This is a genomic window from Micromonospora parva, from assembly GCF_040649675.1.
Classification (GTDB): Bacteria; Actinomycetota; Actinomycetes; order Mycobacteriales; family Micromonosporaceae; genus Micromonospora; species Micromonospora parva.
Genome location: NZ_JBEZFX010000016.1, coordinates 40,421 through 138,003 on the forward strand (window position 1 = coordinate 40,421; position 97,583 = coordinate 138,003).

The window sequence follows — 97,583 nt, forward strand, 5'->3', positions numbered from 1 at the left end:
ACGCGCTGCCTCGCGCTGCCTCGCGCTGCCTCGCGCTGCCTCGCGCTGCCTCGCGCTGCCTCGCGCTGCCTCGCGCTGCCTCGCGCTGCCTCGCGCTGTCCGTGATCTCGCGCTTGGGGTCGCCGTGCTTTGGGCCGCCGTGCGGTCCGCGATCTTGTGCTTTGGGCCGCCGGGCTATGTTTGGGCCTTATGTCGGGCTGCGAGCGGGGCCGGTGCGACCGCCAGTTCCCCGCTCATCCCAAGATCGTGCTCAATCAAGGAAGTAGTGGCCTGCGGGCCGCGCGGATACCACTACATCAATGTTCAAGCATGATCTTGGCGGGGGTGGGCCGAGGGCTTGGGCGCGGGGCCGTGGGGGGTCGGCCGGGGCCGGGGAGCCGGGCGCGGTGGGCCGGGGCCGGGGACTCGAGCGCGGTGGGGTGGGGTGGGGCCTGGGACTCGGGCGCCGTGGGGTGGGGCCTGGGACCCGGCGTGGTGGGGTGGGACCTGGGACCAGGGCGTGGTGGGGCGCTGTTATCGACGTGGGCTGGGGTGACGGTGGAGGTCAGTGCTGTGGGTCGGGGCGGGTGAAGGGGGCGGCGGGGGTGACGGTCAGGTCGGCGGGGGCGGGCAGGCCGTCCTCGATCGGGTCGGGGTTGCGGCGGCGGCGCCAGGGGCGCGGTGCTGGCCCGTCGGCGGACCGGTCCTCGTCCGGCGGGTCGAACACGCCGGGGGGTGCGGCAGGCGCCAGCCGCAGGGCGGCCGCGAACAGCACACAGGCGGCGAACGCCATCACCAGCCCACGGCCGTACTCGGCCCGGAAGCCGTCGTCGGGCGAGTAGAAGAAGTCCCGCTGGCTGGGGTCGTCGAGGGTGGCAGTGGCGGCCACCAGCAGTGCCAACAGGGCACCGGCCAGAGCGAGACCGGCCAGCCGGGCGTTCGGCCGCACGGCCGCCGTGCCCCGCAACGCCAGCACCACGGTGCAGACGAGGGCGAGCAGGCCGACCAGGTAGCCCACCCCGAAGCCACCGACCTCGGACACCCCGGCGGGCACCTCGATCGTCGAGTTCCCCTCGGGCCCGCCGTTCGGCAGGCTCATCACGAGCCACTCACCGAGAAGTGAGGCGATCGCGGCCACCGCGCCCAGACCGGCGAGCAGCAGCGGCAGCCGAGGATCCCGCGCGAAGCCGGCCAGGGACCAGGCGAACCGGCCCCGGCGGGTCGTGTCGACGGCACCCCACTCGATCACGGCGGGGGCCTCGGACCGATCGCCCTGCCGGGGGATTGGAAGCTCCTCGGACATCGGCCACCCTTCCGCCGGTCTCGGGCCTGGGTCGCATCATGGCACAGCAAGCTGGTGGTGACAGGGATCGCAGGGCTGGCGAGCGCGCCGGTCTGTCGCTCGGCGGTCGCGTTTCCGCTAGCGTTTGCCCCATGCCAATCCGTACCGCTTCAGCACAGTGGCAGGGCAACCTCACCGAGGGCGCGGGCACCGTCCGCACCGGTAAGGGCGGCCTGTCCGGCAACTACTCCTTCAAGTCGCGCTTCGAGGAGGGTGAGGGCACCAACCCCGAGGAGCTGATCGCCGCCGCGCACGCCGGCTGCTTCTCGATGGCGTTCTCCAAGGCGCTTGCCGACGCGGGCTCGACGGCCACCTCGGTCGAGACCACCGCCAAGGTGCACCTGGACAAGACCGACGCCGGCATGACCGTCACCCGGATCGACCTGGAGACGGTCGGCCAGGTCCCGGGCATCGACGAGGCGGAGTTCCAGAAGCTCGCCGAGGCCGCCAAGGCCAACTGCCCGATCTCCCGTCTGCTCTCGCCGGGTGCCGAGATCACCCTGAGCGCCCGCCTGGCCGCCTGAGCAAGCCGACCCACACCGCGTACGTCCACGGAAGAAGCCTCCGCCCGTTCCCGGGTGGTCGCTTCTTCCGTGCGGGTGCGAATGACGGCGTGCGGGGGCGAATGACGGCCATAGTCGTCCAGCAGAGCCGGGCCGCCTGCCCCCGCGTCGGGCACAATGGGCGAGGTGCCGGTGGAGATGAGCCGTGAGCGCTTCGAGGAGTTGGTCGGCGAAGCCCTCGACGAGGTGCCCGAGGAACTGCTCGGCCTGATGAACAACGTGGTGATCCTGGTCGAGGACGACCCGCCACCGGGAGAGGCCGACCTGCTCGGCCTCTACGAGGGGCATGCGCTCACCGCGCGCGGTTGGGACTACTCCGGGGTGCTGCCGGACCGGATCTTCATCTACCGCCATCCCATCCTGCGGATCTGCGACAACGACGAGGACGTCATCGACGAGGTGGCGGTGACAGTCGTGCACGAGATCGCCCACCACTTCGGCATCGACGACGCGCGGCTGCACGCGCTCGGCTGGGGCTGAGCCCGGGCTCGCCGCCCCGCCGCCCCTGCCCCCGCCCCCGCCCCCGCCGCTCGACGGTCGCGACGCGCCGCTGCCCCCGCCCCCGCCGCTCGACGGTCGCGACGCGCCGCCCAACCGATGGCTGGTGCTTGCCGGGGTCGCCTACCGTCGGTGCAGCGAACGCGACCCTATTCAGGAGGCCCTTTCATGCGCAGCGAGCTGTTCTCCACGGAGAATCTGGAGAAGGAGTCCGCGCAGCCCGGCATGCGGTTGCAGAACTCCAAGATGTTGAAGATCGAGCTCAACGGCGAGGCAATGGCCCGGGTCGGGTCGATGGTCGCCTACCAGGGCAATGTGCAGTTCCAGGCGCTGGGCTCGGGCGGGCTGGGCAAGTTCCTCAAGCAGAAGCTCACCGGCGAGGGTGTCCCGCTGATGAAGGTCTCCGGCCAGGGTGACGTCTTCCTCGCCGAGCTGGCCAAGGACGTGCACATCATCGACCTGGAGCCGGGCGACGCCCTCTCCATCAACGGCAGCAGCGTGCTCGCCTTCGACTCCACCCTCCAGTACGACATCAGGATGGTCGGCGGTGCCGGGATGGCGTCGTCCTCCGGCCTCTTCAACTGTGTCTTCAGCGGCTACGGGCGGATCGCCATCACCACCAAGGGCACCCCGGTCGTGCTCAACGTGGACGCCCCGACGTACGTCGACCCGCAGGCCGCCGTCTGCTGGTCGGCCAACCTCCAGACCGGCTACCACCGGGCCGAGCAGCTCGGCCTCGGCACGCTGCTCGGCCGTCGCACCGGTGAGTCGTTCACCATGAGCTTCGCCGGTCAGGGCTTCGTCGTGGTGCAGCCGTCCGAGGAGCCGCCGGTCATGGGCAGCGGCCAGCAGCAGCAGGAGGGCGGCCTGCTCGGCGGCCTGCTGAGCTGACCACGACGGCGGCGCTGAGCTGACCACCACAGCGGCGTGGGCGCTCCCGGTTCTCGGGGGCGCCCGGCCGGTCAGGTCAGCTCACCGGTACGTAGTCGGGTCAGCCAGGCCGCCGCGTCGGCGTAGTCGACGTCGGAGAGGCCCGCCGGCGCGGGGACCGGGCGTTGGCCCGCCGTCCCGGCCCATCGGTGCCGGGGGTAGGAGCCCAGGAAGCGGACGTCGGCACAGACCCGACGGAGCCCCTGCAACGCCTCGCCCAGGCGTACGTCGGCCACGTGGCCCGTGCAGTCCAGGAAGAAGACGTAGCGGCCCAGCGCCTCGCCGGTCGGACGGGACTCGATCCGGGTCAGGTTGACGCCCCGGACGGCCAGCTCCATCAGCACGGACAGCAGCGCGCCGACCCGGTCGTGGGCGATGTAGACCGCGAGCGAGGTGAGATCGTCACCGGTCGGCGGCGGGGGCGGCCCGGGGCGGGACACCAGCGCGAACCGGGTCACCGCGTCAGGGTGGTCGGCGATCTTGTCGGCGAGTGTCGTGAGCCGGTGCCCGGAGGCGCCGATCGGCGCGCAGATCGCCGCGTCGTACTCGCCAGTGCCGGCACCGGCGGCGGCCGCGCCGTTGGAGAGCACATCGACCACCACGGCGTCGGGCAGGTGGTCGCGCAGCCAACCCCGGCACTGGGTGGACGCCTGCGGGTGGGCCGCCACGGTGTGGATCTCGGTCAGCGAGGTGCCGGGTCGCGCGGCGAGCACGAACTCCACCGACAGGACCACCTCCCGGGTGATCACCAACGGCTCGCCCTCGGCCATCTCGTCCAGCGTGACGCCCACCGCGCCGCCGATCGAGTTCTCCAGTGGCACCAGCGCGGCGTCGGCGTCGCCGGCCCGGACGCTGTCCAGCGCCTCGCCGACGCTCCGGGCGGGTGTACGGGTGCCGCGCTCGGCGGCGGGCAGGGAGCGCAGGGCCTGTTCGGCGAAGGTGCCCTCCGGCCCCAGGTAGACGAATCGCGTCGGCGGTGTTCCCGGCATGCCGATCAGCCTACGCACCTGGCCCGTTGGCCGGGCCGGCGTCACAGGCCAGGGTGCGGATCCCGGCCGGACTGACGGCGCGTACCTCGACGGTGCAGACGTCGGTGCCGGCGGTTACCAGCACCGGGGCGCTGGCCCTGCCCCGGGTGACCACCTGGAGTTCCTCGTGCCCGGTCACCTCCAGCACCGTGAACTGCCAGTCGCCGGCACAGAGTGGCCCGGTGCGGACCCGCACCCGGACGTTCGCTGGAAGCACTCCGGCCTGGCCGCGCAAGAGTTGCTGAACCCGCTGCCCGGTCGGCCCGTTGCGGCACGCGGTCGCGACCAACCCGGCGTCCGCGGTGGGCGTCACAGTGGCGAGCGGCGGTGCGGTGGGCGGCGTGGTCGTGGGTGCGGTGCTCGGGGCGGGTGTCGTCGGGCTCGCGGTGTGCGTGGCCACGCCCGTCGGCTCTCCCAGCCCGGGTGGGGCACCGCAGCCGGCCAGCACCGCGACGGCGAGCACCATCGGCAGGACCCGGGTGATGGCCGGCGTGGGTACGCGATGCGCTGCTCGCTCGTCAGTCGCCGGTGGGGGGTGAATCGTCGCCTGCGGTGCGGGGGGAGCGGGGTGGGGTGGGGTGAACGGCACGGGCCGATCCTCGGGACATCGGAGAATTCGTCGCGGCCGGGGTGGCCGAGCCCATCGTAGGGTGAGCGGCCGATCGGGTGAAGGTCAACCGGTGACGCGGTGCCCGGCACGCTGGAGGGCCGCCGTTCCCTCGGTCAGCCGGACGGTCGGCACCAGCAGATAGTCGGTGTCGAACGTGGAGAACGTGACGGCGCTGACCCGGGCCTCGGCGAGCGGGTCGACGAGCGCGGCCAGGCTGCCGGCGCCGGCCAGCGCCACCGGGGCGGTGACCCGCAGACAACGCCAGGTCGTCTCCAGTACGGCCTGTGCCGGCGCCCGGTCGATCGGGCAGATCACGGAGATGCCGTCGGAGGTCCAGCTCACCGTCACCACGTCAGCGCCGTGCAGCCCGCTCGACAGCGCGTACGGCAGGGTGCTGCCGGCGGCCATCCGGCACACAGCGTATTCCCCCGGCAACAGGGCGATATCGAGCATGAAGGCACCCTACGGCCTTCCGGCGGGCCCGCCCGGGCAACGCCGCGTGCGGCACACGACACACTCCGCCGCAGGTCAGACCTCGGAGAAGAAGGTGAGTGAACCGGCCACGGTGCCGTCGGTGAGCAGCGGGGTGGAGATCGCGTCGACTGTCGCGTCGGAGCTGTTCGCCGAGGCGGCCTGCACCCGGAGCAGCCCACGGGCCAGCCGGCCGGAGGAGAGCGCCAGCAGGGGCGGGATCTTGTCGATCTCGGCTTCGGTCAGCTCGCCCCGGTTGGCGGTGAAGTCGAGCAGGCGCAGCCCGCCGTCGAGCAGCGGTCGGCCGATCAGCCCGTCCGGCTCGCCGAGGCAGAGCAGGTCGCAGCCGGCCGTGGAGATCGCCACCACCCGGGTGTCGGCGTCGATCAGCAGACACGGCTCATCGGCCCGGGAGACTGTCGACGACCATTGGCCGACGTTGTCGGACTCCGGCTCTGTCGAGGCCCGCGCCGCCGGCACGAACGCTTCCGAGAGCGAAAGTTCGACGTGGGCCACCGCGCCTCCTATGTGCACCGATCGACTGTCCACGCTAGCGGGTCGCCGACGGAATCACCGAGCGCACCGGGTCACCGGGCCGCGCGGGGTTGACCGAGGCGACCGGCGACGGCGCGGAGACCGGTGAGGTGAAGGGGGACCGGAGCCGCGTGGCGTCGCCGGTGACGTTACCGGCGGTGGGCCGGCTTGTCAGCGGCCGTTCGGCCCTCGTCGTACCACCGGTAGTCGGCCGTTGGACGGTACGTGCCGTTCAGCCAGGTGCTGGGGTGCTGTGCGACCCGGGAGAGCTTTTCGGCGGTGGCCGGGCTGATCCGGCTGCCTCCGGCCACGAGCAACCGGTCCAGTTCCCGGTGGGTGGCCATCAGGCAGTCCTTCGGAAGGCCGTAGACGCTGATGACGCCGGAGCCGACGAAGGTCAGCACCGGCGTCACCGGGACGGGCAGCCCCACCGCGTCGGAGAGGGCCTTGCTGGCCCGCTTGGCGTCCCGGCGGGACTCGGCCACGTACGGGGGCCGTTTGCCGTTGATCTGCACGACGTCGCCGGCGACGAGCACCCTGGCCCGGCCGTGGTCGGCGATGGTCACGGCGAAGAGACCGCTCGGCCCGATGGCGAGGAACCCGGCCCGGTCGTCCTGCCCGCGGTCGAGCACGTCTGTCACGTCTGTGCGCGGCCACTCGATCACGTGCCAGGCGGGCCCGAGATGGTCGAGTTGGCCCAACGCCCGTGCCCCGGCCGCCTCCAGGCGGCGGGCACCCCGCTCGGCCCGACGACGGCGGGCCCATTCGAGCGGTGTCGGACGGACCGGTTCCAGAACCCCCGGCGCCTCGACGCGGGGGTGTGGCACCGCGACGGGCGGCAGTGCCCGAGCGGACGGTACGGCTCGTCGTGCGGGAAAGACAGTCATCGCGACCTCCGGCAAAAGGTCCCTCGAAGTTATGTCCTCACTACCCTACGTTGCCACTACCGGTGTTCGGCAAGCCGGAACGCCGGAGTGACTGTGGATGAATGCCATATTCATCCACAGTTCTTTTCTCGGATGCCGCTAAACCCTGCCCTACGCTGCGGGAGTGACCCACTACGTCGACAGTGAAGTCGGGCGGCTCGGCACCGTACTGCTGCACCGGCCCGGCCCCGAACTGGCCCGGCTCACCCCACGCAACAACGACTCGCTCCTGTTCGACGCGATCCCCTGGGTGGGACGCGCCCAGGAGGAGCACGACGCGTTCGCCGCCGCCCTGCGCGAGCGCGGCGTGGAGGTGCTCTACCTGGCCACCCTGCTGGCCGAGACGCTCGCCGTCGAGGACGCCCGGGCCGAGCTGACCGAGGAGGTGCTGCGCTCCCCACGGCTCGGCGACACCCTGCGCGCCCGCGTCGCCGACCATCTCTCCTACCTGGACCCGGCCGCCCTGGCCGACGTGCTCACCGCCGGGCTGGCCCACGAGGAGTTGCGGATCAGCTCGGAGCGGCCGGGTGGGCTGGTCTACACGCTGATGGACCGACACGACTTCGTCATCGACCCGCTGCCCAACCTGCTGTTCACCCGCGACTCGTCGCTGTGGATCGGCGACCGGGTGGGTGTCACCAGCCTGGCCATGCCGGCCCGCCGCCGCGAAACCACACTGACCGACGCCATCTACCGCCACCACCCCCGGTTCGCCGGCACCGAGTTCGTCTACCGCCCCAGCCTGGAGCACCTGGAGGGCGGCGACGTGTTGCTGCTCGCACCCGGGGTGCTGGCGGTCGGGGTGGGCGAGCGGACGACCCCGGCCGGCGCCGAGCGCCTCGGCCGGCAGGTCTTCGCCGCCGGGCTGGCCCACACCATCCTGGTGGTGCCGATCGCCCAGGAGCGCGCCACCATGCACCTGGACACCGTGTGCACGATGGTCGACGTGGATGCCGTGCTGATGTATCCCAACATCGCGAGCACGCTGTCCGCGTACACGGTGATCGCCGGCGGGGACGGCGAGGACCCGCGGGTGGACGGGCCGGCACCGTTCCTGCGGGCCGCCGCCGACGCGATGGACCTCGACCTGCTCCGGGTCATCGACACCGGGCTGGATCCGGTCACCGCCGAACGCGAGCAGTGGGACGACGGCAACAACACCCTCGCGTTGGCCCCACGGCTCTGCGTCGGCTACGAGCGCAACACCGAGACGAACGCCCAACTCGAGCGGGCCGGCATCGAGGTGATCCCGATCGCCGGGTCCGAGCTGGGCTCCGGCCGGGGCGGGCCGCGCTGCATGTCCTGCCCGATCACCCGCGAGCCGCTACCCGTCAACGGCTGAACGGGACCGCCCGGCTCAGCGCAGGGTGAGCTGGCGGCCGAGCAGCCCCTGACGGGCCCGACGGTCGGCGGCGTCGAGCGGGTCGGTGACGGTGAGCGCCTCGGCGTACCGCTTGGCGAACTGCGCCACCGGCTCCTCCCACTCGGCCGCCGGGGTGTCCTCCGGCAGGTCCCAGACCGGTACGAGTCGACCGTGCGCGCGGAACATGCCGGCGAACTTGGTCTGCTCGCCGAGCGTCAGGGTGCCGGCCGCGCCGAGGCGGGCCAACGCGTCGAGGGCGCCGTCCTCGTCGTCCGGCAGCACCCAGCGCACGTGCGCCTTCTCCGGCACCTGACACCAGTACGCGGCCTTCGCCGCGGTCAGCCGCACCGTCGGGTAGATGGCCGCGTTCGCCCGCTCCAGCGACGCCTGGACGGTCGGGTCGTCGGCGGCCCCGGGGTCGAGCCAGAACTCGAAACCGTCGTGCATGGTGATGTCCAGCGGACCGTCCACGAGGATGTCCTGCAGGCGGGGCCCGGGCCCGGGCAGTGGCGGCACTGCCACCTGACCGCCCGGCTCGGTACGCAACGCGCTGAGCAACGCGTCGGCCAGATCCCGGGAGACGTCGCCGGACTGCTGATGGCGCTGGAGACCGATGAGCACCCGGCCGTCCGGCTTGGTGATCGCCGGGGCGGCCATCGGCAGCACCGTGGCGAGCGTCACCGCCCGGTCACCGAACTCCTCGATGACGGCGGGCGCCAGCCGCAGCGGGGCGGAGGCGGCGGGCACCAACTCGCGCAGCGCGATCCACTCGGACTCGTCGACCAGCCCGTCGAACGGACGCGGCACGAAGACGTCCCGCACCTTGTCGCGGCGGGGGGTGGTGTCGGCGGCGGTGCGCTGGCTCTTTCGACGCTTACTCACGGCGTCACAGCCTAGAGCCCCGAGCGGCTCGCCGTGGCCGGGACCCGCCCGGGCCGTCCTCAGCCCGCCGGCACCAGGTCGGGTCGGGGTGCCGGCGCCAGGTCGAACTCCGCCCAGACGCGCTGGCCCATGCCGTCCTGTTCGACGCCCCAGCGGGTGGCCAGGCCGGCCACGATGTGCAGCCCGCGCCCGTCCGCCGAGTCCGGGCTGGCCGTCCGGAGTCGGGGCCCGCTGTTCGCGCCGCCGCCGTCGGTGACCCGCAACTGGATGAGTGCGCCCTCGGCCGAGGGCCGCAGCCGCCAGGCGACCCGGATCACGCCGCCGGGCAGCGGCCTGGCGTGCCGTACCGCGTTGCCCACCAGTTCCGCGAGCACCGCGATCAGGTCCGCCAGGAGCGCCGGGGGTACGGCGTCGGCCAGTTCCGCGGCGAGCCGGTGTCGGGCCAGCCGTGCCCCACCCGGGTGGTGGGGAACCACCACACACCAGGATTGATCCCTCGCTACCGCTGCCGCTGCCACCGTCGCCTCCACGTCGCGCCACCCTCGGTCAACCGCGTGGTAGCCGCACCTCTGCGACCGTACCGCCGCCGTTCCTCGGACGTAGGGATACCCATCCATTCTGCTGTTCAACGATCCGGCGGACGAGATAGAGGCCGAGCCCGGCACCCGGGTATCCGCGACGGTCACCGGACTCGCCCTGCCAGAACCTGTCGAAGGCCCGTTCCACGTGCTCGGGTCGGATGCCGATGCCCTGGTCGCTGACCCGGAACGCGACCAGTTGCCCGTCGACCGAGGCGGTGATCTCGATGGGTGAGTCCGGTGCCGAGTACTTACCGGCGTTGGTCGTCAACTCGGTGAGCACGGTGGCCAGGCTGGGCCGGTGACCGAGGGCCTTGGGCAGATCGCCGGGGAGGCGGAGCACCAGCCGGCGGCGCAGCTCCGCCGGCAGGTCCACGACGGCGGAACGCAGCGCCTCGGCGAGGTCGAACGGGGTGGGCGGGTCGTCGCCCGGCCCCACCTCCGCCGCGGAGCTGAGCAGTCGGTCGACCAGCCGGGCCAGCTCGTTGGCGCGTTGCCCGATCACCCGGGCGGCCTGCCGGCGGTCGACGTCGGTCAGCGACTCCCAGTGGTCGGTGAGGGTGTCCGCGTAGCCCTTGATCACCGTTACCGGGGTGCGCAGCTCATGGCTGGTCACCGCGACGAACAGCTCCCGGTCGTGATCGCGGCGCTGCTGGTCGGTGATGTCGCGGAAGGTGACCACCCGCAACGTGCCCGGCCCGGGCAGCTCGCCGGAGGTGATCCGCAGCCAGCGGCCGTCCGGCAGTCGGTGGTCGCGAACCTGCCCGGAGGGCGGCAGCGGGAACGGCAACGGGTGGTTCAGCGCCTGCTCGACCGTCCGGCCGGTGACCTGGGCGGCGGCCGGGTTCCAGAGCCGGACGTGCCCGTCCCGGTCGACGACGGCCAGCCCGTCGGCGAGGGCGGCCACCACCGGGCCGTCACCGTGCACCGGCAGGCCACTCTGGTCGCCGTACATGTGCCCGACGCAGGACGCGAGGTAGCCGACCACCCCCTGCTGCTCGGGGCCCGGCTCGTCGTCGCCGGGATAGAGCGCGTGCAGGCTGCCGACGGTGTGGCCGCCGATCTCGGCCCGGGAGACCACCATCCGACGCAGGCCACTGCCGGCCAGTTCGCCGGCGAGCTTGCCGTTGAGGTCACCCACCCGCACCTGGCGCACCCGTGGCCCGGCGAGCAGGCAGACGGTGTCCGGGTCGTCGACAGCCAGTGGTCGGCCGAGGGCCCATTCGGCCACGCCGGTAGCGGCGATCACCCGGCCACCTGTCGGACCGAACTCGACGAACGCCATCCCGGTCGCGCCGAGCGCCGGCTGGGCCACCCGGAGCAGCTGGGTGAGGACCGGCAGGCCCGCGTCCCCAGAGTTGATCATCTCGATCACGACGGTGTGGCCGGCGATGAGAGCGGGGAAATCGATACGCTCCGGCATGTGCCGAGTCTGCCCCGCCGTCCCGGTTTTGGGCACCCCCGCCCGGCCGATCGGCTCAGCGGTCCAGCCGGGCGAGGGCGTACGCCGGCCGGTCGGTGATGACCCCGTCCACCCCGGCGGTCAGCACCAACTCCAGGTCGGCCGGTTCGTTGACAGTCCAGACGTACACCTGGTTGCCGGCCGCGCGCAGTGCGGGCAGCAGCTGCGGGCGGGCCCGGACCAGGCTGATGCCCGGCCCGGCGATCCGGGTGCCGAACGGCAGCCGACCCAACCGCAACCAGCGCGGCAACACCTCCAGCAACAGCACGGTGGGCAGCGTCGGGGCCAGCTCGCGCACCCGACGGACCGCCAACGGGGAGAACGACATGACGGTGACCTGCACCGGATCGTCCGGTGTCGGGTCGGCCAGCCCGTACCGGCGTAACAGGTTGACCAGTCGCCGTTCCACGTTCGAGCCGTAACGGGACGGGTGTTTCGTCTCGACCAGCAGCCGGACCGGCCGGCCGGCGGCGAGCACCGCGTCCAGGAGTCGGGCCAGGGTCAGCAGCCGGGTGTGCGACTCGTCCGGTGGCAGGTCGCCGTCCGGCGCGCTGCCGGGGTGCCACGAGCCGAAGTCCAGGGCGTCCAGTTCGGCGAGCGTGCGCGCGCTGACCAGACCGCGGCCGTTGCTGGTGCGGTCGAGTCGTCGGTCGTGCACGCAGACCAGGTGCCCGTCCCGGGTCAGCCGGACGTCGCACTCCAGGCCGTCGGCACCCTCGTCGAGGGCGCGCAGGTACGCGGCGAGGGTGTGCTCGGGTAGGTCGAACGAGGCGCCGCGGTGCGCGAAGACCAGTGGCCCGCCCATTGCGCCGGCCTCAGATGACCTGGCCGGGCTGCCCGTTCGCGTCGACCACAGGTCGGCCGACCGCGGCCCACTGGCGCATCCCGCCGTCGGCGTTGCGCACCTGCTCCCAGCCGTTGTTGATCAGGTAGGCGACGACCTGGGCGGAGCGCCCGCCGGAGCGGCAGACGACGGCCACCTCCCGGTCGGTGGGCACCTCGGCCAGTCGGGCCGGCAGTTGCATCATCGGCAGGTGGTGGGCGGTGGGGGCGTGGCCGGCCGCCCACTCGTCGTCCTCCCGCACGTCCAGCAGGTAGGTCTCGTCGGCGATCTCGGTCACGGGCACGGTGGGAACCTGGGGTCCGAACACAGGAAGCAACACTAGATCCTCGTGGCCCGGTTCGGCACCGACCGGGCCGTCGACACCGTCACAACCGGGTCACCCAGCGGGGGTTGACCTGCGCCCAGGCCGGCACCCGGGTGTCGCGAAGTGCCTCGAACAGCCCGTTGCCCCCGTTGTCGAGCACCACGTACGAGACCTCGTCGATGGTCTGCGGCGAGGAGGGCACCTGGACGCCGCGCATCCCGTCGGGCGGCAGCGCGCGCAGCGCGAGGAGCAGGTCCTCCAGGGGTACGCCGTTGGTGTCGACTGTCAACGAGCTGCCGACCGCCCGCAGCACCTGGTCGAGTTTGACGGGGTTGCTTCGCAGGTCCGCCCTGCCGGCGCTGTCCAGCATCGCCCGGAGCAACTGCTGCTGGTGGTGCTGCCGGTCGTAGTCACCGCCGGGCAGGTCGTAGCGCTGTCGGACGTAGTCCAGCGCCTGCGCGCCGTCCATCTGGTGGCAGCCGGTGGTGAAGACCCGGTTGGTGTGGATCGAGCGGACCTCGGTGTCCACGCACATCTGTACCCCGCCGAGCAGGTCGATGACCTTCCGGAAGCCGGAGAAGTCGATCAACGCGGCGCCGTCGAACTGGATTCCGGTGAGCCGGTGCAGGGTGGCGGAGAGCAGTTGGGCGCCGGCCTGCCCGCCGCCGCCGTGCTCGTACGCCGCATTGATCTTGTCCTGGCCACCGCCGAAGCCGTTGGCGGGCGGGATGGCGACCAGCAGGTCACGCGGGATGGAGACCAGGTACGCCTCCCGCTGCCCGGCGGGGACGTGGACGATGAGGATGGTGTCCGAGCGTTGGTCCGGGCCGCTGTCGCCGGGTCGTCGGTCGGAGCCGACCAGGAGGTAGTTGAGCGGCCCGTCCAGGTCGGTGCGGGCGGTACGGGCGTCGGGGTCGAGCAGTTGCTCCTTGGTCACCGTGCGGTCGTACCGGTGGCTGAGCGTCTTGAGCCCGGCCACGGCGAGCCCGGCCAGCAGGACGAGGGCCAGGCCGACGCCGAGCATGATGCGCGACCCACGGGCGCGAGGTGACCGGGCGGACGGGGCCGCTCCGGCCCGGCCCGCTGCGTTCCGTCCCCACCTGGACGTGACCGCCTCCCCGCAGCCGATACGTGAAACCTGCTCACGTCAGGCTACGGGCGGTGACGGGGTCGTCGCTGCTTTTCCGCGACTACCGGCGTCACTTGCGGGTGGAGATCACCTCGGGGTGGGTGAAGACGAACTCGGCGAGTTTGTCCTGCTTGACCGCCCGGAACATGGCCATCGTCTCTTCGTTCAAGCCCTCGGTGTTGTTGCCGTTGGCGTTGAACGTGCCGTTGTTGGTCTTGAGCATGGTCAGCTCGTTGCCGGTGACCCCGCGCATGGTGAAGATGAAGTCCTCGATCGGCACGCCGCCGGTGTCCAGCACGAACGCCTTGCCCGCCGCCTTGATCAGGTTATTCATCTTGGCCGGGTTGGTCAGCATCCCGCCCTCGGTGGCCTTCTTGGCCATCGCCTTGATCAGCTGCTGCTGGTTCGCCTGCCGGTCGTAGTCGCCGTTCTTGAGGGTCTTGCGCTGGCGGGAGTAGTCGAGCGCGGCCCAACCCTCCATCTCCTGGCAGCCCTTCTTGTGCACCACCGGGGTCCGCTGCTTGCCGGTCTTCTTGGCGTCCGCGTTCCACATCGGCTTGCCGTCGACGTACGACATGTGCAGCGACTTGACCTCCTGGGTGACGCAGATCCGCACCGTGCCCAGGGCGTCGATGACGTTCTTGAAGCCACCGAAGTTGATGATCGCCGCGCCGTCGAAGCTGATCCCGGTGAGCCGCTTGATCGTCTGGGCCATCAGCTGGGCGCCACCCTCCCAGCCGCCACCGTTCGCGGCGCCGGCCTGGAACGCGGCATTGATCTTCCCGGAGCCGCCGCCGTAGCCGCTCTTTTCGAACGCCGGGATCTGCGCCTCGGTGTCCCGGGGGATCGAGATCAGGTACGCCTGGTCGTGCGTGGCCGGAATGTGCAGGATGATGATGCTGTCCGAGCGGACGTCGTCGGCGGCCCAGCGCTCGCGTGCGTCCACGCCCAGCAGCAGCATGTCGATCGGGCCGTCCAGGCTCGCCCCGCCCTCGGCGTCGGACTTGCCCGCCTCACCCAGCAGGTTGCCCTTCGCGATGCCGCCCGTCGCCTGCCCGATCAGCGCCTTGCTGCCGACGATGGCCACGCCGCTGCTGAGCATCAACACGGCACCGAAGACGACTGTCAGCTTGGCCCAGAGCGGGTCCTTGCGCTTGGTCCGCTTCTTCGACCCACCGCCACCCGGGCGGTCGTCACCACCGTCACCGCCGCCGCCCGGAGGGCGCGAGCCCGGCCCGCCACCACCGGGGCGCGACTGTGCGGGTATGGCCGCAGCGATTCGACCGCTGGGGGCGGCGGACCCGGGGGAAGAAGGGCGACGACTGGCCTGAACCGGCATGCGTGCTCCAGCTCGTGATCAGGAGGGGGCGGCACCACTGTACGTACATCAAATCGACTTGGCGAGTTCATCCCGGGTCAATCCGGACGTCGAATTTCGCAGACTCAGACGATCGTCGCTGTTCGATGACCCGAACGGCTGGTGCCCCTCGGGTTGGCGTCAGCCGCCGTCGTTGCTCTTCGGCGGGTTGGCCTTGACCCAGTCGGCCATCTTGTCCGCGGACATGGCCTGGTACATCGCGAGCGCCTTCTCCCGGTCCGACACCACCACCGACTCGCCGTTGATGGTGTCGCTGCCCGAGTTCGGGCTGGTCACAAAGGTGAGGTTCTGGCCGCGCAGGTTACGGAACTGCAGCGCCATGTCTGTAACCGAGAAAGACTGGTCGACGGTTACGGCCGCGGTCACCGACTTGAGGAAGTCGTTGAGCTTCTTCGGGTTCGCCAGCGTGCCGGTGCTGGCCGCCTTGTCCATCAGCGCCCGAAGGAACTCCTGCTGGTGCCGCATCCGGGCGAAGTCCCCGTCCGGGAACTGCTGGCGCTGCCGGATCCAGTCCAGCGCCTCCGCGCCGTCCATGTGGTTGGTGCCCTTGGTGAACGTCCGGTACGGCTTGTGGATCGACGTGATGGTGCGTTCCACCTTCAGGTCCACCCCGCCGAGGGCATCGGTGACCTCCTTGAAACCGCCGAAGTCGATCGCCATCACGTGGTCGATCCGAACATCGGTGAAGCACTCCACGGTGCGTACCGCCAGCGGCAGCCCACCGAACGCGAACGCAGCGTTGATCTTCGCGCGTGAACCGGAGCCGCAGTCCGCTCCGGCGCTCTCCGGGATCGGCACGTACAGGTCCCGGGGGATGGAGACCAGGTAGGCCTCCTGGTGGTCGGCCGGGATGTGCATGACGATGATCGTGTCGGCGCGCCACTGACTCTTGGTGTCGACCGGTGCGTCCGGATCCCGCGAGTCGCTGCCGACCAGCAGGATGTTGAGCGCGCCATCGACGGTCTTGGCGGGCCGACCGCCGGTGATCTCCGCGAACGGGTCGGTGCGGGCCAGGTCACTGTTGAGGTTGCGGGCGTACAGCCAGGCGCCGACGCTGCCGAGCAGCGCCAGCACCAGCACCGCGACCCCCGCCACCAGGGCGATCCGCCCCCAGCGCGGTCGCGGGCCACGCCGTCCCGGCCCACCGGCGCCACCCGGGCCCCCAGGCCCGGTGGGCCCGTTCGGGCCGCCGGGCCGCAGCTGCTCCTCGTCGTGCGACGGGTAGAAGCGCGCCTCGCTCGGGCGGGCACGCCCGGAGGCGCTCCGGTCGGGGCCGGGCACCGACGCGCGCCCGGCGCTGCGGTGCAGGTACGGATGCGGGACGCCGGCAGACGAGGTCGCGGACATGTAACTCAGGGTACGTAGCCGGAGCCACTACCGCCTTCAGGCGACACTCAGCGACGGCCGGTACGCGCGGATCCGGTCAGCCGAGCCGCGTCCGGAAGTACTCGATGGTGCGTCGCAGGCCATCTTCGGGCGCGATCGACGGCTCGTATCCGAGCAGTTCACGAGCGAGCGTGAGGTCCGGCCGGCGCATCTCCGGGTCGTCCGAGCCCCGGGTGACATAGGTCACCTTCGAGCTGCTGTCAGAGAGCGACACGATCAACTCGGCGAGTTGTCGCATGGTCAGCTCGTGCTCGGTGCCGCAGTTGACCGGGCCCGTCTCGGTCGAGTCGAGCAGCAGCAGGATGCCGCGCACCAGGTCCTCGACGAAGCAGATGGACCGGGTCTGGTTGCCGGTGCCGTGCACGGTGATCGGCTCGCCGCGCAGCGCCTGCGAGATGAAGGTGGGGATGGCGCGGCCGTCGTCCGGGCGCATCCGCGGGCCGTACGTGTTGAAGATCCGGACGATCGCCGCGTCGAGCCCGCGGTAGCGGTGGTACGCCATCGTCGCGGCCTCGGAGAAGCGCTTGGCCTCGTCGTAGACGCTGCGGACCCCGATCGGGTTGACGTTGCCCCAGTAGGTCTCGCGCTGCGGGTGCTCCTTCGGGTCCCCGTACGCCTCGGAGGTGGAGGCCATCAGGAACCGGGCGCCGTCGGCGACCGCGCGCTCCAGCAGGTGCAGGGTGCCGACCGAGCCGACCCGGAGGATCTCCACCGGCAGCTGGGCGAAGTCGGTGGGGCTGGCCGGGGAGGCCATGTGCAGGATCGCGTCGAACCGCTCGGCCAGCGCGGGGTGGTGGGTCGGTAGACCCTCGGAGATGTCGGCCTCGACGAGGGTGAAGGTCGGCCGGTCCAGCAGGTGGGCGACGTTCTCCTTGGAGCCGGTCACGAAATTGTCCAGCGCCACCACTGTGCAACCTCGGGCGATCAGGGCGTCTACCAGGTGCGACGGGACGAAGCCCGCTCCGCCGGTGACGAGGACGCGGTGACCGGAACCAAAGCGCTCAGCAACCTTCATACCGCTCAGCCTACCGACCGTCGAATTGGTGCAGGGGGTCCCCTGTTGACGTCGTGCGTCAACAGGGGACCCCCTGTCGGGTACCGCTGTCAGTGCGCGCCAGCACCGGTGAGGGCGCGCACCTCCAGTTCGGCGTACTTGTCCTCGTCGTGTTCCTTGGAGATGACAGTGCCGATCCACCCGCAGAGGAAACCGAACGGGATGGAGAGGATGCCCGGGTTGGACAGCGGGAACCACTGCCAGTCGTGGTCCGGGAACATCGACGTCGCCGCACCGGAGACCACCGGCGAGAAGAACACCAGCAGCACCGCCGAGAGCAGCCCGCCGTAGATCGCCCACACCGCGCCGGAGGTGTTGAACCGCCGCCAGAAGAGGCTGTAGAGGATCGCCGGCAGGTTGCCCGAGGCGGCGACGGCGAAGGCCAACGCCACCAGGAACGCCACGTTGAGGTTCTGCGCGTAGATCGACAACAGGATGGACACCGCGCCGATCACCAGGGCGGAGATCCGGGCGACCCGCACCTCCTGCCGCTCCGACGCCTCACCCTTCTTCAGAACGTTGGCGTAGAAGTCGTGCGCCAGGCTGGACGACGAGGCCAGCGTCAACCCGGCGACCACCGCGAGGATGGTGGCGAAGGCGACCGCCGCGATGATCGCCAGCAGGGCTGCCCCGCCCAGTTCGCCGCCGAAGAAGTCGATGCCGAGCGCTTCGGCCAACTGCGGCGCCGCGGTGTTGCCGGCCTTGTCCTGCGCCGTGATCGCCTGGCTGCCGACCAGCGCCGCCGCACCGAAGCCGAGGGCCAGGGTGAGCAGGTAGAAGGTGCCGATGATGCCGATCGCCCAGAGCACGCTCTTGCGGGCCGCCTTGGCGGTCGGCACCGTGTAGAAGCGGATCAGGATGTGCGGTAGGCCGGCGGTGCCGAGCACCAGGGCGATGCCCAGGGACAGCAGGTCAACCTTGTTGTAGAAGGTCTGCGTCGAGTTGCCGGCGACTTCCACGCCGTACCGCAGCCCGGGTTCGAGGAACGCGCTGCCCTTGCCGGATGCCTCGGCCGCCTGGCCCAGCAGCGCCGACAGGTTGAAGTTGAACTTGGCCAGCACCAGGATGGTCATCAGCAGCGCACCGCCCATGAGCAGAAACGCCTTGACGATCTGCACGTAGGTGGTGCCCTTCATGCCACCCACCGTGACATAAATGATCATCAGAGCGCCGACCATGATGATGGTGGCCACCTTCGCGGTGTCCGCGTCCATGCCGAGGAAGGTCGTCCCCGGCCGGATGCCGAGCAGCAGCGCGACCAGCGCGCCGGCACCCACCATCTGGGCGAGCAGGTAGAAGATCGACACCGTGATGGTGGAGACCGCCGCCGCCGTACGCACCGGACGCTGACGCATCCGGAACGCCAGCACGTCCGCCATCGTGTACCGGCCCGAGTTCCGCAGCAGCTCCGCCACCAGCAGCAGGGCCACCAGCCAGGCGACCAGGAAGCCGATCGAGTAGAGGAAGCCGTCGTAGCCGTACAGCGCGATGATGCCGGCGATGCCGAGGAACGAGGCGGCCGACATGTAGTCGCCGCCGATCGCCATGCCGTTCTGGAAACCGGAGAAGGACCGGCCACCCGCGTAGAAGTCGGTCGCCGTCTTGGTCTGCCGGCTGGCCCAGATGGTGATGCCCAGGGTCACCGCCACGAAGACCAGGAAGAGCGTGATGGTCAGGTTGCGGGCGGTGTGGTTGCCCGCCTCCGCCGCGAGGAACGTCTCAACCGCGTGGACCGTGCTCATGGGTCACCTCCCCGATCTCGGCGCGGATCCGGTCCGCGATGGGGTCGATCTTCCGGTCCGCGTACCGGGAGTAGAGCCAGGCGATCAGGAACGTGGAGACGAACTGGAGCAGGCCGAAGACCAGCGCGACGTTGATGTTGCTGCCGAACAGCTTCGTGCCCATGAAGTCCCGGGCGTACGCGGAGAGAATGACGTAGAGCGCATACCACAGGAAGAACGCGACGGTCATCGGGAAGACGAAGCCGCGCAGCGCACGCCGCAGCCCGGCGAACTCGTCCGACCGTTGTACGGCCAGGTACTTGTCCGACTCGGAAGCAGCCGGAGCGGGTGTGTCCGTGGACATCTGTGGATCACCACCTTCACAGGCGTCAGAGGAGTTTCGCGCACCGTAAAGAGCGCACTCCCCGGCAGGGAAGGCTGAGATCGACGACGGTCGGCGAGTGCGCCGAGCGGTTGGCTGGCTGCGCCAAGTGACTCAGGTCACTGCGGTGATCGGTCGGGCCCGGACGAGACTCCCCGGTCAGGTCGGCAACTCGTGGTAGCGACCGCGGTAGTGCAGCAGCGGGACGGACTCCTCGGCCAGGTCGACGGCCTCGATCGTGGCCTCGACCAGCAGGCCCCAGCCGTACTCCCGTGCGGTGTCCAGCCGGCACCCGGCCCAGCCGCCGCCGTCCGCCGGGACCGGCCCGTACGATGTCTCGACCCAGTCGCCGGTGGCGAACAGCCCGCCCGGAGCCGGAAAGAGGCCGGCGAACCGGTCGGCGAGCTGCCGGTGCGGCGGGCCGAGCGGCGTGACCGCGAACCGACCCGACTCCTCGACGGCCGCCCAGAGGTCGGACTCCGGGTCGATCAACCCGAGCAGTCGGTCCGGTTCCCCCTCGGCCACCAGGGTCGACGAGACGGTCAGCCCGGCCGGACCGGGCGCCGTCCAGAGGGTCACCGGTGCGGCGAGCCGACCACGCAGCCGGCGTACCGGCGACCGTTGCCCGGTCGGCACCGCGAACGGATCGGTGTGGTGGATCTCGGCACCCGGCTCATGATTCACGTGAAACATTGTGCCGCCCCGGCCCCGCGCCCAACCAAGGAAGCGCTCGTGCAGGTCGGCGGGTCGCCCGTGGAGCCGGGTGAGCTGAGCGCCGGCCTCCGTCATCAGGGCACCCAGGTAGACCAGCAGCCCCACCCGGTCGTGCCGGTACTCGGCGAGCAGCGCCAGCCGCGCCGGCTGGCACGGCCAGGGCGCCCCGCAGCCGCGACACCGCCAGAGCGGCCGCATCGGCAGGTGCGGCCTGCTCACCTCGGCTCTCCGGCCGTCCGGGGCGGTGGAGTCGCCCGGCTCCGGCGCGCCCCGCTCGCCGGAGGGCGATGCCCGAATGACCGTGATGCCGCTGAGTCATATTGATGCCTCAGGGACATCACGCTCGCAATGGCACACCAATCCCTGCGGCGATGCTCCGTCCGGTCGCTTGCGCCGTCTGAGGCCCGTTCCGGCTGCCGGACTGCGGGATTCACCAGCGACCACCGTTCGCCCGCCAGGTCTGCGCCGGGGTCAGCCAGCCGGCCCGGCCTGGTCGCGGCAAGGCGACCGTCGGCCCGTTCGCCCATGCGGGTGCTCGATCCGGCGGGCCTGCCGAGCGCTCCGAGCCGGTCGCGCCCGGCACGGCCGCCGGTGCCGCAACCTTCTTTTTCCGGTACGACCACCGCGCTTCGTTCCTGCCCCGGATGAATCGGAACATGGCTCATCTCCTCCCGGTCGACGAGGGCCGCCCCGATCGGGGGGATGACCGGGGCGGCCCGAACGCAGGACCCAGTCGCCGGGACGTCGCCTCCACCGGCCGGGCCGCGTGCTCTCCACCCTGGACGGAAAGGCGCGGACAGGGGAGGATGCCAGGGATTACTACGCAACGCAGTCACGTACTTACCGGAGAGGTAAGGATGAACGTCGAAATGTGGGTGCGGGCGTTGAAGGCCGCCCGAGCCGGTGCCGAGGTGTCCCAGGAAGCTCTGGCGAGCCTCACCAAGTGGAGTCCATCCACAGTGGCGGCCATCGAGACCGGCCGACGTCGACCGACCATGGAGTTCGCGGTCGCCGCCGACGAGGCCCTAGCCACCGGTGGCCTCCTCGCCGGGCTCCTCAAGGCTGCGGACCAGGAGTATGGCCCGTCCTGGTTTGTCCCCTGGCGTGGATACGAACAGCGGGCGACGCGCCTGCGTGCCTTTGAGGCATGTCTCGTGCCCGGACTCCTGCAGACCGAGGACTACGCCCGTGCCGTCATCTCGGCGGGTGGGCTGCATCCGCCGGCGGTGGTTGACGAGCTTGTCGCGGTCCGTCTGGAACGTCAGCTCCTGTTGTCCCGGGATGCGCCGCCAACGTGTGTCTTCCTGGTGGACGAAATGGGCCTGCACCGTCCGGTGGGCGGTCACGCCGTGCTCAACGCCCAACTCGGACGACTGCTTGAGGTGGCGGACCTTCCGTCCGCTCGATTGCACGTCATCCCACTGAGCGTCGGGGAGCATGTCGGTTTTGGGGGCGGCTTCGTCTTCGCCGACCTTCCGGACGGGGACAGGGTGCTCTACCTGGAGAATGCCGCTCGCGGACACGTCATGGACGACCCGGAGACACTCCGATTGATTGATCGAAAGTGGGATAGCCTGCTCGGCGAAGCGCTCTCCACAGGCGCCTCGATGGATCTGATCCGGAAGCTGAAGGTGACACCGTGACGATCAAAGAACCACGCTGGCGCACCTCCACCCGGTCGACCGACTCCGGCGGCAACTGCGTCGAGGTGGCCGACAATTTGCCCAGCGTCGTGCTGGTCCGGGACAGCAAGGACCGTTCCGGCCCGATCCTCGCCTTCGCCCCGGGTGCCTGGCGCGGCTTCGTCGCCGACGCCGCCCAAACCCCGGGCCGCCGCGCCGGTTAACGGCGCGGGGTGACGGTGGCGAGCAGTTCCGGCATCCGGCGGTCCAGCACGTCGCCGGCCAGGTACGCGCCCAGCAGCGCCGCGCCGAGCCCGTAACCGGCGCCGACCGGCAGGGCCAGCCAGAGCCAGGCGTCACCGAGCAGCGCGGCGGCCACCACCATCGGCACCGCGGCGACCGCCGAGGCGAGCATGGCCAGCAGAGTGAGCAGCCCCTTCGTCAGGCCCGCGCCGCTGTTCATCGCGAACGGGTTGCTCGTCTCCGGCAGCGAGTACGCCCCGAGCACCGAGACCAGGCAGTTCACCGCCAGCCCGACGCCGTAGGTGGCGACCAGGGCACCGGCGGTCAGCCCGATCCAACCCGGTTCACCGAGCAGCAACGACAGCACCACCGCGACGACCGTCAACATCGGCAGGACGTACAGCGAGAAGGCCGTGATCCGGGCTCGCAGCTCGACCCGGCCGGGCACCCCGGCCACCACGTTCGCGGCGTACGCGCTGCCGTCGAAACCGAACTGGTTGGCCAGGGTGACGGCCGCGAGCACCCCCACGAAGACCATCGAGATGGTCACCACGACCGGTGAGCTGTCACTGGCAGCCGCGGTGAACCCCTCGTCGCCGACGGCCGCGAAGTCCCCGCCGGTAACGTTGATCATCACTGGCACGAAGATGCCGACCACCGCGATGGTGATCAGGTTGGCCCGGCGGCGAGCGTCCCGCCACCAGTAACGGGCCTCCCGGGCGACCAGGGCACCGAACCGGTCCCGGCGGGCCCAACCGGCGACCCGGGGAAACAGCTGGGCGACCGCGCCACCGTCGACCCCTCGTCGTGCCGGGGCCTTACCGGCGCTCGCCGCACCCACCATCGCCGACTCCAGCGAACGGGACCACCAGGCCAGCAGGGCGACGAGCGCCACCACCGTGATCAGTAACTTGACCGGTGCCGCCCACACCCGCCCCTGGGCCACGTCGATGCCGGCGGTCCACGGCGCGCCCAACGGCGTCCAACCGATCACCGTCGCCACACCTGCCAGCCGGTCCCAGTCCGCCTCACGCAGCGCGGCGAGGCCGAAGATCTGCAACGGGCCGAGCAACGCGGCGACCACCGCCAACAGCACGGCCGCCAGGTCGCGGACCCGTCGGGACCGCAGCATGGTGGCGAAGGCGCTGGTCACCGCCCGGCTGGCGGCCACACAGAGCAGCAAACCGGCGAGCACCCCCACGACGGCGACCACCCCCGCCGACCAGCCACCCAGCGACCAGGCGGTCAACACCAGCCCGGACGCCGCGACCAGCACCGCCACCACCGGGACGCTGATCAGGGCCGCCACGAACAGGCCGGTCACCAACGTGCGCCGGGGCAGTGGCAGCAGCGCGAACCGGGCCGGGTCGAGTGTCTCGTCCACGCCGAAGAAGACGAGTGGCAGCAGCAGCCAACCGAGCACCAGCAGCCCGCCGCCGGCCGCCGCGACCAGCACCGCGTACCGGCCGTTGTCGGTCAGGCCGGGCGCGGCGAAGAGGAAGAAGCCGCTGGCGGCGAACCAGAGCCCGAGCAACGCGCCGCCGATGAACATGGCGATCCGCCAGCCCTGGCCCCGAAAGTTGTTGGCCATCACCCGCAGCTTCAGCCGCACGAAGTGGCGGGCGGAGACCGGCCGTGCCGGTGCGGCGGGGGTGGCGTCAGCGCTCACCGGGAGAGCCACGACAACTCCTCGCCGGTCGCGGTGCGCCCGCCGACCACCTCGACGAAGACCTGCTCCAACGAACGGTCGCCACGGACCTCGTCGATCGTCCCGACCCGCTTGATGGTGCCGCTGGCCAGGATCGCCACGTGCGAGCAGAGCCGCTCGACGACCTCCATCACGTGACTGGAGAACACGACAGTGCCGCCACCGGCCGCGTAGCGGGTGAGGATGTCCCGGATCAGCGCCGCGGAGACCGGGTCGACCGCCTCGAACGGCTCGTCCAACACCAGCACCCGGGGGCCGTGCAGCAGCGCGCAGGCCAGGCCGATCTTCTTCTTCATGCCCGCCGAGTAGTCCACCACCAGGGTCCGACCGGCGTTGCCGAGCGCCAGCACGTCCAGCAGCTCGGCTGCCCGCTGGTCGACAACCGCCGGGTCCATCCCCCGCAACAAGCCGTTGTACGCCAGCAGCTCCGCCCCGGTCAGCCGGTCGAACAGCCGGACCCCGTCGGGCATCACGCCGAGCAACCGCTTGGCGGTCACCGGGTCCTGCCAGACGTCGTGGCCGAGCACCCAGGCCGAGCCGGCATCCGGACGCAGCAGCCCGACCGCCATCGACAGGGTGGTGGTCTTGCCGGCGCCGTTCGGGCCGAGCAGGCCGTAGAAGGAGCCGGCGGGGACGTCCAGGTCGACGCCGGCCACCGCGATCGTGCCGTCGAACCGCTTGGCCAGGCCACGCAGTGCGAGCGCGGGGTGCTCAACAGTCATGCGCCGACGTTATCCGCCCATCGCCAGTCACGCCCTCCGCCGCCGGCCGGACCCGCGATCCTCCCTGAGGCGGACCACATCGCGATCTTGCGTTTCCTGTCCCGACACAAGGCACATAACCACCTTTATCAACAACCGGAAGTGCAAGATCGGCGCGGTCCTGGCGCTTACTGCATCCGGAGGGCTTCCGGGGTGTGCAGGCGGAGCATGGTGGCGGCGATGTCGGCCGGGGCCCGCCTGCGGGTCGCCATCGACACGGCGACCATCACGGTGAAGGCCAGTGGCACCGTCCAGGCGGCCGGCTGCGCGATCAGCGTGGCCGGCCAACCGGACAGCGGCGGGCCGAGGACGGTGACCAGCACCGCGCCGATCGCCGCGCCGCCGCCGACCACCACACCCGCGGCGGCGCCCACGTCGGTCAGCCCGCGCCACCAGATGCCGAGCACCAGCAGCGGGCAGAAGCTCGACGCGGCGACCGCGAAGGCCAGCCCGACGACCTGCGACACGTCCAGCCCGGAGACGTGCAGTGCCAGCACCGCCGGCACACCACCGGCGATGACGGTGGCGAGCCGGAAACCGCGTACCGAGCCCCGACCGAGCACGTCCGTCGAGATCACCCCGGCGACGCTGGTCAGCAGCCCGGACGAGGTGGAGAGGAACGCCGCGAACGCGCCCGCGGCGACCAGCGCGGCGAGCAGCCGCCCGACCAGCCCGTCACCCAGGGCCGCGCCGGGTAGCAGCACCACCACCGCGTCGGTCTGGCCGCTGAGCAGCAGTTGCGGGGTGTAGATCCGGCCGAGGACCCCGTACAGGGTGGGCAGCAGGTAGAAGACGCCGACCAGGGCCAGCACGACCAGGGTGGTCCGGCGGGCCGCCGCGCCGTCCGGGTTGGTGTAGAAGCGCACCAGCACGTGCGGCAGGCCCATGGTGCCCAGGAAGGTGGCCAGGATCAGCGAGTACGTGGCGAACAGGCCCCGGTCGTCGGCACCGGCGGCGCTGGGCAGCAACCAGTCGTTGGCGTCGGTGGCCGCCCCGGACACCGCCGGCACCGGGTCACCAGCGGCGAAGGTCAGCTCGTCGCCGGGGCGTACCTCCCGGATGTCGCCGTCGGGCAGGGTGAGGGTCGCCCGGTGCTCGACCACGACGGTGGTCGCGGCCCGGAACGTCGGCCCGTCGGGTGGGGTCACCGCCGGCCGGCCGTCGGCCTGCCACTGGAGCGCCAGGAAGATCACCGGTACGGCGAGTGCGGTCAGCTTGAGCCAGTACTGGAACGCCTGCACGAAGGTGATCGCGCGCATCCCGCCCAGCGCCACGTTCGCGGTGACCACGGCGGCCACCAGCAGGGCTCCGAGGGGGTACGGGGAGCCGGCCACCGTGGCCAGGGTCAGCCCGGCGCCCTGGAGCTGCGGCACCAGGTACAGCCAACCGATGAAGATCACGAAGGCGGTGGCCAGGATGCGGAGTCGACGTGAGCCCAGCCGCAGCTCGCAGAAGTCGGGCAGGGTGAACGCGCCGGAGCGGCGCAGCGGCGCGGCCACGAACAGCAGCAGAGCCAGATAGCCGGCGGCGAACCCGACCGGGTACCAGAGCACGTCCACGCCGTACTTGAGGACCAGCCCGGCGATGCCCAGGAAGCTCGCCGCCGACAGGTACTCCCCGCCGATGGCAGCGGCGTTCCACGTCGGACTGATCGCCCGGGACGCCACCAGGAAGTCGGACGTGGTCCGGGCCAATCGCAGCCCGTAGAAGCCGATCCCGACGGTGACCAGGGTGACCGCGACGATGGCCGGGACCACGAAGTCGTTGCCCACTCAGCGCTCCGGCCGTTGCACCAGGTCGGTGAAGTCCTGCTCGTTGCGTTCGGCCAGCCGCACGTACGCCCAGCCCACGGCGATCAGGAACGGGAAGGAGGCCACCCCGAGCAGCAGCCAGGGCAGGTTGACGCCGGCCACGGTGGTCCGGCCGAGCGAGGGCGCGATCGCGAACAGCCAGGGCAGCCCGCCCAACCCGATGGCCACCACCAGGGACAGCCGCAGCGCCAACGCGAGTTGGGCCCGGACCAGGCCGCGGACCAGCGCCTCGCCGACCTGGGTCTGCTGGGCCAGCTCGGTGCGGGTCCGCTCGGCGCGGGTGTCCTGCCGGGTGATCTCGGCCAGCACGATCCGGGACCGCCGGGGCGGCGGCACCGCAGCGCCTGACCCCACGTCCGGGAGTTGCTTGGCCACCCCGGCAGTCTCGCCGGCCGTACGCGATTGTCAAGCAGTGCGGTGTGCACATCGGTAAGTGGCGTTGTGCATAACCTGTGGAGAACCGCTCACGCCTGTGGATAACTCGGGGATCACCCCGGCTGGCGTGTGGGAACTCCCGAGGCTCGTTGTGGACAACCGACTGAGCTGTCAGGGTGGTCCGGTAGAGAGGAGGTGTGACGGTGACCAACCCTGCCCGGCCCGGCTGGGGCGACGCCTGGACGGTGGACGACCTCCAGAGCCTCCCCGAGGACGACCAGGTCTACGAGATCTTCGACGGGAGCCTGCTCGTGTCCCCCCATGCGGACGTCTTCCATGGCGCGGTCGCCAACCGCCTCCGCCGTGCCCTCGACCGGCAGGCCCCCGCCGGTGTGCTCGTCGGTCAGGACATCGGGGTCAGCGCGAAACGCTCGTCGTACTTCGTGCCTGATCTCTTCGTCGCCACGGAGAGCGCACTGGACAGCGGCGGCGCCGCGCTCGACCCGGCCGACGTGCTCCTCGTCGTCGAGGTGATCTCGCCAAGTAACGCCGGCCGCGACCTGGTCCTCAAACGTCACGAGTACGCGGCCGTCGGCATTCCGCTCTACTGGTTGGTGGAGCCCCGCAAGCAGACCCTGACCGTGCTGGTGAACGGCGCGGGCGGCTACCGCGAGCAGGTCGTTCTGCCGGTCGGCGAGGTCTACCGCGCCGACCGGCCGTTCCCTCTCGCCCTGCCGCTGGCCGACATCTTCTGACCCGTCACCGGGAGCCGCCCGCCCGCCCCGTCGACGGTCAGTCCAGGCCGATGCGCTCCGGCCGGGCCGAGGCGGAGCCGAGCCAGGTGTGCGGGTTGCCGTACCAGCACCAGCCCAGCTTGGGCGCGCCCTGGCTGATCCAGAGCGCCGGCACCCGCTTGTCGCCGCAGCGGGAGCCGACCAGCGAGAAGCACCTGTTGCTCGCCAACGCGGCCGGGTGCAGCGTGATGAAGGCGAGCCCCTCGTCGATGCTCAGCGGCAGTCGACCCTGGGCGGTGATCCCCTCCATGGCCGTGGCAGGTGCCAGGTTGCGGAACTCCTCGCCCCGGTCGACGTCGAAGAGCAGGTACGCCGGCCCGGCCGGCACCTCCAACTCCTTGATCGGGTCGAAGCGGGGCAGGTCGTCCTCGGCGTAGTTGCGGTCGACGACGCCAGGCTTGCGCTTGCCGGCCACTGTGGTCAGCGCCACCCGTTCCGGCACCCCGATCAGATCCCGGGTGATGACCAGCACGAACGGCACCCGGGCGTCGGTGGGGGCGGGCAGCCCGGCGGTGCCCTCGACCGCCCTGGCCCGCAGTGGCGCGACCAGGTCGCGGAAGGCGTTCTCGGTCAGCCCGGCGAGGGCGGGATAGCCGATTTGCACCAGTCGGTCGAGTTGGTTGTCGAACTCGGATTCGGCGTTGAACGGGGTCTCGGTCACGCAGGCCTCCCGGAAGTCGTACGACCTATCGTACAACGTACGGCACGCCGCTTCTCATTCCCGGCTCAGCGACTCCAGTCCTGTTTCGCAGCCCTGACCAGCTTGTCCTTCAACTCCCTGGTGTGCCGCCGGCTCACCGGCAGCTCGGTGGAGTCGATCACCACCACGTAGCCGGAGTTGACCAGCCGCAACTCCGCGATCAACTTCAACTGCACCAGGTACGACCGGTGCACCCGAACAAAACCGGCATCCGCCCAGCGCTCCGCGAGCGTGGCCAGTGAGACCCGCACCAGGTGCGACCCCTCCGCGGTGTGCAAGCGGGCGTAGTCGCCCTGCGCCTCCACCCACCGCACCGCCGAGCGGGGCAGCATCCGGGTGGTGCCGGCCAACTCGATGGGGATGGTCGGGTCCTCCTCCGCTCGGGCCAACGCCGCCGGATGCGACGGCACCACCCGCGAGCCGATCACCCGGCGCAACGACTCGGCCAGCCGATCGGCGCGAACCGGTTTCCGCACGTAGTCGGTGGCGCCCAGATCGAAGGCGTCCACAGCGCCGTCGTCGTACGCGGTGACGAACACGATCGCCGGTGGGCGGGCGAAGCGGCGCAGCACCCGGGCCAGTTCCATGCCGTCCAGGCCGGGCATCCGGATGTCCAGGAAGACCACGTCCACGTCGGCGTCGCGCAACAACCGCAACGCCTCGGTGGCGTCGGAGGCCGTGTGCAGCCGGGCCACCCGGGGATCGGCCCGCAGGTGGTACGCCAACTCGTCGAGCGCGGGCGGTTCGTCGTCGACGGCGAGGACGCGCAGGAAACCGGACGCGTTCACCACACCCGTCCCGGCTCGCTCGCTCACGAGCCGGCCCGCACGCCGGGGTGGAACTTCGGCACCCGCATGCTCACCTTCGTACCCGAACCCAGCCCGGTCTCCACGACCAGACCGAACCGGTCACCGAAGACCGAGCGCAACCGCTCGTCGACGTTGGAGAGGCCGACGTGCTGGCTCGTGTCGTCACCCGGGTCGCCGATGCCGCGAGCCAGCTCGGCGATGCCGGCGGTCAGCGTGGTCGGATCCATTCCCACTCCGTCGTCCTCCACCGTGATGTGACATTCGGCCCCCGCGTCCCGGGCCTCGATGCTCACCATGCCCGTGCCCGGCTTACGGGACAACCCGTGGCGAACGGCGTTCTCCACCAACGGTTGGAGGCAGAGGAACGGCAGCGTCACCGGCAGCACCTCCGGGGCGATCTGCAACCGCACCTGCAACCGGTCGCCGAACCGGGCCCGCTCGATGGTCAGGTACCGGTCGATCGACCGCAGCTCCTCGGCCAGCGTGGTGAACTCCCCGTGCGCTCGGAACGAGTACCTGGTGAACTCCGCGAACTCCAGGATCAGCTCCCGGGCCCGCTCCGGGTCGGTGCGCACGAACGAGCCGATCGCGGTCAGCGCGTTGTAGATGAAGTGCGGGCTGATCTGCGCCCGCAACGCCCGGATCTCGGCGCGGGCCAGCCGCTCCCGCGACGAGTCCAACTCGGCCAGGGCGAGCTGGTTGCCGGCCCAGTGCGCCGTCTCCAGGGTGGCCTGCACCAACCCCGGAGGCGGTGGGCTGTCCGCGACCGCCACGAGCGCGCCCACCACCCGGCCGTCCGCCCCCAGCAACGGTGCGACCACCGCCCCCCGGATCGGGCAGTCGACCCGGTCGCAGTGCAGATCCTGCTCACCCAGCACCGTCGAACGGCCGGTGTCCACCGTCCGCCGGGCCGCCGCGAGCAGTTGCTCCCCGTGGTGCGTGCCGCGCCCGTCGAGAGCCAGCAACCGGTCGGCGTCGGTGAGTGCCAGACCGGCCGCGCCCACCAGAGCCCGCAGATGACGTACGGCCTTCGTCGCGCCCGCCTCGCTCAGCCCCGCGCGCAGTGGCTCGGCGGCCAGACCGGCGGTGTGCAGCACCTCGTAGGTGGCCCGCTGGGTGGCGGTGGCGATGCCCCGGCGGGCCCGCAGCCGCAGCACCGCCAACAGGGCCGCGGTCAGCGCGGTGACGAGCGAGACGACGCCGACCACGGCGGAGAGGTTGGCAGCCACGCAGCGATCCTCGCCCCTGCGGGCCGGCGCGCCAAGCCTCTAGTACGCGCCCTTGCGGGCGAGCACCACCCCGACCGTGCGCCACAGGATGCTCAGGTCGTACGCGAGCGACCAGTTGTCGACGTAGTAGAGGTCCAGTCGGACCGACTCGTCCCAGGACAGATCGGAGCGGCCGGAGACCTGCCACAGCCCGGTCATGCCGGGGCGGACCAGCAGGCGGCGGCGCACGTCACCCAGGAAGTCGCCGTCGTCGGCGGGCAGCGGGCGGGGCCCGACCAGCGACATCTCGCCCCAGAGCACGTTGATCAGCTGGGGCAGCTCGTCCAGCGAGGTGGCCCGCAGGAAGCGGCCCACCGGGAAGACCCGTGGGTCCTCCTTCATCTTGAACAGCATGCCGTCGGTGTCGTTCCGGTCGACCAGGCTGGCCAGCCGCTCCTCGGCGTTGACGTACATGGTCCGGAACTTCCACACCCGGAACGTGCGCCCCTCGTGCCCCACCCGAGGCTGCCGGAAGAAGACCGGCCCGGGGTCGGAGATCCGGATCGCCACGCCGATGGCCAGGAAGAGCGGGATCAGCAGCAGCAGACCGAGGCCGGCGGCGACCCGGTCCAGCAGGTTCTTGGCCAGCAGCGCCGGCCCGGAAAGGGTCGGCTCCTCGACGTGCAGCAGCGGCAGACCCTCGATCGGCCGGATGTGCACCCGGGGGCCGGCGATGTCGGTGAGCTGCGGGGCGACCACCAGGTCGACACCGGAACCCTCCAGTTGCCAGGCCAGCCGCCGCAGCTCACCCGGCTCGGCGCTGGCCGACCCGCAGACGGCGATGGTGTCCCCGCCGACCTCACGGACCAGGGCCAGCACGTCTCGGCCGGAGTAGACCGGCACCGGGGTCGGCATCCCCCGGGCCGCCGCGTACCCGTTGGTGATGTGGATGGCGACGGGCATCAGCCCGGCGGACGGGCTGCGGGTGACCGCCGCGTAGACCTCCAGGCACTCCGGCAGGGTGCCGACCAGCACCATCCGGTGCGCGGCCTGGCCGGCCTGCCGGCGGATGTAGTGCAGGGCCCAGCGGGCCACGAACCGGCCCCAGAGGATCAGCAGCGCCGCACCGACCAGCGCGGTGCCCACGGTGAACCGGGAGAGCTGGGTCACTGTGGCGAAGGCGAGGAAGGAGACGCTCGCGGCCACCGTCACCGACGCCCGGATGACCCGCTTGTACTCGTCGGGCCCGAGCCCCAGATAGCGCCGGTCGTACGCCCGGTTGCCCCAGAGGATGACGACCCAGCCGAGCGGGAGTAAAAGGTAGGAGATGGTGTGGAACCAGGTCGGGTCCTGCTTGGTGCCGGAGAACCCGGAGGCGGCCTGGTCGAAGAGCTGGATGGCGATCCAGCTGGCGAACGCGGCCGCGCCGAAGTCGAGCAGCACCAGGATCGCCGTGTAGGGGCGGTGCCAACGGGAGACACGACGTCGCGCTCTGGCCCACGCCGACCGGGGTACACCGTTGTGCGTAGTCGGCGTCGGCGGCTGGATCTCGAAGCTGTCGACGTGCCGCACGAGTCTGCTCCGGCCTTCGTTGGATACCGGGCGCTGGAGGCTTGCCGTCACCTCACCCATGTCCTCCCGCATGACACGGGCCGCTCACTCGGCGTGAAGGCCCGGGTCGCCCACCGTCCCAGTCTCCCACGCGAGCCCGACCGGTTGCCGCCCCGAAGGAGATTGGCGACCGATGGTTACGGTGGGATCTGGCCGGCTCCACACCATTTCAGAAGCCGGGGACCGGGCCACTATACCGATGGATACCCGAACGGCGGGACCGGCGGACCGGAGCTTCGGCACAGTGAGGGCGATTCCACTCGGTGATCACCGAGTGTAATTACTCACCGTACGAGACGGGACAACCGACGGTCAGCGAGCGGCTTCCCGCCGGTCTGGCAGGTCGGGCAGTACTGGAGGCTGGAGTCGGCGAACGACACCTCGCGCACGGTGTCCCCGCACACCGGGCAGGGCAGACCGGTCCGCGCGTGCACCTTCAGACCCGAGCGCTTCTCGCCCTTGAGTTCGGCGGCCCGCTGACCGAGGGACCGCTCGACCGCGTCACCGAGGACCTGCCGGGTGGCGGCGTGCAACGTGGCGAGCTGGGCGTCGGTGAGCCGATCGGTGATCGCGAACGGCGACAGCTTCGCCGCGTGCAGGATCTCGTCGGAGTACGCGTTGCCCACGCCGGACAGCACCGACTGGTCGGTCAGCACCCCCTTGACCTGCCCCCGCCGGCTCCGCAACCGCTCGGTGAAGGTGGGCAGGTCCGCGGCGAGCGCGTCCGGGCCCAGCTTGGCCACCCCGGGGACCGCCGCGAGGTCGGTGACCAGATATGCGGCCAGCTTCTTCTGGGTGCCCGCCTCGGTGAGGTCGAAGCCGGAACCGTCGTCGAGGCGTACCCGCACCGCGATCGGGCCCTTGCCCGGCCGTAGTGGGGTGGTGGCGGGGAACGCCTCCCGGTAGTGCAGCCAGCCGGCCCGCGCCAGATGCACCACCAGGTGCAGGCCACCCTCGAAGAGGACATCGAGGAACTTTCCGTGCCGACTGGCGTCGACCACCGCCCGGCCGGCGACCTCGGTCGGCGCCGGCTCGTACGTCTTCAGGGCACTGATCGCGGCGATCTCCAGCCGATCGACACGCCGCCCCACCGCGCGCTGTCGCAGGTAACCCGCGAGCGCCTCAACCTCCGGTAGCTCGGGCACGACCCAACGGTAGCCTTCTTTCCCGTGAGAATCGTGGTGGCGCACAACCGGTACCGGGAAGCCCAGCCCTCCGGTGAGAACACGATCGTCGACTCGGAGATCGCTCAGCTCACCGCCGCTGGCGTCGAGGTGCTGCCCTTCATCCGCAGTTCGGACGAGATCCCGTCGATGTCGAAGGCGGCCAAGGCGCTGCTGCCGATCTCGCCGATCTGGGCTCCGCGCGCCCAGCACGACCTGAGCCGCCTGCTCACCGAGCACCGGCCCGACGTTCTGCACCTGCACAACCCGTACCCCCTGCTCTCGCCCTGGGTGGTGCGGACCGCGCACCGACACGGCGTGCCGGTGGTGCAGACGGTGCACAACTACCGGCAGGTCTGCTCCTCGGGGATCTACTTCCGCGACGGGGTGATCTGCCAGGACTGCAAGGGTCGGGCGTTGGGGGTGCCGGCGATCAAGCACCGCTGCTACCGCGACTCGGCGGTGCAGAGCGCGCTGATGGCGACCACCCTGGCCGTGCACCGGGGCACCTGGCGCTCGGTGGACCGGTACATCGCGCTCACCTCGGCGATCGCCGACCACCTGCGCGACTACGGCATCCCGGACGAACGCATCGTGGTGAAGCCGAACTCCGTACCCGACCCGGGTCGGCCGGCGCCGCTCGGTGACGGGTTCCTCTACATGGCCCGGCTCTCCCCGGAGAAGGGCGTCGACCTGCTGCTGGACGCCTGGCGTCGGCACCCGGTGGGCTCGCTGGGCACGCTGCGGGTGGCCGGCGACGGCGAGTTGCGCCACCTGGTGGAGGCAGCCGCCGCCGAGCGGCCCGACGTGGTCTACCTCGGTCAGCTCGACCGGGCCGGCGTGCGGGCCGCGGTCGAGGCGAGCGCTGTGGTGATCGCCGCCGCGATGTGGCACGACGTGCTGCCCACCGTGATCATCGAGGCGTTGGCGAGCGGCCGGCCGGTGCTCGGTACGGCGTTGGGCGGCATTCCGTACCTGGTCGGGGCCGACGCCCCGCACGAGCCCGCCGGCACCGGCCCGGCCGCCGTCGCCTCAACGGTCGCCTCACCTGTCGCGTCCGAGGTCGCCTCGCCGATCGCCCCCGGGGTCGGGCGGTCGGCGATGCCGGCCGGTATCGCTCAGGGCGAGGCCGGTTGGGTGGTCGCGCCGGAGCCAGCCGCGCTCGCAGCCGCCCTGCCGGTCGCCCGAGCCGGTGCGCCCGGACTGGCCTCGGCCGCCCGCGCCCGCTACGAGCGCACCTTCCACCCCGACGTCGTCACCAAGCGGCTCATCGACATCTACGCGGGCCTGTCCCGTGCCCCCCACCACGTCTGAACCCGCGCCGCTCGCCGCCCCGCCGCCGGCTTGAGGCAGCAACTTCAGGGTTGTTGCGGTGTGCCGGCGGCTGGAGGCAGCAACATCAGGGACGTTGTGTGGATCTTGGAGCGGGGCGGGGCGGATGCCCGGCCGGGGGGCGGGGCGGTCAGCGTAGCGAGGCGCGGGCGGAGAAGGCGATGCTGGCCAGCAGGAAACCGCCGTTGACGATGGTGAAGGCGATCATCACCCAGAGGGCCAGCGCGGGGGCCACCGCGAGCACCAGGGCGGCCACGAAGATCACCGCGCCGTAGTCGCGGACCAGCTTCACCAGGCGCACCGGCAGCGAGGTCGAGGTGACCATGCTGGCCGCGTTCGGCCCGGCCTGCATCACCGACGTGACCAGGTTGACCATCCAGGTGCCGGCGAAGGCCGCCACCAGCCAGGTCGGCGTGGACGGCTGCTGCGCCACGGCGGTGGCGGCCAGGGCGGCCACCAGGGCGATCTGCGCGGCCACGTCGCAGAGCACGTCGACCCGGGCGCCGGCCGCGCTGCCCTGGCCGGTCACCCGGGCCAGCTGCCCGTCCGCGCAGTCCAGTGAGTACGCCACCTGCCAGCCGATCAGGGCGAGCAGACCAACCAGCCAGGCCGGTACGTCCCCGGCGGCGACCGGGCCGGCGAGCGCCACCACGGTGACCGAGGTGGCCAGCCCGAGCACCAGGTTGGTGATGGTCAACGCTGTCGGTCGCAGGCCGAGCCGCTGGGCTACCAGCGCGAAGACGGCCCCCAGCCACTGGCTGATCGACTCGCTGAACAGGCCGCCACCCCGGTTGACCCGGTGGAAGTCGGCGATGGTGGGACGGGGGTCAGCCAAGCTGGTCGCGGATTGCACCGGCGTAGTCTGCCAGCCGTTCCCGGGTCTCGGTAGGCGACAGTGCCAGGTGTTCGAGGATGGTGTACCGGTCCGGGCGGGTACGCGGCGCGAACTGCACCGCCTCGATGAACTGGTCGTCGGTGAGCGCCACCTCGGCGGGGAGCCGGGGCAGACCGTGTCGGGCCAGGCAGGCAGACATCTCGCCGAAGCGGCGGAGGTCTCCGCGCAGCCAGGTGCAGAACAGCGCGCCCAGCCCGGCCAGCTCGCCGTGCGAGGCGGTGCCGGGAAAGAGCGAGTCGACAGCGTGCATGATCTCGTGGCAGCCGCCGCTGCACGGGCGGCTGGTGCCGTCGACAGCCATCGCCAGGCCGCTGGAGATCAACGCCTCGGCGAGGACGATCACGAAGGCGTCGTCGCTCATGTCGCCCGGGTGGTTGAGCACCGCTTCGGCGCCCGCCCGCGAGAGCGAGGCGGCCAGCCCGTCGACCGGCTCACCGCGTACCTGCCGGGACAGCTCCCAGTCGGCCAGCGCGCTGATGTTGCTGATCACGTCGCCGATGCCGGCCCGGTTGTGCCGGTCCGGGCCGCTGTCCACGAAGTCCAGGTCGACGATCACCCCGATCGGGATGTGCACGCCGTAGGAGCCCTTGATCCCGTCGGTGATCAGGCTGGCCACCGGGGAGGCGATCCCGTCGTTGGCGAGGCTGGTCGCCACCGACACCATCGGCAGCCCGCGACGGGTGGCCGCGTACTTGGCCACGTCGATGGTCTTGCCGCCGCCGATGCCGACGACCGCGTCGTACGACCGGGCGCGGAGTTTGCCGCCCAGGTCGTCGGCGGCGTCCAAGGTCCCGCCGGAGACGGTGAAGACGTCCGCCGAGCGCAGCGACGGTCGGATCAGCTCCGCGATCTGGGCACCCTGACCCGGACCGACCACCACCGCGACGTCGCCCCCGGAGGAGATCCGCCCGTCGGCCAGGATCGCGCCCAGGTCGGCGACCGCCCCGCGCCGCACGTCGATGTGCAGCGGGGTGAGGACGCTACGAGCTAGTAGCGGCACGCGATCTCCCGCGCGCGGGCCAGGTCGGCGTGGTTGTCGACCTCGACCCACGGGACGTCACCGATCGGCGCCGCCCGCACCTCCCCGCCCCGGTCGGAGAACTCCTGGTAACCGTCCTCGTAGTAGAGGTTCGGGTCCCGTCGCCAGGTGGCCTCCAGCGCGTCGGCGAGGGCGTCGGCGACCTGCGGCTCGATCAGCGTCGCGCCGATGTACTCCCCGTACGCCTCGCCCGGATCCATGATCTTGGTGATCCGGGTGAGCTGGCCGGCGGCGTCGAAGGTGGTCTTCATCTCCTCCTCGGCCAGCGGCTTGAGGGTGTCCACGGCGAGCAGGATGCCCGGACCACGCTCGGCGAGCAGGGTCTTCTCCACGCTCACCGGGTGCACGGTGTCCCCGTTGACCAGCAGCACCCCGCGCGCGAAGTACTCCCGGGCCAGCCAGAGCGAGTAGGCGTTGTTCCACTCCTCGGCCTTGTCGTTGTGCACCAGGGTGAGCGTGACCCCGTACCGCTTCTCCAGGTCGGCCTGCCGGTCGCGGACCGCGTCCGCCGCGTAGCCGACGACGATCACGATGTCGGTGAGCCCGACCTCGGCGAGGTTGCCCAGCGCGATGTCCAGGATCGTCGTCTCGCCGTCCACCGGCACCAACGCCTTGGGCAGGGTGTCGGTGTACGGGCGCAGCCGTCGTCCCGCGCCGGCCGCGAGCACCATTCCGATCATCGCGACATCCTCCCTCGTCCTGCTCCGGTCACCGCTGGAGGATAGCCCCGGCCGGGTGCGTCGCTCCGGCCAACCGGTCAGCCGGGCAACGCCGCCAGGTCGGCGAGCATGGTCAGCCGCTCCTCCGCGCCGAGCGTGGCGTACGGGCCGGCGGCCCGCCGGTCGGTCTCCAGTTCGATGGCGAGCCGTTCAGGGCCGGGCGGCAGGGCGGCGATGCTCGACGCGGTGTGCCCGGCGGCGGCCCAGGCGGCGGCGTGCGCGTCGGCCCGGTGGTGTCGCAGCGCGCCGAGCCGGTTGAGCAGCAGTACGCCCGACGGGGTGCCGTCCGGTTCGTACGGGGGCGCCAGCGCGGCGAAGGCCGACCCGCCCCGGTCCTCTTCCTCGTCGGCCAGCACCAGGGCGTACGACAGCAGCCGGCCGAGCACGGCGACCAGTCGGGCCACCCGGTCGTCGTGACCGGCCCACAGCTCCTCGGTGACCTCGGCGTGCACCTGGTAGAGCTCGGTGAGGAAGGCGGCGCCGCGTTCGGTGGCGGAGAGGGTGCCGTCCGGGCTGCGGTAGATCATCCCGTGGGCCACCTGCTTGTCCACGGCTCGCCGGCAGACGACCGGGTCGTGGTAGCGGGTGATCACCGCGAACCCGGGCCCGTCGACGGTGCCACCGGGTGCGGCCAGTCGGGTGCGCAGGTCGACCAGGAAGCCGGTCGCCGTGACCCCGCCGTAGCGCTGGGACAGTTCGGCGCCACCACCGTCCCGGCCGGCCAGCATGCCGGCGCGGAAGGTCCGGTCCACCGCCGGTGCGAGCAGCCCGGCGATCCGGTGGGGCGCCAGCGCGACGGTGTTCACAGACCGATCGACCGGAGGACGGCGAAGCCCTCCTCGGCGATCCGCCGGATCAGCCCGTCGTTGACGTCGCGGTGCTCGTCGAGCACTGTCAGCTCGTGCTCGGCCAGCCAGCGGTACTCGGTGTGCTTACCGGCTTCCAACCTCGGGCGGTCGAGGTCACCGTCGACGCGGACCAGAAAGTCGTGTTCGGTCCGGGCCAGGCCGTCGTCGCCGACGTAGCTGTACTCGCCCACCTGGCCCAGGACGTGCGAGAGGACCCAACCGGTCTCCTCGGTGATCTCCCGGCGGAGCGCCTCGTCGATGTCCTCGCCCGGCTCCAGGTGGCCGCCGACGATGTCCCAGCAGTTGGGGAACAGGCGTCGGTGTGGTGAGCGGCGCTGGAAGAAGATGCGGCCGTCATGGTCGACGATCAGCGCGCCGGCGCAGCGCAGGGGCTCGGTGGACACCATCCGACAGTAGCCAGCGTCCGCAGCTTGTGCGATGCCGCTCTTGTCCCGGAAACATCCACCGACCACCATGTCTGTACCGAATGCCACCGTCCCAAAGGAGTGATGCGTGATGCAGGTACGGGATGCGATGTCCAGCCAGGTCCTCGTCGTCGGTCCGGAGCACACGCTCCGCCAGGCGGCCCGGATGATGTCGGCCCGTGGTGTCGGGTCGGCGGTCGTGATCGACCCGGATTCCGAGGGCGTGGGGATCATGACCGAACGCGACGTGTTGAAGGCCATCGGCGCCGGCCTGGACTGCGACGTGGAACGCACCGGTGCCCATCTGACCTGGGACGTTGTCTACGCGGGGCCGGAGTGGACAGTGGCCGAGGCCGCCGCCGCGATGGCCCGGGGCGGATTCCGGCACCTGGTGGTGCTGGACGGCCGGGAGGTCGCCGGCGTGATCTCGGTGCGGGACATCATGCGGGTCTGGTCGGAGAACCAGGCGGTCGCCACGACCTGACCGGGGGTGGTGTGCCGGGCCGGATCGATGGGTAGACATCCCCGTGCGGGCGCGGAAATGCCGTGGCCCGCGGGGGAGGTCCCGATGCGCGACGCGGAACGGCTGGTCGAGCAGCAGTACGCGATGCTTCTGCGTCGGGACGTGGCCCGGTTGCCGGATCTCTACGCACCGGAGGCGTTCTACGCCATGCCCGGCGTGACGGTCCGTCCGATCGAGCTGCCCGCGCTGCTGCGCACCTGGACCGGCGCTTTCGGAGATCTGCGGGTCGACCCGATGGGTTCGGTCCGCACCGGCGGGGGCGCGGCGGTCGAGCTGCGGCTGACCGGCACCCACACCGGCACCCTGCATTCCCCGTACGGCACCGTCGCTCCCACCGGCCGGGTGGTGAGCTGGGAGGTGGCCGACGTGGTCCGGGCCCGCAAGGGCCGGATCACCGCCTGGCGTTCCTACTTCGACTGGAGTCAGCTTCTCGACGCGCTCGGCGTGCAGCTGGGGGGACTTTCCCGGGCCGCGCAGCACGACGCGCTCGCCCTTCCGGTCTGATCTGCCGCCGACCGGTCCAGCGGGGTCACCCGACCCGGTGGCTCAGGATGCGGACATCGCCGTGCCGACCGCGCGTTCCCCGTCGCCGCCCGTACGCTCAACATCCATGACCGCCGAGCAGTTGATCTCCTTTGCCCGTGGGGCTCCCTCGCTGGACATCGTCGATGTCGAGGGGCTCAAGGCCGCCGCCGTCCGCGCCTTCGACGCCGACCCCGCGGGGGTGACGGCGTACGGCACCTCCGTCGGGTACCTCCCGCTGCGGAAGTGGATCGCCGAGAAGCACGGGGTCGAGGCCGACCAGGTGCTGGTCACCAACGGGTCTCTCCAGGCCGACGCGTTCCTCTTCGACCACCTGGTCCGCCCCGGCGACGCGGTGGTGGTGGAGCGCCCGACGTACGACCGGACGCTGCTCAACCTCCAGCGGATGGGCAGCGAGCTGCACGGCATCTCGGTCCAGCCGGATGGTCTGGACACTGCCGAGCTGCGCAAGCTGCTGGAGTCCGGGGTCCGGCCCCGGCTCGCGCACGTCATCCCGAACTACCAGAACCCGGCCGGCATGACGCTGTCGCTGGAGAAGCGCCGGGAGCTGCTCGACCTGGCCGCCGAGTACGAGTTCACGATCTTCGAGGACGACCCGTACGCGGACATCCGCTTCCGTGGTGAGGCGCTGCCGTCGATGCTCTCGCTGGACACCCGCAACGTGGTGGTGCACGCGTCGAGCTTCACCAAGACGGTCTGCCCGGGTGTGCGGGTGGGTTACCTGGTCGGCCCGGCCGACCTGATCGCCGCCATCGCGAAGAACGCGACGAGCCTCTACATCTCCCCCGGGATGGTGTCCCAGGCGATCGTGCACCAGTTCTGCGTCTCCGGTGACATCGACCGCTCGATCGAGACGGTCCGGGCGGCGCTCGGCGAACGGGCCCAGGTGCTCGCCGAGTCGTTGCGCCGGCACCTGCCGCAGGCGCGGTTCGTGGAGCCCGACGGTGGCTACTTCCTGTGGGTGGAGTTCCCGCAGGACGTGTCTGTCGACCGGCTCGCCCCGGCGGCGGCCGAGCGCGGCGTCGCCGTGGTCAAGGGCAGCGACTTCATGGTGGACGGCGGGCGGCACGCGCTCCGGCTGGCCTTCTCGGCGGTGACCGCCGACCGGATCGACGAGGGCGTCCGGCGGCTCGCGGAGGCCGTCGAGGCCGTCCGGGACTGACATTATCTGTCGGGTTCCCGACAGAACGACGGTGCCGGCCGTCCCGGGGCTCCCCTCCGGGCGGCCGGCTGGCCCACAATGCTGCGAGCGTCACCCCGTCAGCTGCGGACATCACCGCCCGGTCCCCGGGCCGGCCCCGCCCGGGTGGACGCGGCAGCACAACCTCCCGCCCCCACAGGTGCCGGGCGGGCCGTGTCGTCCCCCGCACACCCCCCGATGCGGCCCGGCCCGCCCGGCGCCGCCCCCCACGCGACCGCCGTCACACCGGTCCTCGACGCCGGTCGGCGTAGCCTGCAAGCCGCAGCTGAGCGCGGGAGGTGACGCGATGACGGATCGGACAGAGCGGGACCGGACGGCACCGTCGGCCACCGGTCGGGTGCTGCGACCCCGGGCGTGGCCCTCCCCGGTGCGGGCGATGACCCGCATCCTCAACGCCGACGGCTCGCCGCCCGTCCCGGCACCGACCGGCCCCGGCCGCAGCGCGGTGGTCGACTGCGCGCTCTACGTCGACGGCAAACGGCAGCCCGGCGACTGGACGTACGCGGACGCGCTGGCCGCGGCCCGCCGCGAGGAGCACGGCTTCGTCTGGATCGGTCTGCACCAGCCGGAGCTGGCCGAGATGACCGCCATCGCGGAGACGTACGGCCTGCACGAGCTGGCGGTCGAGGACGCGGTCAAGGCCGAGCAGCGCCCCAAGCTGGAGCGGTTCGGCGACGTCGTCTTCCTGGTGCTGCGTACCGCCCGGTACTGCGAGCACACCGAGCTGACCGAGAACTCCGAGGTGGTGGAGACCGGGCAGGTGATGCTCTTCATCGGCCCGAACTTCGTGATCAGCGTCCGGCACGGGGACGCCTGCCGACTCGCCCCGATCCGCGCCGACCTGGAGACCAAGCAGGAGTTGCTGCTGCACGGCCCGTGGGCGGTGGCGTACGGGGTGACCGACCGGGTGGTCGACCTCTACCTGGAGGTGGCCGACCAGATCGAGGACGACCTGGACGTGCTGGAGGCGGAGGTCTTCGACCGGCACGGCCACGGCCGGATCCAGCGGATCTACCAGATGAAGCGGGAGCTGGTGGAGTTCAAGCGGGCGGTGGTGCCGCTGCAACGGCCGCTGATGACGCTGACCTCGCAGGTCAACCGGGACGTGCCCAAGGAGATCCGCAAGTACTTCCGGGACGTGCAGGACCACCTCAGCCGCACCGTGGAACAGGTGAACTCCTACGACGACCTGCTGAACTCGATCCTCCAGGCGCGGCTGGCCCAGGTCACCGTCGACCAGAACAACGACATGCGCAAGATCGCCGCCTGGGCAGGCATCGCCGCGGTGTGGACCGCCATCGCCGGCATCTACGGGATGAACTTCGACAACATGCCCGAGCTGAGGATGACGTACGGCTATCCCGTCGTCCTGGCCCTCATGCTCGGCGTCTCGCTGGCCCTCTACCGTTGGTTCCGCCGCAACGGCTGGCTCTGACCGTGACGCGGAAGCGCCGACGAGCGGGGGGACCCACTCGTCGGCGCTTCACGCGCTGTCGCTGACCTCAGCGGCGGCCGTTGGTGCGGGCAGTGTCCTTGCCCAGCGCCTTGGTGAGGTCGTCGGTCGGCCGGCCGGAGACGTCAGTGGCGCCCTCGGCGACCGACGGGACCTTGTCGGTCGGGCGGACACCGGTCTGCTTGGCCGGGGCGGTGGTGCTGGCGCTGGAACCGCCGGCCACCGCCGAGCTGCCCGCGCCGGTCATCCCCGCCGCGCCGGAGATGGCGGAACCGTCCGACCCCTTGGCGGCGGACGGCGTACGGACCTCGATCGAGTCGACCTCGTCGCGCATCGGCTCCAGGGTGCTGCGGGTCGGGTCGTACTCGGCCCACTCCTGCTGCTCCCGGCGGCGGCGCAACGCGACCGCGCCGGCCAGGCCGGCGATGGCACCCGCCGCCAACAGGCCGGTCATCATCGAGCCGCGACGACGCGGCTGCTTCTTCTTACCGGTGATCCGCATGGTCTTCGACTTGGCCTTCCTGGTCAGCGGCCCTGCCTGAGCGGCGCCGTCACGAGCTGCCGCCGCCAGCGGTGCCAGCGTGGTGAGAGTCGTGCCCCAGCCGGTCGCCGCGCGGTCGCGTACCTTCACCGCGGTCGGCCCGACGTAGCCCCGGGCCACCTGGACCCGCGGGCCGACGGTCGCGCCGGCGCCCTTCGCGGCGTGGTTGGCTGCCTGCATCAGGTGGCTGATGCTCTGGTTCAGCTCGGCCTTCGCCAACTGCGCCTGGGACTGCCGCCGCCCGAATCCAAACACGGTCCTACCTCCTGGGAGTTGTTCCTTCGTCATCCTCCACCTTCGGATGCCTCCGCGATGCCAGATCGGGCACATGGGAGGATCCGCATGGAACTGACCAACGAGTGAGGAGTACCCGTGGCCGAGGCTGTCTACGCCACCCTGCACACCAACGCTGGCCCGATCCGGCTGGAGCTCTTCCCCAACCACGCGCCGAAGACCGTCCGCAACTTCGTCGACCTGGCCGAGGGCAACCGTGAGTACACCGACCCGCGCACCGGTCAGCCGGGCAACGGTCCGTACTACGACGGCACCATCTCGCACCGGGTGATCAGCGGTTTCATGGTCCAGATGGGCGACCCGACCGGCACCGGTCGGGGCGGGCCGGGCTACAAGTTCGCCGACGAGTTCCACCCGGAGCTGCGGTTCGACCGTCCCTACCTGCTGGCGATGGCGAACGCCGGACCGGGCACCAACGGTTCGCAGTTCTTCATCACCGTGTCCCCGACGCCGCACCTCAACAACCGGCACACCATCTTCGGCCAGGTCGCCGACGAGGAGTCGGTGAAGGTCGTGGACTCGATCGCGAACACCCCGACCGGCCCGAGCGACCGTCCGCTCCAGGACGTCGTCATCGAGCGGGTCGAGATCGAGCGGTCTGCTTCCTGAGCGACCGGCGAGGTACCTTTGCTCGCATGATTGAGCGCTCCGGAGCATGGCCGGTGGACCGCGCGGCGGCGGACGGAGGGTCGGCCCGGTGAGCGAGTCGCCACCGACCACCCCGGTCTGCTACCGGCACCCCGGTCGGGAGACCTACGTCCGCTGCACCCGCTGCGACCGGCCGATCTGCCCGGACTGCATGCGGGAGGCCTCGGTCGGGCACCAGTGCCCGGAGTGCGTCAACGAGGGGCGTCGCAGTGTCCGGCCGGCGCGTACCGCCTTCGGCGGCGGTACGGCCGGCCGGCACGGCTATGTCACCAAGGGCCTCATCGCCCTGAACGTGCTGCTCATGCTGCTCTCCATCGCCTCGGACCGGGGTGGGGACGCGGCGGTGGGCGGTTCCGGCTTCGGCGGCCTCATGGGTGGCAGCACCCCGCTGACCAACTGGGGTTCGGTGCTCGGGCTGGCGTTCTTCCCGGACGGCACGCTCGGTGGCATCGCCGACGGCGAGTGGTACCGGCTGGTCACCGCGATGTTCCTGCACTACGGCGTAATCCACCTGCTGCTGAACATGTGGGCGCTGTGGGTGCTCGGCCGGTCGTTGGAGGCCAACCTCGGGCCGCTGCGCTTCGGCGCGTTGTACCTGATCGCGGGCTTGGGCGGTAACGTCGCCGCCTACCTGTTCAGCGCGCAGAACTCGGCCACGGCCGGCGCGTCGACGGCGGTCTTCGGCCTCTTCGCCGCGCTGATCATCATCGAACGCAAGCTGGGTCGGGACATCTCTCAGGTGATCCCGATCCTGGTGATCAACCTGGTGTTCACGCTGACCGTGCCGGGCATCTCGATCCCCGGGCACCTGGGCGGGCTGGCGGTCGGCGCGTTGATGGCGTTGGTGCTCGCGTACGCGCCGCGTGGTCGGCGGACGCTGGTGCAGGTCGCCGGTGGGGCGATCATCCTGGCGGTGCTGCTCGCGCTGGTCCTCTTCCGCACCGCCCAACTGCTCAGCTGACAGATCAGCTGACCGGGCGGGCGGCCCGCAGGGCGGCGGCCACCTCTTCCGGGGTGGCCCCCAGGTCGTAGCGGCCGAACAGGTGCAGCGAGTTGCCCGCGTCGATCTCCAGGGTCTCGCTGGTCAGCCCCAGCCGGGGTCGTCGGTCGACGGCGATGGCCTCGACCGCCGACCAGGGCAGCAGCCGCCGCCCGGCGAAGCCGTGGATGACGGTGAGCCCCGCCGGGTCGACCGCCAACCGGACCGGCGCGACCAGGTCACGTACCGCCCAGCCGGCCAGCGCCGCGGCGGCCAGGGCGGCCACCGTCAGGCGGACCGGGTCACCGTCGGCGAAGAGCAACCCGAGCGCGACGAGCAGGACGGCGCCGGCCAGCTTCGCCGCCGGGAGGGTCGACGGCACTCGCCACTGTCGTACCGGGGAGGTCTCATCCACCCGCCCAGCATGCCAGCGGTGGTCGGGTACCGCCTGGGCGGACGACCCGCCGATTGACGACGTAGGATCGGGGCAGCCCAAGTTACCGGGGAGTAAACATGAGTGACGCGGTCATCGTCGGCGCGGTTCGTACCCCGGTCGGGCGGCGCAAGGGCAGCCTCGCCAGCGTCCACCCCGTCGACCTCTCGGCACACGTCCTGCGCGCCCTCGCCGAGCGCACCGGGCTCGACCCGGCCCAGGTCGACGACGTCTTCTGGGGCTGTGTGTCCCAGGTCGGCGAGCAGTCGTGGAACATCGCCCGCAACGCCGTGCTCGCCTCCGGCTGGCCCGAGTCGGTGCCCGGCACCACACTGGACCGGCAGTGCGGCTCCAGTCAGCAGGCCCTGCACTTCGCCGCCGCGACGGTGCTCTCCGGCCAGGCCGACCTGGTGGTCGCCGGCGGAGTCGAGTCGATGACCCGGGTGCCGATGGGCTCCAGCGTGGCCGGCGGTATGCCGTTCAGTGACCAGTTGCGCGCCCGCTACCGGGGCGTCGAGGGCTTCGCCGACGACGCGCCGCTGCCGTTCAACCAGGGGGTCGGGGCCGAGCTGATCGCCCAGCGGTGGCGCCTCTCGCGTACCCAGCTCGACGAGTTCGCGCTGGCCAGCCACGAGAAGGCGGCCGCCGCACAGGACGCCGGCGCGTTCGACCCGGAGCTGGCGGCGGTGCCGCTCGCCGACGGCGGCAAGTTCGCCGCCGACGAGGGCATCCGCCGGGAGACCTCCCTGGAGAAGCTGGGCGAGCTGGCGACCCCGTTCCGCGCCGACGGCGTGGTGACCGCCGGTTCCGCGTCCCAGATCTCCGATGGCGCGGCGGCCCTCGCGGTGACCACCTCCGACTGGGCCAGCCGGCACGGCCTTCGCCCACTGGCCCGGATCCACACCGCCGTGGTCGCCGCCGACGACCCGGTCACCATGCTCACCGCGCCCATCCCGGCCACCGCGAAGGCGCTGCGCCGCGCGGGGCTGGGCATCGAGGAGATCGGGGTGTACGAGGTGAACGAGGCGTTCGCGCCGGTGCCGCTGGCCTGGCTGGCGGAGACCGAGGCCGACCCGGAGCGGCTCAACCCGCGCGGCGGGGCGATCGCCCTCGGTCATCCGCTCGGCGGCTCCGGTGCCCGGATCATGACCACCATGCTCCAGCACATGCGCGACAACGGGATCCGCTACGGCCTGCAGACCATGTGCGAGGGCGGTGGCATGGCCAACGCCACCATCGTCGAGCTGGTCTGACTCGCGGTCGGAAAAGACGTGGCCCCGGCCGGGAAGGGCCACCTAGGGTGCCCGGTGTGACGACGATCCCCGGTGAGCGCACCCCCGACTGGTCCGACGAACGGTGGCAGATGCGGGCCCGCTCCTGGGTCGACGCGCAGCTGAGCCGGGCCGGTCGCCGGGTGACCGGGCTGGTGGAGCCTCGGGAGCGGCCCTGGTCGCTGGTCTGGCGGGTGCCCACCGACGACGGCCCGGTCTGGTTCAAGGCCAACAACCCCGGCACCGTGCACGAGGCGGTCCTGATCACGGCGCTCGCCGAGTTGACGCCCGACCGGGTGCTGGCGCCGATCGCTGTGGACCCGGGGCAGGGCTGGTCGCTGCTGCCCGACGGTGGCGAGTCGTTGCGCGACGTGCTGGCGCGCGACAGTGATCTGGCGCACTGGGAGCGGGCGCTGCCCGGGTACGCGGCGCTGCAACTGGCGAGCGCCCCGCACGCCGACGAGCTGGTCGTCCGGGGCGTGCCGGACCAGCGGCCGGAGGTGCTGGCCGACCTCTTCGTCGAGCTGCTCGACGACCGCGAGGCGTTACTGATCGGTGCCGAGGGCGGGCTGAGCCCGGAGATGCACGAGCGGTTGCGGGCCGAGGTGCCGTCGTACGCGCAGCGGTGCCGGCGGCTCGCCGACATCGGCATCCCGGCCACCGTGCAACACGACGACCTGCACGACGGCAACGTCTTCGCGGGTCGGGACGGCTACCGCTACTTCGACTGGGGCGACGCCTCGGTGGCGCACCCGTTCGGCACCTTGCTGGTGACCCTGCGTGCCGTCGCGGACGCCAGGAAGCTCGCCACCGACGACGCCCAACTGGTTCGGTTGCGAGACGCCTACCTGGAGGCGTGGACCGACCGGTACGACCGGCGGACCCTGGTGGAGGCCGCTGACCTCGCGATCGCCCTGGGGCCGGTGAGCCGGTCGCTCTCCTGGCGTCGCGCGCTGGACACGGCGGCGGAGTCCCGCGCCGAGTACGCCGCCGCGGTCCCGGGCTGGCTGGAGGAGCTGTTCGCCGCCAGTCCACTTCAGCCCACCGTCTGACCACTACCCGTCCGAGTCGAAAATCGGACAGGCAGTGCGACTGGCGGCGTGGAACTTCCAAAAAAACTCCGTGACCCACGTCACCCCGCTGGGGGCGTCGTTGGGCAGGTCATGGACGTCTTCTCCCGAACGTTCCTTCCGGCCGCCGCCGAGGCTGGCCTGGCCGTGCAGACGGTGAGCCGGCACATGCCGGTCTTCCGCCGCTGCGTCGGCTCCGGTGACGCCACCATCCTGGTCACCCGTTGCAGCCGCCCCGACCGCCCGGTCACCGGCGACTACCTGTTGCTGCTCACGCACCGCCGACTGGTGGTGACCCAGCAGACCCGCCTCCTGCACCGACTGCGCCTGCACCTCAACACCGAGCTCCGCGAGCTGAGCAACGTCACCTGGAGCCCGGACCCGCGGTTGCAGTCGGTCGAGATGGCGGCCACCGCGATCGACGGGATCCGTGAGCGGTTCCTGATCCGGACCAGCCACCCGAAGCAGGTCTGGCAGCTCGACGCGTTGCTCAACCAGGCGTTCCGGACCCGCCTGCGGCCAACCGGCGCGCGGGTCGTCGCCAGCATCGGTGACACGCCGGCCGCCGCGCGGCCCGGGATGTTCGCTCCGTCCTGGTGAGCTGACGCCCCGTCGGGCTTCGCACCGCCTTTACCGAACTCGAACACGCACCGATCGCACCCGGCCCACCGGGTCGGCAATCATGGGCCGGTGACCGCCGAAACGCCGCATCGCGGGCTCGTCCTCGTCGTGGAGGACGAGCCGGCCATCGCCGACCTGGTCCGGCTCTACCTCACCCGGGACGGGTTCGGCGTCCACCTGGAACGTGATGGCGAGGCCGGTCTGAGCGCGGCCCGCCGGTTGCGTCCGGTGGCCTGCGTGCTGGACATCGCGCTGCCGGGCCTCCCCGGCACCGAGATCTGCCGCCGGCTGCGCGAGGCCGGCGATTGGACTCCGGTCATCTTCCTCACCGCCCGGGACGACGAGGTGGACCGGATCATCGGCCTGGAGTTGGGTGCCGACGACTACGTCACCAAGCCGTTCAGCCCACGGGAGCTGGTCGCCCGGGTGCGCGCCGTGCTGCGCCGGACCGCCGGTGGCCCGGAGGCCGCGGACCGGGCACGTGTCGTCGGCCCGGTGACGCTCGACCCGGCCCGCCGTACGGTCACCGCCGCCGGCGCCCCGGTGCAGCTCACCTCCACCGAGTTCGACCTGCTCGCCCACCTGATGGCCCGGCCCGGCCGGGTCTTCACCCGGGAGGAGTTGCTGGCCGGGGTCTGGGGGTACGCGGCGCACGCCGGCACCCGGACGGTGGACGTGCACGTCGCCCAGGTACGCGCGAAGCTCGGGCCGGCCAGCGTGATCCGCACCCATCGCGGGGTGGGGTACGCGGTCGATGCGTGATCACCCCGGGCACGTCGAGTCGCCGACCATGGCCCTGCCGGTGGTCGGCGCCACCCCACCCGCCGCACCGCGACCAGGCCGGTTCGGCCGTACGCTGACCGCCCGCGCGGTGCTCGTCACCTGTGCGGTGGCGCTGGTGTCGGTGCTGGTCACCGCCATCGTGGCGGTGCCGTTGGCGATCCGTGGCGTGCAGCGGGGCGAGCAGGAGGCGCTCGCCGCCCAGGCCCGGCTCGCCGCCGAGGTGCTGCGGACCCGCCTCGACCGGGGTCGCAGCGCCGACGAGGAACGCCTCATCCAGCAACTGCGCGACCAGGGCATCGACGCGTACCTGATCAGGCGCGGTGCCGCCGACCGGCCGGGTCTGCCTCCCCGGGTGGTGCAGCGGATCGGGCAGGGCCGCAACGTGTCGGCTCGCCGTTCGGTCAACGGTGAGTGGGCACTGGTCGAGGGTCGGGCGCTGGCCGGCGGCAACGGGGTGGTGCTCTCCCGCCCGTTGGCCACCGGGCTGTGGGCGCGCGTGCTGCTCAGTCTCTGGTTGCCGCTGCTGGCCGGGTTGACCGCCGGTGTGGTGGCCGGGCTGCTGCTGGCCCGCCGGCTGGCCCGGCCGATCCGTGTCGCGGCCACCGCCGCCGCCCGGCTGCGTGCGGGTGACCGCGCCGTCCGGGTGCCGGTCGAGCCGCCGGACGAGGTCGCCGACCTGGCCGAGGCGTTGAACGGGCTGGCTGCCGCGCTGGCCACCAGTGAGGGCCGGCAGCGGGAGTTCCTGCTCTCCGTCTCGCACGAGCTGCGCACCCCGCTGACAGCGATCCGGGGGTACGCCGAGGCGCTCGCCGACGGGGTGCTCGGCGCCGACGACACGGTGGACACCGGTCGGACGATGCTGGCCGAGGCCCAACACCTGGACCGGTTGATCGGCGACCTGTTGGCACTGGCCCGGCTGGAGGCCGCCGACTTCCCCCTCGAACCGGTGCCGGTGGACCTGACCCAGTTGGCGGTGGACGCGGAACCGACCTGGGTCGCTCGGTGCGCGGCGGTGGGCGTGCCGTTCCGGGTGGAGACGCCAGGTCGGCCGGTGCCCGGGTACACCGATCCGGGGAGGATCCGGCAGGTGCTGGACGGGTTGCTGGAGAACGCGCTGCGGGTCGTACCCCCGGGGTCGCCGGTGGTGCTCGCGGTCCGGCCGGCCGGCGCGGACCCGGCGCACGGCGGCGTGTTCGAGGTCCGCGACGGCGGGCCCGGCTTCACCGACGACGACCTGGCGGTGGCCTTCGAACGCGGCGCGCTGCACGAGCGGTACCGGGGGGTGCGCAAGGTGGGCAGCGGCCTGGGGTTGGCGCTGGCCGCCGGGCTGGTCCGCCGGTTGGGCGGGGAGATCACCGCCGGACACGCGCCGGAGGGCGGTGCCGCCTTCACCGTCCGGCTGCCCGGTGATCCTTACCTGACCCGAACATCGGCCTGACGCTCCGCTCGTCGTTTCGGGGAAGGCTGAGGGCTCCACTGACGAGAGGGAGAGTCATGCCACGTTGGGGTATCGCCACCGGCACCACGGCACTGCTCGCGGCGGTCGCGCTCGGCGTCAGCGGCTGCGGCGCGGCCGAGGTGGCCAGTCAGCCCGCCCGGGACACCGCCGTCGAGGTCGCCGCCGCCATGGGGGTCGAGGGTCAGGCGCTGACCGCGATGGGCTTCGACGCCGACGACCTGGACGTACTGACCGTCGCCGCACCGGCCACCCCGACGCCGGGCGGATCCCCCGCCGCCCAGGAGAAGGGCCGGGAGAAGCGCGGCGAGGAGTGGCGCAAGCGGCGCCAGGCCCGCGTGCTGCTGCGGAAGAACACCCTGCACGGTGAGGCGGTGGTGAAGACGAAGGACGGCGGTACGCGGACCGTCGCCGTGCAGCGCGGTGAGGTGACGGCGATCGACGGCGACTCGATGACCGTCAAGTCCTCCGACGGCTTCACGATGACCTGGACCTTCGGCGATGACCTGCGGGTCGTCGAGCGGCGGGCCACCGTGCAGCCGAGCGAGGTCAAAATCGGCGCGACGCTCGGCGTCGCCGGCGCCAAGGACGGCGACAAGGGCGTGGCCCGGCTGATCCTCGTTCCCCGCGCCAAGTGAGCGCAGGGGCCCTGGTCGACGCCAGGGCCCCTGCCCCCACTCAGTAGACGCGGGAGCCGATGAAGTCGTCGTGTCCGTAGCCGACCGGGTTCGCGGCGGTCCGGGCTTCGAACGACCACTGCTGTCGGGTGCTGCTGGAGCAGGTCGCCAACCGCAGGCGGGAGCTGCCCAGCAACGGGTTGTCGAACGCCACGCAGAGGTTGCTCGCGGCGGCCGGCCTGATCTGGTTGCCGGAGAAGACGAACTGCTGCGCGCCGGTGCCGTTGCAGTCGTAGATGTTGACGGCGGTGCCGGCGGTCATCGAGCTGTTGGCGACGTCCAGGCACCGGTCGTGGGACAGCTCCGAGTGCAGGGACCGCCGGGTCGAGTCGTACCAGAAGCCCTGGTTGCGCCCGCCGTGGCAGGAGTACGGCTGCTGCACGGTGCCGTTGCGGGAGTCGTAGCCCTTGCCGTCGACGCAGGTGCCGGTGGCGAGGTTGCGCAACTGCTTGAACTCCAGCAGCCCCGGGTAGAGCACACCACTGCCGGTGCTGGCCGGGTCGACGCAGCTGGCCCGCGTCTGCCCGGAGTTCCAGAACTGGGTGATGCACTGGGCGAACATGCCGTGCCCACGGGCATTGGGGTGGAACGACTGGCGGGCGGCGTTCTCGTTCCAGATGCCGACCTCGATGTACAGGCCGCGTACCGACGTGTTGTCGGTGCACACCTCGTGCCCGTGGAAGAGCCGGCTGGCGTCCAGGTAGCGGGTGCCGGTGTTCGCCGCGGCCGACCGCAGCGCCGACTCGAACATCGGCACCGCCTTGTTCCGGGCGAACGCCGCGTCGGCCAGGTAGAGCAGGCAGCCGCCGGCGTACCAGCCGGGGAAGTTGGGGTTGTCCTCGACGTCGGGGCTGCCGGGGCTCGGGTACGACATCAGCACCAGCTCGTAGTCCGAGCGCAGGTAGCCGGCCTTGGTCATGGTCTGCCGGATGTCGGTGAGCGCCGACTCCACCGCCTGTCGGCTGCCGTCGGTGCGGATCGTCCACTGGTCGGTGTAGGTGGGGTAGCAGGCGCCCTGGAAGAACACCCTGCGGACGGCGCAGTCGGTGGCGACCGGACCGAACTGGATGGTGCCGTCACCGTTCGCGCCGACCACCACCCAGATCAGCTTCACGTGCGTGTTGCGCGCCTTGATGCCCAGGTAGTCGCCCTGGTTCAGTTCGTTGTGCTGGGTGGGGCCGCCGGCGATCAGGTTCCAGGGGGTGGCACCGGAGCAGGCGATGTTGTACTGCGCGTCCGAGGTGATGCCGGTGCGGAACACCGCCTGGTCGTACGAGCGGTCGCACCAGTTGCCGTCCTGGTGGGTGCCGGGGACGTAGTTGCCGACCCCCTCACCGGAGATCTCGCTGTCACCCATGGTGATCAACGCGGTGCGGCGTTGTTCGATCGGGCGGATCGCGGGGCTGCCGTAGAGGGCGGTCGCCTCGGCGGCCCGGATGGCTTCGAGGTTGGCGGGGAGTGGTTGGACGGTCGGTCGGTCGGCGGCACTGGCGGGGGTGGCCGGTCCGGCGAGCATCGGTAGCACGAGAGCGGCGACGGCGACGGCGACGGTGATGGCCCGTCGTCGGGTCGCGCGTTCGGGCCTGGCGGGGATTGCAGGCATCGACGCACTCCTTTCGGCTCAATCGCGGGACGTCGATTGAGTTACCAGACGGTAACGTGCGGATCAACAGATGTGAATGCGCTTCGGATCCTTGCGCGCGGGATGCAGAACCGCCCGGATCGGACTATCCGGGCCTCTGGTCCAGCGGTCCGGCAGCCGTGCTGGTCCGTTCCGGGCCGCCGGGGCGGACCGTCCGAGGCCGACGGCACCGGGCTCCGGACCCGGCGGCGTCCGGTCGGCCGTCCCGCTCAGCGGCCTGGCGGCAGCGCGTAGCCGACGTAGCCGCGGAACTCCAGCCGCCAGCCGGCCGGAACGAGCTTGGCGCAGGCCGCCTTGCCGCCGGTGCAGACGATCGCGTCGACCGAGGCGGGATCGGCCGGCGGTCGTTCCGGCAGCACCGACTGCAACGCCACCAGCTCAGGCGAGCCACCGTCGGGCTGCCGCAGCAGCAGCCACCACGGGTACTCCCAGTTGTCGTTCTGCTGCACCAACCCGATCCGGCGCGCACCGCTGTCCCGGACCGCTGTCGCCGCCCAGCGGAACTCGTCGGCCCACTGCGGTCGGCGCAGGAACCGGGTGTCCCAGTCCGAGGTGGTGAATACCGAGCCCGCACCGACCAGCCGGCGCGGGAAGCCGTACGACAGCGCGAGCACTCCGGCCAACGCCGAGGTGGCGAGCACGGTGACCGCAGCCACGGTGGCCACCGAACGACGTCCCCGACCGCCCACCGACGCGCCGCCGGCAGCCGCTGGTGCGGGGTCGTCCGAGCGGCGGCGGAAGAGCGCGTCCATCCAGAGGCCGGCGAGGGGCACGGCGAGCACCACGGCGTAGAGCAGCAGCCGGTTGCCCCACGGCTGCCACTTGATCATCGCGGTGTGCAGCAGCACGGCGGTCAGCACCACCACCGCGTACGCCCGCAGCGACCCGGCCCGCTCGGGGGCGATCTGCCGTGGCCGGCCGAGCGCGATCACCGCGCCGATCACCGCCAACACCCCGGCCAGCGGAAACGCCACCCGGTCCTCGTCCGGGTACCAGGCCGGCTCCGGGAAGAGTTCCCGGCCGAAGGTGATCGCACGGTCCTGCGGATCGACCCCGATCGCCTCGGCACCACTGATGATCACTTCGGCCCCGGCCCGGCGCAGCGGCGCCAGCGGGGTGTCGAACGCGGTGTGCCCGATCCGCAGCGCGTTGACCACCACCGACGCCGGGTCGTGCCGCTCCATCGGGATCGACTCGCGCAGCCGGGGTGGCCCCAGCGGGTGGCCGAACTCGACTGTCACCCGGGCCAGGAACGGGCCGACCACCACGGCCGCGAGCACCAGGATCAGCACCGAACCGCCGACCGTGCGGGCCAGCCCGCCGACCGGCCGGGACCGCCGAGCCGCGCCCTCCGCCGCCGGCTCGGTCGCCGCCGCGCTCCCGGTCCGGGCCAGCCGTAGCTGGGCCAACCCCCAGAGCACCAGCAGCGGACCGACAGCGATCAGGCCGCTGGTCTTCGTCACCGCGGTCAGCCCGGTAGCCGCCCCCAGCCCGAGCAGCGTGCCCCAGCCGGTCCGTCGACGCAGCCCGTCCAGCGCCAGGGTCGCCGCGCAGGCCACCCACGCCGCGCAGACCAGGTCGGTCTGCGTGCTGGTCGCCTGGAGCACCACCATCGGCGTGGTCGCCAGCACGAACGCGGTGAGCAACTGGGCCCGCCGGCCACCGCCGAGCTGAGCGGTGATCCGTGCGGCCACCAGGAGGCAGACCACCCCGGCCACCCACTGCACCAGGTTGTACAGGTGGTCCCCGCCGCTGAGCAGGCGCAGGTGCAGCAGCAGGTACTCGGCCCCCGGCGGGATGGTCACCTGCCGGTGGATAGCGGTGGGCCAGAAGTCCAGGTCACCCTGGGCCACCCAGTGCTCCACCTTCGGCAGGTGGTACGTCTGCGAGTCGAAGTTGTTCGGCTCGGCCAGCAGCGCGACCAGCAACTCCACCAGGACCAGCCCGCCGATCGTGGCGGCGAGGAGCCGCTCGCCCGGTCGGGCCGTACGCCAGGTGTCGACCGCCGCGGCGAGCAGACCGGCAGGCCCCCGACCGGCCCGGGGCGGCGCGGGCGCGGGCTCACCGCGCTCGGCGGTCGGGGCGGACACCTCGGAGCCACCACCGGACACCACCGCGCCGACCGGCACCGCCAGCGGTACGGCGGCCGCCGACTGCCCGCGGCGGGTCTCCCGTCGCCAGCGCAGACCTGCCGCCAGCGCGGCAGCGACCAGGAAGAACAGCCAGGCGACGGCGAATGCGGGCCGGGTCAGCGCGTGGGTCGCGCCGAGCACCTCGACGACGAGCACCGCGTACGCCCCGGCGAGCAGGACGGCGCGCACCACGGCGAGCCGCAGCGGTGCCACGGTGCCCACCGTGCGTGGCCTCGCCGCGACGGTGAGCAGGAGCACCGCGGCGGCGGGAACCACCGCGAGCAGGGAGCCGGCAGCCGACATGGCGGAAGTAAACACCATTGATCTGAACCCGCCACGTCGACTGCCCCGCAGTGGCGGTAGGTGATGAACAAACCAACCAGGCTAGGCTATGGCCGACGTGTTGCCGCCACCGTGGAGATCCCCGTGAAGCTCTCGATCCTCATGCCGGTCTACAACGAGGAAGAACGCATCGCGGATGCCCTCAAGCAGGCACTGGCGGTTGACTATCCCTGTGAGGTCGAGCTTGTCGTCGTCGACGACGGCAGCCGGGACGGCACCGGGGAGGTCCTCGGTCGCGCCGACGACGCCCGCCTGCGGGTCATCACCCATCAGCGCAACGCCGGCAAGGGTGCCGCCATCAAGACGGCGGTCGACAACGCCGAGGGCGACTACATGGTCATCCTCGACGCTGACCTGGAGTACGACCCGCAGGACATCCCCAAGCTGCTCGACCCGGTGCTCGACGGGCGGGCCACCGTGGTCTACGGCAACCGCACCTTCGGCAGCCACAGCGCCTACAGCTTCTGGTACGTGATGGGCAACAAGGGCGTCACGATGGCGGCGAACGTGCTGTTCAACTCCTACATCGGCGACCTGGAGACCTGCTTCAAGCTGATGCCGGTGGCGCTCTACCGGTCGCTCGAGGTGCGCTCGCGCGGCTTCGGCATGGAGGCCGAGGTGACCGGCAAGCTGCTGCGTCGCCGGATCCGGCCGTACGAGGTGCCGATCAGCTACCGGGCGCGCGGCCGGGAAGAGGGCAAGAAGATCACCTGGAAGGACGGCGTCGAGGCGATCTGGATCCTCGGGCGCGAGCGCGCTCGTCGCCGCCCCACCGCCTCAGCCGCCAACTGACCCCAGGAACGCGCTGATCGACCGCCGCAGACCGTCGGCGTCCAGACCATGCCACCGGGCGTGGTCGGCCGGATTCCCGTACCGTCGCAGGTCGGTCTGACCCACCCCGAGGGCGAGCAGCCGATGAGGTACGTCCGCCAGCGCCCGACTGACGAGCGCGCTCGACGTCCCCGCCAGGTACGGCTCGACCAGCACCACGTCGGTGTGGACGAGCGCCCGCAGCCCGCGCGTGTCGAACGGCCGGGGTGTGTGGGTGTACGCCACCGTCACGTCCATCCCCTCCGTCGCCGCCAGTGTGGGGTCGAGCATCGGTCCGACCGCCACCACGAGTGGCGCGTCCGTCCCGCCCCGCCGGAGCACCCGTAGCCGGGCGGCATCCGGGTACGCCTCGGCGTTGCGCTGCTCGGAAAGGCGCAGGTAGATCGGATCGTCGGTGGTGGCGGCGGTGCGCAGCAGCGGCGCCACCTCGTCCGGGTGACCGGGCACCCGGACCGTCCAGCCGTCGCCGAGTGAGTCGAAGAGCGCCACGTCCCCGGGCGACTGGTGGGTGCGGCCCTCCGCCGACCCGTCGTACGACGCGCCGATGCTGACCAGGACCGCCCCCACGCCCTGATGGTCCAGATCCAACTTGATCTGCTCGTACGCCCGGTCCACCAGGAACGTCGCGTACGAGTGCGCGATCGGACGCAGCCCGGTCAGGGCGAGCCCGCCGGCCACACCGATCATCAGTTGCTCCCGGATCCCCACGTTGAGAACCCGGTCCGGGTGCCGGTGCCCGACTGGGGCGAACTGGCTCGCCGAGATGTCGGCCAGCACCAGTGCGGTACGCGGATCCTCGTCGAGGAGCGCGGTGGTGGTGTCGATGAAGGCGGTACGCATGTCGGTCATCAGTTGCTCCCGATGCGGGCGACGACCAGGTGCGGCTGTCGTGGCCGGTGCCCGGTCAACGCCGCGTACAGGGCTTCGTGGTTCCGGCCGTCGACGGTGTCGGCGGTCCAGCCGTTGACGGTGAACCGGCTGGCGATGCCGCCGGCCCACCCGTGGCTGGCCGACGCGTTGTCGACCACGACCGCGGTGAGGCTGTCCAGGCCGGTCGCTCCGGCGTACGCGATCGCCTCGTGGTTGGATCCCTCGTCCAGTTCGGCGTCGCCGAGCAGCAGGTACACCCGGGGTTTGGTCAGCCCCTGGGCGCGCAGGCCGAGCGCGGTGCCGACGGCCAGCCCGAACCCGTGCCCGAGGGAGCCGGAGCCGATCTCGACCCCGGGCACCAGGAGCCGGTCCGGGTGGTGGCCGAGCCGGCTCGCCGGCCCGGCCAGGTCGTCGAGCCAGGTGTCCGGGATGAAGCCGTGCGCGGCGAGCACCGCGTAGTAGGCGGCCGGTCCGTGGCCCTTGGAGAGCAGGAACCGGTCCCGCTCCGGGTCGTCGACGGTGTCGGGGGTGACCCGCAACACCCGGTCGTAGAGCACCTGGAGGACGTCGATGGTGGAGTGCGCGCTGGGCGCGTGTTTCTCGTCGCCGGTCAGTCGGCGGATCAACCCGGGTAGGCGAGCGCTGCTGTCGGTGGTCAGTGCGGTGGTCATGCCACTACTGTGTGAGTTGAAGTGCACTTCAACTCAAGGACCTGGTGATGCCGGATTTGTTGACGATCGGTGAGCTGTCCGCCCGCTCCGGGGTGGCGCCGTCGGCGCTGCGCTACTACGAGCGACTCGGGCTGATCCGCGCCGACCGCACCGGCGGCAACCAGCGCCGGTATGCCCGCGCCGAGCTGCGGCGGGTCGCCTTCATCCGGATCTCCCAGCAGGTCGGCGTCTCGCTCGACGAGATCCGGGAGGCACTCGACTCGCTCCCCGAGGCCCGCACCCCCAGCCCACAGGACTGGGCGCGGCTCTCGGCGAGCTGGCGGAGCCGACTGGACGAACGCATCCGGCTGCTCACCAAGCTCCGCGACGACCTGGACGGCTGCATCGGCTGCGGTTGCCTGTCCTTGCAGCGCTGCACGCTCAACAACCCCGAGGACACGCTGGCCGGCGAGGGCCCGGGTGCCCGACTGGTGCTGCCCCGACCGACGGACGCCCCAACCCCGGCGGGCTCGCTGAGCTGACGGCCGATCCGCCTCCCGGCGGGCTCGCTGAGCTGACGGCCGATCCGCCTCCCGGCGGGCTCGCTCAGCTGACGGCTGACCCGCCTCCCGGCGGGCGGGTCAGCAGCACCTTGCCGAAGTGGTCGTTCGACTCGACGAGCCGGTGCGCCTCCGCCGCCTCGGTCATCGGGAGCCGCCGGTCCACGATCGGCCGGATCCGGCCCGCCTCGACCAGCGGCCACACCTCGTCGCGTACCCCCTGGACGATCTCCGCCTTCTCCGCGAGCGGTCGGGACCGTAGCGACGTCGCGGCGACGCTCGCCCGCTTGGCCAGCAGCGCGCTGAGATCCAACTCGGCCTTGCGCCCGCCCTGCATCCCGATCACCACGAGCCGACCGCCGGTGGCCAGCGCGGAGACGTTCCGCCCCAGGTAGGACCCGCCCATGATGTCGAGGATGACGTCCACGCCGCGCCCGTCGGTGACCCTCCGGGCCTCCTCGACGAAGTCCTGCTCCCGGTAGTCGATCGTGTGCGCCGCGCCCAGTTCGCGCAGCCGGGCGTGCTTGGCCTCGCGCGCGGTGGTCAGCACCGTGACGCCGAGGGCCGCCCCGAACTGGATGGCGAAGGTGCCGATCCCGCTGCCCCCGCCGTGCACCAGCAGGGTGTCGCCCGCGCCGAGCCGGGCCACCTGGACCAGGTTCGACCAGACCGTGCAGGCCACCTCGGGCAGCGCCGCCGCGTCGACCGGGTCGCACGCCGGCACCGGCAGCAACTGCCCGGCGGGGACCGCGACCCGCTCCGCGTACCCGCCACCGGACAGCAGCGCGCAGACCTGCTGCCCGACCGCCCACCCGGCGACCTGGGCGCCGACCTCCGTGATCACCCCGGAGCATTCCAACCCGGGGTACGCCGACGCGCCCGGCGGTGGTGGGTAGTGCCCCTGCCGTTGCAGCAGGTCAGCGCGGTTGACCCCGGTGGCCCGCACATCCACGATCACCTCGTCGGGGCCCGGCTCCGGGTCGGGCACCTCGGCCCAGACCAGCGCGTCGGGACCACCGGGCTCCGGAATCGTGATGGCTCGCATGGGGCCAGTCTTCCCGATCTCACCCGGTGCCGCAGGCGCACCCTCCAGCCCACAGTGGACGGGCCAAGATGCCTGGCCGGCGCAGCGGGGAGGGACGCTGGGCCGCCCGGAGTGAGCCGTGGCAGACTATGCGTGGCCGTACGCCCACGGGTGGCGGTCCAGGAGGGTTCGCCTAGTGGCCGATGGCGCTGGTCTTGAAAACCGGTAAGGCAGCGATGTCTTCGTGGGTTCGAATCCCACACCCTCCGCCACCAATCCGGTGGTGATCAGCTCGGCTGCCGGGGGCGTTGACTACGGGCCGCCCGGCGAGAAGTCGACGTCCGTGCCGGTGTCGACACCGACCAGGATCTGACCCGTCTCCTTGATGCCATCGATGGTCAGATACAGCTCGGCTTCCTTCATGGTGTTCTCGTCCAACGCGAAACGGCCCTTCTTGTCGGCGGGTTGGTTCAATCCCGTCGCGATGGATTCGAACATCGTGCGCAGCAATGCGGTTCGTTCCGCCGCATCCGTGGGCCAATCGCCCGTGAACCATTGCGGTGCCTCGGTCGGGGCATGAACGAGTGGAACGTGAATGGTCCAGAGCAGTTCGTGGGCAAGTAGATCCTCCTGGCTCGGCTCGGACCTGGATATCAGACGACGGCTGAGCTTCTTGAGCCGCTTGTGTTGCCGTTTTCCCTGCCGTGTGAAGCGCACGGCCCGCGCCCTCGCCTTGTTGACACCGGCGTTGGTGTTCCAACTCATGACCCCCGTCGCGAAGAGCGCGAGCCCCAGGCACACCGAATTGACGGAATGGAAGATGGCGATCGGCGCTATCCCGAGGGCGGTCGAGAAGGCATAGCTGCAGATGCTCACCCGGCGCATGAACCGGCGGGGGCTCAGCTTGCGGGCAAGCCCCCGGTGGCGTAGCAACTGGCAGGTGAGCGCTGTGACTGTCTGCGCCACCGGCACCTGGTGTTCGGTGTGCAGCACGGCCTGTGGCGAGACGGCATTGAGCAGCAGTCGCTCCTCGAGCTCCATGCCGGTGGTGGCCTTGTCGGTGCGGGTGATTGCCACACCCTCTGCTGTTGATTCGAGTGTGAGGTGTCCCGCTCTCGCCAGTGCGAAGATTTCGGCAGCTGCCCACTGTGGTGCGTACTGCAGAGAGTTGACGACCAGGATGCCGTCCGCGATGACAGTCACTCGGTTCCTCCGTGACTCGGCCTACTGATCAGTCGCCCACACCCTGCCGTCGTCTCTGCCCGGCCGGTGAATATTCCACGGATTCGTTAGCAGTCGAGCGGGGTTGCCGCCTCATATCGCCGACGTCTCGCCGTTATTCAGAGATAGCAGGTTCGCTCGTTGAGGGTCAGCCAAGGTCGGGTAGACGACATCGGCACCGGCCAGGGGATTGATGGTGGCGATACGCTGACGACGCCATTTCCGGGAGCCGGTGGAAGGCTCATTCGGCAGCCCTGTGCTGCCGCTGGGCCCCACGTTCCGGTCACTGCGGAGGGTCGGTGGTCCGACGCTGCTGGCGGATCGTCTCGTCGGCCAGTCGCTCGACCGCGCGTCGCCGTTCGTCGGCGATGGCCTGTTCGTCCCGGCGGCGGAACGCGGTGAAGACGGCCACCACGAAGTCCCGCCAGATGCCGGCCACGATGTCCCCCTGAGGACGTTGCCCGAACTCCACCGTAGCTCCGGAAAACCACAGTGCCGCTCGTCGGACAGGCCGCAGCGGGGTATGAAGGGGCTGGTATCTCCGCACATCGGAAGGACGCGTCCCCATGACCCTGGAACGACCGATCGCCCCGGACCCGTACGAGTTGCTGCCGACGCTGCCCTCGTTCACGCTCACCAGCGACGACGTGCAGAACGGCGAGCCGATGGACGCCCGGCACGCGCATGGCAGCACCGGGGGCGACAACGTCTCGCCGCAGCTGACCTGGTCGGATTTTCCCGCTGAGACGAAGAGCTTCGCGGTGACCTGCTACGACCCCGACGCGCCGACCGGTAGCGGTTTCTGGCACTGGGTGCTGGTGAACCTGCCGGTCAGCGTCACCCAGTTGCCCAGCGGGGCGGGCGGCGCGGCGGGCGCCGACCTCGGCGGGGCGTTCTCGGTGCGTAACGACTACGGCGACCAGGGTTACGGCGGGGCGGCTCCGCCCCCCGGCGACCGCCCGCACCGGTACGTCTTCGCGGTGCACGCCGTGGACGTCGAGCGCCTCGACCTGACCCCGGACGCCACCCCCGCCTACGTGGGCTTCAACCTCACGTTCCACACCCTGGCGAGAGCGGTAATCCGCCCCACGTACCAGATCAAGGAGTAACCGCCGCCCAGGCGCCGCGATCTTGCACTTTCTGTCCCGACTTTCCCGACATAAAGGGCATAGCGACGACCGAAAGCGCAAGATCGCGCGGCGGTGGGGTCAGGAGGGGACTCGGGCCACGGCGAAGACGGACTGGCCGAAGGGTGGGAGGACCAGTTGCTCGGCGGCCTTGGTGGCGGGCAGGACGAGGGTGTCGTACACCTTGACCATCGGGCCCTCCTTCGGCATCAGCCGGAAGACCTTGGTGGCCATGAAGTAGCCGATCAGCCCGAGCGCGTTCGCGTAGTGGATCTTCTCGACGGTCAGGCCGGCGTCGGCCATCGCCGCACCGAGCGTCTTCTTGGTGTAGCGGCGGACGTGCCCGGTGGCGATGTCGGCCGGGCCCATCGCGAACTGGAACGCGGGCACGATGATGATCACGGCGCCGCCGGGTCGGACCAGGTCGCGCATGCTCCGCAGCGCGCCCACGTGGTCCTCGATGTGCTCCAGGACGTTGTACGAGACCGCGGCGCTGTAGTCGCCCCGGCCGTTGTGCGGCAGCAGCATCTGCCGGACGTCGATGTTCGGACGGTCGGCGAGGCGCTCCTTGAGCTGCACCAGCCGGTCCGGGTCGGCCTCGGTGGCGGTGAACCGGGGCAGCCGCTCTGACCATTCCAGCGCGTAGTCACCAAGGCCGCTGCCGATCTCGATCGGGTCGTCGCCGAGGTACGGCACGGCCAGCTCGATGAACCAGCGACGGTGGTTGACAGCGGTTGCCAGGCCTTCCAGCACCTCGGACTGCACGCGCTGATCCCCAGTGATTTCTGCCATGCGTCGATTCCTCACGATATGAACTCGACCCGTGCCTGGACCGACAGAGTGAATCATCCGCTGGGACGGCAGAAGAATCGGGGCATCGGGGTGGCCGAATTGTGGTCGGGGGGGTGGATTCGTGATCGGCGGTCGGCGAACCCGGCACATAGTACGGCAGTACCCCGAAACATGTCACGGCGGTGCCATGCGCTGACTACCCTATGAATTGTCATGACTACTCCTGAATCGGACGTGCCCAGCGGCAGCGACGGCCCGGCCGCCGCGCCGCCGGCGGAGGGGGCCTCCGGTGCCGTTCGGCCTTCCCGCAGGGGGAAATGGGCGGATCTGGCCGCCGTGCTGAGCTTCGTGGTGCTCGGCTTCTGGGTCACCGGTCGACTCTGGCTGGACCCGGGCAGCGATGTGCGGGACAACCAGTCCGACCAGTCGCAGTTCGAATGGATGATGGCCCACGGTGCGCGAGTAGTCACGCACTTTGCGTATCCGTTCCATTCCAATCAGATGAACGTGCCCGACGGCGTGAATCTGATGGCCAATACGTCCGTATTATCCATTTCATTGCCAATGACGCCGATCACCCTGCTGTTCGGGCCGCGCGCCTCATTCCTGGTCTTTCTCACCGTCGGCATGATTGCCACCGCCACGGCCTGGTATTTCGTGCTCTCCCGGGTCCTGATCGGCAGCCGGGGACCGGCCTGGCTGGGCGCCGGCTTCTGCGCGTTCGCGCCGGCGATGGTGTCGCACGCCAATGGTCACCCGAACATCGTGTCGCAGTTCGTCGTCCCGTTGATCATCTGGCGCACGCTACGACTCGGCGAACCGGGCCGCTGGCTGCGCAACGGGGTCCTCCTCGCGCTCGTCATCGTCTGGCAGGCATTCCTCAACCTGGAGATCCTGCTGATGACCGCGATCGGGCTCGGCGTGGTCATCGGTGTGCTCGCCGTCGGCCGCGCGGACATCCGGTCACGGGCCCGGTCCTTCCTCGCCGGCCTGGCCCTCGCCGCCGGGATCGCCGCGCTCCTGCTGGCGTACCCCCTGTACGTGCAGTTCTTCGGCCCGGACGCGTACTCCGGGCTGTCCCGCCTGATCCGCGGCTACTCCAGTGACCTGGCCTCGTTCGTCGCGTACTCCCGGGAGTCCCTCGCCGGGAACGCGCGCACCGCAGCGGGCCTGGCCAAGAACCCGACCGAGGAGAACAGCTTCTTCGGCTGGGCACTGGTGGTGCTGGTGATCGCCCTGGTCTGGTGGTTGCGCCGCTCGATAGTGGTGCTCGCGCTGGCCGGGCTCGGGTTGCTCTTCGCGGTGCTCTCACTGGGTCGGGAGGTCCGCTTCAACAACCGGGGTACCGGTGTGCCGGGCCCCTGGGCGGCGTTGGAGAACCTGCCCATCCTGCACTCGGTGGTGCCGACGCGCTGGGCGTTGGCGATCACCCCGATCATCGGGCTGCTGCTCGCCTACGGCGCCGAACGGGCCCGCGAGTTGGCGTACGCGCACCCGGTGGCCCGGGGACAGATCCGCTTCGTCACCGCCACCATGCTCACGATGGCCCTGTTGCCGATCGTTCCCACCCCGCTGCCGGTGGCCCGCCTCGACCCGATCCCCACCTTCGTGACCAGTGGGGCCTGGCGTCCGTACGTGAGCGGTGGGCGCAGTGTGGTCACCCTGCCGTTGCCGGACACCACGTACGCGGAGCCGCTGCGCTGGTCCGCGTCGACCCGGCTGGACATGCCGCTGGCACGGGGCTACTTCCTCGGCCCGGACACCCGCCCGAACGCCGACCCGCCGAAGGTCGCGCTGTTCGGGGCGGTTCCGCGCCCCACCAGCAACTTCTTCGCCACCATCCGGCGCACCGGCGCGGTGCCGCCGATCACCCCGCAGAGTCGGGTCCGAGCGGTCGACGACCTGCGCTACTGGCGGGCTGGGGTGGTGATCCTCGGGCCACACGAGCACGAGGCCGCGCTGCGTCGGGGGATGACCGAGCTGACCGGGATCGAACCGGTCTTCACCGGTGGGGTGTGGGTGTGGGACGTCCGGTCGTTGACCGACTGAGCCGCGCCGGCCCAGCCCTTACCTAACGGACGCAGCAGCCCTGGCAGACCTTCGGCCGGGGCAGGGTGAAGGCGAGGCAGCAGGTACGCCGCTGCACTGTCGGCTCACCGGTCGGCCCGGGCACCAACTCGATCAGGTCGGTCAGGTCGAGTGCGCCGAGCAGGGTCTCGATGCTCTGCACCGTGGAGCCGGGCAGACCGTCGGCGGCCCGCAGGATGCCGTGCGCGATGCCGGAGGCGACCGAGCCGAGCAGCGTCCGGGTGCCCACCCGGACCTCGGACTGGATCGCCGTGATGAGCGGCGCCAGATGGGCGTCGAGCAGTGACGCGCGCAGTGCGGCGAGTAGCTCCGCCTCGTCGGCGACGACCCGCACCTCCGGCAGGCCGGCGAGCGCCAGCGGGTCGTTCGGCAGCACCGCCACCGTGGTGCCCCGCCGCAGACCCATGGTGAGCAGCTGCCGGTGGTCCTCGAAGTGGATCAGGAGGTCGGCCGGATCGAGCAGTGGCACCCGCCGGGCGGAGGCCCAGCCGAGCACGACCGGCAGCGCGGCCCAGTAGCTGTACGACTTCCAGGCCAGTGCCGCGCAGGCGTGCGGGGTGCCGCCCCAGCGGACGGCGGCGCCGTTCAGCAGCTCCGGCAGTCGGCTGCCGTCGATCAGGGTGGTGGCGGGCGACCAGCCGAACTCGTCCTCGACCAGCAGACCCCGGGCGAGGCCGGGGAGGTCGTCGGTGCCGAACATGGCCCGAAGCGCAGCGGTGACGGGAGCGAGCGGCGTGGTGGCGGCCTCCCACCTCGGCATCACCGCTGTCACCTGAGTCGTCCCCTGTCTCTGTGACCGAGGAGTGCGCCCCGGCGGACGAACGAGTGCCGTCCTGAGCTAAGGCTAGCCTAACCAGACCTGCGACCGTAAGGGAAGGCTCACCTTGGTCCAATCCCGGAGGCGCAGGTCACTCCGCATCCGGCGGGTGTGACGCCTCGGCTACTACCCGGAGCCGATGCTGGGAAACGCCGCCACGCGGCTGGTGTCTTCGGCGAATTGTCAAGCGGTGTGTCGAAAAGATGCCACATGAGTGTGTGCTCGGGCACGGAACGTGAAACTTATATCCCCGGCCACGAGGAAGCTGATGACGACCTCACCCCTCGAACGGGCTGCCGACTCCTTCGCGGCCGAACTCGCCCGGCAACGGACCGGGCGCGGGCTGTCAAAGAAGCAACTGGCCGTTCTGATGGGGTTCGACCCGTCCTACGTGAGCCACGTCGAGGGGCGCCGGCACCGCCCCACCGAGGACTTCGCCCGCCGAGCCGAGGCCGTCCTGGAAGCCAGCGGCGCGATCTGGCAACGCTTCCGGGAGTACGACGACCTCCGGCACGCCCGGGTGGGCCAGCCGCACCGCGGGCCGTACCTGCCGGGACAGTGGCTGCCACCCGGCACCGGCCTGGTCGTGGAACGGGAACTGGCCACGCTCACCCACACCGAGGACGGCTACCGGTGCGTCATCCGCCGGGAGCTGTACAACGCCGGCCTTGAGCCGGTCACCCGCTACCTGGTCCGGGTCGCCGTCGACCGCTACCCGAACGACCCCGGCCGCTCCAACCGGCACCACCGGGAGCACCCCCTCACCTTCGCCGAGCTGCAGATACAGGCCCGCCGGGACGACGGCGGCGGGGACCCGGAGCCGATGCACTGGCGGGCCAAACACGACCGGGACGCGTTCAAGGAGATCTGGCTGCTCTTCGAGAACGGAGAGCGGCGCTTCCCCCTCTACCCGGGTGACCGGGCCACCGTCGAGTACGCGTACAGCGTCGGGCACGAGAAGTGGGGCCTCTGGTTCCAGCGAGCCGTCCGGCTGCCCACCCGGCAGTTGGCCGTACGCCTGGACCTGCCGGCGGCGCTCGACCCACAGGTCTGGGGCGTGGAGACCTCGCTCAGCGCGGAGGAGGGCCCGCTGCGGACGGCCCCGCAGCGTCACGACGAGGACGACCGGGCGATCTACGACTGGCAGACCGACGACCCGCCGTTGAACGCCCGCTACCGGATGCAGTGGCGCTTCCGCGCCCGACCGGACACCGAACCGGACGTCGGACCCGGCGCCACCCGGGTCCGACCCAGCGACCGGATGCGCGGCCTCGGCGTGCTGCAACGCGGCGCCGATCTGCTCCGCCAGCGTGCCCGCCCGTTCGATCTGCCCAGTGAGGAACGGGGGGCCCGGGCCGTTGTCGACCGGCTCACCGCGATCCTGACCCGGTTGGACGAGCTGCACCCGTTCAGCAAGGGAGTGGGGGTCGCCGCCCCGCAGTTCGGCATCGACCGGGCGGCAGCGGTGGTGCGGCCCCCCGACCGGGCGGCGGAGCCGGTCGTGCTGCTCAACCCCCGGGTGGTCGACGCCGACCTGGAAACCGACGAGCAGTACGAGGGTTGCCTCTCCTTCTTCGACCACCGAGGTCTGGTGCCCCGACCGCTGCGCCTGGACGTGGAGCACGCCCGGTGGGACGGCAGCCGGATCATCACCTCGTTCGAGTTCGGCATGGCCCGCCTTGTCGCACACGAGGTCGACCACCTGGAGGGCCGGCTCTACGTGGACCGGATGGCACCCGGCGTGCCGTTGGTGCCGGTGGAGGAGTACCGCGAGACCGCCCGCCCGTGGAGTTACTGACCGACGAGGGACCGGGGCGCGTGCCCCAGGGGGCAGGGGCACGCGCCCCGGTGTGGGGGGAGGAACGTCTAGAGGTCACCGAAGGTGTCGTAGCGGATGCGTGGCGGCGGCACGTCGTCCGCGGCGAGCACCCGCAGGGTGGACCGGACCATCCGGGCGGCACCGGAGACGTAGCAGTCGTGCGTGGTCCACGGGCCGTACCGGGCCACCACGTCCGGGATGTCGCCCTGCTCGCCGTCGAAGTCCGGGTCCTCACTGCACGCCGGGGTGACCGACAACCACGGGTGTACGGCCACCAACTCCTGCAACGCGGCCAGGCCGTACAGGTCGGCCGCCTGCCGGGCGCCGTAGAAGACGTGCACCCACCGGGTCCGGTTGAAGGTGGCCAGCTCCTCCACCAGCGCCTTGATCGGTGCCAGCCCGACGCCGCCGGCCACGCAGAGGATGTCCCGTTCCGAGGCGCGGTCCACCGTCATTGACCCCATCGGCGCCGCCAGGCGCAGCAGGTCACCCGGCCGCACCCGCCGGACCAGCGCGCCGGACACCCAGCCGGCCCCGGGAGACCGCACGTGGAACTCCAGCACGTTGTCGTCGTTCGGGGCGTTCGCCACGGAGTAGTTGCGCCACACCCGGGGGTGGTAGCGGGGCACCTCCAGGCTCACGTACTGCCCCGCCTGCCAGCGCAGCGGATGCTGCAACGCCCGGCAGGTCAGCACGGCGGTGTCCGGGCCGTACCGCTCGTGGGTCAGCACCTCGGCGTGCCAGAACGGCGGGTCGTCGTCGGCGGCCGCGCCGGCCACCATCAGGGCGGCGATCGCCGCGTACGCCTCCCGCCACGCCTGGTCGTACTCCAGGTTCCAGCCGTCACCGGCGATGCTGCGCAAGGCGTCCAGCAGCGCGGTGCCCATCGTCGCGTAGTGCTGCTCGTCGACGTGGTACTTACGGTGGTCGCGACCCAACGCCCGGAGGAACTCGTCGAAGCTCTCCGGGTCGTCGACGGTGTGGATCGCCGCGATGATCGCTTCGAGCAGGCGGTCGCCCTGGCCGGTCATCTGCACCGGGAAGAGCTGCCGCAGGGCGGGGTCGAGCAGGAACAGCCGAGCGTAGAAGTGACCGCTCAACCGGACCCGGTCGTCCTCGACCAGGGCCCAGCTCTCCTTCAGCAACCGCGCGAGGTTGTCCACGGGCGCTCCTTCTCCAGACGGCAACGGATCGGGCGCCCATAGAATCTCCACGGAGAGTGTCGACTGGTCGCACAGAATGTGCGATCGGCTCATGCTGGCCGGTCGGCCATGTCACCGCCGCCGCCCGTCGGGCAGAGTGGTGCGGTGACCGTTGAGCTGACCCGCCCGGTGTCCCGCCGACTGCTGGGCACCGAGACGCTGCTGGTCCTCGGCCTCTCCCTCGGCCAGTCCGCGATCTACGCGGTGGTGTCGATCATCGCGAAGTTGACCGCCGACGGTCCGCTCTCCAAGCAGACCGCCTCGTTGAACACCTCGGCGTCGGCCCGACCCTGGCTGGACCTCACGTACCAACTGCTCGGCATCGTGTTCGCGCTGCTGCCGGTGCTGCTCGCCGTACACCTGCTCAGCCGTGACCCCGGCGACCCGGCGCGGACCCTCGGCCTGGACGCCCGGCGGCCCGGCCAGGACGTGGCGCGCGGTGCCGGCCTGGCGGCGCTCATCGGCCTACCCGGGCTGGCGCTGTTCTGGGTCGCGGCCCACCTGGGCCTCAACGCGACGCTGGTGCCGGCCGCGCTGCCGGACGTGTGGTGGGCGGTCCCGGTGCTGATCCTCGCCGCCGTGCAGAACGCCGTGCTGGAAGAGGTGATCGTGGTCGGCTACCTGGTCACCCGGCTGCGCCAGCTCCACTGGCGGCTGGCCGCGATCATCGTGGCCAGCGCGCTGCTCCGCGGCTCGTACCACCTGTACCAGGGCTTCGGCGCGTTCGTCGGCAACGCCGTCATGGGTGTGGTGTTCAGCCTCTTCTACCTGCGCACCCGGCGGGTGATGCCGCTGGTCATCGCGCACACACTGCTCGACGTGTTCGCCTTCGTCGGCTACGCGCTGCTGCCCCGCGAATGGTTCGACTGGCTCTGACCGGTCAGCCCCGACCGGGTCGATAGACGGCCACCGCCCGGGCCGCGAGCCGGTCGGCCGCTGCCGCGTCACCCAGCGCCGCCGCGAGCACCGCCGCCCCCGGCAGCAACCGGGCCACCAGCCGCAACGCCACCCAACCACCGGCCTGCGCGGTGAGCGGCGCGGCCAACCGCCAGGCCGCCTCCGCCGCCCGAGGCCACGCCCCCTCGACCGGGTCGCCCGCCGACTCCGCGCCGGCCAGGGCCGCCACCGCGCTCGCCCGGTCCGGGTGCACCTGGGTCAGCACCAGCAGGTCGACGGCCCGGTCGGGATGCGTCGGATCCTTGCCGTACGCCGCGGCCAGGTGCAGCACCAGCTCCGCATGCGTCCACAGCACCGCGGCCAACTCGGCCAGCGGCGCGAAGACACCGGCAAGCGCGGCGGTCGCCCCGCCCGCACCCGCCGAACGGACGAACCGCCGGGTCGCCAACCGTCCCAGGCCGTCCGCCGACGCGTCCGGATACCGGGTGCGCAACCCCGCCGCCCACCCGGCCGCGCCGGGCCCCAACGCCCGCACCGCGGCCAGCGCCAACAGCTCCGGCGCGAAGCCAGGGTGGTCGAGCACGCGCGCGGCGACCGCCCGCAGCTCCGATTCCGGGGTACGCCCCAGAGCCGGCTCAGCCTGCCGCGCGACGGGTGCCGCCGGTGCCGTGACCTGCTCGGCGACAGGTTCGGGGGCGGGCTCGGCCGGCGTGGTGCTCTTGCGCGGGGCGGCCGCGCGCTTGGTGGCCTTTGCGGCTCTGGCCGGGGTCGCCACTTTGCTGGGGCTCGTCGCCTCGTTCGGGCTCGTGGCTCTGGTGCTCGCGGCCTTCGTGGGGCTCGCGGCCCTGGTGTTCGCGGCCTTGGTGGGGCTCGCGGCACGTTTGCGCGGTGCCGGCGTGGTCGGGATCGCCTCGGCGGGCGGCTCGGCCGCGCTCCGGGCAGCTGCCTTGCGGGTGGGGGTGGTGCGTGCCTTCGGCGGGGCTGGTTCGTCACCGCTCGACGGTCCTGGTTGACCCGCTGTCGCGTCGGTGGTCAGGTCGGCCGGTGCGCGTCCAGGCTGTCGGGGCAGTGGGCGGTCCGGATCCGGTGGTTGGAAGAGCACCGTCGGGGCGGCCTTGGCCCGTCGAGGACGCGGGCTCGCCGGCGCGGCTGCCGGGGAGGCCGCCGCCTCGGTGGACTCCGCCGTCCCGGTCGGCTCCTCGGCCACCGTCGGCTCGGCCACGATCGGCGGCCTGAAGGTGGCCCGTGGGGAGCGCCGACGCGCTCCCTCAGCAGGCTCTCGACGGGTCGACTCGCTGGGCGGCTGCTCCTGCATATCGATGGAGCGTAGTCCCGATCACGCCGTCGCACAGCGTGGAATCACCGAGGGCGGGCGGCCCTGGCGGGCGTACCCCGGAAGTCGTTTTGCTCCCGGTGGGTGGCGACCTGTATCCTCGGGCGCGGTGGTCTGAGGATCACCAGGGAGACTTCGCCTAGTCTGGTCTATGGCGCCGCACTGCTAATGCGGTTGGGGTCTTAAAGCCCCTCCCGGGTTCGAATCCCGGAGTCTCCGCGCGAAAGCCGGGTGTGTACACTGGCTGAGCACAAGCGCCCGTAGCTCAATGGATAGAGCATCTGACTACGGATCAGAAGGTTAGGGGTTCGAGTCCCTTCGGGCGCACAAGATCATAAAATGTCTGGCCTGCGGAAACGCGGCCAGACGTTTTTTTGTTGGCCACCCCCGTCGGGCGCTGGCTGCCAGGTTGGTGTCGTCGCTTTCCGTAATCACGCTTGGGTCGTCGGTTGGCGGCCCCGCTCTCCTGGTGGGGGGCACTGAACGGGCGTAGGTCTGCGCAGTTCGGGTCGCCGCAATGCGCCCTGCACCGTCAGTTGGTGTCCCCGCTTTGCGGGGCTGAGCTGAAGTCGTCCCGTAGGCAGGTGTCCGGTCCCGCAGCGGTCCGATCGTCATGATCGAAGCCGTGCGGGACCGGATGCCCGTCTGACAACCCACGTACCGAGCGCCTCGCCTGATCAGCCGAAGCGGTTGGGTACTGGCGGTGAGCTGGGTGTGCAGTTGGTGGGCCGGTTGCCGGTGATGGCCGTCTTCTGGTCCACGGTGACCTGGGCGCTGTCGTTGAAGATCCCGCCGGGTGCCAGTGTGGAGATGTTTGTCGGTGATCTTGCTTTCGGTGAGGTTGAGGGTGGCGTTGTTGTAGATCCCGCCGCCCTGCGAGCTTGAGCCGATGGCCCGGTTGCGGTCGACGTGGGTGCGGCGCAGTACGACGGTGCCGCTGCCGTTGTAGACGCCGCCGTGTTCGATGGTGCTGTTCGTGCTGGCGACGTTCTCGCTGATCCGGCTCTCTTCGGCCACGAACTGGTTGATCTGTCGGCTCGGTTGACGTGGATCACCGCCGCCAGCAGGGGCGCGGGCGTCGCGCTGGGTCGGCGCCGCTACCCAAGGGTGCTGGCACGCTTGACGTGGGCGAGGTCAGCGACAAGAATTTACATGGATCGCTGTTAGCGTTAACAAACCCGTCCCAGTGCTGCGACGGCATCGTCATGCCGATGTGGTGACGGTCGCCACGGCCTGACTCCTCGGTCAGCACTACCACTGCAGGGGAGAAATCTATGCGAACGAGGGCAAGATGGCTCGCGGCGACCGCCGCGCTCGGGGTCGTCCTCGCCGGGGTGCTGACCTCGACCGGTCCGGCCAGCGCGGAATCCAACGGCGGGGTACGGGTGATGCCGCTCGGCGACTCCATCACCGAGGGCACCCAGGTGCCGGGTGGGTACCGCATCGGGCTCTGGCAGCGCCTCGTCAACGGCCGGTACACGGTGGACTTCGTCGGGTCGCAGTTCAACGGGCCGGCCAGCCTGGGTGACCACGACCACCAGGGGCACCCGGGCTGGCGGATCGACCAGATCGACGCGAACATCGTCGGCTGGCTGAACACCCAACGGCCGCGGACCGTCCTGCTGCACATCGGCACCAACGACATCCTGCAGAACTACAACGTGAGCACCGCGCCGAACCGGCTCTCCACCCTGATCGACCGGATCACGACGACGGCTCCCACCGCTGACGTGTTCGTCGCGCAGATCATCCCGCTGTCCAACAGCAACCAGGAAGCAGCCGTCCGCACGTTCAACGCGGCGATCCCCGGCATCGTGCAGAGCAAGGTGAACGCCGGCAAGCGCGTGCGCCTGGTCGACATGCACAGCGCCCTCACCACTGGCGACCTGATCGACGGCATCCACCCCACCTCCGGCGGCTACGACAAGATGGCCGCCCGCTGGTACAGCGCGTTGCAGTCGGTGCCCGGCAGCATCGGCGACCCGGGCACCGGCTCCGGGCAGACCAACGCGATCGTGGGTGCGCTGTCTGGCCGCTGCGTCGACGTCCCCGGCTCGTCCACCACCAACGGCACGCAGGTGCAGTTGTGGGACTGTCACGGTCGTACCAACCAGCAGTGGACCTACACGAGCGGCAAGGCCCTGACCGTGTACGGCAACAAGTGCCTCGACGCCGCCGGCTACGGCACCTCCCCGGGCACCCAGGTCACCATCTACGACTGCCACGGCGGCACGAACCAGCAGTGGAACGTGAACGCCAACGGCACCATCACCGGGGTGCAGTCCGGCCTCTGCCTGGACCCCTACAACATGGGCACCGGCAACGGCACGAAGCTCGTCCTCTGGACCTGCACCGGACAGACCAACCAGCAGTGGAGCCGCCGATAGCTCGGGCGCTCGCGCCGGGTGGTCGGACCGCATCCCCACGTTCGACGTCAACAGACGGCTGGACTGCGGGATCAACCACTCCGTCCACCCGGCGCCGCCGACACCGCACGCCGTTGGCGCCGGGTGTCGGTGAGGGTGATGCCGACCAGGACGCCCGCGCTGATGGCCACGGCGCACGGCTCCCCAGGCGATGGGCAAACGTCGATGTTAACGCGCGCTCGACGCCGCCTCAAGGGTGGTGGTCGTGCTCTGGGCGGGGATCTGGGGCGATGCCTGCGGGAAGTCGGTCGAGGGTGTTCCGCTCCAAGATCCGTGGTTCGACGACCGTTGATGTTCCCAGCACGTTACGTCTTGACGAACGGCATGTTATCGCTCACAGTCGATGCCTAAGGACGACGACACCTTGGCTTTCCGGGCAAGCCCTGCCTCGTCGATCTCGAATCAGGCGTGCGCCAGGGCTCGCCGGCATCTTGTTAACGCTAACTTCTTGACGCCTGTTTGCTCGGCCACGCGTCGCGGTACGCCCACCCCGGGCAGGCCGTTCGGCTCTTGGTCATTGGAGGAGGATCATGTCTGCCCTCGATAGGTCTCCAACAATCGCACCGCCGTCGCGGCGGCAACGTTGGTGGTTGCCCCGTCTCCTCGCCGCCAGCGCGGCGGCGTTGATGGTCGGTGGCGCCGCCGTAGCGGTGGTGTCGTCGCCCGCCGCAGCGGCGACCGTCGACACGAACGCGTGGTACGTGTTGATCAATCGCAACAGCGGCAAGGCCCTGGACGTGTACAACCTGGCCACGAACGACGGCGCGCGGATCACGCAGTGGACCCGCAACAACGGTAACCAGCAGCAGTGGCAGTTCGTCGACTCCGGTGGAGGCTACTACCGGGTGAAGTCGCGGCTGTCCAACAAGGTGCTGGACGTCTCGGGCTTCTCGACCGCCAACGGCGGCGCAATCGTGCAGTGGACCGACAACAACAGCACCAACCAGCAGTTCCGGTTGGCCGACTCGGACAGCGGTTACGTCCGGTTGATCAATCGGAACAGCAACAAGGTGATGGAGGTGCAGGGCGCCTCGACCGCCGACGGCGGAAACATCGTGCAGTACGACGACTGGAACGGCACCAACCAGCAGTGGCAGTTCGTCCGCGTCGGCGGTGGGACCGACCCCACCACGCCGCCGCCGACCGGCACCTGTGACCTGCCCTCGTCGTACCGGTGGTCGTCGACGGGTGCGTTGGCGCAGCCGAGGTCGGGTTGGGTGTCGTTGAAGGACTTCACCGTCGCGCCGTACAACGGTCAGCAGCTGGTCTACGCCACCACCCACGATTTCGGGAGCAGCTGGGGTTCGATGAACTTCGGCCTGTTCTCGAATTACTCGCAGATGGGTTCGGCGAGTCAGAACGCGATGAACTCGGGGACGGTGGCGCCGTCGTTGTTCTACTTCGCGCCGCGCAACATCTGGGTGTTGGCGTATCAGTGGGGTGGGCCGGCGTTCTCGTACCGGACGTCGTCGGATCCGACGAACCCGAATGGGTGGTCGTCGCCGCAGACGTTGTTCAGTGGGAGCATCACTGGTTCGGGTACGGGTCCGATTGATCAGGCGGTGATCGGTGACAGCCAGAACATGTACCTGTTCTTCGCCGGTGACAACGGGAAGATCTACCGGGCGAGTATGCCGATCGGGAACTTCCCGGGCAGTTTCGGGTCGAACTACACGACGATCATGAGTGACACGACGAACAACCTGTTCGAGGCGGTGCAGGTGTACAAGCTGCAGGGCCTGAACAAGTACTTGATGATCGTGGAGGCGATCGGGTCGCAGGGTCGCTACTTCCGGTCGTTCACCGCCACCAGCCTGGGTGGTTCGTGGACGCCGCAGGCCACCAGTGAGAGCAACCCGTTCGCGGGTAAGGCGAACAGTGGCGCGACCTGGACCAACGACATCAGCCACGGTGAGTTGCTGCGGACCAGCGCTGACCAGACGATGACTGTCAACGCCTGCAACCTGCAACTGCTCTACCAGGGTCGTTCCCCCAGCTCCAACGGCGTCGACTACGGTCTGCTGCCGTACCGGCCGGGTCTGCTGACGCTGCAGCGCTGACCCGGTTGATCACGCTCGATTGACAGGGAACGGGCGGGCTCGGCAGGACGCCGAGCCCGCCCGGCTCACGTTGGGTGCGCGGTCACGCCCCAGCTCATTCGACAGGCGTGCCGATGACGCAGGTCAGCACCCGGCCCTGACCACGGGTGACGCTCGATGTGGTCGTCGCGAACCCCTGGGCTGCGAGCAGTAGTTCGGTGGCGGCGAGGTTCGCGGTGGCGTGCGCGGCGCTGGGTCGTTCGCCGAAGACGTACAGGCGTCCCCCCGGCGCCAGCAGGCTTCGCATCCGAGCGATCAGCTGCGCCGCGTCGCCCAACCAGAAGAGGCTGACGTTCACCGCGAAGATCTTGGTGAAGTGTTCGGTCGGGAGGTCCGCGGACTCGAACCCGGCACACCGGATCTCGGCTCGGCCGGCGTCGATGTGGCCGAGGTTCCGCCGGGTAGCGAGCCGTACCATCGTCGCGGCGCGGTCGATGGCGACGATCCGGCCGGTGGTGAGTTGACCGGCGACCAGGGACACTGCCGCTCCCCGGCCGCACCCGATCTCCAGCACCTGGTCGTCGGGCGCCACGGCCATGGTCTCCACCGCCCAGCGCTGGCGGTGCCCGACAGTTACCCGGACCGATTCGCTCGCCACGGGCGTCGGGTCAGGACGGGACGGACCCCGATCGTGGGCCGAAAGAGCGGGCCTCACCACGTCACTCGCCGGTGCCTTCTCTGCTCACAGCTCTGATTCCACTCTCTCGACGGAGTCAGTGCACCGTGTCCTCGGTCACCGCGCCCCATCTGACAGGTACGACAGCGATCAGTGCACGGGCGCGACGTCCCCGAGGGCGTCCGGCGGGGCCGGGACGTGCTTCGGAGCGCCGGCGTTCACCATGGTCGCGGAGACGAGGGCCGCCGTGACCACAAATCCGACGGCGACCCAGTACGCGACCGAGTAGCCGTGCATCAGCGCCTCATTCCGTACCTGGGTCTGGGCCGCCGGGCCGCCGTGCGAGAGCAGATAGGTGGCGGCGGAGCTGGTCGCGATGGTGTTGAGCAGCGCGGTGCCGATCGATCCGCCGACCTGTTGCGACGAGCTGATCATCGCGGAGGCGACACCGGCGTCAGTGGGCTCGACGCCGTGGGTGGAGATGCTCATCGCGGGCATGAAGGCGGTGCCGATGCCGAGCCCGATCACGGCTTCGGCGAGCGCGATCTCCGGGAAGCCGCTGTCCGCGTCGAGCAGCGCGAGCAGTACCAGACCGACAGCGGTGACGAGGTATCCACCGACCATGATCGGTCGAGGGGCGATCCGGTGCGCGAGTCGGGCGCCGATCTGCGTGGCCCCGATGGCCTGCGGCACGGCCATCGGCATGAACGCCAGCCCGGCCATCACCGGCGACCATCCCTTGACCTGCTGGAAGTAGTAACTGAGCAGTAGGAACATCCCGAACATGCTGACGATCGCGAGGCCGACCGAGAGGTACGCGGCGGCCCGGTTGCGCTCGGTCAGGACGCGCAGGGGCAGCAACGGGGACGGGACCCGCGCCTGCACCACGACGAAGGTCGCCAACAGCAGCACCCCGGCGGTGAAGGATCCGATGGTGACGCCTGCCGACCATCCGTGGCTCTCGGCGACGCCGAACCCGTAGACCAGGCCGACGAGCCCGGAGCTGGCCAGCAGGACGCCGGGGAGGTCGAGTCGGGCGCGGTGCCGCTCGCCGTCGTCGTGCACGGTGCGGCTGGCGCCGAGGATCCCGACGACCGCGATCGGCACCAGGACGAACATCGCGAAGCGCCAGTTCAGGTACTGGGTGAGCAGCCCTCCCACGATCAGGCCGACAGCACCGCCGGCGATTGACACCGCGCTGAACACGCCGAACGCCTTGGCGCGTTCCCTGGGCTGGGTGAAGGACAGGGAGAGCAACGACAGCGCGGCCGGCGCGAGCAGGGCCGCGAACACACCCTGTAGCGCCCGTGCGAGCAGCAGCATCGCGGCGTTGACGGCCAGGCCGCCGATCGCCGAGGCGACAGCGAAGCCGGCCAGCGCGACCAGGAAGGTGCGCTTGCGCCCGACCATGTCACCGATGCGGCCACCGACGAGCAGCAGGCCGCCGAAGGCCAGACCGTACGCGGTCACCACCCACTGCCTGCTGCCGTCGGTGAAGTGCAGCGCCTGCTGCGCCGAGGGGAGAGCGATGTTCATGACTGCCCCGTCGAGCACCACCATCAGTTGCGCGATGGAGATGAACAGCAGGGCCTTCCACCGGTGGGACTCCGGGGCGGCGTGAGCTGTGGGCATGACTGTTCCTTAAGGGTGATTTGCTGGGATTAGCGACCCGCCCCACGCTAGTGAGGTTATGGAACGATCGCCACAGAATGTGCGTGCGGTTACAGGATCCGCATCGCCAGGTAGCACCGTTCGGGCGACCGCTTCGACGCCAAAAGCCGGGTTATGACGAGCAGCCTCACTACGCAGCGTTCAAATTGTGAGGCCTGTTACTTTGTCGAACGTTCCAGATAAGGCTAGCGTTCCGTCTCGCGAAGCCCCGCGCTCTGCGGCGGCTCATCACTCGAATGGATGTGCGGCGAGATGTCTGGACGGTTGGAATCGAAGGTGCTGGTCGTGACCGGTGGCACGCAGGGCATGGGCCTGGCTTTCGCCAGGCGGGCGGCCACGGAAGGTGCTCGGGTCGTCATCGGCGCCCGGGACAAGGACCGCGGCGAGGAGGTCGCGGCGCAGATCCGGACGGCGGGCGGTGCCGCCCTCTTCGTGCCCACCGACGTCACGGTGGAGGAAGAGATGGCGAGGCTCGTCGACGCCGCGGTGACGGAGTACGGGCGGCTGGACGGTGCGTTCAACAACGCCGGCGGTGGCCCGATGGCCAGCGTGCGCGAGACCGACAGTGACAACTGGCAGCGGTCGCTCGCCCTCAACCTGACGAGCGTCTTCTACGGACTCAAGTACGAGCTTCCGGCGATCATCGCCTCCGGTGGGGGCGCGATCGTCAACAACGCCTCCGTCTCCGGCGTGAAGGGTGACCCGACGCAGGCCGCCTACAACGCGGCGAAGCACGGGGTCATCGGTCTGACGCGCTCGGCCGCCCTCGACGTGGCGCGCTCCAATGTGCGGGTCAATGCCCTGGTCACCGGCCTGATCGACACCCCGCTCTGGCAGAACGTGGTCAGCCAGGCCCCGGAGGCCGCGCAGCGCTACCTGTCCACGCAGCCGACCGGCCGCGCCGGCACCTCCGACGAGGTCGCCGCACTCACCACGTTCCTGCTCAGTGACGAGGCCACCTTCATCAGCGGCGCGTCCATCGCCATCGACGGCGCCTTCACCGCCTGAGGCAAACGGCACCCGCCACGCCCGAGGCCTCGACGGCGTCCGCCGCGCCCGAGGCTTCGACGGTGCCTTCCGCGTCCGGCGCATCGCGGCACCTCAGTGACCGTCCTGCCCGGGGTGGCGGCTCCAGCAGCCGCCACCCCGGACGCTGCAACGCGTCAGGAGATCCGGTAGGCCCGCTGGATCGTCTGGGTGACGGTGTTGCCGGCGGTGTCGGTAGCGGCCAGTCGCAGCGAGACGAACCCGGCCCGTCGCGGATGACTGATCACAGCGACGTTCCGGAGCACCGGCAACCCGACCCAGGTGCGGCCGTCGTCGAAGGACGCGGACACGCTGAGCGTGCGGTTGGGCGTGGCAGTCGAACCGGCCTGCCGGTCCAGCGTCACCGGGATCGCCATGACCCGGCCGATCCGTGCCGTGTTGGTGTCGTCGAGCACGGGGGTCGGTCGAGCCGTACTGAGGGGCAACCGCTCCGGTGACGTGGTGTGCGCCGAGGTGAAGGTCCAGGCCACCGACACCGACGTCGACAGGGTGTCCGGGGCGCCGCGTGTGACGGCCGCCTCCAGTCGGTAGGTGGCCCTGCCGGCGGGCACCGCGAGCTCGGCCCACGGGCTGTCCGAGCTGCCGATCTCCTTACCGTCGCGGAGCAGCCGGATCCGCACCGGCTGGTCGTCGCGGCTGGCGGGGCGACCTGACGCGTCGCCGAACAGGGGCAGCGACGCGATCGAGATGGTGTCGCCGTCGCGGCCCGCGTACCCCAGTGGCGACAGGGCCGGCGCCTGGGCCACTGTCGGCCCGAACGGTGCCGCGTTCCAGGTCTGGGTGTACGTCCGGCCGGCTACGAAGGTCGAGTCCTGGGCGGTGAGGTTGTCCCCTTCGAGGAAGGTGGACGTCCAGACGACGCCCCCGTCGGTGTTGTAGTACTCGACACCCTTGAACGGCAGGTCGACGGGCGTGTTCGACCCGACCGGACCGGAGCCTCCGGGACCCGACGCGCGGTGGAACCGGGTGGCCGTCGTCGTGCTGGACTGGCTGCGGTAGGTCGCCCGGACGGTGGCCAGGTTCTTCGGCGACAGTTTCCTGGTCAGGCCGGTGAACATGTCGCCCTGCCGGACGTACGCCAGGTCGTAGGTGGAAGGGCTGTTCCGGAAGGTGCCGTCCCTGCCCGGTCGCGCGAGCCCGACGCCAAGCGTCGCGGTGAACTCGGGTGCGGTGACGGCGGGTCCGATCCGGCCGAAGAAGAGGTCCGCGAAGGACAGCCCGCTGAGTTGGACGCCCGGGTAGCGAAGGCCGTCATCCCAGTTGGCGCTCACGTTGATCGAGGTCGGCGCGGCGTCGTGCTGCGGCACCGTCAACGCGACAGGCTTGGCGGCACGGGCGTCGACCGCCTCGGTGACCGGGCCGCGTACGTCCAGGACCGGCTGTGCGAGCAGGGTCGACACGGAACCCTCGTGGATGGTGCTGTACAACGCGTAACGACCCTTGGGCAGCCGCAGGACGCCGCCGCCCGGTGCCACGGCGAGGGTGCTGAACTCGCCGGTGGTCAGGTTCGCCGCCACTGTCGTGTACTCGGTGGCCGGCCTGCCGTCGCGTCCGGTGTGGTCGAGCCGTACGTCGTAGCTCTCGATCTCGCGGTTCAGCGCGAACGGCGTGCGTACCCGCAGGTCATCGGCGCCGGTGGCGGTCAGCGCTCCCTGGTAGACGCCGTCCGGGGCGTCCACCCGGGTGTCCACGGTGATGGTCGCCTCGGCGTGGCCACCGGCCGGAACCACCAGCATGGCCGGGCTGACGGTGAGCATGCCGGCCGGGGCCGGAGCGATGGCCAGCGTCAGGGTGACCGCTGTGGTGCCGGTGTTGCGGTAGCCGACGACCTGGGTGATCGGGCTGTCGTCGGCATGTGGCCAGCGCTGCACCGGGAAGTCGATGGCGGCGATGTCGGCGGCCACCGGCTGGGCGACGGCGCGGGCGATGTCCACCCGGCCGGCGCCCTGCTCGTAGAGGGTGTCCTCGCCGGTCGGCTTGGCCGAGTCCATCAGGGCGGCCTTGAGCTGCGGGCCGGTCCAGTCCGGGTGCTGCCCGGCGAGAATCGCTGCGGTGCCGGCCACGTGTGGGGTCGCCATCGACGTACCCGACATGGCGGCGTAGTCGCCGCCGGGGGCCGCGGCCACGATGTCGACGCCCGGTGCGCTGATCTCGGGTTTGATGTGGTTGTCGCCGATCCGGGGACCCCGGCTGGAGAAGTAGGCCCGCTGGTCGTCGGCGTCCACAGCGGCGACGGCGAGAGCGTCGTCGGCGGAGGCCGGCGAGGAGACCGACTTCGGCTTGCCCTCGTTGCCGGCCGCGACCACGAAGAGGGTGCCGTACTGGTGGCTCAACTCCTGGACCGCGGTTTCCAGCGGGTCGAGGCCGGGCGTGTCGTCGCCGCCCACGCTCAGGTTGACCACCCGGGTCCGCGGGGCGAGCCACTGCATGCCGGTGATGATGTCCGAGTCCTGGCATTCGGTGGTGGCGCAGACCTTGCCGACCAGCAGTTTCGCCCCCGGCGCCACGCCGCGGTACCTGCCGCCGGAGGCGGCGCCACTGCCGACGATCGTCGACGCCACGTGAGTGCCGTGGCCGACCGAGTCGCTGGGGTCGCCACCGCCGGTGAAGTCCCGGACCTCGGTGAGGTGGCCGGCGAAGTCGGGGTGGTTGGCGTCGATCCCGGTGTCCAGCACGCCGACGGTGACGCCGGTGCCGTCGAACCCGGCCTGCCACGCCGCCGGGGCACCGATCTGCGGCACGCTGCGATCGAGGGAGACCGTGCGCTTGCCGTCCAGCCAGATGTGGGTGACGCCGGCGGTGAGGGTGCGCGCGGATGGCGTACCCCGGGTCAGCGACGCCCAGAGCGTCACCCGGTCGTCCCGGTCCGCCCGGACCGCGAGCGCGTGGGCGGCGGGGAGGTCGGCCCGCACGCGCCCGGCACCCCCGGTGGTCGCGGTCCGCGCCCGCGCCGCCGTGTTCTCGGGGTACGCGACCAGCAGCGGCAACTCGGCGGCCCGGTCGTCGTAGCCGAACTCGGCGAGCGTGGTGAGGTCGAACAGGCGGCGGTCGAGTCGCCCGTCCCGCACCAGCGGCACCGCGTCCACCGGGATGACGTACTGGTGACCGTCCTCCCGGTTGCTGACGAACCGCATGGCGGCCCGACCCGGGCCGCGCTGGATCTGCGGGCGACCCGCCGCGTCCAGCGACACCCGGTCCCCGGTGATCAGGGTGAAGGTCCCGGCGGTGCCGGGAGTCGGGGGCGTCGGCTGCGCGCTCGCCGGTTGGGCGGTCAGCCCCGCGGTAACCAGCGCGGTCGCGAGTACGCCGGCTGTCAGGGCGCGTCGTTGCCGTCGTCGCACATCGTCCTCTCCGCCACGGGCGTCTCCCGGGTCGGCACGATGACGCCTGGCCGGGTCGTCGGGTTGATCACTCCGGTGTGACGCGGGCCACAATCTCGCCCCGCGCCGACGCGACCGGTCCAGCCAGCCGAGTTCCATGCGGCGGTGACCAGGGGACGAAGCGTGGGAGGGCACCGGTCGGATGCGTGACGCCGAGGAGTTCGACGCCCTCTACGCGGCCTGCGCCGGTCGGGTCGTGGGTCACGTGTACGCGCTCACCGGCAACCGCGCCGAGGCGGAGGACGCCGTCGCCGAGGCGTTCATGCGGGCCTGGCAGCGGTGGCGGACGGTGCGGGAGACGGACAGCCCGGAGGCGTGGGTCCGGCGGGTGGCCTCCCGGATCGCGGTGAGCAGCTGGCGCAAGGCGTTCAACCGGGTACGCGCACACCGCCGGGCCGCGGTCGACCAGAGTGTGCCCGGCCTGAACGAGGACCACGTCGCGCTGTTGCAGGCGCTGCAACGGCTGAGCCCCAACGAGCGGCGGGCCGTCGTGCTGCACCACCTCAACGATCTCAGCGTCGCGGAGGTGGCAGCCGAGATGCGGGCGCCCGTCGGGACCGTGAAGACGTACCTCGCCCGTGGTCGGCGAGCGATGGCCGGGTTGCTGACCGATGCGCACCAGGAGGAGACCTCCCATGGCTGATCCGCGCGACGATCTCACCGCGATCGTGGACGAGGTCCGGCGAGTCGCCACGCTGCCGGGGGCGCAGGCGTTGCGGCAGCGCAGCGACCGGCGTCGGCGGCGTCGGGCGGCAGTGGGCGCGGCGGGGCTGGCCGTGGTGGCCGTCGCCGCTGGCACCGCCCTGTCACAGATCCGGAACGACGTCGAGACGCCGGACGCCGGCCCGGCGACCCAGGTTGCTCCGCCCGTGACCCCGCCCGTGGTGCCGTCCGCGACCGCCCCGGCGGGACCGCAGGAGATCCTCGGCGGCCGGCGGCAGGTCCAGATCACCCTGCCCGGCATGCGCGGCGCGACGTTGGCGATCGACAGCGATGGCGACCAGGTGCGGGCCACCACCGACCAGGGCATCGACGATCGGGCGCTGTGGGTGCTGCGCCCCGAGGGCGACAGGTATCGGATCCTGCTGGCGGCCGGTGCCACCGAGGTCTGCATGACCGTCGTGCACGACGCCGCGCCGGGCAGCGTACGCGGCCGGGCCTGTGATGCCGCCGCGTCGACGCAGCTCTTCCGGATCGATCAGGTTCCCGACGGCAGCTACTCGATCTTCCAGGGCAGGCGCTACGTCCAGGTGGTCGACGGCACCAACGCCCTGGTCCCCGACCTGCCCGAGGGCCTGACCACCACGTACGAGTTCGAGGATCGTGGGCCGACCCCGCGCTGACCGTCGAAACTTTCGATATCTGCCGCGCGCAGGATCCGTGATCTCACCCGCGTGGCTGCCCCGGCGGCCGGTCCCAGCGTCGTCTGAGGCGGTGGGAAGGCTCGAAAGTTTCGGCAAAATATTGACACTTCCCGATCGAAGCGCTCAAGCTTTACCTGGCTGGCATTCGTGATCATCGATCACGTTTCGTTCCTTCCTTTTCCATCACCACTCGGAAGGAGAGCCCCGTGGTCATCAGCTCGGGCCGCTCTACCACCCGATCGGTGGTCGTCGCGCTGGCGGTAGCAGCGCTCACGGTCGCCGGATCGGCATCGGTAGCAACACGAACCATGGACGCGTACGCCGCCGTGGCCCCACTGGCCGCCGCAGTCGAGGACGAGGGCGCCGACTGCGCGGTGTCCGGCCTGCCGGACCTGGGTTCGCTGCCCACCAACGCCAAGCTTCCCGACCCCTTCAAGAAGCTGAACGGCCAGACCATCACCTCGAAGTCCGACTGGCGCTGCCGTCGGGCGGAGATCAAGGAACTGGCGGAGAAGTTCGTCTTCGGCGAGAAGCCCGCCAAACCCGCGACGGTCACCGGGACGGTGTCCAACAGCACCATCACCGTCAACGTGTCACACAACGGCAGGAGCACCAGCTTCTCGGCACGGGTCGAGCTGCCCAGCGGCACCGGTCCCTTCCCTGCCGTCGTGGTCGTCGGCGGGTTCGGCGCGGACACGGCCACCATCAAGGCCGCCGGCGCTGCTGTGATCAGCTACGACCCGTTGGCGGTTGGGCGCGAGGGCACCCCCCGGAACAACAAGCAGGGCGCGTTCTACAGCATCTACGGCTCATCGAGCAGCACCGGACTGCTCGCCGCCTGGGGCTGGGGCGTCAGCCGGATCATCGACGTCATCGAGCAGTCCGACGGCCGGATCCTCAAGGCGGACGCGATGGGTGTGACCGGCTGTTCCCGGTACGGCAAGGGCGCCTTCGCGATCGGGGTGTTCGACCAACGCATCGCCCTGACCATGCCGATCGAATCGGGCAGCGCGGGCGTGCCCATCTTCCGGGGCATCCCCGGTGAGGGCGCGCAGAGCCTCAGCAGCGCGTACGGGGAGCAACCCTGGCTGGGCGACGCGTTCGGCTCCTTCACCGGCAGCCCGAACCGGCTCCCGGTGGACACGCACGAGATGGTCGCCATGGTGGCACCGCGCGGACTGTTCATCATGGACAACCCGCACATCGCCAACCTCGGCCCGCGGTCGGCGAGCGTGGCGGCCCTGGGCGGCGCTGAGGTCTACCGGGCGCTCGGCGCCGGCGACAACATCACCTACTGGTCCGACGTGCAGGACGGCACCCACTGCGCCAACCGCCCCGAGTGGCGTACCCCGTTGCAGAACAGCATCCGCAGGTTCCTGCTGAAGACGGGCAACGAGCCGGGCGTGATCCGGATTTCCAGCAGGGCGCTCGGTCGGTTGGCCGACTGGCGGGACTGGTCGACCCCGGTCCTGGCTGACGGCCCGACCAGCCCGCCGCCGACCACGCCCCCGCCGACCACGCCGCCGCCAACCACGCCTCCCCCGACCACCCCGCCGCCGACCGGTGCGGGTTGTGTGGCGTCGGTGTCGGTCAACCAGTGGACGGGCGGCTTCGTCGCCACGGTGCGGGTGACCGCCGGCGCCGCGCCGATCAACGGCTGGACGGTAGCCATGACCCTGCCCTCGGGGGCCAGCATCACCAGCGTCTGGAGCGCCAACCGCAGCGGCACCACCGGCACCGTCCAGTTCACGAATGTCGCCTACAACGGCTCGGTCGCCGCAGGGCAGTCGACCGAGTTCGGTTACCAGGGCACCGGCACCGGTACGGGAATGACAGCCACCTGCTCGACCGGGTGACCCGCCGGCCCGGTGCGGAGGTTCACCGGCCTCCGCACCGGGCCGGGCGGCCCCGAGGGCGAGGCCCTCGTCGTCAGAGCCAGACCACGATCCCGGTCAGGTCGTTGAGGACGGCGGCCACGCCCGCCCGGATGGCCGCCGCGCAACGTTCCGCGGTGAACGAGTTCGGGTCGTACGTCGAGGACATGCCGAGCCCTTCACCACGGAACGACGCGCCCTCCCAGTCGACGGCGGTGACGTTGTGGGTGGGCTCGGCCAGCTCCGCGCCGACCACCAGGAACTTCTCGTCCAGGTGGTTCGGGGTGACCAGTGCGAGCCCGTCGATGAGATCGTTTCCCGCGCTGACGATGAGGTCCGGACCCATCTCCATCGCCTTGGCGATGCTGGGAACGGCCTCGTGCGCGTTGCCGACCACGATCGTCCTGAGGTCGACGTGCTCGTCGTCGGCCCACTCCTTGACCGCTGTCACCAGGGCCTTGGTCGGGTTGTCGGTACCGCTGGTCAGCAGGACGACCCGGTAGTCCTTCGGCGGGTGGACACCGGCCCACGAGCCGGGCTGCGGGGTGATGGTCGCCTCCGGCGCGGGCTTCGTGGAGGGGTCGACGAACCCGGGGCCGAGGGTGCCGATGGCGCTGGGCGCCGGACGTGGTTCGGACCAGTCGTCGCTGGAGTTGCAGGCGGTGACCAGCGCGGCGGTCGCGGCCAGCATGGCGACGGCCCGAAGCGGGGGGCGCAAGGTGATCGTCCTCCGGGTGGTGGCGGAATGTGCGCGTACTTCTTCGTATTCCTATCTCAATTCCGGTCACCGGCAGTCGGTGGGCGGCGGTTCGGGGATGTTGTTCTCCGGCGGTTCGTCGGTACGCGGGTTGGTGTTCACCAACGACATGCAACGTGCACTGGCCAACCGAGGGAGTCGAATGTCAGGCCGGATCCGCCGTACCGTTATCGTCGCCGCTGTCGGTTTCGCCGCAGCGGTGGTTCCGTTTCTGGCCGCCGAACCGGCGTCCGCGCACGGTTTTTCGTCGACTGTGTACGCGAAAATAACGGCGGGAGATGAGGGTCACATTCGAACGGCGGTGGAGCTCGAATACGACCTCCTCGTCGTCTCCGCCGCGGACGCCGGCCACGACGACCCGCTCTTCCAGGCCGGAACCGCGGCGTTCGAGGCGGGTGACACCGCTGCGCAGGCCGCCGCCCTGAAGGGCCACGCGTCGACGGTCCTCGGCTACGTCTCCGACCGGTTCTCGGTGAGCTCCCGGGGTGCGGCCTGCCGGCCGACGCAGGTGGGTGACGCGACGATCGGCGCCCGCGAGGGCGTGCCGTACGCGGACCTGCTGCTCGACTGGACCTGCCCCGAGCGGGTCGACGAGCACGTGGTGCGCAGTGGCCTCTTCCCGGACGGCGAGGGCTACGTCAAGGGCACGAAGACGATCGTCACCTACGAGATCGACGGCCGGTCGGGCAGTGCGGCGCTCGACGCCGCCCACCCGTCCTTCTCGACCGCGCAGGCCTGGTACGAGCGGTTCGGGGAGTTCTTCGTCCTGGGCGCCGAGCACCTGCTGAGCGGTGTCGACCACATTCTGTTCCTGCTGGCGCTCATCGCCGGGTCGCGGCGGCTCCGGGAGATCGTGCTCGCGGCCACCAGCTTCACGGTGGCGCACTCGGTGACGTTCATGCTCGCCGCGCTCGGCCTGGTCGAGGTGCCGGGGGCGATCGTGGAGCCGATCATCGCGTTGTCGATCGCTGTCGTCGCCGGCTGGCACCTGTGGGGAATCTGGCGGCGCGGTGAGCACGCGACCGACCTGGAGACGGCCGGGCGCGGTCACTTCAGCCTGGACCGGGCCGGTTGGATCCGCCTTGGCGTGGTGTTCTGTTTCGGTCTCGTGCACGGCCTGGGCTTCGCTGGCGCGTTGGGCATCGACGAGGCGTGGTCGTGGACCCTGCTGTGGTCCCTGCTGGTGTTCAACATCGGCATCGAAGTCGTTCAGTTGACGATTATCGCGGTCGTCTTCCCGTTGCTGTTCGTGCTGCGGCGTCGTGCGCCCAAAGCCGGCCTCTGGGCGACCGGGGTCGTTTCTGCGGGCGTGTCCCTTATGGGGTTGATCTGGTTTGTGCAGCGCATTTCTGGATCATGAGTAAGGCTAAGTAGTTCGTGAAGTGCAGTCTTTCGCAAGATCATGTTCACGGTTGGTTCATCGGGCAGCGAAAGCGTGGATTTGCTTCCCCAGCGTCGGGTGAAGGCACATCCATTTCTCTATTTGAAAAGGGAACAATGTCGATGACATTGAGCACCTCGTCACGGGCTTCCGCGCTCGTACGGCGTCGCCTGGTCGCCGGGGTCGCAGCCGGCTTCCTGGGCATGGGCGCGGCTCTCGGCAGTGGCCTGATGGCCGCCGCGAGCGCGGCCGAGTCCACCACGATCACCGGTGTGGTCCTCGGCGTCGGCGCCAACGAGACCCAGCGCATCGTGAGCTGGTACTCCTCCGCCGACACCGCGCAGAAGATCCAGCTCGCCCCGACCGCAGAGATCGTCAACGGCGAGTTCCCGGCCGGCGCCGTCAGCTTCGACGCCGTTGGTGCGGCGAACACCTCCACCACCGGGTTCAACCGGCACGCCACGATCAGCAACCTGCGCGAGAACACGGCGTACTCGTACCGGGTCGGCGCCGAGGGCAGTTGGTCCCCGGCGTACTCCTTCAAGACGCGGGACTTCGAGGGCGACTACGACTTCCTGTTCTTCGGCGACCCGCAGATCGGCTCCTCCGGTGACCGGCTGAAGGACCAGGCCGGCTGGGAGGACACCCTGAAGGTCGCGACGGCGGCCAACCCGAACGCCGAGCTGCTGGTGTCCGCCGGCGACCACGTCGAGAGCGCCAACGACGAGGGCCAGTGGACCTCGTTCCTCGCCCCCGACCAGCTGCGCCAGGTCCCCCTCGTCGCCACCATCGGTAACCACGACGTCGGCGGCAAGTCCTACGAGCAGCACCACTTCACCCCGAACACCGACCGCTCGTCGCAGTACTACAACGGCGACCAGGCGACCCGGTCCGGCGGCGACTACTGGTTCATCCACAAGGACGTGCTGTTCATCGACCTGAACAGCAACAGCTACGTCAACCCGGCGGACGGCTCCGCCGGCGGCGACGCGGCGCACGTCGCGTACGTCACCGACGTCATCAACAAGCACGGCTCCGAGGCCAAGTGGAAGGTGCTGGTCTACCACCACTCCATCTACTCGCCGGCCAGCCACGCGACCGACAGTGACAACAAGCAGCGGCGGGAGGACTTCACCACCGCGTTCTCCAACCTCGGCGTCGACATGGTGCTGCAGGGTCACGACCACAGCTACACCCGCAGCTACTCCATCAAGAACGGCCAGAAGGAGAACCCGGACGAGAAGCCGGGCGCTGCCGACGTCTACCCCGGCCCGGGTGGCGTCATCTACGTGACGGCCAACTCGGCCTCCGGCTCGAAGTACTACGACATCAAGAAGCCGGACAGCTCCGGCACGGGCATCCGCGGCAACGGGCCGGACCCGCTGGACCCGAACAAGTACTGGTACAACTCCGTGCAGAACCAGGAGCACGTCCGCAGCTACGTCAAGGTGCAGGTGCGCAACGACAAGCTGGTTCTCGCGAACGTCCGCAGCGGCACCTGCGCGGCCCCGAACGCGGCGGTCGAGAAGGGCCTCTCCTGCGTCAACACCCCGGAGGGGCAGCCGGTCGGCTCGATCGTCGACAACGTGACGGTGCACCCGTACCACGGTGACGGCCAGGCCATCCAGGTCAACGTGCCGAACCCGGCTCCGGGTGAGTTCGGCTGGACGATCGACGGCTACAACGGTCTGGTCGACCTGGGCACCGCGCAGGAGCGCGACGGCACCTACTTCCAGGCCAACGGCAAGATCAACCCGATCCTCGTGTCGGACAGCCGCCGTTCGCTCGCCCCGTGGTCGATCTCGGCCAACGTCGGCGACTTCTCCGACGCCGACAAGAAGTTCTCCGGCTCCTACCTCGGTTGGAGCCCGTACGTGCTCGACGCCGGAGCGGGCGCCGAGGCCGGTGCCCCGGTCCTGTCGTCCTACGACGACCAGGGCAAGGGCCTCTCGGTCTCCAGCGCCCTCGCCGCCGCCGCGCAGGGTCACCCGCGTGGTGGCGCGAAGCTCGGCGCCGACCTGGATCTGAAGATCCCGGACAGCATCGCGAAGGGTAGCTACCGCACCACCCTCACGATCACCGCGCTGAGCAGCTGACCGAACAGTTCCATGGGCGGGGTAGGCACCTTCGGGTGTCTACCCCGCCACCCATTTGCCATCCGTCCAAGATCACCTCAAGGAACCGACATGTACCCGTCCGTCACGCGCTGGAAGACCAGGCCCACCGCACTCCTCCGTACGACAGCACTGTCCCTGCTCGCCGTCGTCGCGGCCGTCGGCGTCGGTGCCGGCCCCGCCCGGGCGGCGGACTGCAACGTCGCCTGGACGGTCCGGACGGCGTCCAACGGTTACGGCGAGGCCCGGTCCAGCTACAGCTACAACGTCAACCCGGGTGGGGCCGTCGAGGACGCCATGGTCGTGGCCAACCGTGGCGCGGCCCCGCTGACCCTCTCCGTGTACGCGGCCGACGGCTTCACCACCGACGCCGGCCAACTCGACCTGCTCACCAAGGACCAGAAGTCCACAGCGATCGGCGCCTGGGTGAAGCCGAACGCCGGCAGCGTCGTGATCCAGCCCGGAAAGACCGCCCAGGTCCCGTTCACGGTCAGCGTTCCGGAGAACGCCACGCCCGGGGACTACGTCGGCGGCATCCTCACCACCCTGACCCAGGCCGACCAGGCTGAGGGGATCAACGTCGACCGGCGCCTCGGTATCCGGATCAAGCTGCGGGTCGGCGGCGAGCTGAAGCCGAACCTCGCGATCGAGGACCTGCACGTGACGTACGCCGGACCGACCAACCCGTTCAGCAAGGGTGACGCCACCATCACCTACAAGGTCCACAACGTCGGCAACGCGGCCCTGTCGGGAAACCAGGCGGTGACCGTCTCCGGCCCGTTCGGCCTGCTGCGGGTCCGGGCCGATGACGTCGCCGCGCCGCCGGAGCTGCTCCCGGGTGAGAGCTGGAACGTGACGGTGCCCGTACACGGGGTGGCTCCGGTCATCTCGCTGGCCGCTACCGCGACCCTGACGCCGCTGCTCACCGATGCCTCGGGCTCCACCACCCCGCTCAAGCCGGTGCAGGCCACCGCGCACGGCTGGGCCCTGCCCTGGACGTTGGTGCTGGCCCTCGTCGTGCTGATCGCCGTGCTCGTCGGGGCGTACCTGTACCGGCGCCGCAACCGGGCGCTGAGCAAGGCGCGCGAGGACGCCCGCGTCCGCGACGCCGTCGAGCAGGCGCTTCGTGGCCCGGAGCCGCAGGCCTCCTGATCGCCGCAGCCGCCCCAAAAGGTTCGGCGAGCCTGCACGTTAGTCCTTGTGGGTGAACGGCCCTCAGCTCCGGAGCGCGCCCGTTCCCGAGCCGGCATGCTGCGACGGTGACGCCGGCACGGAGGGGGAATCCACATGGTTGACGGGGATGTGCCAGAGCGGATGCAGGCCGCGGCCTTCGACGAGTTCGGCGGGCCGGAGGTGATCACCCTGCGCAAGCTGCCGATCCCGCAGGTCGCCGACGACGAAGTGCTGATCAAGGTGTGGAGCGCCGGCGTCGGGGTGTGGGACGCGTACGAGCGGGAGGGGGTGCTGGTGCCGGAGGGCTCGGCACTGCCGATCGTGCCCGGCTCCGACGGTGCCGGAACCGTCATCGCGGCCGGCGGCACGGTGACCAGCCTGGCCGTGGGCGACCTGGTCTACGTCTCCGCCACCACCCGGCCCAAGGGCGGCCTCTACGCCGAGTACGCGTCGGTCAAGGCGGAGTACGCGGCGAAGGTGCCCGACGGTGTGCCGGCCGAGCACGCCGGTGCCATGCCCACCGACGCGCTGACCGCACTGGCCGGCCTCGACACCGTCAGCCTGTCGGCCGGCGACTGGTTGCTGATCTTCGGAGCGAGCGGCGGTCAGGGCCACCTGGCCGTGCAGTTGGCGAAGCGGCAGGGCCTCAACGTGATCGCCGTGGCGTCCGGGGCGGACGGCGTCGCGCTGGTGACCCGGCTCGGCGCCGACGTGTCGGTGGACGGTCACGGCGACATGACCGAGGTGCTGGCCCGGATTCGGGACGCGGCACCGGGCGGGGTCAACGCCATCCTGGCGATGGCCGGCGGGCCGACGCTGGACCGGCTCACCGAGGCGCTGGCCGACGGCGGGGTGGTCGCGTACGCCCACGGGGTGCGGCCGGAGCCACAGGAACGTCCGGGCTTCACGGTCCGCGCGTACGACGGCGAATCGAACCCCCGACAGTTGCAGCGCCTCAACGAACTCATCGAAGCGGGGCCGTTCGTGGTGCACGTCGCCGAGACGTTCCCCCTGGGCAAGGTGCGGGACGCGCACCAGCGCCTCCAGACCTCCTACGCCGGCAAGCTCCTGCTGACGGTGGCCTGAGAGGTCAGGGCGTGCGCTGTTGCGGCACGCGTACCGATGCCATGCCGGCCGCCGTCGCGGCCTGGATGCCCAGGTCGGTGTCCTCGAAGACCAGGCAAGCCTCCGGGGGTACGCCGAGCTGCCGCGCCGCGAGCAGGAACGCCTCCGGGTCGGGCTTGGCCCGGGTGTAGTCGTCGGCGCAGACCAGCACGTCGAACCGGTCCAGCAGGCCCAGCGCGTCCAGGGAGGCGGTGACCGACGCGCGGGTGCTGCCGGAGACCACGGCGAACGGAACCCGCCGGTGCGCGTCGTGGATGTGCGCCAGCACCTCCGGCACCGCGGCGAGCTGCGGCAACAACTCCTGGTAGTAGCTCTCCCGGCGCTCGACCACGGCAGCCACCGGCATGGCCAGACCCTGCTGCTCGTTCAGCTCGACGATGATGTCGGCGGTGGGCCGCCCACCCCACGCGTAGAAGAGGTCCTCCGGGAACTCGCAGCCCCACTCCGCGAGGGCCCGCTGCCAGGCCACGTAGTGCAGCGGCATCGAGTCGACGATGGTGCCGTCGCAGTCGAACAGGTACGCGGCGAACGGCCCGGGAGGCAGCGGCAGACTCACCCGGGGAAGGGTACAGCTCACCCGCTCGTGACAGCCTTCAGCTGGCTGAGCAGGTACGCGCGCTCCGGTTCGGTGCCGACCAACGTCAACGCGCTGCGGTACGCGGCCGCGGCCTCGTCGTACCGGCCGAGCCGGCGCAGCAGGTCGGCCCGAGCCGCCGGATAGGGATGGTGGCCGCGCAGGCGCGGATCGTCGGCCAACTCGTCGAGCAGCGCCAGCCCCGCCTCCGGTCCGTCCCGCATGGCCACCGCGGCGGCCCGGTTCAGCGCGACGACCGGCGAGGGCACCAGGCCGAGCAGCACGTCGTAGAGCGCCACCACCTGCGGCCAGTCGGTGCTGGCCACGTCGGGAGCCTCGTCGTGCAGCGCGGCGATGGCGGCCTGCACCGCGTACGGCCCGGGAGCCCGGCCGGTCAGCGCGACCACCACCAGGCCGCGCCCCTCCTCGATCATCTGACGGTCCCAGCGCCCCCGATCCTGGTCGTCGAGCAGGATCATCGCCCCGTCCGGCCCGGTACGCGCGTCGCGCCGGGCATGGACGAGCAGCATCAGGCCGAGCAGCCCGGCGGCCTCCCGCTCGGCGGGCAGCAGCCGGCGCAGAATCCGGCCCAGCCGGATGGCCTCCTCGGCCAGGTCGATCCGTTGCAGATCCGGGCCGGAACTGGCCGCGTACCCCTCGGTGAAGATCGAGTAGACGGCCTGGAGCACGGTGGGCAGACGGCCGGGCAGCTCGTCGTCGCCCGGCACCCGAAACGGGATGCGTGCGTCACGGATCTTCCGTTTGGCGCGGACGAGTCGCTGGGCCATGGTGGCGGGCGGCACCAGGAAGGCCCGCGCGACCTCGGCGGTGGTGAGGCCGGCCAGGAACCGCACTGTGAGCGCGGCACGGTCCGGCGCGGCCAGGGCCGGGTGCGCGCAGGTGAAGAAGAGCGCCAGCCGGTCGTCGGGCAGGTCACGGTCCGCGTCGGCGGGCGGGGCGTGATCGGCCCGCTCGGCCTCCGCCCGGAGCACGGCGAGCCGGGTGGCCAGCACCCGGTCACGACGCAACCGGTCCACGGCCCGACGCCGGGCAGTGGTGAGCAGCCAGGCGCCCGGCCGGCTCGGGACGCCGTCGGTCGGCCAGTGCGTCAGCGCCGCCTCGATGGCCTCGGAGGCGACCTCCTCGGCCAGGTCGAGGTCGCCGAAGCGGCGCACGAGCGAAGCGAGCAGTCGGCCGCGCTCCTCCCGGAACACGGCCTCCACCGACGACCCGACGGCTGCCCTCTCATCCGGCACGCTCAGACCTGCACGTCGATCTCGGCGATCGGACGGACCTGGACCGATCCGGGACCGGCGGCCCCGGGGCTGCGGGCGGCCCACTCCAGCGCGGCGTCGAGGTCCGGCACGTCGATGACGTCGTACCCACCGAGCAGCTCACGGGTCTCGGCGAACGGCCCGTCGGTGATCGTGCGCTCGCCACCGGCGCTCACCTGCACTGTCGTACAGGTGGTCAGGTCCTGTAGCGGGTGCCCGGAGACCCAGACTCCGGCGTCCTTCATCTCGCGGTCGTAGCGGATCCAGTCCTCGAAGCTGCACCCGTTGTCGACGACCTCTCCGTCGACCATGGGACTCATGAACAGCAGCATGTACTTCACGTTTTGGCTCCTCTCGGTGCGGCGGTGTCGCCGTACAGCATGACGACGAACGGTGACCGCGGATATCGACACGGCCCGGCAACCTTTTCTGCCCGGCTCCGCTCACCGCAGGCGTGGCCGCGCCGGGTCGGATCGTTCGTCGCGTCGGTCCATCCGTCGCTCGAACCAGGTCACGCCGATCAGGAAGGCGGTCAGCACTGTGAGCGCCGCCAGTGGCGGCAGGGACCGGCCGATCGGCAGCAGGGGCAGCGGCAGCAGGGCGGCGACGACCTGCGTCGGGACCACCGTGCCGACGGTCAGCCGTCGGAAGACCAGTCTGCTGAGCAGGTAGAGGGCGGTGCCGCCGTAGAGCGCTGTCGCTGCCTCCCACCCGAGGCGACCCGGATGCGCCGACTCCCCGGTGAGGTGGGCGATCACCTCCTCGATGCCGAGCGCCACGTAGATCGCGCCGATGATCAGCGTGGAGTGCGCGAGGCCGTACGCGTCGCCGGCCACGCTGGCCCGTCGCTCGCCCGGCACGCTGCTGACGACCTCGCTGGCGGTGGACGCCAGCCGATCGAAGTAGAGCCACCACAGGCAGACCGTGCTGGTGAGGCCGAGCAGTGCGGCCAGTAGCGCGGGGCCGACCGGGGCCATCGCCCTGGGGCCCGCGCCGGCGGAGATCAGGGACTCACCCAGCGCGATGATCAGCACCAGGCCGTACCGCTCGGTGAAGTGGTCCACGCTGCGCAGTTGCCACGGCCGGAAGGCGGACGCGATCCGGGCACCGCCGATGTTCAGCAGAAACGCCACCGTCCAGAGCGCCGTCTGGGCCGCACCGCCGAGCAGGGCGCCGATGATCAGGGGAACCCAGCCCAGCACGACCGGCACCGTGAAGAACCTCAGCGTCGAGCGCAGCGCGGGGTTCGTCGCGCTCGCCCAGAACAGAATCACCAGCTGCACGGCCCGACCCACCACGTAGGCCAGCGCGAGAGTCAGCGGTGCGTCGAACAGCTCCGGGCTCTGCTGCCACGCGTCCGGCAACACCAGCGCGGCCACGAAGATCGCCGCCATCGCGACCAGGGTGGCGGCGCGGACCGGGCCGACGTCCGCCCGGACCAGGTTTCCCACCCAGATGTACGGCGACCAGGAGTAGAGCAGCAGGAGCAGCAGGAGCAGCCCCTGGGCCAGGGTGAGCGCGCCCGGCGACCCCGCCATGAACGTGATGACCCGGGTGAGTGCGAAGACGAAGACCAGGTCGAAGAAGATCTCGAACATCGTGGTCCGGTGCGTCACCCCCGCAGGCGCCGGACGAATATCCGAGATCCTCCTCATCCTGGCATTCTGCGCCATTTCGCTCGGCGCTTCGTCCGGTCTCCTCGCTCAGCGCCGCCCGGCGTCAGGTTGCCGCTTCTGTCCGGCGTCGGCTGCGCTCAGCCCGCCGCCGCACCTGCTGGTACGCGCCGGTCAGCCCCATCGCCCGGCGCACCTCGAGCACCGTCTGGCGTACCTCCTGGCGGGTCCGTTCCGTGCCCTCGACGATCAGCCGGTCGACCAGACCCCGGTCAGCTTCGATCTCGGCCCGACGCTGTCGGATCGGCGCCAGGAACCCCTCCAGCGCGACGACCAGCCGTTCCTTGACCTCCACGTCACCCACCCGCCCGGCCCGGTAACGCCGGGCCAGGTCGGCGACCTCGTCGCGGTCCGGATTGAAAACCTCGTGGTACGCGAACACCGGGTTGCCCTCCACAGTGCCCGGCACGTCGGCCCGTACCCGGTTCGGGTCGGTGTACATGCCCAGCACCTTGCGACGCACCGTCGCCGCGTCGTCGGAGAGCGCGATGGTGTTGCCCCGGCTCTTGCTCATCTTGGCCGCGCCGTCGGTGCCCACCAGGCTCGGCGTGTCCGCCGGGATCAGCTCGGGCACCGGGAAGACCGGTCCGTACAGGTGGTTGAACCGCCGGGCGATCTCCCTGGTCACCTCGACGTGAGCGGCGTTGTCCCGGCCGACCGGGACCACCTCCCCCTTGACGCAGAGGATGTCCGCCGCCTGGAGCACCGGGTAACCCAGCAGCCCGTACGGCATCTCCTCCTTGCCGGCGTCGCGAGCCATGTCCTTGAGCGAGGGCACCCGTTCCAACCGGGGAACTGTCACCAGGTTCTGCAGGAGGGTGTTGAGATCGCCGACCTCGGGGATCGCCGACTGGAGGTAGAAGGTTGCCCGGTCCGGGTCGACCCCGGCGGCGAGGATGTCGGTCACCATCTCGCGGGCGTTGCCGGAGACCTGGTCGATGTCCTCGCGGCGGTTGCGAGTGGTGAGCATGTGCAGGTCGGCGATGATGAAGAAGCTCTCGTAACGCTGGTGCAGCCGTACCCGGTTGGCGATGCTGCCGACGTAGTGGCCGAGGTGCAGGCGGCCGGTGGGCCGGTCACCGGTGAGCATTCGTGCGACGGACATGGTGGTGCCTCTCGTTATCCGAAGGTGGGTCACGCACGGGCGCGCGCCGACCAGGGCTGGCTCAGCCCAGGTCGGTCAGCGGAATCGACTCAGCGAGTCGTCCGCCATCGCGCGCCGGCGCGGAACCGCAGACCACCGGCACGGAGGACGTTCAGAAGTTGCTCACGGCCGTCGCCGGAGCTGGTCGGGGTCTGGGGCACGGCACCGAGGTCGAGGCCGTCGACCGGGTCGACAGCCTCGGATGCGCAGTTGCCCGTCCGGACCACGGCCTCAGATTACCCGTGGGATGGCGCCGGGAGGGGGAAGGTAGCTGTCGGCGTAGTAGGCGCCGACGCGGTCCCGGTATTCCGGGTCTGCCGAATCCGGATCGAACGGTGGTGCGTCCTTGATCTGCTGTCGGGTCCGGTCGACGTGCACGACACGTTCCTGGTGATCCACGCGCGTCACCGTCCCGGCTGGCAGCAGCACCTTCTGCCCGAAGATCCACGGCCCGGTGTCCACCACCAGGTGCGCGGCGTCCGCCGCGTCGCTCGCCTCGTCGATGGTGCCGATGCGCCCATCGCTCGCCTGCACCTGATAGCCCACCAGGTCGACCGGGGTGCCCGGGCCGGGCGCGTCCGGGCCGTCGTGCCCGCCCTGATCCTGCCCAGGGGTGACCGAGGGTGTGGTCTGCGTGTAGCCGCCGGCCAGGGCGGACGGGTCACGCCAGGCCCAGGGGTCGAAGGTCGAGGGTTGCATGGGGCACCTCCAGGGGACGGTCCTCAGCTGTCCCCCTTCGCAGTGCCCATCCCGCCGCGGCCGGAAACAGTCAGCGCCCTGCGCCGGCCGCGCCCGCCGGGGCGGGTCAGCGCGTTCGCGTTGCCGGCGGCGGGCCGCTGAGCAGGTGCGCTGGCATACTCGGCTGCCATGGTGCTGTCGCGAGGGTGGAGCCTCTTCCTGGTCGGAGTCGGCGTCTGGACCTGGGTGATCTGGCCGAGGTTCGCGGTGGCCATCTGGCAGGACCCGCGGTCCTGGGCGTCCGGAACGGTGGCCGACGGCCCGGCCACCAGCTTCCTGTGGGTGCACGCGTTGCTGATCGCCGCGTCGCTGGCGATCGGCACCACCGCCGGCGTTCTCGGCGTCCGGGCCTGGCTGGCCACCCGGCGGCGGCAGACGTCCTGATTCCCCTCGCCGCTCGCGCAGATCAGGCGCCAGCGGTGGCCGGGTGACCGCCGTAGACCGGGAGGCACTCACGCCACGGCCGGCGTCGGCGGTCCTGACCTGGGCAGACGGCCTGGACGTGCGAATGTGACGCGCGCCGCTACCCGTGGATTTGACGATCAAACCCGCAGACGCGTAACTTTCTCTCTGCCAGCGCGGAACGGGGCAAACGGGACGAAGGTCCTGAAGCACCGGAACGAGATGGCAACCGGGTCAGGCAGGGGTTCACTCCTGCGGGACACGGTCCGGGCGGGGCTCGCCGGATCGGCCGTGAGGCGGATTTGGTGCGGCGAAGCCGACCGGGTAAGGTTCACGACCGGCAGGGAACCGGGCGAGACTGCGGGACACCGCAGCGGCCGGTCTGCTGAATCCGACGACCTGACGCAGCGGTTCGCTGCTGCGTGAGTGCGCCGGCGCTGACCCGTACGAAGCATGACAGACCGGGACACACGGTTTGACACGGCAGAGACGGTGAGGTAACGTAGTAAAAGTGCCCGGCGCGAGAGCGGCGGGGACGCGGAACGAAAAGCCCCGGTTGGGGTTCCACTTGGGTGGGGCTTGCGGCTGGTGTGTGGTTGTTCTTTGAGAACTCAACAGGGTGCTTGTAAAGCCAGTGCCAATGATGATTTATACCCCGGACTGGTCAGGCCTTTGGGTTTGGCTGGTTGGGATTCCTTTGGCAACAATTTGTTTGTTGTCGGGATAGCTGTTCAACTAATTTTTTGTTGGAGAGTTTGATCCTGGCTCAG

93 protein-coding genes and 3 tRNA genes are annotated in these 97,583 nt (G+C 70.9%); 40 read left to right on the forward strand and 56 right to left on the reverse strand.

Annotation, left to right across the window (positions count from 1 at the left end; genetic code table 11):
- Nucleotides 1-544 precede the first annotated feature (544 nt).
- Nucleotides 545-1,282: a hypothetical protein gene (locus AB0C03_RS29755; protein ID WP_357640445.1), complete on the reverse strand. Its 738-nt coding sequence runs from the start codon at nt 1,280-1,282 to the stop codon at nt 545-547.
- A gap of 131 nt (nt 1,283-1,413) precedes the next feature.
- Between AB0C03_RS29755 and AB0C03_RS29760 the strand changes: the two genes are divergently transcribed.
- The 3 genes from AB0C03_RS29760 (at nt 1,414) to AB0C03_RS29770 (ending at nt 3,273) form a co-directional block, all read left to right on the forward strand.
- On the forward strand, nt 1,414-1,845 hold the full coding sequence (locus tag AB0C03_RS29760) for an OsmC family protein (RefSeq protein WP_210859572.1): 432 nt from the start codon (nt 1,414-1,416) through the stop codon (nt 1,843-1,845).
- Between the two features lie 171 nt (nt 1,846-2,016).
- Nucleotides 2,017-2,364 (forward strand): metallopeptidase family protein, encoded by a 348-nt coding sequence (locus AB0C03_RS29765; RefSeq protein ID WP_030331721.1) that lies wholly within the window; start codon nt 2,017-2,019, stop codon nt 2,362-2,364.
- 186 nt (nt 2,365-2,550) lie between these two features.
- Nucleotides 2,551-3,273 carry an AIM24 family protein gene (locus tag AB0C03_RS29770; RefSeq protein ID WP_030331719.1) on the forward strand — a complete coding sequence of 241 codons (723 nt, stop codon included), beginning with the start codon at nt 2,551-2,553 and terminating at the stop codon, nt 3,271-3,273.
- Nucleotides 3,274-3,344: 71 nt separating this feature from the next.
- On the opposite strand, the gene pheA is transcribed toward AB0C03_RS29770, so the two are convergent.
- The 5 genes from pheA to AB0C03_RS29795 form a co-directional block, all read right to left on the reverse strand.
- Entirely contained in the window at nt 3,345-4,301 is a 957-nt protein-coding gene (gene pheA, locus AB0C03_RS29775; protein ID WP_030331717.1) for a prephenate dehydratase, read from the reverse strand.
- A gap of 10 nt (nt 4,302-4,311) precedes the next feature.
- Nucleotides 4,312-4,806, reverse strand: a complete 495-nt coding sequence (locus AB0C03_RS29780) for a hypothetical protein (RefSeq protein WP_030331715.1) — start codon at nt 4,804-4,806, stop codon at nt 4,312-4,314.
- Between the two features lie 207 nt (nt 4,807-5,013).
- On the reverse strand, nt 5,014-5,403 hold the full coding sequence (locus tag AB0C03_RS29785) for an ACT domain-containing protein (RefSeq protein WP_210865584.1): 390 nt from the start codon (nt 5,401-5,403) through the stop codon (nt 5,014-5,016).
- A 75-nt stretch (nt 5,404-5,478) separates the two neighbouring features.
- Nucleotides 5,479-5,937, reverse strand: coding sequence for a hypothetical protein (locus AB0C03_RS29790; RefSeq protein WP_030331711.1), 459 nt, complete (start codon nt 5,935-5,937; stop codon nt 5,479-5,481).
- Nucleotides 5,938-6,104: 167 nt separating this feature from the next.
- Nucleotides 6,105-6,842 (reverse strand): hypothetical protein, encoded by a 738-nt coding sequence (locus tag AB0C03_RS29795; protein ID WP_030331709.1) that lies wholly within the window; start codon nt 6,840-6,842, stop codon nt 6,105-6,107.
- A gap of 163 nt (nt 6,843-7,005) precedes the next feature.
- Between AB0C03_RS29795 and AB0C03_RS29800 the strand changes: the two genes are divergently transcribed.
- Nucleotides 7,006-8,223, forward strand: coding sequence for an arginine deiminase (locus tag AB0C03_RS29800; RefSeq protein ID WP_210865583.1), 1,218 nt, complete (start codon nt 7,006-7,008; stop codon nt 8,221-8,223).
- A 15-nt stretch (nt 8,224-8,238) separates the two neighbouring features.
- On the opposite strand, the gene AB0C03_RS29805 is transcribed toward AB0C03_RS29800, so the two are convergent.
- The 12 genes from AB0C03_RS29805 to AB0C03_RS29860 form a co-directional block, all read right to left on the reverse strand.
- Nucleotides 8,239-9,126 carry a DUF5926 family protein gene (locus AB0C03_RS29805; protein ID WP_210865582.1) on the reverse strand — a complete coding sequence of 296 codons (888 nt, stop codon included), beginning with the start codon at nt 9,124-9,126 and terminating at the stop codon, nt 8,239-8,241.
- A 59-nt stretch (nt 9,127-9,185) separates the two neighbouring features.
- On the reverse strand, nt 9,186-9,605 hold the full coding sequence (locus AB0C03_RS29810) for an ATP-binding protein (protein ID WP_030331699.1): 420 nt from the start codon (nt 9,603-9,605) through the stop codon (nt 9,186-9,188).
- Nucleotides 9,606-9,672: 67 nt separating this feature from the next.
- Entirely contained in the window at nt 9,673-11,127 is a 1,455-nt protein-coding gene (locus AB0C03_RS29815) for a PAS domain-containing sensor histidine kinase (RefSeq protein WP_030331697.1), read from the reverse strand.
- Between the two features lie 55 nt (nt 11,128-11,182).
- The gene (locus AB0C03_RS29820) at nt 11,183-11,971 is read right to left on the reverse strand and encodes a glycerophosphodiester phosphodiesterase (RefSeq protein WP_030331695.1); all 789 of its coding nucleotides are present in this window, start codon (nt 11,969-11,971) and stop codon (nt 11,183-11,185) included.
- A gap of 10 nt (nt 11,972-11,981) precedes the next feature.
- Entirely contained in the window at nt 11,982-12,317 is a 336-nt protein-coding gene (locus AB0C03_RS29825; RefSeq protein ID WP_030331693.1) for a rhodanese-like domain-containing protein, read from the reverse strand.
- A gap of 58 nt (nt 12,318-12,375) precedes the next feature.
- Nucleotides 12,376-13,338, reverse strand: a complete 963-nt coding sequence (locus AB0C03_RS29830) for an LCP family protein (RefSeq protein WP_030331691.1) — start codon at nt 13,336-13,338, stop codon at nt 12,376-12,378.
- 175 nt (nt 13,339-13,513) lie between these two features.
- Entirely contained in the window at nt 13,514-14,782 is a 1,269-nt protein-coding gene (locus tag AB0C03_RS29835; protein WP_030331689.1) for an LCP family protein, read from the reverse strand.
- Nucleotides 14,783-14,941: 159 nt separating this feature from the next.
- The gene (locus AB0C03_RS29840; RefSeq protein ID WP_357640458.1) at nt 14,942-16,168 is read right to left on the reverse strand and encodes an LCP family protein; all 1,227 of its coding nucleotides are present in this window, start codon (nt 16,166-16,168) and stop codon (nt 14,942-14,944) included.
- Between the two features lie 76 nt (nt 16,169-16,244).
- A complete protein-coding gene (locus AB0C03_RS29845; protein ID WP_030331686.1) occupies nt 16,245-17,222 on the reverse strand; it encodes an NAD-dependent epimerase/dehydratase family protein in 978 nt (325 codons plus the stop codon).
- A gap of 89 nt (nt 17,223-17,311) precedes the next feature.
- Nucleotides 17,312-19,003, reverse strand: coding sequence for a monocarboxylic acid transporter (locus AB0C03_RS29850; RefSeq protein ID WP_030331684.1), 1,692 nt, complete (start codon nt 19,001-19,003; stop codon nt 17,312-17,314).
- Nucleotides 18,981-19,346 carry a DUF485 domain-containing protein gene (locus tag AB0C03_RS29855; RefSeq protein WP_030331682.1) on the reverse strand — a complete coding sequence of 122 codons (366 nt, stop codon included), beginning with the start codon at nt 19,344-19,346 and terminating at the stop codon, nt 18,981-18,983. The genes AB0C03_RS29850 and AB0C03_RS29855 overlap by 23 nt, the downstream gene beginning before the upstream one ends.
- A gap of 177 nt (nt 19,347-19,523) precedes the next feature.
- Nucleotides 19,524-20,276 (reverse strand): flavin reductase family protein, encoded by a 753-nt coding sequence (locus AB0C03_RS29860; protein ID WP_357640563.1) that lies wholly within the window; start codon nt 20,274-20,276, stop codon nt 19,524-19,526.
- 659 nt (nt 20,277-20,935) lie between these two features.
- On the opposite strand from AB0C03_RS29860, the gene AB0C03_RS29865 reads away from it, so the two are divergent.
- On the forward strand, nt 20,936-21,721 hold the full coding sequence (locus AB0C03_RS29865; protein WP_357640461.1) for a helix-turn-helix domain-containing protein: 786 nt from the start codon (nt 20,936-20,938) through the stop codon (nt 21,719-21,721).
- Complete coding sequence (locus tag AB0C03_RS29870; protein ID WP_357640464.1) at nt 21,718-21,924, forward strand: DUF397 domain-containing protein; 207 nt, start codon at nt 21,718-21,720, stop codon at nt 21,922-21,924. The genes AB0C03_RS29865 and AB0C03_RS29870 overlap by 4 nt, the downstream gene beginning before the upstream one ends.
- On the opposite strand, the gene AB0C03_RS29875 is transcribed toward AB0C03_RS29870, so the two are convergent.
- The 4 genes from AB0C03_RS29875 to AB0C03_RS29890 form a co-directional block, all read right to left on the reverse strand.
- Nucleotides 21,921-23,612: a hypothetical protein gene (locus AB0C03_RS29875; RefSeq protein WP_030331675.1), complete on the reverse strand. Its 1,692-nt coding sequence runs from the start codon at nt 23,610-23,612 to the stop codon at nt 21,921-21,923. The two genes, AB0C03_RS29870 and AB0C03_RS29875, sit on opposite strands and share 4 nt — an antisense overlap.
- A complete protein-coding gene (locus AB0C03_RS29880; RefSeq protein ID WP_357640467.1) occupies nt 23,609-24,373 on the reverse strand; it encodes an ABC transporter ATP-binding protein in 765 nt (254 codons plus the stop codon). The genes AB0C03_RS29875 and AB0C03_RS29880 overlap by 4 nt, the downstream gene beginning before the upstream one ends.
- 167 nt (nt 24,374-24,540) lie before the next feature.
- Nucleotides 24,541-26,184, reverse strand: coding sequence for a sodium/solute symporter (locus tag AB0C03_RS29885; RefSeq protein WP_030331672.1), 1,644 nt, complete (start codon nt 26,182-26,184; stop codon nt 24,541-24,543).
- Nucleotides 26,185-26,598, reverse strand: coding sequence for a DUF485 domain-containing protein (locus AB0C03_RS29890; RefSeq protein WP_245233621.1), 414 nt, complete (start codon nt 26,596-26,598; stop codon nt 26,185-26,187).
- A 203-nt stretch (nt 26,599-26,801) separates the two neighbouring features.
- Here AB0C03_RS29890 and AB0C03_RS29895 point away from each other — a divergent pair, with 203 nt between their 5' ends.
- The gene (locus tag AB0C03_RS29895; protein ID WP_210865580.1) at nt 26,802-27,353 is read left to right on the forward strand and encodes a Uma2 family endonuclease; all 552 of its coding nucleotides are present in this window, start codon (nt 26,802-26,804) and stop codon (nt 27,351-27,353) included.
- Nucleotides 27,354-27,390: 37 nt separating this feature from the next.
- Here AB0C03_RS29895 and AB0C03_RS29900 read toward each other — a convergent pair whose 3' ends face one another.
- The 5 genes from AB0C03_RS29900 to AB0C03_RS29920 form a co-directional block, all read right to left on the reverse strand.
- Nucleotides 27,391-28,053 carry a DUF5701 family protein gene (locus AB0C03_RS29900; RefSeq protein ID WP_210865579.1) on the reverse strand — a complete coding sequence of 221 codons (663 nt, stop codon included), beginning with the start codon at nt 28,051-28,053 and terminating at the stop codon, nt 27,391-27,393.
- Nucleotides 28,054-28,118: 65 nt separating this feature from the next.
- Entirely contained in the window at nt 28,119-28,880 is a 762-nt protein-coding gene (locus AB0C03_RS29905) for a LytR/AlgR family response regulator transcription factor (protein ID WP_030331664.1), read from the reverse strand.
- A 23-nt stretch (nt 28,881-28,903) separates the two neighbouring features.
- Nucleotides 28,904-30,130, reverse strand: coding sequence for a sensor histidine kinase (locus AB0C03_RS29910; RefSeq protein WP_210865578.1), 1,227 nt, complete (start codon nt 30,128-30,130; stop codon nt 28,904-28,906).
- A gap of 39 nt (nt 30,131-30,169) precedes the next feature.
- Nucleotides 30,170-31,741 (reverse strand): sugar transferase, encoded by a 1,572-nt coding sequence (locus AB0C03_RS29915; protein ID WP_030331660.1) that lies wholly within the window; start codon nt 31,739-31,741, stop codon nt 30,170-30,172.
- Between the two features lie 263 nt (nt 31,742-32,004).
- The gene (locus AB0C03_RS29920) at nt 32,005-32,865 is read right to left on the reverse strand and encodes an Fpg/Nei family DNA glycosylase (protein ID WP_030331658.1); all 861 of its coding nucleotides are present in this window, start codon (nt 32,863-32,865) and stop codon (nt 32,005-32,007) included.
- A gap of 24 nt (nt 32,866-32,889) precedes the next feature.
- Here AB0C03_RS29920 and AB0C03_RS29925 point away from each other — a divergent pair, with 24 nt between their 5' ends.
- Complete coding sequence (locus AB0C03_RS29925) at nt 32,890-34,197, forward strand: glycosyltransferase (RefSeq protein ID WP_357640473.1); 1,308 nt, start codon at nt 32,890-32,892, stop codon at nt 34,195-34,197.
- A gap of 148 nt (nt 34,198-34,345) precedes the next feature.
- On the opposite strand, the gene AB0C03_RS29930 is transcribed toward AB0C03_RS29925, so the two are convergent.
- From AB0C03_RS29930 to AB0C03_RS29950, 5 genes are all read right to left on the reverse strand, one after another.
- Nucleotides 34,346-35,068: a CDP-alcohol phosphatidyltransferase family protein gene (locus AB0C03_RS29930; protein WP_030331654.1), complete on the reverse strand. Its 723-nt coding sequence runs from the start codon at nt 35,066-35,068 to the stop codon at nt 34,346-34,348.
- Entirely contained in the window at nt 35,043-36,110 is a 1,068-nt protein-coding gene (locus AB0C03_RS29935) for an iron-containing alcohol dehydrogenase family protein (protein WP_030331652.1), read from the reverse strand. Before AB0C03_RS29935 ends, AB0C03_RS29930 begins: the two co-directional genes overlap by 26 nt.
- Nucleotides 36,098-36,829: a phosphocholine cytidylyltransferase family protein gene (locus AB0C03_RS29940; protein ID WP_030331650.1), complete on the reverse strand. Its 732-nt coding sequence runs from the start codon at nt 36,827-36,829 to the stop codon at nt 36,098-36,100. Before AB0C03_RS29940 ends, AB0C03_RS29935 begins: the two co-directional genes overlap by 13 nt.
- Before the next feature lie 77 nt (nt 36,830-36,906).
- Complete coding sequence (locus AB0C03_RS29945; RefSeq protein ID WP_357640479.1) at nt 36,907-37,674, reverse strand: hypothetical protein; 768 nt, start codon at nt 37,672-37,674, stop codon at nt 36,907-36,909.
- On the reverse strand, nt 37,671-38,123 hold the full coding sequence (locus tag AB0C03_RS29950) for an NUDIX hydrolase (protein WP_030331646.1): 453 nt from the start codon (nt 38,121-38,123) through the stop codon (nt 37,671-37,673). The genes AB0C03_RS29945 and AB0C03_RS29950 overlap by 4 nt, the downstream gene beginning before the upstream one ends.
- Nucleotides 38,124-38,232: 109 nt before the next feature.
- On the opposite strand from AB0C03_RS29950, the gene AB0C03_RS29955 reads away from it, so the two are divergent.
- The 4 genes from AB0C03_RS29955 to corA all read left to right on the forward strand — a co-directional run bounded on the left by AB0C03_RS29955 (nt 38,233) and on the right by corA (nt 41,843).
- The gene (locus AB0C03_RS29955) at nt 38,233-38,625 is read left to right on the forward strand and encodes a CBS domain-containing protein (RefSeq protein ID WP_030331644.1); all 393 of its coding nucleotides are present in this window, start codon (nt 38,233-38,235) and stop codon (nt 38,623-38,625) included.
- Between the two features lie 84 nt (nt 38,626-38,709).
- Nucleotides 38,710-39,168 carry an ester cyclase gene (locus AB0C03_RS29960; RefSeq protein ID WP_210865575.1) on the forward strand — a complete coding sequence of 153 codons (459 nt, stop codon included), beginning with the start codon at nt 38,710-38,712 and terminating at the stop codon, nt 39,166-39,168.
- A 106-nt stretch (nt 39,169-39,274) separates the two neighbouring features.
- Nucleotides 39,275-40,369 (forward strand): aminotransferase-like domain-containing protein, encoded by a 1,095-nt coding sequence (locus tag AB0C03_RS29965; protein ID WP_030331641.1) that lies wholly within the window; start codon nt 39,275-39,277, stop codon nt 40,367-40,369.
- A 325-nt stretch (nt 40,370-40,694) separates the two neighbouring features.
- Nucleotides 40,695-41,843, forward strand: coding sequence for a magnesium/cobalt transporter CorA (gene corA / locus AB0C03_RS29970; RefSeq protein WP_357640482.1), 1,149 nt, complete (start codon nt 40,695-40,697; stop codon nt 41,841-41,843).
- Nucleotides 41,844-41,910: 67 nt separating this feature from the next.
- On the opposite strand, the gene AB0C03_RS29975 is transcribed toward corA, so the two are convergent.
- A complete protein-coding gene (locus tag AB0C03_RS29975) occupies nt 41,911-42,690 on the reverse strand; it encodes a hypothetical protein (RefSeq protein WP_030331637.1) in 780 nt (259 codons plus the stop codon).
- Nucleotides 42,691-42,774: 84 nt separating this feature from the next.
- On the opposite strand from AB0C03_RS29975, the gene AB0C03_RS29980 reads away from it, so the two are divergent.
- Complete coding sequence (locus AB0C03_RS29980) at nt 42,775-43,305, forward strand: peptidylprolyl isomerase (RefSeq protein ID WP_030331635.1); 531 nt, start codon at nt 42,775-42,777, stop codon at nt 43,303-43,305.
- An 88-nt stretch (nt 43,306-43,393) separates the two neighbouring features.
- A complete protein-coding gene (locus tag AB0C03_RS29985) occupies nt 43,394-44,305 on the forward strand; it encodes a rhomboid family intramembrane serine protease (RefSeq protein ID WP_030331633.1) in 912 nt (303 codons plus the stop codon).
- A gap of 4 nt (nt 44,306-44,309) precedes the next feature.
- Here the strand turns inward: AB0C03_RS29985 and AB0C03_RS29990 are convergent, their stop codons facing one another.
- Entirely contained in the window at nt 44,310-44,738 is a 429-nt protein-coding gene (locus tag AB0C03_RS29990; RefSeq protein ID WP_030331632.1) for a PH domain-containing protein, read from the reverse strand.
- A gap of 98 nt (nt 44,739-44,836) precedes the next feature.
- On the opposite strand from AB0C03_RS29990, the gene AB0C03_RS29995 reads away from it, so the two are divergent.
- From AB0C03_RS29995 to AB0C03_RS30020, 6 genes are all read left to right on the forward strand, one after another.
- Nucleotides 44,837-46,009, forward strand: coding sequence for a thiolase family protein (locus tag AB0C03_RS29995; protein ID WP_357640487.1), 1,173 nt, complete (start codon nt 44,837-44,839; stop codon nt 46,007-46,009).
- 56 nt (nt 46,010-46,065) lie between these two features.
- Entirely contained in the window at nt 46,066-47,079 is a 1,014-nt protein-coding gene (locus AB0C03_RS30000) for an aminoglycoside phosphotransferase family protein (protein WP_357640490.1), read from the forward strand.
- A gap of 111 nt (nt 47,080-47,190) precedes the next feature.
- Nucleotides 47,191-47,697, forward strand: coding sequence for a hypothetical protein (locus tag AB0C03_RS30005; RefSeq protein WP_030331626.1), 507 nt, complete (start codon nt 47,191-47,193; stop codon nt 47,695-47,697).
- Between the two features lie 90 nt (nt 47,698-47,787).
- A complete protein-coding gene (locus AB0C03_RS30010; protein ID WP_210857662.1) occupies nt 47,788-48,480 on the forward strand; it encodes a response regulator transcription factor in 693 nt (230 codons plus the stop codon).
- Nucleotides 48,473-49,939, forward strand: coding sequence for a sensor histidine kinase (locus AB0C03_RS30015; protein ID WP_357640493.1), 1,467 nt, complete (start codon nt 48,473-48,475; stop codon nt 49,937-49,939). Before AB0C03_RS30010 ends, AB0C03_RS30015 begins: the two co-directional genes overlap by 8 nt.
- A gap of 56 nt (nt 49,940-49,995) precedes the next feature.
- Nucleotides 49,996-50,595, forward strand: coding sequence for a hypothetical protein (locus tag AB0C03_RS30020; protein WP_357640496.1), 600 nt, complete (start codon nt 49,996-49,998; stop codon nt 50,593-50,595).
- Between the two features lie 40 nt (nt 50,596-50,635).
- Here the strand turns inward: AB0C03_RS30020 and AB0C03_RS30025 are convergent, their stop codons facing one another.
- Together AB0C03_RS30025 and AB0C03_RS30030 are read right to left on the reverse strand one after the other, a co-directional pair.
- Nucleotides 50,636-52,237, reverse strand: a complete 1,602-nt coding sequence (locus tag AB0C03_RS30025; RefSeq protein WP_030331618.1) for a ricin-type beta-trefoil lectin domain protein — start codon at nt 52,235-52,237, stop codon at nt 50,636-50,638.
- Between the two features lie 248 nt (nt 52,238-52,485).
- Entirely contained in the window at nt 52,486-54,711 is a 2,226-nt protein-coding gene (locus AB0C03_RS30030; protein ID WP_357640498.1) for a glycosyltransferase family 39 protein, read from the reverse strand.
- A gap of 123 nt (nt 54,712-54,834) precedes the next feature.
- On the opposite strand from AB0C03_RS30030, the gene AB0C03_RS30035 reads away from it, so the two are divergent.
- On the forward strand, nt 54,835-55,542 hold the full coding sequence (locus AB0C03_RS30035; RefSeq protein WP_030331614.1) for a glycosyltransferase family 2 protein: 708 nt from the start codon (nt 54,835-54,837) through the stop codon (nt 55,540-55,542).
- Here the strand turns inward: AB0C03_RS30035 and AB0C03_RS30040 are convergent.
- Together AB0C03_RS30040 and AB0C03_RS30045 are read right to left on the reverse strand one after the other, a co-directional pair.
- Nucleotides 55,528-56,421: a transketolase family protein gene (locus AB0C03_RS30040; protein ID WP_357640567.1), complete on the reverse strand. Its 894-nt coding sequence runs from the start codon at nt 56,419-56,421 to the stop codon at nt 55,528-55,530. The two genes, AB0C03_RS30035 and AB0C03_RS30040, sit on opposite strands and share 15 nt — an antisense overlap.
- An 8-nt stretch (nt 56,422-56,429) precedes the next feature.
- Entirely contained in the window at nt 56,430-57,122 is a 693-nt protein-coding gene (locus AB0C03_RS30045) for a thiamine pyrophosphate-binding protein (RefSeq protein WP_357640502.1), read from the reverse strand.
- A gap of 47 nt (nt 57,123-57,169) precedes the next feature.
- On the opposite strand from AB0C03_RS30045, the gene soxR reads away from it, so the two are divergent.
- Entirely contained in the window at nt 57,170-57,643 is a 474-nt protein-coding gene (soxR, locus tag AB0C03_RS30050) for a redox-sensitive transcriptional activator SoxR (RefSeq protein ID WP_030331609.1), read from the forward strand.
- Nucleotides 57,644-57,707: 64 nt separating this feature from the next.
- On the opposite strand, the gene AB0C03_RS30055 is transcribed toward soxR, so the two are convergent.
- A complete protein-coding gene (locus AB0C03_RS30055) occupies nt 57,708-58,706 on the reverse strand; it encodes an NAD(P)H-quinone oxidoreductase (protein WP_030331607.1) in 999 nt (332 codons plus the stop codon).
- Nucleotides 58,707-58,867: 161 nt separating this feature from the next.
- Between AB0C03_RS30055 and AB0C03_RS30060 the strand changes: the two genes are divergently transcribed.
- Nucleotides 58,868-58,957 (forward strand) — tRNA-Ser (locus AB0C03_RS30060).
- A gap of 40 nt (nt 58,958-58,997) precedes the next feature.
- Here the strand turns inward: AB0C03_RS30060 and AB0C03_RS30065 are convergent.
- A complete protein-coding gene (locus AB0C03_RS30065; protein ID WP_210857666.1) occupies nt 58,998-59,888 on the reverse strand; it encodes a hypothetical protein in 891 nt (296 codons plus the stop codon).
- A 301-nt stretch (nt 59,889-60,189) separates the two neighbouring features.
- The gene (locus tag AB0C03_RS30070) at nt 60,190-60,345 is read right to left on the reverse strand and encodes a hypothetical protein (protein ID WP_156057529.1); all 156 of its coding nucleotides are present in this window, start codon (nt 60,343-60,345) and stop codon (nt 60,190-60,192) included.
- Between the two features lie 127 nt (nt 60,346-60,472).
- Between AB0C03_RS30070 and AB0C03_RS30075 the strand changes: the two genes are divergently transcribed.
- Nucleotides 60,473-61,015, forward strand: a complete 543-nt coding sequence (locus AB0C03_RS30075) for a YbhB/YbcL family Raf kinase inhibitor-like protein (RefSeq protein WP_030331603.1) — start codon at nt 60,473-60,475, stop codon at nt 61,013-61,015.
- Nucleotides 61,016-61,114: 99 nt separating this feature from the next.
- Here AB0C03_RS30075 and AB0C03_RS30080 read toward each other — a convergent pair whose 3' ends face one another.
- Entirely contained in the window at nt 61,115-61,825 is a 711-nt protein-coding gene (locus AB0C03_RS30080) for a class I SAM-dependent methyltransferase (protein WP_030331601.1), read from the reverse strand.
- Between the two features lie 213 nt (nt 61,826-62,038).
- Here AB0C03_RS30080 and AB0C03_RS30085 point away from each other — a divergent pair, with 213 nt between their 5' ends.
- Nucleotides 62,039-63,874: a DUF6311 domain-containing protein gene (locus tag AB0C03_RS30085; RefSeq protein ID WP_247680604.1), complete on the forward strand. Its 1,836-nt coding sequence runs from the start codon at nt 62,039-62,041 to the stop codon at nt 63,872-63,874.
- A 22-nt stretch (nt 63,875-63,896) separates the two neighbouring features.
- Here the strand turns inward: AB0C03_RS30085 and AB0C03_RS30090 are convergent, their stop codons facing one another.
- Nucleotides 63,897-64,673, reverse strand: coding sequence for an IucA/IucC family C-terminal-domain containing protein (locus AB0C03_RS30090; protein WP_030331597.1), 777 nt, complete (start codon nt 64,671-64,673; stop codon nt 63,897-63,899).
- Between the two features lie 325 nt (nt 64,674-64,998).
- Here AB0C03_RS30090 and AB0C03_RS30095 point away from each other — a divergent pair, with 325 nt between their 5' ends.
- Nucleotides 64,999-66,528 (forward strand): peptide deformylase, encoded by a 1,530-nt coding sequence (locus AB0C03_RS30095; protein ID WP_357640510.1) that lies wholly within the window; start codon nt 64,999-65,001, stop codon nt 66,526-66,528.
- A gap of 68 nt (nt 66,529-66,596) precedes the next feature.
- Here AB0C03_RS30095 and AB0C03_RS30100 read toward each other — a convergent pair whose 3' ends face one another.
- Nucleotides 66,597-67,712: a globin domain-containing protein gene (locus AB0C03_RS30100; RefSeq protein ID WP_210859707.1), complete on the reverse strand. Its 1,116-nt coding sequence runs from the start codon at nt 67,710-67,712 to the stop codon at nt 66,597-66,599.
- A 144-nt stretch (nt 67,713-67,856) separates the two neighbouring features.
- Between AB0C03_RS30100 and AB0C03_RS30105 the strand changes: the two genes are divergently transcribed.
- Entirely contained in the window at nt 67,857-68,627 is a 771-nt protein-coding gene (locus tag AB0C03_RS30105; RefSeq protein ID WP_357640513.1) for a CPBP family intramembrane glutamic endopeptidase, read from the forward strand.
- 4 nt (nt 68,628-68,631) lie between these two features.
- Here AB0C03_RS30105 and AB0C03_RS30110 read toward each other — a convergent pair whose 3' ends face one another.
- Nucleotides 68,632-69,870 (reverse strand): hypothetical protein, encoded by a 1,239-nt coding sequence (locus tag AB0C03_RS30110; RefSeq protein ID WP_357640516.1) that lies wholly within the window; start codon nt 69,868-69,870, stop codon nt 68,632-68,634.
- A gap of 239 nt (nt 69,871-70,109) precedes the next feature.
- On the opposite strand from AB0C03_RS30110, the gene AB0C03_RS30115 reads away from it, so the two are divergent.
- Nucleotides 70,110-70,200: transfer RNA gene (locus AB0C03_RS30115), tRNA-Ser, on the forward strand.
- Between the two features lie 35 nt (nt 70,201-70,235).
- Nucleotides 70,236-70,308, forward strand: a tRNA-Arg gene (locus AB0C03_RS30120).
- Here AB0C03_RS30120 and AB0C03_RS30125 read toward each other — a convergent pair.
- On the reverse strand, nt 70,282-70,998 hold the full coding sequence (locus tag AB0C03_RS30125) for a hypothetical protein (protein ID WP_357640519.1): 717 nt from the start codon (nt 70,996-70,998) through the stop codon (nt 70,282-70,284). The genes AB0C03_RS30120 and AB0C03_RS30125 overlap by 27 nt on opposite strands.
- 257 nt (nt 70,999-71,255) lie before the next feature.
- Between AB0C03_RS30125 and AB0C03_RS30130 the strand changes: the two genes are divergently transcribed.
- A complete protein-coding gene (locus AB0C03_RS30130) occupies nt 71,256-72,368 on the forward strand; it encodes a ricin-type beta-trefoil lectin domain protein (protein WP_030331585.1) in 1,113 nt (370 codons plus the stop codon).
- Between the two features lie 569 nt (nt 72,369-72,937).
- Nucleotides 72,938-74,467 carry a non-reducing end alpha-L-arabinofuranosidase family hydrolase gene (locus tag AB0C03_RS30135; protein ID WP_357640522.1) on the forward strand — a complete coding sequence of 510 codons (1,530 nt, stop codon included), beginning with the start codon at nt 72,938-72,940 and terminating at the stop codon, nt 74,465-74,467.
- Nucleotides 74,468-74,561: 94 nt separating this feature from the next.
- Here the strand turns inward: AB0C03_RS30135 and AB0C03_RS30140 are convergent, their stop codons facing one another.
- Nucleotides 74,562-75,104 carry a class I SAM-dependent methyltransferase gene (locus AB0C03_RS30140; protein WP_357640526.1) on the reverse strand — a complete coding sequence of 181 codons (543 nt, stop codon included), beginning with the start codon at nt 75,102-75,104 and terminating at the stop codon, nt 74,562-74,564.
- A 168-nt stretch (nt 75,105-75,272) separates the two neighbouring features.
- Complete coding sequence (locus AB0C03_RS30145; RefSeq protein ID WP_357640529.1) at nt 75,273-76,754, reverse strand: MFS transporter; 1,482 nt, start codon at nt 76,752-76,754, stop codon at nt 75,273-75,275.
- 291 nt (nt 76,755-77,045) lie between these two features.
- On the opposite strand from AB0C03_RS30145, the gene AB0C03_RS30150 reads away from it, so the two are divergent.
- Nucleotides 77,046-77,801: an SDR family NAD(P)-dependent oxidoreductase gene (locus AB0C03_RS30150; protein ID WP_030338098.1), complete on the forward strand. Its 756-nt coding sequence runs from the start codon at nt 77,046-77,048 to the stop codon at nt 77,799-77,801.
- 155 nt (nt 77,802-77,956) lie between these two features.
- On the opposite strand, the gene AB0C03_RS30155 is transcribed toward AB0C03_RS30150, so the two are convergent.
- Nucleotides 77,957-81,181, reverse strand: a complete 3,225-nt coding sequence (locus tag AB0C03_RS30155; RefSeq protein ID WP_357640532.1) for a S8 family peptidase — start codon at nt 81,179-81,181, stop codon at nt 77,957-77,959.
- A 181-nt stretch (nt 81,182-81,362) separates the two neighbouring features.
- On the opposite strand from AB0C03_RS30155, the gene AB0C03_RS30160 reads away from it, so the two are divergent.
- The 3 genes from AB0C03_RS30160 (at nt 81,363) to AB0C03_RS30170 (ending at nt 84,440) form a co-directional block, all read left to right on the forward strand.
- Nucleotides 81,363-81,863 carry a sigma-70 family RNA polymerase sigma factor gene (locus tag AB0C03_RS30160; protein WP_030338094.1) on the forward strand — a complete coding sequence of 167 codons (501 nt, stop codon included), beginning with the start codon at nt 81,363-81,365 and terminating at the stop codon, nt 81,861-81,863.
- On the forward strand, nt 81,856-82,563 hold the full coding sequence (locus AB0C03_RS30165) for a hypothetical protein (protein WP_357640535.1): 708 nt from the start codon (nt 81,856-81,858) through the stop codon (nt 82,561-82,563). Before AB0C03_RS30160 ends, AB0C03_RS30165 begins: the two co-directional genes overlap by 8 nt.
- A gap of 329 nt (nt 82,564-82,892) precedes the next feature.
- Nucleotides 82,893-84,440 carry a glucuronyl esterase domain-containing protein gene (locus AB0C03_RS30170; RefSeq protein WP_357640538.1) on the forward strand — a complete coding sequence of 516 codons (1,548 nt, stop codon included), beginning with the start codon at nt 82,893-82,895 and terminating at the stop codon, nt 84,438-84,440.
- A gap of 73 nt (nt 84,441-84,513) precedes the next feature.
- Here the strand turns inward: AB0C03_RS30170 and AB0C03_RS30175 are convergent, their stop codons facing one another.
- On the reverse strand, nt 84,514-85,149 hold the full coding sequence (locus tag AB0C03_RS30175) for a type 1 periplasmic-binding domain-containing protein (protein ID WP_036412792.1): 636 nt from the start codon (nt 85,147-85,149) through the stop codon (nt 84,514-84,516).
- On the opposite strand from AB0C03_RS30175, the gene AB0C03_RS30180 reads away from it, so the two are divergent.
- The 4 genes from AB0C03_RS30180 (at nt 85,121) to AB0C03_RS30195 (ending at nt 90,969) form a co-directional block, all read left to right on the forward strand.
- On the forward strand, nt 85,121-86,575 hold the full coding sequence (locus tag AB0C03_RS30180) for a HupE/UreJ family protein (RefSeq protein WP_357640541.1): 1,455 nt from the start codon (nt 85,121-85,123) through the stop codon (nt 86,573-86,575). The two genes, AB0C03_RS30175 and AB0C03_RS30180, sit on opposite strands and share 29 nt — an antisense overlap.
- Nucleotides 86,576-86,718: 143 nt before the next feature.
- Entirely contained in the window at nt 86,719-88,692 is a 1,974-nt protein-coding gene (locus AB0C03_RS30185) for a purple acid phosphatase family protein (protein WP_357640544.1), read from the forward strand.
- Nucleotides 88,693-88,782: 90 nt separating this feature from the next.
- A complete protein-coding gene (locus tag AB0C03_RS30190; protein ID WP_357640547.1) occupies nt 88,783-89,862 on the forward strand; it encodes a COG1361 family protein in 1,080 nt (359 codons plus the stop codon).
- A gap of 135 nt (nt 89,863-89,997) precedes the next feature.
- Nucleotides 89,998-90,969 carry an NADP-dependent oxidoreductase gene (locus AB0C03_RS30195; protein ID WP_357640550.1) on the forward strand — a complete coding sequence of 324 codons (972 nt, stop codon included), beginning with the start codon at nt 89,998-90,000 and terminating at the stop codon, nt 90,967-90,969.
- Nucleotides 90,970-90,973: 4 nt separating this feature from the next.
- Here the strand turns inward: AB0C03_RS30195 and AB0C03_RS30200 are convergent, their stop codons facing one another.
- The 6 genes from AB0C03_RS30200 to AB0C03_RS30225 form a co-directional block, all read right to left on the reverse strand.
- Entirely contained in the window at nt 90,974-91,564 is a 591-nt protein-coding gene (locus AB0C03_RS30200; protein ID WP_030338078.1) for an HAD family hydrolase, read from the reverse strand.
- Nucleotides 91,565-91,581: 17 nt separating this feature from the next.
- Nucleotides 91,582-92,838, reverse strand: a complete 1,257-nt coding sequence (locus tag AB0C03_RS30205) for an RNA polymerase sigma factor (protein ID WP_030338075.1) — start codon at nt 92,836-92,838, stop codon at nt 91,582-91,584.
- A 2-nt stretch (nt 92,839-92,840) separates the two neighbouring features.
- On the reverse strand, nt 92,841-93,188 hold the full coding sequence (locus AB0C03_RS30210; protein ID WP_247675886.1) for a YciI family protein: 348 nt from the start codon (nt 93,186-93,188) through the stop codon (nt 92,841-92,843).
- A gap of 111 nt (nt 93,189-93,299) precedes the next feature.
- Nucleotides 93,300-94,511, reverse strand: a complete 1,212-nt coding sequence (locus AB0C03_RS30215) for a low temperature requirement protein A (RefSeq protein WP_357640555.1) — start codon at nt 94,509-94,511, stop codon at nt 93,300-93,302.
- 64 nt (nt 94,512-94,575) lie between these two features.
- Nucleotides 94,576-95,634 carry a tryptophan--tRNA ligase gene (trpS, locus tag AB0C03_RS30220; RefSeq protein WP_030338070.1) on the reverse strand — a complete coding sequence of 353 codons (1,059 nt, stop codon included), beginning with the start codon at nt 95,632-95,634 and terminating at the stop codon, nt 94,576-94,578.
- A 270-nt stretch (nt 95,635-95,904) separates the two neighbouring features.
- The gene (locus AB0C03_RS30225; RefSeq protein WP_357640558.1) at nt 95,905-96,372 is read right to left on the reverse strand and encodes a PRC-barrel domain containing protein; all 468 of its coding nucleotides are present in this window, start codon (nt 96,370-96,372) and stop codon (nt 95,905-95,907) included.
- 168 nt (nt 96,373-96,540) lie between these two features.
- Here AB0C03_RS30225 and AB0C03_RS30230 point away from each other — a divergent pair, with 168 nt between their 5' ends.
- Entirely contained in the window at nt 96,541-96,795 is a 255-nt protein-coding gene (locus tag AB0C03_RS30230) for an SCO4848 family membrane protein (RefSeq protein ID WP_030338067.1), read from the forward strand.
- The last annotated feature ends 788 nt before the right edge of the window (nt 96,796-97,583 follow it).

Bases quoted from the DNA above. Each gene is read 5' to 3' on its own strand.
- AB0C03_RS29755 (WP_357640445.1), bottom strand. From the start codon at position 1,282: ATGTCCGAGGAGCTTCCAATCCCCCGGCAGGGCGATCGGTCCGAGGCC.
- AB0C03_RS29760 (WP_210859572.1), top strand. From the start codon at position 1,414: ATGCCAATCCGTACCGCTTCAGCACAGTGGCAGGGCAACCTCACCGAG.
- AB0C03_RS29770 (WP_030331719.1), top strand. From the start codon at position 2,551: ATGCGCAGCGAGCTGTTCTCCACGGAGAATCTGGAGAAGGAGTCCGCG.
- pheA (WP_030331717.1), bottom strand. From the start codon at position 4,301: ATGCCGGGAACACCGCCGACGCGATTCGTCTACCTGGGGCCGGAGGGC.
- AB0C03_RS29780 (WP_030331715.1), bottom strand. From the start codon at position 4,806: ATGGTGCTCGCCGTCGCGGTGCTGGCCGGCTGCGGTGCCCCACCCGGG.
- AB0C03_RS29785 (WP_210865584.1), bottom strand. From the start codon at position 5,403: ATGCTCGATATCGCCCTGTTGCCGGGGGAATACGCTGTGTGCCGGATG.
- AB0C03_RS29795 (WP_030331709.1), bottom strand. From the start codon at position 6,842: ATGACTGTCTTTCCCGCACGACGAGCCGTACCGTCCGCTCGGGCACTG.
- AB0C03_RS29815 (WP_030331697.1), bottom strand. From the start codon at position 11,127: ATGCCGGAGCGTATCGATTTCCCCGCTCTCATCGCCGGCCACACCGTC.
- AB0C03_RS29820 (WP_030331695.1), bottom strand. From the start codon at position 11,971: ATGGGCGGGCCACTGGTCTTCGCGCACCGCGGCGCCTCGTTCGACCTA.
- AB0C03_RS29830 (WP_030331691.1), bottom strand. From the start codon at position 13,338: ATGCTCGGCGTCGGCCTGGCCCTCGTCCTGCTGGCCGGGCTCGCCGTG.
- AB0C03_RS29835 (WP_030331689.1), bottom strand. From the start codon at position 14,782: ATGCCGGTTCAGGCCAGTCGTCGCCCTTCTTCCCCCGGGTCCGCCGCC.
- AB0C03_RS29840 (WP_357640458.1), bottom strand. From the start codon at position 16,168: ATGTCCGCGACCTCGTCTGCCGGCGTCCCGCATCCGTACCTGCACCGC.
- AB0C03_RS29845 (WP_030331686.1), bottom strand. From the start codon at position 17,222: ATGAAGGTTGCTGAGCGCTTTGGTTCCGGTCACCGCGTCCTCGTCACC.
- AB0C03_RS29850 (WP_030331684.1), bottom strand. From the start codon at position 19,003: ATGAGCACGGTCCACGCGGTTGAGACGTTCCTCGCGGCGGAGGCGGGC.
- AB0C03_RS29855 (WP_030331682.1), bottom strand. From the start codon at position 19,346: ATGTCCACGGACACACCCGCTCCGGCTGCTTCCGAGTCGGACAAGTAC.
- AB0C03_RS29860 (WP_357640563.1), bottom strand. From the start codon at position 20,276: ATGCGGCCGCTCTGGCGGTGTCGCGGCTGCGGGGCGCCCTGGCCGTGC.
- AB0C03_RS29865 (WP_357640461.1), top strand. From the start codon at position 20,936: ATGAACGTCGAAATGTGGGTGCGGGCGTTGAAGGCCGCCCGAGCCGGT.
- AB0C03_RS29880 (WP_357640467.1), bottom strand. From the start codon at position 24,373: ATGACTGTTGAGCACCCCGCGCTCGCACTGCGTGGCCTGGCCAAGCGG.
- AB0C03_RS29915 (WP_030331660.1), bottom strand. From the start codon at position 31,741: ATGGGTGAGGTGACGGCAAGCCTCCAGCGCCCGGTATCCAACGAAGGC.
- AB0C03_RS29940 (WP_030331650.1), bottom strand. From the start codon at position 36,829: ATGATCGGAATGGTGCTCGCGGCCGGCGCGGGACGACGGCTGCGCCCG.
- AB0C03_RS29950 (WP_030331646.1), bottom strand. From the start codon at position 38,123: ATGGTGTCCACCGAGCCCCTGCGCTGCGCCGGCGCGCTGATCGTCGAC.
- AB0C03_RS29955 (WP_030331644.1), top strand. From the start codon at position 38,233: ATGCAGGTACGGGATGCGATGTCCAGCCAGGTCCTCGTCGTCGGTCCG.
- AB0C03_RS29960 (WP_210865575.1), top strand. From the start codon at position 38,710: ATGCGCGACGCGGAACGGCTGGTCGAGCAGCAGTACGCGATGCTTCTG.
- AB0C03_RS29965 (WP_030331641.1), top strand. From the start codon at position 39,275: ATGACCGCCGAGCAGTTGATCTCCTTTGCCCGTGGGGCTCCCTCGCTG.
- corA (WP_357640482.1), top strand. From the start codon at position 40,695: ATGACGGATCGGACAGAGCGGGACCGGACGGCACCGTCGGCCACCGGT.
- AB0C03_RS29975 (WP_030331637.1), bottom strand. From the start codon at position 42,690: ATGACGAAGGAACAACTCCCAGGAGGTAGGACCGTGTTTGGATTCGGG.
- AB0C03_RS29995 (WP_357640487.1), top strand. From the start codon at position 44,837: ATGAGTGACGCGGTCATCGTCGGCGCGGTTCGTACCCCGGTCGGGCGG.
- AB0C03_RS30005 (WP_030331626.1), top strand. From the start codon at position 47,191: ATGGACGTCTTCTCCCGAACGTTCCTTCCGGCCGCCGCCGAGGCTGGC.
- AB0C03_RS30015 (WP_357640493.1), top strand. From the start codon at position 48,473: ATGCGTGATCACCCCGGGCACGTCGAGTCGCCGACCATGGCCCTGCCG.
- AB0C03_RS30020 (WP_357640496.1), top strand. From the start codon at position 49,996: ATGCCACGTTGGGGTATCGCCACCGGCACCACGGCACTGCTCGCGGCG.
- AB0C03_RS30025 (WP_030331618.1), bottom strand. From the start codon at position 52,237: ATGCCTGCAATCCCCGCCAGGCCCGAACGCGCGACCCGACGACGGGCC.
- AB0C03_RS30030 (WP_357640498.1), bottom strand. From the start codon at position 54,711: ATGTCGGCTGCCGGCTCCCTGCTCGCGGTGGTTCCCGCCGCCGCGGTG.
- AB0C03_RS30040 (WP_357640567.1), bottom strand. From the start codon at position 56,421: ATGCGTACCGCCTTCATCGACACCACCACCGCGCTCCTCGACGAGGAT.
- AB0C03_RS30045 (WP_357640502.1), bottom strand. From the start codon at position 57,122: ATGACCACCGCACTGACCACCGACAGCAGCGCTCGCCTACCCGGGTTG.
- soxR (WP_030331609.1), top strand. From the start codon at position 57,170: ATGCCGGATTTGTTGACGATCGGTGAGCTGTCCGCCCGCTCCGGGGTG.
- AB0C03_RS30055 (WP_030331607.1), bottom strand. From the start codon at position 58,706: ATGCGAGCCATCACGATTCCGGAGCCCGGTGGTCCCGACGCGCTGGTC.
- AB0C03_RS30075 (WP_030331603.1), top strand. From the start codon at position 60,473: ATGACCCTGGAACGACCGATCGCCCCGGACCCGTACGAGTTGCTGCCG.
- AB0C03_RS30080 (WP_030331601.1), bottom strand. From the start codon at position 61,825: ATGGCAGAAATCACTGGGGATCAGCGCGTGCAGTCCGAGGTGCTGGAA.
- AB0C03_RS30085 (WP_247680604.1), top strand. From the start codon at position 62,039: ATGACTACTCCTGAATCGGACGTGCCCAGCGGCAGCGACGGCCCGGCC.
- AB0C03_RS30090 (WP_030331597.1), bottom strand. From the start codon at position 64,673: ATGCCGAGGTGGGAGGCCGCCACCACGCCGCTCGCTCCCGTCACCGCT.
- AB0C03_RS30095 (WP_357640510.1), top strand. From the start codon at position 64,999: ATGACGACCTCACCCCTCGAACGGGCTGCCGACTCCTTCGCGGCCGAA.
- AB0C03_RS30130 (WP_030331585.1), top strand. From the start codon at position 71,256: ATGCGAACGAGGGCAAGATGGCTCGCGGCGACCGCCGCGCTCGGGGTC.
- AB0C03_RS30135 (WP_357640522.1), top strand. From the start codon at position 72,938: ATGTCTGCCCTCGATAGGTCTCCAACAATCGCACCGCCGTCGCGGCGG.
- AB0C03_RS30145 (WP_357640529.1), bottom strand. From the start codon at position 76,754: ATGCCCACAGCTCACGCCGCCCCGGAGTCCCACCGGTGGAAGGCCCTG.
- AB0C03_RS30150 (WP_030338098.1), top strand. From the start codon at position 77,046: ATGTCTGGACGGTTGGAATCGAAGGTGCTGGTCGTGACCGGTGGCACG.
- AB0C03_RS30160 (WP_030338094.1), top strand. From the start codon at position 81,363: ATGCGTGACGCCGAGGAGTTCGACGCCCTCTACGCGGCCTGCGCCGGT.
- AB0C03_RS30165 (WP_357640535.1), top strand. From the start codon at position 81,856: ATGGCTGATCCGCGCGACGATCTCACCGCGATCGTGGACGAGGTCCGG.
- AB0C03_RS30170 (WP_357640538.1), top strand. From the start codon at position 82,893: ATGGACGCGTACGCCGCCGTGGCCCCACTGGCCGCCGCAGTCGAGGAC.
- AB0C03_RS30175 (WP_036412792.1), bottom strand. From the start codon at position 85,149: ATGCTGGCCGCGACCGCCGCGCTGGTCACCGCCTGCAACTCCAGCGAC.
- AB0C03_RS30185 (WP_357640544.1), top strand. From the start codon at position 86,719: ATGACATTGAGCACCTCGTCACGGGCTTCCGCGCTCGTACGGCGTCGC.
- AB0C03_RS30190 (WP_357640547.1), top strand. From the start codon at position 88,783: ATGTACCCGTCCGTCACGCGCTGGAAGACCAGGCCCACCGCACTCCTC.
- AB0C03_RS30195 (WP_357640550.1), top strand. From the start codon at position 89,998: ATGGTTGACGGGGATGTGCCAGAGCGGATGCAGGCCGCGGCCTTCGAC.
- AB0C03_RS30210 (WP_247675886.1), bottom strand. From the start codon at position 93,188: ATGCTGCTGTTCATGAGTCCCATGGTCGACGGAGAGGTCGTCGACAAC.
- AB0C03_RS30215 (WP_357640555.1), bottom strand. From the start codon at position 94,511: ATGAGGAGGATCTCGGATATTCGTCCGGCGCCTGCGGGGGTGACGCAC.
- trpS (WP_030338070.1), bottom strand. From the start codon at position 95,634: ATGTCCGTCGCACGAATGCTCACCGGTGACCGGCCCACCGGCCGCCTG.
- AB0C03_RS30225 (WP_357640558.1), bottom strand. From the start codon at position 96,372: ATGCAACCCTCGACCTTCGACCCCTGGGCCTGGCGTGACCCGTCCGCC.
- AB0C03_RS30230 (WP_030338067.1), top strand. From the start codon at position 96,541: ATGGTGCTGTCGCGAGGGTGGAGCCTCTTCCTGGTCGGAGTCGGCGTC.